The organism is Rossellomorea aquimaris (assembly GCF_020172085.1).
In the GTDB taxonomy this organism is placed as follows: Bacteria; Bacillota; Bacilli; order Bacillales; family Bacillaceae_B; genus Rossellomorea; species Rossellomorea aquimaris_E.
The window spans coordinates 115,343-230,685 of the sequence record NZ_JAIVAT010000005.1 but is presented as its reverse complement, the minus strand read 5'-3'; the positions used below and the strand labels follow the sequence as shown (position 1 = coordinate 230,685).

Sequence of the window (115,343 nt, the reverse complement as noted above, 5' to 3'; positions counted from 1 at the left end):
ATTCAGATCTTCTGAAGAAGGCAGAGATTTACATAGACGGATTCCATAGTTTCACGCCGCAGGAATATCTCATCATCGATCAGCTTATTCAGCATACAAAAAAAGTAACGGTTGCCCTTACAACGGATCCGGAACAGTTGATGGGTGCTATGAACGAATTGAGCCTGTATCGTATGACGAATGAAACGTATCATACCCTTCAGGATATATGCAGAGGGGCAGGGCAGACGGTGGAAGAAGAGATGATGACAAAGCCAATTCGCTATCAGAGTGAAACCCTGCTTCATTTAGAGCGTCATTTTGAAGAGCGGCCGACCATCCCTTTTGATAGAGGAAGTGGGACCATTGAATTCCTGGAAGCTTCCAACCGCCGGGCAGAGATAGAAGGTGTGGCCAGGGAAATCAGGAAGCTTGCACGGGAAGAAGGGTTCCGATACAAGGATATGGCTGTCTTGGTACGAAACAGCCAGGAATACCGTGATAAAGTCGAAACGATTTTTCAAGATTATGCGATCCCGTTTTTCCTAGATCAGAAGCGGACGATGTTAAATCATCCTCTCATTGAGCTTATTCGGTCTACACTGGAGATCATGAACACGAACTGGAGATATGAGCCAGTCTTCAGGGCAGTGAAAACGGACCTTTTGTTCCCTTATCAGAAGAACCCCACAGACTTGCGTGAAAAAATGGACCGGCTTGAGAACTATGTGCTGGCTTACGGGATAAAGGGGGACCGGTGGACGAAAAAGGATCGTTGGAAATACCGTCGTTTCCGGGGGCTTGAGCATGTGGATGCACCACAGACTGATCGTGAAAGAGAACTGGAGCATGAGATCAATGAGCTGCGATTATTTATTTCCGCACCAATCATCCGTTTTGGTAAAAGACTAAAGAAGCGGGCCACTGGCAGGGAGTTCTGTGAGGCTCTATATTTGTATCTCGAAGAGTTGGATATACCTGAAAAGCTTGAACGGATGCGTATTGAAGCAGAAGAGAAGGGGAATTTGATCGCAGCGAGGGAACATGATCAGGCATGGTCAGCAGTAATGGATCTTCTCGATCAATATGTAGAAATGCTCGGTGATGAAACAACCACCATGAAGAAATTCTCCTCCATTCTAGATGCGGGGATTGAAACGATGGAATTCTCATTAGTTCCGCCGGCTATTGATCAGGTCATTATTGCGGACTTGGAAAAATCCAGGCTTGGCGATATTAAAGCTGCGTTCATCATTGGAGTGAATGACGGGGTCCTTCCAGCGAAAATGAATGAAGAAGGTGTCCTGTCTGAAGAAGACCGAGAGTCGCTGATCCATAGAGGATTCAAGATCGCGCCGAGCAACAGGACGAAGCTATTGGATGAGGAGTTTGTGGCATATAAAGCCTTCACGACTCCAAGTGAGCGACTATTCGTCAGCTATCCGATCGCCAATGAAGAAGGGAAGGCGCTTCTACCTTCATCTTTCATCAAACGATTGAACGAAATGTTCCCGGAAGCGGGTACAAAGCTTCTCATCAATGAACCATCGGAATTAACAGAAGAAGAACAGCTTCATTACGTCTGCCATCCGAATGTGACAATCTCCCATTTGACGTCCCAGCTGCAGTTAAAGAAAAGGGACTATCCCATTTATGATTTCTGGTGGGATGTGTATAACTTCTATACAACGTCCAATGATTGGAAATGGCATTCCGGGCATATCTTATCGAGCCTCTTTTACGAAAATCGTGGACAACAACTGTCTGAGGATACGAGCAAAGAGTTGTATGGGGATCATATTCTGGCGAGTGTATCACGGATGGAGTTGTTTCACAGCTGCCCGTTCTCTCATTTTGCGAGCCACGGGTTGAAGCTGAGAGAGCGGGATTTCTTCAAGCTGGAAGCACCGGATATCGGTGAAATGTTCCATTCAGCTTTAAAATGGATATCGGAAGAAGTGGAGCGTCATGGTCTGACGTGGGCATCCCTCTCCAAATCACAGTGTCTGCAGTTGGCGAAGGAAGCAGTACTCATGCTCGCTCCGAAACTTCAGCACCAGATCCTATTAAGCTCAAACCGGCATTATTATATTGCTCAGAAGCTTGAGCAAATCATCAGCCGGGCCAGTCTTATCCTCAGTGAACACGCGAAGGCGAGCGGGTTTGTGCCTGTCGGGGTGGAGCTTGGATTCGGACCACATGCAACACTTCCACCGTTTCAGTTCCAACTGAGAAATGGGACGAAGATGGAGCTGCAGGGGAGGATCGACCGTGTGGATAAAGCAGAAGATCCGAACGGGGTGTATCTCAGAATCGTCGATTACAAATCGAGTGCAAGGGATCTGGATATGACGGAAGTATACTACGGATTGGCCCTTCAAATGCTGACGTATTTGGACATTGTCTTAACGAATTCGAAACAATTCGTCGGGAAAGAAGCGAAGCCTGCCGGCGTCCTTTATTTCCACGTTCATAATCCGATGATCAATAGCAAAAAGATCCTGACGATGGATCAGATCGAAAATGAAATTTTTAAAAGCTTTAAAATGAAGGGGCTTGTGTTAGGAGATTCAGAGATCGTCCGATTGATGGACCAAACCCTCGATACCGGGAATTCAGATATCATCTCAGCCGGGATCAAGAAGGATGGATCGTTGACTTCTCGATCAAAAGCGGCTTCAAATGAAGATTTTCATTATATGCGTCAACATGTCAGAAAGCTCTATGAAGCTTCAGGGAACCGCATCATCTCAGGTGAGACGGAGATTGCTCCCTATAAGCTGAAGGACCGGACTCCGTGCCAGTTCTGTTCATTCCGATCCGTCTGTCAATTTGATCAGTCGTTGGAGGAAAACGACTATAGAGTGCTGCCGACAGCCAAACCGGAAGATTTATTACGGAAAGTGAGAGAGGAGGTAGAATCCAATGAGTAATGACAGAATTCCAAGCAAGCCGGATCATGTAACGTGGACCGACGACCAATGGAAGGCGATTTGGGCGAAGGGCCAGGATATTCTTGTTGCAGCAGCTGCAGGATCGGGTAAGACCGCTGTTCTGGTGGAGAGGATCATTCAGAAGATCGTCGCAGAAGAAGAAAGAATGGACGTGGACGAATTATTGGTTGTTACCTTTACCAATGCTTCTGCCGCAGAAATGAGGCACCGGATTGGGGTTGCGCTGGAGAAAGCGATTGATGAGGATCCCCATTCCCATCATTTAAGAAAACAGTTGAGCTTACTGAATCGGGCATCCATTTCTACTCTTCACTCCTTCTGTCTTGAAGTAATACGCAAATATTACTACCTCATCGATATCGATCCTGGTTTCAGGATCGCGGATGAAACAGAAGGAGACCTGATCCGAGATGAGGTCCTGGATGAACTGTTTGAAGAGGAATACGGCAAAGAGGATAATCATGCCTTCTTTAAGCTTGTTGATACGTTCACGAACGATCGAAGTGATGGGGCACTGCAGGACATGATCAGGAAACTGTATGATTTTTCCCGTTCTCATCCAAACCCAGATGAATGGCTATTAGGGCTGGAAGAGATGTATGAATTGGATGAAGGAGTGGAAATTGATCAGCTTCCCTTTATCCAACCATTGCTGACCGATATACGGCTACAGCTTCATGGAGCCAAACGATTATTTCAACGAGCGTTGGAACTCACCAGAGTGCCTGGGGGACCTGGCCCTAGAGCAGAGAATTTCCTCAGTGATATAGAGATTGTTGAGAGTCTTGAAAGGAGTCTTACTATTTCTTGGGATCACTTATATGAAACCATTCAAACCTTACCATTTACAAAGTTAAAGGCTTGTCGAGGGGATGACTTCAATAAGGACATCGTGGATGAAGCCAAGAAGCTTCGTGATCAGGGGAAGAAAACGGTAGAGAAGCTTCAGGAGGATTTTTTCTCTAGAAGACCCGGAACATTCCTGGAAGATATGAGGAAGATGAAGGGTGTGATTCACACTCTAGCGGAAGTAGTGGTGGAGTTCGGCAGACGTTTCAGACAAGTGAAAGAAGAGAAAGGGCTCGTTGACTTTGCCGATTTAGAGCACTTCTGTCTCGACATATTGAGAGACCCTTCATATGATGATTTGGTTCCTTCAGAGGCTGCAAAACAATATAAAAAGAAGTTTAAAGAAGTACTGGTGGACGAATATCAGGATACGAATATGGTTCAGGAATCCATTCTTCTTCTCATCACAGAAGAACGCGAAGAAGTTGGAAACCGATTTATGGTTGGGGATGTGAAGCAATCTATCTACCGCTTCCGACTGGCTGAACCGAATCTGTTTTTAGGAAAGTATACACGGTTCCTTCCAGTCAGTGGAGAATCAGGATTGAAAATCGATCTATCCCAAAATTTCAGAAGCCGGAAAGAAGTATTGGAAGGGACGAACTTTATATTTAAACAAATCATGGGAACGTCTGTAGGTGAGATGGAATATAACCGGGAAGCAGAGCTTGTAAAGGGTGCACCTTATCCAGAAGAGAAGGAATTTCCCATTGAAGTGGCCATCATCAACCAGGAAACCGAGGAATCTTCATCCGGTAGTGAGGAAGAAAACCTATCCATTTTTGACGAAGGCGATATTGAGAAATCCGTTCTTGAAGCCCGTTACATGGCAAATAAAGTAAAACAAATGATCGAGGGACGTACACCGATCTACGATGCCAAGACGAAAACGGAACGTCCGATACAGTACCGTGATGTTGTCATCCTGCTACGCTCTATGCCTTGGGCGGCGGAAATCATGGAAGAATTCAAACGGCAGGGTATCCCGATTTATGCGAATTTATCTACAGGGTATTTTGAAGCGACCGAGATCGCCATTATGCTTTCTCTGTTGAAAGTGATTGATAATCCGTACCAGGATATTCCCCTTGCTTCGGTTCTCAGATCCCCCATTGTAGGACTGGATGAACAAGGTCTTGCCAGTGTCCGGATCCATTCAAGGGCGGGAAATTATTATGAAGCGTTAAAGAGGTTTGCCAGCGAGAAACCGGGCAATCCGAGAGAAGAAGAGACTTTTGAAAAGGTGAAAGTGTTCCTATATCACCTCGAGAATTGGCGGACGAAGGCACGTCAGGGTTCCGTGACAGAATTGATCTGGCAGCTCTACCGCGATACCCGTTTCTATGATTATGTAGGGGGAATGGCTGGAGGGAAGCAGCGTCAGGCTAATCTCAGAGCACTATATGACCGGGCCCGTCAATATGAAGAGACTTCCTTCAGGGGATTATTCCGTTTCCTGCGTTTCATTGACCGGATGAGGGAACGGGGGGATGATCTGGGTGTAGCAAGAGCCTTGAGTGAACAGGAGGATGTGGTGCGTTTAATGACCATCCACTCAAGCAAAGGACTTGAGTTCCCCATTGTGTTTGTCGCCGGCACTTCTAAGCAATTCAACCTTATGGACTTGAATGCAGCACACTTATTAGATAAAGATCTTGGTTTGGCTGTGAAATATACCGACTCGGATAAACGGATCAGTTATCCATCCCTCCCACAATTGGCGTTCAAGCGGAAGAAACGGATGGAGGCAATCTCTGAGGAGATGAGGGTGCTGTATGTAGCATTGACCCGTGCCAAGGAGAAATTATTCCTGGTCGGCACTGTGAAGAGTCTGGAGAAGTCGCTTGAAAAATGGAGGGGCGCTTTAAGTCAGACTGAATGGTTATTATCTGATTACGACAGGGCCGCTGCGAGTTCCTATCTTGATTGGATAGGTCCGTCCCTCATGCGTCATCCACATGGCAAAGAGTTGGGGGGAGAAGTGTCGGAGGGAAGCGGAATCAATGAGGAGATCCTAAGCCATCCTTCCCGCTTTCAAATCATGAAGATTGATAAGTCAGAGCTCGTTGCAGAAGATGAAGAGTCTTTAAGTGTGGATGATAATTGGAAAGAACTCGTGAGGACTGGTGCAGAGGTGGAACTGGAGTCCGTCCATAAAGAAGAAGTCTTACACCGACTGTCCTGGAAGTACCCTCATTTACGTGCAACGAATCTTCGTTCGAAGCAATCTGTCTCAGAGCTGAAGAGGATGTTTGAAATAAGAGACGAAGCGTCAAGTATCGATATCCTGAGACGCCATCATAAACCTGTCTATAATCGCCCTCAATTCATGCAGTCGAAAGAGTTGTCCCCAGCCGAAAAGGGAACGGCCATGCATACGGTCATGCAGCATATTTCTTTCGAAGATGGGGAACCGACGGAAGAGAAGGTGGAGTATCTTTTATCAACCCTTGTTCATAAAGAAATTCTGACGGAAGAGCAAAAATGTTCCATCTCGGTAGATAATATCATCGGATTTTTTAGAACTGGGATTGGTCAGCGAATGATTAAGGCTCACACTATACAACGGGAAATTCCATTCAGTATGAGTGTCCCCCTTAGTGAAATTTCAGAAACGGGAGAGGGAGCCCCTGAAGAAACGATCCTTGTACAGGGTGTCATTGACTGTGTATTCAGAGATGAGTCGGGAATCGTCTTATTGGATTATAAAACCGACGGTATCCATGATCGTTATCAGGGCGGCTTTTCTGAAGCTAGGCCGGTATTAATGGAAAGGTATAAAGTCCAAATTGAGTTATATACCCGAGCATTAGAATCTATCTGGAAGGAACCTGTATCAGAAAAGTACCTATACTTCTTTGATGGAGGGCATGTACTGGAATTATAAACGGAAACACTTCAAAGCCATGCTTTGAAGTGTTTTTTTAAGAGAAGAGGGAAAACCTATACTAATCACGTATTGAGGGATGATGGAAGATGGGGAAGAGAACGGTAGGCACATGTGAATTATGTTCCAGGGGAAACGTTGAAATCACGGTTCATCATCTCACACCTAAAGAGGTGGGCGGCACATTCCTGCCCACTGCGCAGCTTTGTATTCCGTGTCATAAACAGATACACTCCCTGTACACCAATGATGAACTGGGAGTCAGGTTGAACACGATTGAAGATTTAAGAAAAGATGAAAAAATCCATGCATTCATTAAATGGATACGGAAGCAGCCTTCCACCAAGTTAATTAAAACAAAGAAAAGTGTAGAACGCAGAAAGAAACGATAGTTCATAAAAAAACAAAAAGCCTCCTGATAGGCTTTTTGTTGTCTTAGTTATTTCCGGTTATTGGCTGGTCTACGACGTTACAATCAAAGGTGGTACTTACGCTGAAGACATTGTAGCTTAATTGAAATGGACCCGTATTGAAGGAACCGGATCCGCCAAATGTCTTAGACGCTGACTTCGGTGAAATAATAGCGGTGTCACCAAACTGAACACTTCCCCCACCTACGTTAAGAATAGCGACAGGACCTACTAAAGCGGGCATAATCAACATCCTCTTTTGATTTGTCTATATTAGTAACCTATGTGAACTCGACGGGATGGTTCATGAGAAAAACGGTTTGTTAAAGATGAGTAACACCCTAGTTAGGTTCTTCGATTGTTTCAAAATTTTGCTCCTCTTCACCCTTTTCCTTTTCGAGCTGACGAATATTTTTGACTCTACCTTCCATATACACATTGCAAGTGTTCCCTATGTGGATGATGGACGAAAATGATGTAGCACGTATATACATATTGTTCACTTTGATCGGACACAGATTTAATCTGTTTACCCTTATATTCGGGTTGATGCGGGGGAGCTCTATCGGACTCGTAAACACTTCAGAATCGAAAGTGCCTTCGCTTGTTAAGAAAAATTCCTTCTCACGCTGTACGGCGTAAGCTTTCGACAGTGCATTTATATTTTGTGAATCCCCTATCTGATAAAGAGAACTAAAGGCCAAGGTAACACCTTCTAAAGAGTTGACGATCGAGTATCTCTTAAGCATAATCACTTAGGGGTAAGAGGAACGAATGGACCGATGATGAGTGATTCCGGCGGGGTATCGAAAGCAGAGGCAAGCTGGATGATGTCAGCATCCCCAACGAGAACGAGGGAGGAACTGGCCACCCCTGCAATATCGATATTTCCGACGGTTAATTCACGATTGATTACTTGGAGGTTCATTGTTCTTCATTCCTTCCATATGGTCTGGGATTTGAGACATAAAGGAGAAAAGGGCCGTTTCGATGTCCTTTTTAATTTTGTCGATGATTTTCCTTTCCCATTCTCCTTCCTGTTGTTTCGATTCAATATAGGGGATGTTTTGTAAATAGAAGTCAATTCTCTGTGGCATTTGATTCAGCAGATCCTGCTGTATCATTTCGTAATAGGACGGATCAAGAGAACGCTGGAATTGCATTTCGTTATCCTGGATGAGGGTTGGTAATTCTGAATCGATATACGCTTTTATTTCTGAAGTAATCCTCTCCTTATAAGGCTCTAAGTTTTTGATCGTTTTAACATCGACATTGGGCTCAACTGCTAGGTCTTCAATGGTTTCCTTTAAATTGCTTGGATTCAGTCCGATATTCAGCGTGCCGTCGAGAGATTCTACTTTAAGCTGGTCGAATTTATATTCGATTTTCTCAACATTGATTTTCGGGGTATCCCTGAGGGTGGTTAATTCCTGTGACAGGTCATCCACTTTCTTTTCCAACGCGACAATTTTCGAATTCAACATCTCGATATATTGATAGAGTTGTTGGGGGGTCATATAGTAATTGTTCATACTGCCACCTCTTTCTTTTGTCGCGATTCACTTATCTTGGCGTTTGCAATGGAACAAGTGGTGAAACAGAAGGAGGAGTACCTCCATTTCCGTTTTTCTCGGCTTCAGGGGCAGGCTCGGTATAGCCTCCTGTATTATAGAGAAAGTCATTGGTCGTAATTTGACCGCATGTTCCAATCTGGAGGATGGAAGAATTGGACATTCCTCCAATTTTAATAAATTGAATTTGTATAGATTGTTGAATATAATAATTCGACATTCGGCATCACACTCATAAGTTAAAGTTTATTCCCTGATCCATTCCATCGTCATCCACGGTGTAGGTCAAGGAGCTTTCATTATAAACCGAAATTCCCTTTCCTGTTATGAATGAACCTGCCCCGGCAAAGGTTTTGGCTGTTGAAATCGGACTGATGTTAAATACATCCCCAATATGGAAAACGGCGCTGGAACCGACATTGACGACTTGAGCAATTCCTACGATTGCGGGCATTGTGACTCACACCTTTAAGACAAAGTTAATTATTGTTATTCTATGTTAAGAACATGAATAGGTGATAATCGCCTAATTTCCTTTTTCAGGTTAGAATGGAATCAAGATTAATTTATCGGAGGAAAATGAATGAACACCATGTCACCAATTGAACAAACAGAACGTATCGTTAGCCTTGATGTGATCAGGGGATTCTCATTACTCGGCATCTTTATCATTAACATGATTTCTTTTCATTCCCCATTTCTGTATCTGGATCCGTATACGTGGTGGAAGACGCCTGAAGATGTCGCGCTCTACCCATGGATTGACGTTTTGATTCAAGCAAGCTTTTATCCGTTATTCGCCATGATGTTCGGATATGGACTAGGGATCCAGCAGCAAAGGGCTGAGGATAAGGGAACGTCCTTCTACCGATTTGGAATCAGAAGACTTCTTATTTTATTGGGAATCGGGTGTATCCATGCCTTCTTGATCTGGTCAGGGGATATCCTGATTAATTACGCCGTGTTTGGATTAGTTCTTCTGGCATTCATGAGGCTTTCCGGAAAGGCATTGATGTGGCTGGGTGGTATCTTATTTCTGTTGCCTCAAGCTTTTTTCAGTATATTACTAGTATTGATGACCTTTGCAGATCCGACGGGTGTGACTGAGTATACGGATATTGCCGCATTGCAGAATTCAGTTGCCGCCTATGCATCGGGAAGTTTCAGCAGTATCATGGAGCAACGCTTTCAGGACTGGTATATGGTGAATTCACCTGCCAATCTCATATTCTTGTTACTGTCGATCCTGCCAATGATGATGATCGGGGCAGGGGCAAGTAAATGTCAACTATTAGAAAAAGTAAGATCCTATAAGAAGATTTGGATGATTATTGGAGGAATCACGTTACTCTTTGGAATCATCATCAAATCACTGCCACTCATCATAGAACATAATTTTGCTTATTCCTATATCCAGGACTTTTTTGGAGGTCCGTTCTTATCAGTATCTTATGCAATAATCCTTTCATTATTATTGTTGAATCAAAAAATCATGAAATGGAGCAAGCCACTCGCTTCAGTTGGGAAGATGTCCCTCACGAATTATCTGATGCAATCGATCATCGGAACACTTCTTTTCTATTCATATGGTTTTGGACTCTATGGAGAAGTGACTTTAACGACTGGGACGATGCTCGCAGTGGGGATCTATGTCATACAAGTGATCCTATCAGAGATATGGTTATCCAAGTTTACATATGGTCCAGTTGAAAAGATTTGGCGGGTATTAAGTTATGGCAAAAGGAACGTAGTTGAAAAGGGAAAAGGATAACTTGAAAAGGGGATGAACAGCGGTGAAATTCATTAGTTATAAGGTAGGCGGAAAGGAAACATTCGGGGTGGAACGGAACGGAAGAATCCTTGATTTAGCAGGGGTTATGGGGTTGCCGGGTGAATTGATTCAGGGGATTGAACGGGGAAATGATTTTCTGGAAAATGTGGATCACATTATTAATGAAAAAGGTCAGGACCTCCCTTCTTTTGATCAAAATGAAGTGGAATGGCTAGCACCGATTCCGAGAGTGAAGCGAAATATCATGTGTGTAGGAAAAAACTATCGGGATCATGCCATCGAAATGGGTGGTGAACAAGATATCCCTAAAAGCATCATGATGTTTACCAAAGCGACCAATACGGTCATCGGTCACAAAGAAACGGTGCTTCATCACGGCGATATCACGGAAGAACTTGATTATGAAGGAGAACTCGCCGTCATCATCGGAAAGAAAGGGAGAGGGATTTCTACTGAAGATGCAATGGAGTATGTATTTGGTTATTCCATTTTGAATGATTTGACAGCTCGTGATCTTCAGAAGAAGCACGGACAATTCTTCATTGGGAAAAGCCTGGATACAACTTGTCCGATGGGACCCTATCTTGTGACGAAAGATGAAGTCGATGATCCTCACAACCTGTCCATCATAACAAAGGTTAATAGTGAAATCAGGCAATCATCCAATACAGGAGAAATGATCTTTACTATTCCTACCATTATATCCACTCTGTCTAAAGGAATGACTCTTGAACCGGGAGATATCATTGCGACAGGAACCCCATCAGGAGTGGGAAAAGGATTCAAGCCTCCGCGTTTTCTTAAGAAGGGGGATATGGTGGAAATCACAATCGAAGGGTTGGGAATTTTGACAAATCCGTTACAGGCCTAGTTAAAATTTCTGTTGTTGTACAGACTGTGGTAATATTATGAGCGTAAACTATCTACCTGTAGGAGGTTCATTATGTTTGATACTACACATGCCCATATTACAACGTGGGTCGTTGCCATCATTCTTTTCTTTGTAGCCGTCGGCTTGCATAATGCAGGAAAGAACAAAGGCATGAAAATTGTACATATGATTTTACGATTATTCTACTTGCTGATCATTTTAACGGGTGCTCTTCTATTCTGGAAACATCAAGGAATCAATCCGGCTCTTTACGGCATTAAAGGTCTTGTCGGTATCTGGGTGATCGGAATGTTTGAAATGGTTCTCGTCCGCACGAAAAAAGGCAAAAGTACCAATATGTTCTGGATATTGTTGGTGGTCTCTTTACTACTTGTACTGTATCTAGGTTTACGTTTACCGTTAGGTTGGCGTCCATTTGCATAATGGTTGGAGAAGTTGACTCTATAAAGGGTCAACTTTTTTTATATTCATTACGGCTTTAGAAAGGTGATCTGTGGGATGCTGACGGGGCCATTTCTATATAAATGAATATCCAAATCTGTCGAATTGTGGTATTTTGGTAGAAACGATGTCTATCAAGTAGGTGTAGAAAATGATAAAGTCCTTTCAACTCATATATCATGACGAGCACTCCCTAAGCGAATTCATAAATAAGCATGATTTAGACCAACACCCTCATCTTTTGATCCAGGCCTTTGTCGGGGATTCCCCAATTGCGGTCATCGAAGAACTGCAAAGTCAAATCAATCGGCTGTTACCCTACGGGACACTCATTGGCTGCAGTTCAAACGGTCAAGTGAACGATGGGCGGATTGTTACAGAGGTCGTCTTATCGTTTACGGTATTTGAGAAAACAAAGGTCGATTCGCTGTTACAAGAGAAAACAGATTCAAGTAAGCAACTAGGTAAACGGCTGTACGAAGAGATGAGGAAACCTGATACAAAGGTTTTTATTGTTTTTTCCAGTCACTTACAGCTGGGGGTTCAGGAATTCCTGGAAGGTGTTTCTGAGGAAGGAAATGAAATCGTCATCGTCGGAGGTGTTTCGTCTGACCTGCCGAATAAAAGACCGACCTATGTATTCACGAATCATGGAATATCACCCGACGGATTCGTAACGGCGTCTTTGAGTCATGAAGAATTATTGGTTCGTTCCAATGCCATTGAAGAATGGCAGGAAGTCGGCCCGACGTTCAACATTACGAAGGCAAAGGGGAATATTCTTGAGGAAATGAATGACGTGAAACCCATTCGGATCCTCGAAACCTATTTAGGGAAGAGGTTTGTAAAGGATCTACCGGACTCATCCATCGAATTCCCATTTCTTTTGCAGGAATTGAAGAAAAAGATGGCAGTCTATATCATAAATGTACTTCCAAATGGAAGTGTGGAACTGAGTCATGAAGTGAGAGTGGGGGATAAGGTATCCTTTGGATTTGTAAGCGTGGAGGATTTGATTTACTCCACTACGAAACTTCTGTCCCAATTGAAACGCCATCCAGTGGAAGCCCATTTTGTCTATCATTGTGTTGCAAGAAGAAGATACATACGTGATGTAACGGACCAGGAACTCACCTATTTCAATCGTATATCACCAGTGAGTGGATTCTTTACTTATGGTGAATTCGGGCAGAGGGACGATAAAGTGAAACTTCTGGCCCATTCCTTAACGTATCTTGGTCTGTCAGAAGGGGTACGTGAACCCATCCGGAATATGAAGGTGGATTTTCAGTTAACGCCTGATTCCGATGTCATGATGTCGTTAACCCACTTAATCAATACAGCAGAAAAGGATATCAAGGAACTGACGCAAAATATCCAAATCTCAGAGGAGTACTATCGGTCACTCTTCGATAATAATACAGATTTTGTTTATAGTACGGATCTGAGTGGGAGATTTAATTCACTCAACCCTTCCTTTATAAAAACCTTTGGCTACACGAAAGAAGAGATTCTTGGGAAGTCAGCCCTGCAATTTATCAGGGAAGAAGACGTGGGGCGTGTGAGAAGACATTTTTACCGTGCGATGGACGGGAGAGAGCAGTATTATGATCTTCCGATTGCCTCCAAAAACGGTGAAGTCAATTTCTTTCAAATCAAAAATATCCCCATCACCGTTGATGGAAAGTGTGTAGGGATCTTCGGGATAGGTAGAAATGTCACGAAAGAGCGGCAATTCGAGAAGAAGATTACACAGCTTGCCTATTTCGATGGTGAAACAGATCTTCCCAATAAAATGAAATTCAGAGAATTAGTAGATGAACATATTGAGAGGGCCAACAAGAAAAAAAGGGAAATGGCTGTTTTATTCCTGGATATGGACCGTTTTAAGATCATCAACGATACTCTCGGGCATTGGGCTGGGGATCTAATCATTAAAGAACTTGCCCTGAGGATCCAGGGCACTCTGCCTAAAGGGGCATACTTGGGGCGATTCAGTGGAGATACCTTTACGGTTCTGCTCACGAAAGATGTGAATGAATCCTCTATTTCAGCTATCACAGAAGATATATTGAAAACGATACAGGCACCTTTCACGTATAAAGGCAAAGAGTTCTACATTTCAGTCAGCATAGGCGTAGGTATTTTTCCGCGGGATGGTGAAGAGTCGACCGATTTGTTGCGGAACGCCGATTCTGCTCTGACATGGGCGAAATCAAAGGGTGGGAATAATACCGTTTACTTTTCCAAGGGGATGAAGGAAGAGAATACCCGCAAGGTTGAAATGGAAGCACATTTGCGGAAAGCGATAGAGCGGGAGGAGCTGTTCGTCGCGTTTCAGCCGATTATTGACATTTCAAATCAATCGCTTATCGGCTGCGAGTCATTATTAAGGTGGCAGCACCCCTTATGGGGATTAATTTCCCCAGCTGAGTTCATTCCGCTTGCAGAAGAAACGGGACTGATTTATGACATTGGAAAATGGGTGCTGGTGGAATCCTGTTTACAGCTGAAGAAATGGTTAGATCAACAAAATGCGAAGTTTTATATTTCCGTCAATGTGTCTGCACAGCAGTTCCAGCATCCTACATTTCACTGTGATGTGAAAGAAGCATTATTACTATCCGGACTGCAGCCTGAATACCTCTGTTTGGAATTAACAGAGACGATCATGCTCCATGATGCGGCTCATACCATCGAAGTGATGAGATCACTGGCTGAATTGGGAGTGAAGCTTGCAATTGACGATTTTGGAACAGGTTATTCATCACTCAGTTATTTAAAGCACCTTCCTCTTCATATTCTGAAGATTGATCGTTCCTTCGTACAGAATATGAGTGACCATACACCCGATGTAGCGATTGTTCAGTCGATCGCCACAATGGGGAAAGGTTTGAATATGAAGGTTGTGGCAGAAGGTGTGGAAACAATGGAACAATTAGAGCTTCTGGACCAGCTTGGCTGCGATTATGCACAAGGATATCTTATTGAAAGACCCATGACGCTGGATAATATGAACACCTATTTAAAGAATCTGCACCTTGTGACCAGTCAGGATTCTTAACATAACAAATGCCTGTCGATAGAGCTGACAGGCATTTGTTATTTTTTTTGAGTATGTTGGCAAATCAAAGGTTGAAACTTTCAATTACGATGCGTCTACCTGTACTCAGGGTGAATTCGAAGCGATCCCGTTTCTTTTTATAATAGGTGAAGTGATGCTGAACGGCACACACTTCGACACCGTTATCGAAGGTGATAAAATTCACGCCTTCTTTGATTTTTTGGTTGCCGAGGAACACAAGGTGATTGTGGCAAAAGATACTATCATAGATAGAGTAACCCAGATTATTCAGTGCCGTTATAAATTGATGAAAGGCATCATCAGAAATTTCTTCTAATAAATTCTCCAACGAATACAATATATTCTTCTTTATTTGAATTCGATCGCCATTCTCGATTCTAATTCGCTCATAAGGTGTGACAATGATACCGTCTTCTAAGAGAACACCGGAGAGCCAGTCCCCATCTCTATACACTTTTAATTCATGATTGAGGTAAAATTCGAGCTCGGATTCTTCCTCTGCATCGATTTCGAAAAAGAACCACGTATCCTCTTCGAATAATGCAGTGCCTTCGGAAAAGGATCTTTTTTGGGATTTTAAAATGTTTGATCGAAATATGTTGCTCAAGTGAATATCCCTCCTTAACTACATTTCTTGTCATAATTATCATATTTCATTCATGTAAAGATTGATTGAGACAATTAACCATTTATGGCTGTGAGCATAGAATAATTTATGTGTCAGTGAGCCCAGTTTGTTTGACGAGAAAGTGAGGATGATCACCATGTGCGGAATTACAGGTTGGATCCATTATAAACAAGATTTGTCGAATCAAAAAGATGTTGTTGAAAAAATGGCAGAAACCCTTTCTAAAAGAGGGCCGGATGAAACGAACGTGTGGATGGATCGACACGTTGCCTTTGGCCATAAACGATTGATCGTAGTCGATCCTGCAGGTGGAAGGCAGCCTATGAGCCTTCAACATAACGGCCATCTCTTCACCATCTGCTATAACGGAGAATTATACAATACAGAAGATTTGCGAAAAGTACTTATTGAAAAGGGTTATGCCTTCAAGGGACATTCTGATACGGAGGTGTTATTAACCTCTTATATTGAGTGGAGGGAGGAATGCGTTCATCATTTAAATGGTATTTTTGCCTTTGCGGTATGGGACAGTGAGAAGGAACAAGTATTTATAGGAAGGGACAGAATGGGCGTAAAGCCTTTATTTTATTTCGAAAAGGATGAAGGGTTATTATTCGGTTCTGAAATAAAAGCTTTGCTTGCTCACCCCGATGTTCGGCCCCAGGTGGATCTTCAAGGTTTAGCGGAAGTGCTGGGTCTCGGTCCATCCCGCACTCCTGGAAATGGTGTGTTTAAAGGAGTGAAGGAGCTGCGTCCGGCCCATGCCATGATCTTCTCGGAAAAAGGGGTCAATAGTTGGAGGTACTGGAATGTGAAAAGTGAGGAACATACCGATTCCTTTATAGAAACAGTCTCTAAAGTACGCTTTCTGCTTACGGATGCCATTCAGAGGCAGCTTGTGTCCGATGTTCCTCTTTGCACATTCTTATCTGGAGGACTGGATTCCAGCGCGATTACGGCAGTGGCAGCAAATCGTTATAAAGAGGAAGGGAAAGGGAATCTCCATACGTATTCCATTGATTATGAGGAAAATGATCAATATTTTAAAGCGAACGATTTTCAGCCGAACTCAGATGCACCTTGGATTGAAAAGATGACGTCGGAATTTGATACGATCCACCATCGCTGTGAGATCAGTCAACAAGCGTTAAAGGATCATCTGATTGAGGCGGTTCATGTAAGGGACCTGCCGGGAATGGCCGATGTTGATTCGTCTCTCCTATGGTTCTGCCGGGAAATTAAACAGGACTTCACGGTGGGACTTTCCGGAGAATGTGCAGATGAAATCTTCGGTGGATATCCATGGTTCCACAGGCCGGAAGACTTTAATCGCAGAGGCTTCCCGTGGATGCGCTCCACAGCTGAACGTCAGGGCCTTCTAAAGGAAGAGTGGAGTAAGAAACTGAATCTGGAGGAATATGTCCTCGAGCAATATGACCGCACGGTTGCGGAAACCCCTTTGCTTGAAGGGGAGAATGAAGTGGAAACCAAGAGAAGACAATTATTCTATTTGAATCTTCTATGGTTCATGACGACATTATTAGATCGGAAGGATCGCATGAGTATGGGAGCAAGCCTTGAGGTCAGGGTACCGTTTGCAGACCATAGACTTGTCGAATATGTGTGGAACATTCCGTGGGAGATGAAAATGCACGAAGGAAGAGAAAAAGGCATCCTCAGAAAGGCACTGGAGGGAATACTGCCTCATGAAGTCCTGTATCGAAAGAAAAGTCCGTACCCGAAAACCCATCATCCCGTGTATACGAAAATGGTCAGTGATTGGTTGAATGAGATACTTGAAGACCAATCAAGCGTCCTGTATGAATTGTTTGATGAAGAGAAGCTGAAAGAAATTGTCGCAACGGGTGGAGCCGCCTTTGAAGTACCCTGGTACGGCCAACTCATGACCGGTCCGCAGTTACTTGCTCATCTTGCCCAGATCCATGTGTGGTTCAAGGATTATAATATCGAAATCGTGGAATAGGGCATCGGTTCATTCCGATAAAGAGAATTAAGAGAACGGTACAAACATAGATTTAAAGTAATAATGATTTGAAAAGGAGGCATAGTAAAAAGAGAAATCTCTCTTTACTGTGTCTCTTTCTTCTTTCAAGTTTTGAATGAACGTCGTTGTTTAATAGCAGCAACATAGAACGGAAAGAGTCCCGATGGCGGTTAATCAGTGTTTCCAATGGGGAGGACAAGCTCATTAGAATGAAAGAAGACGATCATCTTGAAAAAAACAGTTTGAAGGTTCATTCTGGTGGAAAACGATTGTATAAGTGTTGTATAATAATTGTACAAATAAATGATATTGGAGGCTATCACAATGGCCAAAAAGATAATTGTCATCGGCGCAGGTCCCGGAGGATTGGCTGCAGCGATGCTCCTTGCCAGTAAGGGATATAATGTAGAGATATATGAGAAGCAATCATTTGTAGGAGGGCGAAATGGCTCTGTCACGATGGATGGTTATACGTTCGATATCGGACCGACATTCTTAAGTATGCCGGAAATTGCAGAAGAATTATTCGAAGCTTCAGGAAGAAATCTTCATGACTATGTGGATTTAAAGGAACTCTCTGTAATGTATGAACTTATATTTACCGATAAAAAGGTGCAAATGTATAAGGATCCTGAACAATTATCCAGGGAAATCGAGCGTCATTATCCTGGAAACTCAGAAGGGTATAAGCGTTTTATGAATGATACCCGTAAGAAAATGACCCGTTTAAAACCGATTTTGCAAAGCCCGATGGATAGATATTATCAATATATCAGCTGGAAGGTTTTGAGAGCACTTCCTCAATTGTCCCTGGGTAAATCCCTTTATAGTGTGTTAAGTGATTATTTTACGGACCATGAATTGAGATTGGCGTTTACTTTCCAATCAAAATACTTAGGAATGTCCCCCTGGGAATGTCCGGGTGCTTTCTCCATACTGTCATTCATGGAGCATGAATACGGGATCTTTCACCCCATCGGCGGCTTGAACCAATTATCAAAAGCCATGGAGAAAGTCGTGAAAGAGCATGGCGGTGTGATTCATCTCGGTGAAGGGGTCAGGAAATTGTGGATTGAAGACGGAAATGTCGTGAAAGGAATCATGACAGAGGACGGGGAGAAGATCGAGGCAGATGAAGTCATCATCAACGGGGACTTTGCGCATGTGATGAGTAACCTGGTTGAAGATGGAGTATTGAAGAAATACAGTAAAGAAAAATTGAAAAAGAAAAAATATTCCTGTTCTACTTTTATGATCTATCTGGGAGTCGACAAACAATATGATCTTCCCCACCATAGTATTCTATTTGCTGAGGATTATAAGAGGAATGTTGAAGAAATTACGGAGACCTATACGCTTTCCGGTGATCCTTCCATTTACATTCAAAATGCATGTGTAACGGATCCTACCTTGGCTCCCACGGGACATTCCACCTTGTACATCCTTGCACCGGTACCGAATAATATAAGCGGTATTGATTGGTCAGAGAATGAACAAACCTTCCGGGAGCTTGTTTTAGACCTGGTTGAGCGTAAAGCGGGCTTGGAAAACATCCGTGATCATATCATGGTTGAGAAAATCATCTCTCCCCATCATTGGGAATCAGAATTCAATATTTATGAAGGAGCCACCTTTAACCTTGGTCATCAACTGACTCAGATGATGGCTCTCCGCCCTCATAACAAATTTGAAGAACTGGAACATTGCTGGTTAGTCGGAGGGGGGACGCATCCTGGAAGCGGCCTGCCGACGATCCTAGAATCAGCAAGGATTTCGACCAATATGCTGATGAATGAGGATCCGTCCTATTCATTCATGGAAGGACAAACGGCGATGGAGGAAGCTTTATGAAAGTAGCCGTTGTAGGGTCTGGTATTGGTGGACTGATATCTGGACTGTTGTTGGCAAAGGATGGTCATGATGTCACAGTCTATGAGAAAGAGGCGACCATCGGAGGACGTCTTGCTTTTATACAAGAAGGGGAGTACAAGATTGATAAAGGGCCGACCATCGTTCTATTACCTGAAATGCTCCTTTCCATCTTGACGGAGGCTGGAATTGACACGGGCGAAATAGAACTCGTCCGCTGCGACCCCCTTTATGATGTCCATTTTACCGATGGGCTGACATATACGAAGTATGCTGATGTCGATAGGCAATTTGAAGAAATCAAGAAAAAATTCCCGGGAGATGAAGAAGGATTTCTTCGTTTTATGAAGGATATGGATGAACGATTTACAATCGGGCAACCTCAGTTCCTGGAATCGTCCTTTTTGAAAATGAGGGATTTTCTCAACCGTAAAACGATGAGTTCATTGTTTAAGTTGAAAGCTTACCGGAATGTGATGGGGAATTTAAAGCATTATTTTCAGCATGGGAAACTGCAGACAGCTTACGGTTTGCAAACACTTTACATCGGTGGGGATCCTTACAGCACACCTGCTATTTACAGCCTTGTTTCCTTTAGTGAGCACAAGCACGGCATCTACTATATCAAAGGCGGATATGCGAGTTTGCTTGATCATCTCAGGAAGGCGTGCGATAAGAATGGCGTTGTGATTAAGACCTGTACACCTGTTTCTGAAATAGAGACCTCGGGTGGTAGAGCAACTCATATCGTTCTTGGGGACCGGCGTGAAAAAATCGAATCCGTCATTATCAACGGTGATTTTCCCACTGCATCTACATTAGTGAAGAAGAAGGCACCGAAATCCTATAAGCCTTCATCAGGCTGTGTGCTTTTGTATATGGGGGTCGACGGGAATTATGATGATAAAAGAATGCATCAATTTTATTTGAATGAAGATTTCTCTGGGAATATGAAGGATATTTTCAAGAATAAGAGAATTCCTAAAGAACCATCATTTTATGTATTTAATCCTTCCAAGGTTGATTCTACACTAGCTCCTGAAGGGAAAAGCGTCCTATATGTCTTGATCCCGGTTCCAGTTTCAGATGAAATAGACTGGAAATCAGCTTCAGAATATCTTTCCAATCTTGTATTGGATACAATGGAAGAAAGGGGATACGCTGACTTGAAGAAACGGATTTCGTGGATAAAGATCAGGACCCCGGAAGACGCGGTTCAAGAAGGGCTATATTCAGGGGGAAGCTTTGGGATTGCGCCAAGTTTAGGACAATCCGGGCCATTCAGACCCCAAGTACAACCGTTTGCGGAGAAGAATATCTTTGCGGTCGGTGCATCCATCCATCCAGGTGGAGGAGTTCCGATTGTCATGCAGGGCGCAAAACTAGTTGCAGAAGCCTTTAAAGACCAGTATAAAATCGAATCTGAAAGGAAGGATGTGTCCTTGCATGAGCAGGATTTCGGAAGCATACGATCAATGTGAAAATATTATTAAACTGCATTCTAAAACGTTTTACAGAGCATTTTCCCTACTGCCGAAAGACCAGAAGAAGGCGGTTTGGGCTGTATATTCATTTTGTCGTAAGGTAGATGATATTGTTGATGAAGGCATGAGCCCTTCAGAGGAATTAAGTCAATTCGAGGTGGAATTCGAATCCTTTTTAAAGGGGGATTATAACCAGAATGAACTGATGTGGGTCGCATTGGATGATGTGTTCAAGCGATATAACATGGATGTTCAATCCTTCAGGGACATGATAAAAGGTCAAAGGATGGATCTTGGTGAAAGAGTGTATGTGAAAATGGACGATGTCCTTGATTATTCTTATCACGTAGCAAGTACTGTTGGGTTGATGCTCCTGCCGATTCTTGCTCCTGGGAAAGAACAGTACTTAAGAGAGGATGGCATTCATCTCGGGTATGCTATGCAGCTCACCAATATACTGAGGGATATCGGTGAAGATCTGGAGAGAGGCAGGTTATATATTCCCCAGGATTTATTAGTGAAATATGAATATACGATTAACGACCTGGTTGAACATAGAGCAAACGAAGCTTTTTGTTCCATATGGGAAGAGATGGCCGAGCTTGCTGAGGATTATTACGATAAATCTTTTCGTACTATGCATCTCTACCCGGTGTATTCGAGAACCCCTGTAAAGGGAGCTGCCTTATTATATCGTGCGATTCTGGATGAGGTTAGGGGTAATCATTATAATGTGTTTTCCAAGAAGCACTTTGTGTCTCGGGATGCAAAAGAGAAAATCATTTCTTCTATATCTTAAATAAGCTCGTATGGAGGCTGTTGGAAAGCCTACCATATGAGCTTATGTTTGAATATCGAACATTTTAAACAAAAAAAGAGCCGCTAAAAGCAGCCCTTCTATTCATTAAATTGTGTTTCGTTGATTCACTCTATCGCTCATCTGTCCTGAACCAATTGAATTCAATCGTTCTACTAAATCAGAACCGAATGGAGAAACGGAAGAAACGTTTGATTCCAACACAGTGTCCTTTAATTCATAAGCATTGGATCCATGTTCTGTAAAGTCAAGTCCTGAAAGCTCTTCTTCACGTGATACGCGAATACTTGATACTCTCGTTACGATGTAGAGAAATCCCCCGACAGTGATGGATGTCCAGGCAATGACAGCGATGACGCCGAGTGCTTGAGTAGCTAAGAGTGTTGCGCCTCCTCCATATAATACCCCATTTTGAACATCGAACAATCCTACTGCCACTGTACCCCAAACTCCACAGATCCCGTGAACGGCAATTGCTCCGACAGGGTCATCGACTTTCAATTTCGAATCGATGAATGTTACAGCTTCTACCAGGATGACGCCAGCAATAAGTCCGATGATGAGAGACCCGACCAGGGATACATTGGCACAGCCGGCAGTGATACCGACCAGTCCACCGAGGGCACCGTTTAGAGTAAGGGATGGATCGATCCGTTTATATCTGAATAACGTGTAAAAAGCGGATGAAAGGATGGCGGCAGATGCTGAGAACAATGTAGTCGTGATGACCTGCGGCACAAGAGTAGGATCGGCTGCCAGGCTGCTGCCCCCATTAAATCCGAACCATCCAAACCAGAGAATGAATACACCGAGTGCGCCAATTGGTATATTATGACCTGGTATGACATTTACTTTCCCTTTGCTGTATTTACCGACACGTGCACCAAGGAATAATACAGTGATGAAGGCACCGACTGCGCCGGTCAGATGGACGACGGTAGAACCGGCGAAATCGACGAATCCAAGCTCTGAAAGCCATCCTCCTCCCCAAACCCAATGACCGACGATAGGATAAATGATTCCTGTCATGGCGATGGTCAGAAGAATATAGCTTTTAAGCTTCATTCTTTCGGCAACAGCACCGGAAATGATGGTTGCACAAGTAGCAGCGAAAACAGACTGGAATAGGAAGAAGCCGATGTCTTCACGTCCTGAGAGGAAGAAGCTATCCAATCCAATGATCCCACCTTGAGTCCCGCCAAACATGAAGGCGAATCCAACGATGAAATACAAGACAGAAGCAATGGCTACAGTTAAGAAGTTTTTCATCAAGATATTAAGAGAGTTCTTGGCCCGTGTGAATCCTGTTTCAACCATTGCAAATCCGGCGTGCATAAAGAATACGAGTACGGCCGCGATCATGACCCATAAGGAGTCAACGGAAGCTTGAACAGACTCAGCAGTAGGGGATGCTGCAAATGCAGTAGTGCTCACGAATAATGACAAAAATGACAGAGCAGAAATTTTTTTAATCAATGATATCCCTCCATAATTGGTTTTACCTTGGCGGTTGTATTAAACAAGAGTTTTATAAAACAGCTTTTTTCCCTCTTTCCCCTGAACGGATTCGAATCACTTCCTCAACAGGATAAATAAAGATTTTCCCATCTCCCACGGTTTCGGTACTGCAATGTTCAACTATGAGATCGATGATGTCTTCCACTTGAGTGTCGTCGACGATCATTTCCACTTTTACTCTTGGGACTAACTGCAGTTCGAATTTATTTCCTCTGAAGATCCCTTGTTTTCCTTTTTGTTTCCCGCACCCTGCTGCTTCCGATACGGTCAAACCACTAAATCCACGAAGACATAATGCTTCCCGTAGAGACAGAAATGCTTCTGCACGGATAATTGCTTCCACTTTTTTCATCGTTATTTCCTCCTTTTTAAAATGTTTATTGAATACGCCTCTTTGATGTTAGGTTTTATGACATGTATAAGTTATATTATTTATCATATTCAGAAAATAACAAAAGTTCAAGTATTAATTTGCTATGTAAGCGTTTTAATGTAAAAAAAGTTAACATTAAATAATTGAACGCGCTTTCAATTTGTTTTGAAAAGAGAAAAAGAGCCAACTCAAAGATAACAGAGCTGACTCTTTTGGGAACTTTAAAACACAGTGCCATAGGAAGGTCCGTCCCTCTACATGGCGTTTTTATCATTTTGGATGAACCGTTTGTGTATCCAAATCTTGGACCGCCAGCGTTTGAGCATGATGATGCCTCTTAGCCATTCGTCTGCTATGAAGGAAATCCAGATTCCGATTAGTCCGAGACCGAACCAGATTCCAAGGATATAGGAAAGAGTGACGCTGACTCCCCACATGGATAATACCCCCATATAAACTGGGAACCGGACGTCACCAGTAGCTCTGAGCGCATTGATGACCACAAGATTGAAGCTTCTACCTGGTTCGAGGATGATCGTCAGATAGATCAACACCTTACCAAGTGAAATGATGTCTTCGTTGCTTGTAAAGATCCGGAGAAGAGGCTCTGCTGCAAAGGAGAAAATTCCTGCCATGATGAGAGAGATGACAATGGCGATCTTTAAGCTTTTTAAGCACCGTTCATAGGCGTTGTCAAATTCTCTTGCCCCAATCATATGCCCGATGATGATCTGAGTTCCCTGACTGATGGCGACACTGAATAAGAAAATGAACATCATCAAGTTCTGGGCATATACCTTTGTCGTCAGGGCATTCGTTCCAAGACTTGCGATAAAATACGTGATGACCATTTGAGATCCGTTATAAGATAGGTGCTCTCCAGCAGATGGGATCCCAATCCGTAATAAATTCTTTACGTGTGAGACGGGAATATTGAAGAGTGACCTGAATGGAAGAGCATTTGGTATTCGTCTCCTTATCACGATGATACTTACGACGAATCCAATCAGTCTTGAGGTGATGGTGGATATGGCCACACCTTCCACACCTAATACAGGAACTCCGAAAGGTCCGAAAATAAATAAGTAGTTTCCGATCACATTGATGATATTCATGCCGATCGTGATATACATGGCGTCTTTCGTATAGCCATAGCTTCTCATGATGGCCCCTGCCGTCATGATCAGGGCCTGGATGAAAGCGAAGCCTCCTACAATTTTCAGATAGGAAGATGCTTCATTCATGAGAGAGACAGGTAGATCCATCGATAATAGGATCGGCTTACTGAAAAACACAAGGGCGATGCTTAATGCCAGACCGAATACTAGATTAACAGCAATGGAGACGATGGACACTTCGCCGGCTGATCGATTTTCGTCTGCTCCTAAATGCTGGGCAACCAGGATGGCCGTCCCCGTTGCAACAAATCCAAACATTACAATAATGAGGGAAAGGATCTGGTTGGATACACCGACGGCTGCAACGGAGTTATCCGAGTACTGACTCAGCATTAACGTATCTGCATTTCCCATCAGCATATGAAGGAAGATTTCAATGAAAATCGGCCAGGTCAAGGCGAAGAGAGTCATGTTCTTTTGTTTCTTACTCATAGGGGGGGCTCCTTTAATTGGCCGGGGCCAGACTTCTTAAATAGATAAGGGGACTAACCATAGAGGTGTAGTCCCTTCATTTATGAAAACTTTACTAGAATTGGAGGATGGTAAAACCGAATCCTTCCAACGTCACTTCGATTGATTCTGCCTCAGCTGCAAATTCTTCGTTACTCCAAAGATTCGTGATCTTCTTACCCTTGAGTTCAAAAGGTAATGTAAATGTGGTTGATTCTTCACTGCAGTTTAAAAGAACAAGCACGGTTTCATCTCCGTTTGATTTCGTAAAGGCAAGACAATGCTCGTGTATGTCACCTGGTAAGAAGGAAAGAGTTCCTTCATTACTGAGTAAAGGAAACTGTTTTCTGAGAGCGATATGCTTTTGGATATGTGCAAATAGTTCTTGGTTATGTTGATCTTCTTCCCAAGGAAAACATTTTCTGCAGCCGGGATCCTGAACGCCTGTAAGTCCAATTTCATCTCCGTAATAGATACAAGGTGTTCCCGTGAAAGTGAGCATGAACGTATATACTTGTTTAACTCGGCGAATGTCTTCCCCGCATTCTGTCAATACACGGGGCGTGTCATGACTTCCTACTAGATTGAAGTTTACTTCATTCACGTTTTTAGGATACATATGAACGACAGACGTCATATTCTCAATGAACGCGGCAGGAGAGATCGTTTGCTTGGCAAACAGATTCAAGAGATTTGTCGTAAATGGATAATTCATGACCGCGTCAAACTGGTCACCTCTTAACCAGGGCATGGAGTCATGCCAGATTTCACCCAGAATGTATACGTCGGGTTTTAAATTTTTGACTTCTTTACGGAACTCACGCCAGAAGTGGTGATCCACTTCGTTCGCAACATCCAGGCGCCATCCATCAATATCGAATTCATTGATCCAATAACGTCCGACCTCCAGTAAATAATTACGAACCTCTTCATTTTCAGTATTTAACTTCGGCATGGAAGGCTCGAATGCAAAAGTATCATAATTAGGAGGCTTACTCTCAATATCCAAAGGGAAGTCATGCACATGGAACCAATTACGGTAACGTGATTTTTCACCATTCTCAAGAACGTCCTGGAACTGTTCGAAATAGAATCCACTATGGTTAAATACGGCATCCAGCATCACTTTGATCCCGTTCTCATGACAGACCTTAATCAATTCCTTCATCGTCTCTTTTGTACCGAACTGTGGATCTATCTCAAAATAATCTATTGTGTCATATTTATGGTTGGAGTGCGCTTTAAAGATAGGGGTGAAATAAATTCCTGTGATTCCAAGGTCTTTTAAATAAGAAATGTTCTGAGTTACGCCTTCCAGGTCCCCACCGAAGAAATTGGTTGGTGTTGGATCTGTACTATTCCAAGCGAGTGCTCCTTCAGGATCATTATCAGGATTGCCGTTTGCGAACCGTTCCGGGAAAATTTGATACCACACCGTATCTTTCACCCAGGAGGGGGCATTGAACACATCAATGGAATTCAAGAAAGGGAAACAGAAAAAATCACCAATATCCTCAGATGGGGATTCGTTGAACCCTTTTTCTCCATAAAATATTTCTTCTTTTTCATCTTGAAGAAGAAATCCATATCGAAGACGCCTGTAGGGAGGGGTAATGGAAGCGAACCAATAGTCAAATAGATGATCCGTACCGGTCATCACCATATCCTTCCGATCGTACATCCATTTCCCGTCTTCCCATTGATAGGGATCACCGTGTAGGAGAGTGACAGAGGTTACGTCATTCTTCTTGGTGCGCAGACGGATGTGTAATTCTTTATTAGTGCAAGCGTATGCATAATTATCTTTCGGTCTATGATAAACAGCTTCCAATAGCATCGTGTTTCCTCCTCATGTTTATTTCAATTAAAGAGTATTCGAAACAGGGAGGGATGTCAATAAAACATATATAGAGGGATAAAGCGTTTTCTTTTTTCAGTGGATACTATAAAAAATTTTCGAAAAAGTATTGTCAAAAGGATTATAGTTTGTATAATAAGAGATAGGTTGTGCAATCGTTTTCACAGTGGATGTAAGCGATGTCTTTTGCGTTCTAGTGCAATCGTTTGTTCAATCTAAAATATGGATTAATCGTTTTTACCATACTTAGGAGGGGTCAAGATGAAGAAAGCGTTATCATTACTGATGGTAATCATGCTTGTATTAGGGGCGCTCGCTGCTTGTGGTCCAAACCGTGAGGAAGGATCCAGCGACAGCGGAGAGAAAAAGGCTGACGATGCAAACAAACCTGAAAAACTGGTTGTCTGGGAAGATCAAGAGAAAACTGGATGGCTGGATGAAGTAGGTGCCAAGTTCGAAGAAGAGACTGGCATCAAAGTTGAAGTGAAAGAAGTCGAAATGGCGACTAAAATGAAAGAACAATTACGTTTAGACGGTCCTGCGGGAACTGGCCCGGACGTTTTGACATTACCACATGACCAAATTGGTGAACTTGCTCTTGCAGGGCATATTGCTCCTCTAGAAGTGGATGGGGACATTGAAAAACGTTTCACTGAATCTTCCATGACAGCTGAGAGTTATGATGGAAAATTATATGGTCTTCCAAAGTCTTCTGAAACGCCAGTATTTGTTTACAATAAGGCGTTAATGGATGAAGCGCCAAAGACAATGGATGAAGTATATACATTCGCTAAAGATTTCACGAAAGATGGAAACTACGGTTTCTTAGCTCTATGGGACAACTTCTATTTCGCACATGCACCAATCGGTGGGTTCGGCGGATATGTATTTGCTGAAAATGATGGGGCATTGGATGCGAAAGATCTTGGATTAAACAATGAAGGTGCTGTAGAAGGTACTGAATATATTCAAAAATGGTACACAGATGGATTATTCCCTAAAGGAATCATCGGGGAAAACGGTGGATCTGCACTTGACGGTCTATTTGGAGAAGGAAAAGTTGCTTCAGTCATGAACGGTCCTTGGTCTTTCCAAGGATATAAAGATGCCGGAATCGACATCGGTATCGCTGCTATGCCTAAGCTTCCAAACGGAGAGCCAATGAAAACATTCATGGGTGTGAAAGGCTGGCACGTGTCAGGCTATTCTAAAAATAAAGAGTGGGCTCAAAAATTCATCGAGTTCATCACTCAAGACGAGTATGCGAAATTACGTTTCGAACAAACACAGGAAGTTCCAACGAACCAAGGTTTGATCGACGATCCAGCGATTGCTGACAACCCGGGTGCAAAAGCGGTTGCCGAGCAATCACAATATGCGGTTCCAATGCCAAACATTCCTGAAATGGGAGAAGTTTGGGGACCAATGGCTGATTCACTTCAAACGGTTGTAACCGGTAAGCAAGAACCAAAAGCGGCTCTTGATGCAGCGGTGAAACAAATCGAGCAGAACATTGATGCGAATCACTCTAACTAATTATTAAACAATAGCGGTACCTTCTCATCCTGAGAGGTACTGCTATCCTTTTAAAGACCTATTCAAGGGCTTTTTAAGGAAATAAACACTTTTTTTCTTAAAAAGCTCTTGAAGCTTATCAAAATCGTGAACGTAGAAAGGGGAATATAGGATGGAGCAACAATCCTATCAAACAAAACATAGAAAAACAGCGCTGGCCCTTTCCCTAATCCCAGGATTAGGTCAGATGTATCATAGGCAGTTTATGAAGGGCGGATTTTTCCTGATCATGACAGCCGCCTTTATCCTTGTCTTCAGAGATTTGATCGGCTACGGATTATGGGGAATTACGACCCTAGGGACAGACGTCTCATACGGAGATCATTCCATTTTCTTAATGGTATACGGTATTTTAGCAATCATTGTATCTATTTTTGGAATTGGCTTTTACCTGTTCAATCTTCGGGACGCTTATAAGAACGGAGAAAAGAGAGACAGGGGAGAGAAACTTAGCACGATCCGTGAGCAGTACAAAAATCTGATCGACAATGGATTCCCATACCTTATTATGTCTCCTGGATTTTTACTGCTTGTATTTGTAGTCATCTTCCCAATTATCTTTGTTGTCCTACTGGCGTTTACAAACTACGATTTGTATCATTCACCACCGGCTAAATTGGTCGACTGGGTGGGGATTCAAAACTTTGTTGATATTTTCAAAATTGATATTTGGAGGGAAACATTCATTACCGTACTTGCCTGGACGCTCGTATGGACATTTGGAGCGACAACACTTCAGGTAGCACTTGGAGTATTTCTTGCCATCCTTGTCAATCAAAAGGATTTGAAAGGGAAAGCCATCATACGTACGGTTTTTATCCTGCCTTGGGCCATCCCGGCTTTCGTTTCAATTCTCGTTTTCGCCGGAATGTTCAATGAATCATTTGGTACAATCAACCGGGACATCCTTGGATTCTTCGGAATTGAAGGTTTACCATGGATGACCGAACCGATGTATACAAGAATTGCATTGATTTGTATTCAAGCCTGGCTGGGCTTCCCGTTCATCTTTGCCATGACAACAGGGGTGCTTCAATCCATTCCTGATGAACTTTATGAAGCAGCGACGGTTGACGGTGCATCGGCATTCCAGAAATTCAAAAACATCACGTTGCCCCTTGTTCTTTTCGCAACGGCTCCAATCATCATTACGCAGTACACGTTTAACTTTAATAACTTCAATGTTATTTACTTGTTCAATGGTGGCGGACCAGCTTTAACAGGACAGAACGCTGGTGGAACGGACATCCTGATCTCGTGGATCTACAGTTTGACGATGACATCCGCTCAGTATTCAAAAGCCGCGGCCATCACATTATTATTATCCATCATCGTCATCACGGTAGCGATATGGCAGTTCAAGAGAACGAAATCATTCCAAGAAGAGGATATGATGTAATATGAATATGAAGAGACAGAAACTCATACGTTTAACACTTTCATACGCAGTCATCGGAATCATGTTTGCCATCATTCTTTACCCGGTTGCCTGGATCATCGGATCTTCTTTCAACCCGGGTCAAAGTTTATCCGGTTCATCTATCATTCCGAAAAATGCTACATTGGCACATTATAAGGAACTATTTGACTTAGAAAAAAGTAATTATATGCTTTGGTACTGGAATTCATTAAAGGTCAGTTTATCTACGATGGCCCTTACCGTTTTACTTGTCAGTCTGACAGCTTATTCTTTCTCTCGATACCGTTTTGCAGGACGTAAAAATGGACTGATGACATTCTTGATCTTACAAATGATACCGAATTTCGCCGCACTGATTGCGATTTTCGTATTAGCATTATTAACGAAACTTTTGGATACTCACATTGGTTTGATCCTCGTTTATGTTGGAGGTCAAATCCCGATGAACACATGGTTAATGAAAGGGTATCTTGATACCATTCCGAAAGAGCTTGATGAATCAGCCAAGATGGACGGAGCAGGACATTTGAGAATTTTCTTCCAAATCGTCATGCCCCTTGCAAAACCGATTATTGCCGTTGTTGCACTGTTTTCTTTCATCGCACCATTCGCAGACTTTATCATTGCAAGTATTCTATTACGTTCAGAAAAAATGTACACATTACCGGTTGCCCTTTATGATATGGTGGCGAAGCAATTCGGAGCGGAATTTACTACCTTCGCTGCCGGTTCGGTCCTCATTGCCGTACCGATTGCCCTATTATTCCTGTTCTTCCAGAAATACTTCGTTTCAGGATTGACGGCAGGGGGTACAAAAGGATAATCTTATAGGCGTTACTAACAATTTTAGGAGGAGCGGAGATGAAAAGAAGAGTATTATCTCTCATTTTAGTCCCGTTTCTTCTTTTTTACGCCCTTCCGGTAGGAGCAGTTGAAAAAGAAGAACGAACATGGCAGGATGAGACCATTTATTTTCTGATGGTCGATCGCTTTAATAATGGGGATATGAGCAATGATAAGAACGTAAACACAGAGGACCCGAAGGCCTATCAGGGCGGGGACTTCCAAGGAATCATCGATAAGCTGGATTATATCAAGGACATGGGATTCACCGCCATTTGGCTGACACCGATCTTCGATAATCAGCCGATGGGTTACCACGGATATTGGATCACTGATTTCTACAAAACGGAAGAACATTTCGGATCCATGAAGACATTCAAAAAACTTGTGGAAGAAGCTCATAAACGGGACATGAAAGTCATGCTCGACTTTGTGGTCAATCATGTCGGTCCCGAGCACCCTTGGGTGAATGACCCTGAAAAAGCCGATTGGTTCCATGAGAAACAGCCGATGAATTTTAATAATGAAGAAAGTCTTCAGAATGCGTGGTTATATGATCTTCCCGATTTAAATACAGAAAATCCCGAAGTGAAAAACTACCTATTTGATGCTGCCAAGTGGTGGATCAAAGAAACCGACATTGATGGATATCGTCTGGACACAGTGCGTCATGTCCCTCAAGCGTTCTGGGACGAATTCAGTGATGAAGTGAAGTCTGTGAAAGATGACTTCTACCTGTTAGGGGAAGTGTTCGACCGGGATCCCCAAAAGATTGCTGCGTACAATGATGTAGGGATCGACGGCTTCGTCAACGTCCCTCAGGCTGAAGAAATGCGTACCGTATTCCAGAAGCCGGATACCTCCATGGAGCGGCTATTCAACTTTTGGAAATACAATGAAACCTATTATGACAATCCTTATCTAATGGGAACATTCATAGATAATCATGATATGGAACGATTTACGAGAATGATTGTTCAAGAGAAGCTATTCCCGGGAACAAGGTGGAAGCTTGCTCTTACGTATATGTACACTACCCCGGGCATTCCGATCATGTATTACGGATCTGAAATTGCGATGGACGGTGGCAACGATCCTGACAACCGCCGCTTTATGAATTTCCGGGCTGATGAAGAACTGATTGATTATATCAGTCGACTTGGTGAGCTTCGTCAACAATACCCATCATTGACGAGAGGGAATATCGAACCCCTCTACAACAAAGATGGCATGGGGATCTTTAAGCGCACGTACAAGGATCAAACAACCGTCATAGCCATCAACAATACGAGTGAAACGCAAAATATTCAATTAACGAAAGAAGATTTAGCGGATAATCATGAACTAAAAGGATTAATCGGTGATGACCTGGTACGGAGTGATAAGGATGGTAACTATCACCTCGTGATGGACCGTGAAGAGGCAGAGATTTATTTGCTTAAAGGCAAGAGCGGGCTGAATTATCCTTATCTATTTACACTGGGGACCATGTACTTCTTATTCTTTCTATTCCTCTATCTCGTTTGGAAGCGGGGGAAAGGAAAGAAGAAGCAATGAAATTCTTGCAGGGTACTAGATTAAGTCCCTGCTGTCCCTTTTATAAATAATAAATTGGAAGCGTTTTAATCTAATAGAAAGCATCCCGTGTCAGGGACTCGCTTTTTTCGAAAGAGGGAGGTGGAACGAATGGCGGTCACCATAAAGGATGTGGCTAAACTTGCAAACGTAGCACCATCCACCGTATCGCGGGTTATAGCAAACAATCCAAGAATAAGCGAAAAAACAAAACAAAAAGTACGGGAAGCAATGGAGCAATTGGGTTATCACCCTAACTTCATTGCACGGAGTTTGGCAAATCAGTCCACTCAAGTATTAGGTCTTGTTTTACCAGGTTCGGCGAGTACTTTTTCCCAAAATCCATTCTTTCCGACGGTATTAAGAGGGTTAAGTGAAGGGGCTCAAGAAAAACAGTATGCCCTTCAAATGTCGACAGGTCAATCCGAAGAGGAAATATATGATGGGGTCGTTCAAATGGTCCAGGGTGGACGGGTGGACGGGATCATCCTGCTTTACTCGAAAGTTGAAGATAAAGTGATGAACTACTTAAAAGATCGGAATTTTCCTTTTGTCGTCGTCGGAAAACCTTATAAATATTGTGAAGAAATTACACATGTGGACAATGACAACTACCGTGCGACAAAGGAAGTAACGGATTATCTCTTGGAGCTCGGGCATGAAGGCATTGGCTTTATCGGAGGAGATCTTAATCTCGTCGTGACAGTGGAGAGGTTGTTAGGATACGAAAAGTCCCTTAGGAATGCAGGGATCGAGATGAAGGACGAATATATCATTCATGAAGAATTTCTTCGTGAAGGGGGGCGTGAAGCCATTAATGAGCTCATGCAGCTGAATGAGCCCCCGACGGCACTTGTGGTGGCAGATGATTTAATGGCACTTGGTGTCTTGAATACACTCGATGAGATGGGCATCCGGGTACCTGAAGATATCTCCATTGTCAGCTTCAATAACGTACTTCTTGCTGAGATGTCCAGACCACCGCTCACGTCAGTTGATATCAACATTTTTAATCTTGGGAACGAGGCAGCGAAAAGCCTGATTCAAAAAATTGAGAACCCGAAAGAGCCGATCAAGAGAATCATTGTTCCGCATCATCTTGTAAAACGATGTTCTTGTAGTGAGCGTAAAGTGAATGAATAGTAAAAAGCGACTGAAAAGATGATGCTCCTAAGAAAGAGCATCATTGTCTTCAGTCGCTTTTTCTTTTATCCGTTAATGACGGTCCCGCCGTTGATATGGATCATCTGCCCCGAAACATAGCTTGAATCGTCGCTTGCCAGGTATACGTAGGCTGGTCCAAGTTCAAATGGCTGTCCGGCCCGGCCAAGCGGGGTGTTTCCACCAAATTCAGCAACCTTTTGAGAACTAAAGGTGGATGGAATCAGCGGCGTCCAGATCGGCCCTGGAGCTATTCCGTTCACCCGAATGCCGTCGGATGCAATATTTTCAGCCAGGGAGCGGGTGAAGCTGACAATGGCCCCCTTGGTAGAGGAGTAATCAATCAGGTCTTTATTCCCTTTATACGCCGTTATTGAAGCTGTATTGATGATGGATGCCCCTTTCTTAAGATGAGGTAGAGCAGCTCTCGTCAAGTAAAACATGGAGAATACATTCGTTTTGAACGTACGCTCAAGCTGCTCATCGCTAATATCCGTAAGCCCTGCCTGAGGATGTTGCTCCGCGGCGTTATTCACGAGTATATCAAGCTTACCGAACTCGGAAATCGTCTTATTCAGGATATCGTTGCAAAAAGTGGAGCTGCCAATATCTCCGGGGAAAAGAAGGCATCTGACTCCTTCAGCTTCTACCAATTCTTTTGTTTTATTGGCATCTTCATGCTCGTCAAGATATGAAATGGCCACATGGGCCCCTTCCCTTGCGAAATACCAAGCAACCGAACGGCCGATCCCGCTGTCCCCTCCAGTGATAAGGGCAATCTTCCCATCCAACTTGCCGCTTCCTTTATAGTTTTGATCTGTGTGAATAGGTTGAGGGTTCATTTCTCCCACCGTTCCAGGCTGGTGATCCTGATGCTGCGGGGGAAATGTTTGCTTTTGATTTTGCTGTGCCAATGAAAACACTCCTTTGTTGGTGGTTTAGGTTATCTTAGAATAGTGTTTACCCGGAAAAAATATTTATTAACGTGGTTTTTGGGAGGAGATGGAGGTGAGGTTGGATCAGGGAGGAGGTAGGATTATTTGAGTGTAAAAGAGGGGAAGGAATCCAGCCGAATCTTTGGAAAATCCAGCCGTTTCCCGATGATATCCATCCGGAATAGCAAAATATCCAGCCGTTTTCAGTGAAAATTCAGCCGTTTAACAATTTTTACCGATACCGACAACACCATTCAATCTGATTAAATCCCCCAAAAAAACAGGCCTCTGCAAAGAGAAGCCTGTTAGTTCCTATTTCTTATTCATCAATCCGGCACCTTTATATCCAATCATATTTAACAACCCTTTTGGAGAAGAAAAGGGAGGAGCGTAGCAGGTTTCGATCTCCTGAAGATCGGTAATCGTCAAACCACCGTAAATGGCAGTGGCAAGCGTGTCAATTTGTTTATCCACACCTTCTCCTCCTACGACATTTCCACCAAAGATCTTACCTGTATCAGGACAGAAATGGACGCGGACATATACGTCATGAGCCCCGGGATAATATCCTGCGTGGGACTTCCCTTTATGAACTGCTGTTTGATAGCAGTATCCTTTATCATGTAACTCTTTCTCATTCAGTCCCGTAGAAGCGATGGAAAGATCGAATACTTTCGCTATCGCTGTCCCAAGCATCCCTTTGAAAGGAATCGGATTTCCCGACAGGTGCTTCGCGACGATGTAGGCTTGCCGGTGGGCGGGCCAGGCAAGTGGAACTTGTTTCGGGGTTCCATCAATATAGTCAATGGATTCTACGACATCGCCGACAGCATAAATGGATGGATCGTCAGTCTGCATGAACTCATTACAGAGGACCCCACCCGAGTCCCCTAAGGATAACCCAGCTTCCTTAGGGAGATTATTGTTCGGCTTCACCCCTACGGAAAGAAGAATGAAATCAGACTGCAAGGTTTCTCCACTGTCAAGTTTCAGGGTGCATTCAGGTAACACTTCCTTCAGTCCGTCATTCGTGTACAACGTTACTCCATTCTCACTGATATGATCCTGTAGGGTTAAAGCAGTCTCTTCATCGATCGTGCTGATGACGTGCTCCGACCTTTCTACGACATTCACCTTCATTCCCAGATGAGTGAAGTTTTCTGCCATTTCCACACCGATGAACCCACCGCCAATGATGGTACAAGTTCCAGGCTTTTCGGTTTGTATAAACTGCTTGATCCTGTCCATGTCTTCAACGGTTCTCAGATGGAAAGCTGGGATTTGATGAAGGCAGGGAATGTCAGGAATAAAAGGAGAGGCACCCGTTGCCACAACCAGATAATCATATGTTTCTTCGTAATCCCTGTTACGATCATGATCCCTTACCGTTACAGATTTATTTTCCCTGTTAATCTGTAGCGCCTCGTGATGCATTCTGACATCGATCCTTTTTTTCGTATGTAACGTTTCTGGAGTGGCTGCAAAGAGACTTTCCCGATCTTTGATCACATCTCCCAAATAATAGGGCATTCCACACGCCCCATAGGATAAGTACGATGTTTTCTCAAGAAGGATGATTTCGATTTCGCTGTCGACTTTCCTAATTTGGGATGCCGTTGTGGCGCCTCCGCCAACCGCACCGATAATGATGACCTTTTTCTTCATGTTCTGCCTCCTAAACAAAAGAAGTCTAATGGAGTTATTGTACCCATTAGACTTCTTTGAAAAACCGTATTAACGGAAGTTTACGTATTGTACATCAATGGAGAGATCCGCTTCGCGAATGGCTGCGATGATTTTTTGAAGGTCATCTTTGCTTTTGCCTGTTACGCGCACTTGATCATCCTGCACTTGACTCTTTACCTTCACCCCGGAGTTTTTGATGATGGTGTTGATTTTTTTTGCATTGTCTTTGTCAATCCCTTGTACCAGTTTGGCGCGCTGACGGACAGTACCGCCTGATGCTCCCTCGAGTTTGCTGTAGTCAAGATTCTTTACCGGAACATTGCGCTTGATCAATTTACTAAGAAGGACGTCCTTCAACTGATTCATTTTGAATTCATCATCGGAAACGAGAACGATTTCTTCTCCGTCAAGCTTTATGTCGCTTTTGCTGCCTTTGAAGTCATATCGTGTTTGAACCTCTTTCAACGCGATTTGTATTGCATTGCTTACTTCAGACATATCCACCTTGGATACGATATCGAATGAACTTTCCTTTGCCATATGTAATCCCTCCATAATCTTTTCTCTCTTCATTATAGACAAGCTATGATGGTACAGACAACTTCTTTGGATGGATTGTAGAAAGGTTTTTCAGTATCAAGTTCATTTCAAAGATAAGAAAGGCACCAGCTCATTTAAGAACTGGTGCCATCGTCCGTTTCACCTCTTACAGATGATCGGTTTTTTTGGAGTATTGATTTTTACCGGCTTTCCGGTTCACTTCTTTGATTTTATTCTTTTCCTGACGCAGGGCATTGTTGTCTTTTGCCTTTTTTTCATTATCTGATGTATGTGGCATCGTGCTTCACCCTTCCATAATGGATTTCCTTCTTAGTATGAGGAAGGGGAGGGAAGTTTATGAGTGCTTGTTTAAGAAAAATATGGCTAAAGTTCCTGTACCTGTATGAGATCCGATTGCACATCCAATAATACTGATGTAAACTTCCTTCGGTGAAAATCTTTCTTCTATCAGCTGTTTCATTTCAAGGGCAAGTTCTTCGTCATCCCCATGACTGATCGCGATGACCTGTTCCGAAAGGTTTTCGCCTCGTTCTGACATTAAATCAAGAATGCGTTTAAGAAGTTTCTTTTTTCCGCGCATCTTTTCAATCGGAACAAGCTTTCCATCTTCTACATGCAGAAGTGGTTTGATATTCAGGAGGCCGCCTAGAAAGGCTGAAGCCTTGGAAACTCTGCCTCCTTTTGCGAGGTACTCGAGATCTTCTACAGTGAAGAGATGTTCCATATGCTCTGAATGGAAACGGGCTTCCTCTATGATTTCTTCTTTTGTGCCGCCGTTTTTTAGAAGTTCGGCAGCTTTCATGACGACCAAACCGTAACCCAGTGAGGCACATCTCGAGTCAATGATTGTCAGGTCGAGTTGGGGGTAGTCCTCTTTTACTTGATCCCGAATCATGACCGCTGTTTGATAGGTACCGGATAACTGAGAAGAAAACGCAACGTATATGCCGGATTGGTTGGATTCTGCAAGCTGAGTGAATTGTTTAAGGAATAGGTCCGGTGACACTTGAGACGTTTTCGGCATATGCCCGTCCCTGATTTTATTGAAGACGGTTTTAGGTTCGATGTCGATCAAGTCCTCGTAGTCCTGACCATCTATATGTACTTTAAGCGGCAGTAGCTCTATGTTGTGTTCGTTGAAATAGGCAGCAGGAAGGTCGCTTGCACTATCTGCAAATAATTTTACTGTCATCCTCATCATCCTTTGACTTTTCATATAGCTTTAGTCTAGCTATTTTTGACAAAAATAACAATCGATTGACCATGAATTTATCATAAAAAGATGAATAATAGAGGGAGTTTAGTTAAGATGAAATGTGGAACATAGAAAAATAACAACAAGATGCAGGAGGTATGTGTATGTCGAGAGATCATGTTCAGCTGGAAGCGAAAAAGTTTGTCGTGGTGTTGGTGGGATCCCTGTTAGGGGCCATTGCCATGAACTTTTTTCTTATCCCGGCCAATGTTTATGCGAGTGGCTTTACGGGACTTGCCCAGCTGTTGTCGAGTGTATTAAAGGAATTTGCACCCTTTAATATTTCAACAGGTATATTATTATTTATCCTCAATATCCCGGTGACCATCCTGGGGTGGCTGAAAGTCGGCCGTTCCTTTACTGTATACAGCTTTATTTCAGTATTTTTAACGTCCTTTTTCCTGGAAGTGATCCCTGTCATTAAATTATCTCCCGACATTCTGCTTAACGCAGTGTTCGGTGGGGTTATTGCCGCAATTGGCGTAGGGATCACATTGAAATGGGGGGCGTCTACCGGGGGGATGGATATTATCGCCATGATTCTTTCAAGAATGAAAGATAAACCGGTCGGATCTTATTTTTTCTTGATGAATGCGGTTATCATCACGTCTGCAGGATTCCTTTACGGCTGGGAAAAAGCCTTATATACCTTAGTCACATTATACGCCTCCACACGTGTAATCGATGCCATCCATACCAGACATGAGAAGCTGACCGCGATGATTGTCACCAAGAAATCGAATGAATTGAGGGAAGCCATTCACTCCAAGTTGGTGAGGGGAATTACGACCTTGCCCGCTAAAGGCGCATTCTCCGGAGAAGACAAAGAAATGTTAATCATTGTGATTTCACGCTATGAACTGTACGAGCTTGAACATACCATCAAGGATGTAGATCCTGATGCGTTTACGAATATCGTTCAAACCACCGGGATTTTTGGGTTCTTTAGAAAAGATTAGAATTTGATGTTTAACAGATACTATAGGTGAACCTAATTAGAAAGGGGTATCACCTTGAAGGCGATTCTGTATATACTTTTCAGCTTTTCCCTGTTTTTATGTGCACCTCTGAGTACCAGAGCTGAGAATATTCCCTTGATTTTTTCCGTGGAAGCCTTCCCTGGAGAAGAGGGAGTCGACATTCAGCTTATCCTTTACAATAATAGTTCTCGTGATATGGACATTACGTTTCGTACGAGTCAGATGTTTGACTATACGATCAAAAATAAAGCGGGAAATGTAATGTATCGCTATAGTGTGGGGAAATCATTCTTACAAGCTTTTCAAACTATACACATTTCTAAAGGTGGAACAAAGGTCTGGAAAGAGAGATGGGATTACACGAAAAGCGGGAAGCGTGTCCGGAAGGGCGACTATACCATTGAAGCCATGCTATTGGGAGAAGATATGAGTGGTTTCAATACTCCTTTTCGAGCTGTTGCTTCATTTACAGTACCTGAAGAAAATCCTTCTTTCAGAGGGGTGAAGGTTAGGGAAGTTAAAGGCCGATACACGGTAAGTGGACAAGCACGTGTATCGAACGGAAGTTTCTATTATTCAGTTGAAGATGGTCATAGGACTCTGGTTTCTGAAACGTTCCTCAAAGTAAATAAAGAAGCGCCTCACTGGACGACGTTTTCCATCATCCTTCCTGAGATGAAAAAGATAAATGGGAGTCTCTTCTTAAGCCTCTATGAGAGGGATGCGGGTGATGGTAAGATCATTCATCCATATCTGATTACCATTCCATAAAAAGAACAGGGTTGTCCATCACGGGCAACCCTGTTTTCATCTTATTTATGATAGGCGGTTTAACTCATCTTGAAGAGCATGCAGCTGCTTTTGTTCTTCAACATTTGAGTTAGCATAAGCAGAGGACAAAGCATTCTTTGCTTGATCAATGGACATTTGAGCATTTTCCCCGGAACTGCACGCCTGTTTGGCTGCAGATACAGCACTACGGGCCTGTTGGAATAAAGGATTGCTCATTATTCCAGCCCCCCTGAGCCTTCATTGGAAGCAAGCTTTTTCGCTTCTGCTTCAGCGTAGGTCAGATGATACGGGATGCGCTCATCATGCTTTGATACAGCAATCTTACCTTGTTGTACAAATCGTTTTGATTTATTTCTACCCATCACTACCACCCCTTTTGCAAGTTGGAACGCGAGATGCGCTCCTTACTAGTATGGCTTTCTCACGATGAACATAAAGTAAGAAGATATACCCACTGTTGCCAATTGATTATAGGTCGAAGCGCTTTTGCAGGTAGCGGCCGATTCCATCCTCTTCATTGGAAAGTGTCACTTCATTCGCGATATCTTTCAGTGGCTCAATGGCGTTTCCCATGGCGACACCAGTTCCAGCGTATTCCAGCATTTCAAGGTCATTATCTTCATCCCCGAATGCGATGATTCTTTCTTTGGGTATGTTCAAGGAAGAGGCAACGCGGTCAATGCCCACCGCCTTATTCAACCCTGTTTTGACGATTTCAATGATGTGCCATGGAGCAGCCCAACGGCGATGATCGATCAGTTCTGCATGAACATCATCTAAATGTGCACGAATCTCTTCCACATCCTCTTCTTCGGCATGGATGAGCATGGAGGTGGGGTGATCTGTCAGTACATTGCGAATATCACCTGTAGAGATGGATGGATTCCCCATCATAAACACATCGATGATCTTTTCATCATGATAGTGAAGATATACATCATCCATAACTTCAGCGACAATGTTGCGAAATTTAAATTCGTCACATGCATCAATGATTTGTTTTGCGACTTTTAAATCCATCGGTTCATGATAAAGACCCCATGATGAATCAGTTGGATGATGCACGAATGCACCATTGAAGTTGACGATGGGAGTCGTCAACTCTAATTGTTGATAATACAATTCACTTGCACGAAATGGTCGACCTGTTGCAATCATCACTTCATGCCCCATTAGTCGTGCTTTTTTCAATATATCGTGAGTTTTGGACGAAATTTTCTTCTCATCGGTTAATAATGTTCCGTCCAGATCTAAAACAATCAGGTGTTTTTCTTGTAAGTTCATTTGTACAAATCCCCAATCTTAGTGGTGTCTAAGGCTATTATAGTGTACCGTGACAACTTGAAAGTTGTCCATATCCTGCTTATTGACTTTAAGAAATGTTTACACTCGCTTACGATTTAAATATTATACATGCTACCAAATGTAGGATATCATAGTAAAGTGAAATGCAATCAGGAGGGAGAGGACAATCATGATTTTAGTTGATAAATCAAATATTCAAAACATCCCATTTCTTCACCTTGTTAAGGAAGAATACATAGATAAACCATTACCCACATGTTTTTTCATTCATGGCTTTACGAGTGCGAAAGAGCATAATCTTCACTACGCCTATCTACTGGCGGAAAAGGGATTCAGGGTGATTCTCCCCGATTGTTTAGAGCACGGAGAGCGGGCAACCGGGAAATCAGAATATCAATTGGGAGAGGTCTTTTGGAAGATTGTCTTGAATACGATTCATGAATTGTCGGTCTTAAAAGCATATTTTGAAGAAAAAGGACTAATCCTTCCGAGTGGAATCGGTGTTGCCGGTACATCCATGGGAGGGATTGTGACATTGGGTGCACTGACACAATATCAGTGGATATCCTCTGCTGTTTCATTGATGGGAAATCCTACGTATGTTAAGTTTGCCAAAGCCCAATTGTCTCAAGTGGAATCGTTAGGATATGACATCCCCTTCAGCCAAGAGGAAATCGATAGCATGATGAACGAGCTTGCACAATACGATCTGAGCCTTCAACCTGATAAGCTCGGGGGAAGACCACTCATGTTCTGGCACGGAAAACGTGATAAAGTCGTACCTTTTAACCTTACAAGGGAATTCTATGACAGCATTTTACCTTATTATCAAAAGAATGAAGACCATCTGCTCTTTATCGAAGACGATAAAGCCGATCACAAAGTGACACGGGAAGGCGTATTAAAACTTGTCGAGTGGTTTGAAAAGCATTTATCAGCCTAACCTTTTGTTTTCTACTTATATATTTGATAAGATTGGTAATGAGTAAGAAGGAGATACAAGCATTAAGAACAAGGAGTGATTAGCATGGATCAAGACCTTAAAGATAACATGATGGGTGCCTTGGAACAGGTAGTCGACCCTGAATTAGGAATAGACATTGTTAATTTAGGTTTAGTATATGATGTGGAGTTGGACGAAGAAGGAAAAGCGACTGTCACAATGACCTTGACATCAATGGGTTGCCCACTCGCAGGAACCATCGTTGATCAAGTCAAAACGGCATTGAGGGACATTCCAGAAGTCAAAGAAACAGATGTAGACATCGTCTGGAATCCACCTTGGAGCAAAGACAATATGTCCCGTTATGCTAAGATCGCATTGGGCATTCGGTAATCCCTGATAGTCATAAAAAATCCCCAGGAGGCAACCTTGTCCCTGGGGATTTTTTTGTATATTTCTTAATCAATCCGGCATATGGACACCGGACAATTTTCACAATCGATCTCATCTTTTAAATAATCTAGATTGTGAATGGTGATGTATCCTCTTTCCGAGCTGAGGACGTCTTTTTTCTTCAATTCACTGAGTAAGCGGTTCACCACTTCCCTGGGTGATCCGCAAAAATTGGCCAATTCCTGGTTGGTTAAGGGCAAATCGATGAGAATGCCATCTTTAACGCTTTTTCCATAGCTATTGGTCATGCGGATCAGGGTAGAGTACAGGGCTCCTTTTTTCCCGTGAAGGATCAGGTCGCGGAACTTTGTTTGGTTCTGCCGATTTTGAAGTTGTATCCATTTTAGCCACTTAATTGTCAGGTCACCGTTCTGGGAAAGCTTTTCTTCAAATTCCTCCTTAGGTAACACAAAGACCTCCGTCTCCTCCAAACTCTTTGCACTGAGCATGTAAGTAGCCTCTTTGCAAAATAACGTCAGCTCGCCGATCACATCGTTACTCGAACAGATGCGCAGGGACAATTCACGACCGTCAGGAATGATCTTGCTGATTTGAACTCGTCCGCCTTTGATTAAATATAGCTCGTGTGCTACTTTTCCTTCCTGAAACAAAAAACGACCTTTCTCTACGGTTTTGACTGTTTCATTTTCAATAAATAATTGTTTAATCTCAGAAGGGAGTTCAAGGTATTCACTCATGAAATCACATCATTTCCATCTTAATGTCTTATTACAAGCTTAACAAAGGCACCGGACGGACAGAAGGGGATTAAGCGAAAATAAGGACGGCAGCGCCAACAACTGCACAGTATATCGCAAAATATTTCAAGTTTCCTTTAGCCATAATATTCATGAACCACTTTAATGAGAAGTATGAAGCGATCAGTGATGCAATGAAAGCGACTAAGTACGGAACCGCCCTAGAGGCTAAATCAGGGTCGTCCATTAGATCACTGATGCCGAATACCATGACACCGACACTTACAGGTATATAAAGAAGAAATGAGAAACGCAGCGCTGTTTCGGATTTCATTCCGCTGGCCATGGCTGCTACGATCGTAGCACCTGAACGACTGATCCCAGGGATGAGGGCAACCGCCTGGGCAAGACCGATGATGATGGCGTCTTTTACATTTAAATCTCCATCATTCTTTCTCCCTCTAAGGTTACGGATCAGCCACAGTGCGATACCGGTAATAATCAGGGTAATTCCTACGGTAGTGATTCCAGTTAAATGTTTTTCAATTATGTCCCCAAATAAAACACCAATTAACCCAGCAGGGATTGTTGCAATAATCAAGTAGATAATGAAATGGAAATCTCTTTTCGTTTCAGGTGTTTTATGTTTAAAATAGCCCAATCCATTCACGATCAGACGTATGATGTCTTCACGGTAAATAATGAGTACAGCGAGCAATGAAGCGGTGTTGACAAGCATTTCAAAAGTCAATGTAGCATCTTCAATTCCAAGAAAGTGCTGAGCAAGCAGCAAATGTCCACTCGATGAGATCGGGATGGGTTCCGTGAAACCTTGAAAAATCCCTAAAAATAAATATTTCATGATCAGATAAAAATCCATTGTGTATCCTCCAAGCTTTTATTCTCCACATTTTTTAATTTAACACCATAAAGGGAAAGACTGTAAAGCCTTTTTCCGAATGTTAACCGAACCGTAACGTGTTTATCATATTTATCCTTCATATGGCATGCATGAATGCTCTGTACTGTAGAAAAATAGGAAGGAAGCCATTGCTTCGAAAAAGGAGGGGTAACAATGGGACAATCACGCCAATTCAGGGCCGGGGACAAAGCTCCTAACAACGGTGAGTATATAGAAATCGGTGAAACGGGGAGCATGGTGAAAAATCCTCAAAAACTTCGTTTGAAAGCTGGGGAAAGGTTCCCTGAAAACTCCAATCACAATCGTATTTGGTCGTATGTGAGAAAACCATAAACAAGAGGAACAAGGATGCCACGTTGAGGCGGTCCTTGTTCCTTTTCCTTTCCCTTTTTTCGTAGAAAGGGATATAATGTAAGTAAAGGTCAATAAAGGTCAAAATGAGAGGTGAAAAACGGTGAATGTTGAAAATCTGACTCACAGCATTCAACAAGGATTGGAATCGGCTGGGCAATTGGCCCAAGAAAAGCTACATACTGATGTCGGTGTATTTCATTTATGGAGGTCACTCTTAAAGGCAGAAGACGGATTCCTTGGAACCATTTACGATCGGGCAGGATTGAACATACAAGGGATGTTGGAGTGGTTAGATGAGAAGTTAGATACCATGCCTGCTGTAGAAGGGGAGGGAATCCAATATGGACAGTACCTTTCAAGGGACGTTCACCAACTTCTACAGGACAGTGAACGTCTAAAGAATAAATGGGATGATGACTACGTCTCTATTGAACATCTTGTACTCGCGTTGTGGAAACAAAAGAATCATGCAGTAACAGAATATTTAACGAAACAAAATGTAACTGAAAATGAGTTGCTAGCCATTATTGAAGAGATCAGAGGAGGGAGTAAGGTGACAACGCAAAACCCCGAAGTGAAGTACGAAGCCCTAAAAAAATATGGAAGAGACCTTGTGGCAGATGTCCGTTCAGGAAGAATCGATCCTGTTATAGGAAGGGATAGCGAGATTCGCCATGTCATCAGGATTCTGTCCCGTAAGACAAAGAATAACCCCGTCTTGATCGGTGAGCCAGGCGTAGGGAAGACGGCCATCGTTGAGGGTCTTGCTCAGAGAATTGTCAGGAAGGATGTTCCTGAAGGCTTGAAGGATAAGACGATTTTTGAATTAGACATGAGCTCATTGGTCGCAGGTGCTAAATTCAGGGGAGAATTCGAGGAACGGTTAAAGGCTGTTCTACAAGAAGTGAAAAAGAGTGAAGGACGCATTCTTCTATTTATTGATGAGCTTCATACGATTGTAGGTGCAGGAAAGACGGAAGGAGCCATGGATGCAGGGAACATACTGAAACCGATGCTTGCAAGAGGAGAGCTCCATTGTATCGGAGCAACGACCCTCAACGAATACAGAAAGTATATTGAAAAGGATGCAGCCTTGGAAAGGCGGTTTCAACAAGTACTCGTACAGGAGCCGGACGTGGAAGATACGATTTCCATCTTGAGGGGATTAAAGGAACGATTTGAAATCCATCATGGAGTCAATATTCATGACCGCGCTATCGTAGCTGCATCCAGGCTGTCAGACCGCTATATATCAGACCGGTTCCTGCCGGATAAAGCGATCGACTTGATTGATGAGGCATGTGCGATGATCCGAACAGAAATCGACTCGATGCCGTCCGAGCTCGATGAAGTAACACGTAAGGTGATGCAGCTTGAAATTGAAGAAGCGGCTTTGAATAAGGAAAAGGATGCTGCCAGTCTTCAAAGACTCGAGCGTATCAGGGAAGATCTAAGTAATCTAAAGGAAAAAGCAAATAGCATGAAATTAAAATGGACAAAGGAGAAGGAAAGCATCGCAGTCGTTCAAGAGAAACGGGAAGAGCTTGAGAAACTTCGGCGCATGCTAGAGGAAGCTGAGAGCGATTATGACCTCAATAGGGCCGCTGAACTCAGACATGGCCGGATTCCGGCAATGGAAAAGGAGCTTGAAGCAGTAGAACAGGAAATGATGAAAGAACAAGATGGCAGGCTGCTGCGTGAAGAAGTGACAGAAGAAGAAGTCGCTAACATTGTAGCGAGATGGACGGGAATACCAGTGACAAAGCTTGTGGAAGGGGAACGAGAGAAGTTATTGAAACTTGATCGCATTCTGCATGAGCGGGTGATTGGACAGGATGAGGCTGTTCAATTGGTCAGCGATGCAGTCATTCGGGCTAGGGCAGGAATCAAGGATCCGAATAGACCGATTGGTTCCTTCATTTTCTTAGGACCTACAGGTGTTGGAAAGACAGAGCTTGCCAAGACGCTAGCCCAAACGTTGTTTGACAGCGAAGAGCAGATGATTCGCATCGATATGTCTGAATATATGGAAAAACATGCGGTTTCACGGTTGATTGGTGCACCACCGGGTTATGTTGGATATGAAGAGGGCGGCCAGTTGACAGAGGCAATCAGGCGTAAACCCTATTCTGTCATATTGTTGGATGAGATTGAAAAAGCCCATCCGGAAGTATTCAATATTCTTCTGCAGATGCTCGATGACGGCCGGATCACTGATTCACAGGGTAGGACCATTGATTGTAAAAATACAGTCATCATTATGACGTCCAATATTGGTTCGGCTCATCTTCTCGAACGGAATAAAGGAGAAGATGAGATCGACAATGAAACAAAAGATCTCGTAATGGGGCAACTGCGCTCTTACTTCCGTCCAGAGTTTCTTAACCGGGTGGATGACATCGTCCTATTCAAACCGTTAAGTATCGGAAATATTAAAGGGATCATTGATAAGCTCATAGAAGAACTCCAGCATCGGGTGGAGGATCAGCATATCACGCTTTCCCTTACAGACAGGGCGAAAGAGTTCATTGCTGAATCAGCCTATGATCCTGTTTATGGAGCTCGACCTTTAAAGAGGTACCTACAAAGGGAGATCGAAACAAGGCTTGCACGGGAGCTCATTGCCGGGCATATCAGAACGGGTCAAACCATCACCATCGATGCAGGAGAAGATGGATTGATGATACATTAAAAAAAGCAGCCGTATTGGCTGCTTTTTTTAATGGTTTTCGACAGGCTCGTTTGGAATAACAAGCGTGATAAGGAATACCAATACCGCGAAACAAACGGTAAGGATCAGTCCAGTTTGAAAATGGAATTCGATTCCATTCATGGAGCTTACTACGTAAGTCAACATTTCAGATAATGCAAAAGCCCAGAAAAACATCCAGAAAAATCTCACGCCAAGTCACCTCATTCCTATGTAATCAACTAAATCAATCGTATGTTGTCACTCATTTCAATCTTTCTTATTTTACCACAGCTAACTCAATTAATAAATGACTAATCTGTGAAATGTAAACCCTGTCATGATGGACGGAATTTGCAAATAATAGGGTGGCATTGGGCGTTCTTCCTTACCATTACTGATTTTTCACATAAACTATAAAGACTTACTATGTAAAAGGAGAAATTTGAATGTATCAGCGATTGTTTCAGTTAGAGCAAGAGTGGTGCATGATTCATTATCCTGAACGCCCGAACGGATTCGCTGTAATGATCATTGGGGATTCCCATCACTATGTAGATGGGAAAAGCAGCTTTTGGATTCAGCATGAGGCACGCCATAAGTGGATTCAAGACCTGACCGCAAAGGGATATATTGTGTATTATAGTAATCTATATGGAGCGAATTGGGGTAGCGATCAAGCCGTGCAACTGTCCAGGCGACTTTATCAGTACGTGAAGAGGAATGAAATCATCAATGGAAAAATCCATATATTAGCAGAAGGTATGGGCGCATTAGTTTTGAAAAATTTGTACCCGAAATTGGAACATGATATTAGAAGCGTCGTCATTCTTTCACCTTGTGTGTCATTATATGATCACTTGGAACAAGAAAAGGAACAGAAATTTTTTTATAAAAAAGTGATAAAAGAGCTTTCACAGATGCTCAGGGTGAAGGAAGAGGAATGTGAAGCCTTCATCTCCAAGCAGTCCCATGACTACGAAATCTTCAAGACCATCTCGACACCACTATATATTGTACAGTCGATGACTCTTAATCGTTATAAAAATCAGTTCTCACTCATAAAAGATATATATACGGAGCGTTTACAAAATGGAATTTCAACGGATCTGTTTTTTGTCCTTCCTGAGAAACGGGGAACCCTCGGAGGAAAATTTGCCTCTTACTTTTCCTTACATGAGAAAGAGTTATAACTAACATATTGGAGTGATTGATTTGGATCATGCATTTGTATTTGCTGCACAACAGTTTTTGGGATTTGAGCTCTGTGACGCCCTTCTGGAAAAAGGATGGACTGTGACCGCCATTGATGAGAATAAAGCATTTGAGGATAAATGGCTGCAAATTGGAAGGAATGCAAATCTTGAGTACGTTCCATATGGGGATTGGAATCAGAACGTAAACTCAGAATGTACTGTGTTCCTTCCATATTATGACCAATTAAGAGGGGAAAAGGGGAGTTACTTGACAGCGGTGGATGGGCTCCTTGGAAAAATGGACCAGCCCCCCCATGTGGTTCGGATTTATTCGAATGAATTTGGAATTAGGAATGTTGAATCGGAGGGATCAATCTTTTACATTCCCACACTATACGGCATGCATCAACCGGAGGATTTTCTGTTTGCACAACTGTTAATGGGAAGGGAAGAAATCTCGGGATTTGTAGATGATCCAACGGGCGCGATATATGTGAAGGATGCTGCCAGAGCAATAGTCAATCTTTTATCAAAAAAAGAACGATTCATCCTTAAACCATTATCTGAAAGAAGTTGGAACGAAGCTCTTTCGTATATATCGGATGAAGAGTTTTCAACAAAATTTCGCCACGGCACACCAAAAGGTAAAGAGATCATTGTCAGACCATCCAAGTCTCATGAGAGCATTATTGATCAACAGCGAAAAGGGATTCACATGCATGAAATTCAGGAATGAGAAAACTTTTCCTTTTCATGAGGAGGAAGGTGAGGGTAAAATAAGGATGATGTAATAATTTTCTATTGTCCTTTTTATAGATGCTGCACGAGCTTTGAAGGAGTTGCTGCATATGATGAAGAGATGTTACGCGTTATTCTTGGTTGCATTCCTGCTGGGGCTAAGTGGTTGTTCAACAGGGAATAGCGCAGAAATAGACAAGGTAGGTTTATTGGTTCCTGAGGCAGTAAATGATGGAGTATGGGGAACGAAGGGATATAAAGGATTATTAAAAATACAATCGGAATATAATGCAGATGTCTTCTATAAAGAAGGAATGAAGAATGATACATCAATCAAGCAAGCAGTGAATGAATTTGATAAAAAAGATGTTACTTTAGTATTTGGGCACGGGAGTGAGTATGCCGAGGTATTTAATAATCTGTCCGCTGACTACCCTAACATTCATTTTGTCAGCTTTAATGGGGATGCCACTGAGAAAAACACGACAAGTCTGCGATTCAAGGGATACGCAATGGGTTTTTTTGGAGGTATGACAGCAGCCTTTCACTCTAAGACACATAAGGTCGGTGTGATCGCTGCCTTCGATTGGCAGCCGGAGGTTCAGGGGTTTATTGACGGGGCGAAATATCAAAACAGTGACACAGAGCTTGAGGTGAAGTACACCAATCACTGGGATGATCCAACTGCCGCACTCAATGAGTTAGACCGCTTAATAAGCGAAGATGTCGATGTTGTATATCCTGCAGGTGACGGCTATAATGTAGCTGTAATCGAAAAGCTTAAGGAAAAGGGACTTTATGCAATTGGGTATGTATCGGATCAATCAGATCTTGGGGAATCAACGGTCTTGACGAGCACTGTTCAGCATGCGGATAAGCTGTATAGTATTGTGGCCGATAGGCTCGTAAATGACAAGTTGGATTCCGGTAACCTGGAGTTTGATTTCGAAGACGGAGTCATATCCATGGGTAAATTCAGTCCAGTCATTCCGAAGGATTTTCAATCTGAAATGAAAAAGCATATTCAAAACTATATCGATACCGGCAAATTGCCGAATGGAAAGGAATCAAAGCAATGAATCAAGATAAAACAATGGAATTTATGCAGATTGCCATGAAGTACTTCCCACAAGCGAAGGAACAGCTGGATCAAGCAGGGGTCGAATTCTCACCTGAAATGTTACAGCCATTCATGACGCTATTCACACAGGTCATGAATGAGGCATATGAATTAGGTAAACAGGACGCCTTACATAAAGAGTAAGTGTATGAAAGAACGGGTCATCGAATAACGATGGCCCGTTTTTTTATGATTTACAACAGCTTTATTTGCCGTTTTTTAAAAATGGACTGATTTTCTTATAAAGGGGTTTTAACTCATCAATGGAATTCATGATAGATTGAACTCCGTCAAGCAGTGATCCCCCATCTGTCTTATTCTCTCCTTGTTGTAAAGTAGGTACTTCCTGGTTCTTCCTGCGTCCCCCGAACATCATCTGTTCAAATGGATGTTGCCGTTTTTCTTCAGACACATCATCACCCCCTCTGACTACTAATTAACCTATGATTGATGGGGTTGTACGAGTATGGTCAAACGTGTAGAAGAATGGAAGAAGTAAAAAATAATTGCAGAAAGTAGAAATCTTCGATAAAATTAGTACCAAGTCATAATAATTGATAATAAACCTAAAGTATATGAAAAAAATATAAAACGAAAGTAGGGAACGCCAGTATGAATACAGGTATTATTGGAATTGGACGTTATCTTCCTGAAAAGATTTTGACAAACGCCGACCTGGAGAAAATGGTGGATACTTCGGATGAGTGGATTCGAACACGGACAGGCATTGAAGAGAGAAGAATAGCTAATAATGAAACAAATACCTCTGACATGGCTTTTGAAGCCGCTAAAAAGGCCATCGCCGATGCAGAGATCACCCCTGAAGATATCGATATGATCTTGGTTGCAACGGTTACCCCTGACTATCCATTCCCTTCTGTCGCATGCCTTCTTCAAGAACGATTGGGAGCTAAGAAGGCTGCGGCAATGGACATCAGTGCCGCTTGTGCCGGCTTTATGTATGGTATGATTACAGCAAAGCAGTTTATCGATAATGGTGCTTACAAGCATGTCCTAGTCGTTGGTGTGGAGAAACTATCTAAGATCACAGATTGGGAAGACCGGAATACAGCCGTTTTATTCGGGGACGCAGCAGGTGCAGCCATTCTAGGACCCGTTCCTGATGGTAAAGGAATTCTTGCCTTCGAATTAGGATCTGATGGATCTGGAGCTAAGCATTTGTATCAAGACGAAAAATTGATCATGAACGGACGCGAAGTATTTAAGTTCGCGGTACGTCAAATGGGTGAATCCAGCATCAATGTCATTGAAAAAGCTGGATTGAAAAAAGAGGATGTGGATTTCCTGATTCCTCACCAAGCCAATATCCGAATCATGGAAGCTGCGAGACAACGGCTGGAGTTGCCGGTTGAAAAGATGTCCAAGACCGTCAATAAATATGGAAACACTTCAGCGGCTTCTATCCCAGTATCCTTAATCGAGGATCTGGAAGCGGGAAGAGTGAAAGAGAACGATGTCGTCGTCATGGTAGGATTCGGTGGCGGTTTAACATGGGGCGCGATCATCATGCGCTGGGGTAAATAATTGATAATCATAAGACAATCTACAACATGCAGATAAAGGAGATGGATTTATATGAATAAGAAGCGTGTAGTCGTGACGGGCTTAGGCAGTGTCACGCCGTTGGGTAATGATGTTGAATCGACCTGGTCGAATATTTTAGCAGGGAAAACGGGTGTAGGACCATTAACGCGTTTAAACGCTGATGAGTATCCTGCAAAGGTGGCAGCAGAGTTAAAAGACTTTAATATAGAAGATTTCGGGGTGGAAAGAAAAGAAGCCCGAAAGATGGACCGCTTCACTCATTATGCGATTGCCGCATCCTTAATGGCTGTTAAAGACTCGAAACTTTCCATCACAGAGGAAAATGCTCACCGAGTCGGGGTATGGATCGGTTCTGGTATCGGGGGAATGGAAACATTCGAACAACAATACGAAACATTCCAAAAACGCGGATACCGTAGGGTAAGTCCATTCTTCGTACCGATGATCATTCCTGATATGGCTGCAGGACAAGTGTCCATCATGCTGGGAGCGAAAGGATTCAACTCTTGTACCGTAACGGCATGTGCAACAGGTACCAACTCCATCGGAGACGCGTTTAAAGTCATTCAGCGCGGTGACGCTGATGTAATGGTTTCAGGTGGAGCTGAAGCTCCAATCACCAAAATGTCCGTTGCCGGTTTCTGTGCAAACACAGCCCTTTCCACTAACACGGACCCTGAAAAAGCTTCAAGGCCTTTTGACGCAAACCGTGATGGTTTCGTAATGGGAGAAGGAGCGGGTATCGTCGTGCTTGAGGAGCTTGAGCATGCCCTTAAACGTGGAGCGACGATTTATGCAGAAATCGTCGGATACGGATGTACTGGAGATGCTTATCATATCACTGCTCCTGCACCAGCTGGTGAAGGCGGGGCGAGAGCGATGAAGATGGCACTGGAAGATGGCGGAATCCTTCCTGAAGAGATGGATTATATAAATGCTCATGGTACAAGTACTCCATATAATGATAAATACGAAACGATGGCCGTAAAGGAAGTATTCGGGGAGCATGCATACAAATTAGCGATGAGCTCAACGAAATCCATGACGGGTCACCTTCTTGGAGCAGCAGGAGGGGTGGAAGCGATTTTTACAGTCCTTGCCATGAAAGACAGTATTCTGCCTCCTACCATCAATATTGAAACACCTGATCCAGACTGTGATCTTGACTATGTAGCAAACGAAGCAAGAGAGCAGGCAGTGAATGTAGCGATGAGTAACTCATTAGGATTCGGTGGTCACAATGCTACCATCGTATTCAAAAAGTATAAGGACTAAATGAAACATGAGAGCCCCCAATCGATTTGGCGGGCTCTTTTTTTTTGCATTCAGCTCCATAGGCGATTAAAGCATACCCGTTGATGCTTTTCCGGTTGTGAATACACTCTTCCTTACATATAGATATAAAAAGCCGGAAAAGAGGGATGAAGGTGGCTGTTGCTCCTACCGATGTATGGTTAGAAGATTTAATCAGTAAGCCATTAGAACTGCTGAAGAAAACAATCAACGGTAAAGAGGACCAACAATCGTTTTACCACTATTTGATGAAGCATGGAATGTACCGGTCTTCACAGCATGCCGGTGACATCTTTGAGAAGTTGAAAGAAAAAGATATCTGGGCGAGATTTTCATTATATGAAAAGAAATACAGAAGGAAATGGAATGGCCCGAGTGTTCCGATTTATTTATTCCCCGTGCAGGAAAAAAGGGGGATGTTTCAGTCTTCAATGAAAAAATCAGGGGTGTGCTTCAAAGATGAAATATTCTTCTTTATCACTGACCAGGAAGACCCAAAAGAATATGAAGCACTATTTGTACATGAATACCATCACTGTGTCAGAATGAAGAAATTAAGTAAAAAGGAAGACCAATATACGCTGCTTGATTCCATTATCTTTGAGGGGCTCGCAGAAAATGCCGTCCGGGAATACTGTGGGGAGAAGTATGTAGCCCCATGGACCAAAGCGTATGAGGAAGCAGAGTTGTCAAGATTCTATGATAAATGGATAGAACCCAATTTGGATGTGAAACGACGGAGCCCCCTGCATGATCAGCTTCTTCTTGGTCAGAAATCCTATCCGAATATGCTAGGCTATTCTTCAGGTTATCGATTAGTCCAAAACTATTTAAAAAACCAGGATACATCAACGATTTCACTCTTTGGTAAACCGTCGTCAATATTTTTACCATAGAATTCAGGGCAGTAACCGTGAAAATAGGCACCGGGTTCCGTCATATCTTCCCATTCCTTTCATAAACTATAGAAAGCATGGACGAGCTCCATTATCTTAATGTAAGGGATAGAGGCGGAAGGTATGGTGGGACAATTGTTTGGGCTCTTTATAGGATTTGGACTGGCTGTTTCAGGAGGGGTAAGCTTAATCATGTATTTAAATCTGCTCACGACTGGAATGAGTTTTACAGACTATATTTTTTTCGTGTCCTCTAGAATCGAATGTTATTTACTTCTATTAGGACTCCTCATCATTACGCTCTCGATTTATATACCCCGCAGAAAAAACAATGACTATCTATAAAACCCTGATTAATAGGAATAAATTTACACAGATTAGCCTATACTGATTGACAAATAAGATTGAAGCAAAGCGAGGGGTCAATCATGTTATATCTTCATGATGTATGGGTAAATTGGTTCGAAGGCGAAGAAAATGGCTATAATGTCTGCCATTTTCATGAGTGGAGAAAAGAGGACGTCATTGAATTATTAGATCAGGTTCCTCTGATTAAAGTGGACAAGTCACTGTTTCATTACATCGAGAATGATTTATCAGAGTTACCTCAACAACTGCTTAATAATGTCTATCAGAAAGCATACTTGCGAAAAAACCATGAACGGATACAGTTGGATTATTGCTTTATCGTCACAGATGGTACGGGAATACTTGCAATTGACACAATCGGGTATACTGTGCCAATCAGGAAGAGCAGGCTGATACCAAGACAAGAGCAATTGGTTTACGAAATGGTGGAAAGCCATGAAACGGTGCAGTACTCCATTCAGCAGGATCCGAAAAGAGAGGATGCCTATCACATCCTTTCACCGAATCCATATATGATGAGTGGACTGACGAGAAAAGAAAGGCAATTGAAGCAGCTGTTATTCATGGCATTGGATCAACTTCACAGTTCGAATAATACTGCGGAAATCCGATACTGGTATACGGAATGGGCACCTCAGCGCTACCGGACAATCCAAGCGATGGACTTTGAAGAAATATGGCAGATGCTCTATGAAGAAACCCAGTACGGTTGGTCGGACAAGCACCTGACACTGTGTGAGAACCTTATTAAAGGACAGCCCTTTTTTGAAAAACTGTGGGAAGTCGAGAATCGTCCAAAGGTAAATTAATGTATCCCTCTAAACCTTGAGCCGAGAAAGTGGCTTAAGGTTTTTTGTTAAAAGTAAATAAAAAACGACGGGACACTGGTATTGCCGTGTCTCGTCGTATTTATTATTTTCTCTTTCTTTCTTTTCGTCCCAATCCCATCGCCTTTTCCATCTTTTTAAGCATTTTGTTTGCGGTGAAGTTCGCTTTTTCGGCACCGCGGTCCAGAATATCATCCAATTCCTCGGAATTGATCAATTCATAATAGCGGTCCTGTACAGGCTTAATGGCATTTACAACCACTTGAGCCAAGTCACCCTTGAAGTCTCCATATCCTTTGCCTTCATATTTCTGTTCAAGCTCTTCTATAGAACTACCTTCAAGAATCGAATAGATGGAAAGGAGGTTAGACACTCCCGGTTTATTTTCTTTGTCGTATTTCACGATGCCATCTGAATCGGTTACGGCACTTTTAATTTTCTTCTCAATTTGTTTCGGATCGTCGAGGAGTGTAATGAACGCCTTCTGATTCGAATCGGATTTACTCATTTTCTTTAATGGATCCTGTAGGGACATCACTCGTGCACCGACTTTAGGGATGCGGACTTCAGGTACTGTAAAGATATCATTGTATTTATTGTTGAATCGCTCAGCAAGGTTTCTTGTCAATTCAAGATGCTGCTTCTGATCCTCCCCGACTGGAACCAAATCCGTTCCGTATAACAGGATGTCTGCAGCCATTAAAGGAGGATACGTCAATAACCCTGCAGAAACGGCTTCTTTCCCATGGGATTTGTCTTTGAATTGAGTCATTCTTTCTAGTTCTCCAATATAGGTGACACATTGTAAAATCCATCCTGCCTGTGCATGTGCAGGGACTTCCGATTGAATGAATAATGTCGATTTCTCAGGATCGATTCCACAAGCGATATAAAGGGCAGCCAGACTGCGGATATTTTTTCGCAGCTCCATTTTATCCTGGGCCACTGTAATGGCATGTTGATCGACTACACAGAAATAACAATTATATTCCTCCTGGAGTTCTGTAAATTGCTTCATCGCTCCAATGTAATTGCCGAGAGTAATCGTTCCGCTCGGCTGAATGCCGCTAAAGATTGTTTTCATCTCTTTTTCCTCCTATATATAAACAAAATAAAAACCCACCCGTCCTATAAAAAATAGGGACGAATGGGATCATTTCCGCGGTGCCACCCTAAGTGCTCGAATGAGCCAGCTTAGTCCATGTTGAACATGGAACCCCTTTAACGTGAGGTTAATCCGTTATAAGCTACTTCGGTTCACAAATAAAGCTCAGAAGTCCATTCCTATTCTAATGAATACTTGTTCGCACCGGCCACAAGCTCTCTTTAAATCATATAGAAAAGTACTACTCTTCATCCTTGCTTTTCACTCAATTCATATAAGTACATTATATGAAAATGAGCTGAATAATTCAAGTGTACAGAAGATAGGTCAACACAATGGACAACACCAGAGTCACAGCTCCGAGTGTCAATAAAGACTTAGTAATGGAATAGGAGCGTTTGACACTGAATTCTTCATGGGCTTCCTTTGTTTCGTCCAGCTCATCGAACTCAGAAGCGTACTTTCCGAGTTTTGAGCTCTTTCGGAAACGCTTGATTGCGTACACGAGCCCATTGAAAAAACCCTTTTCGAAAATATATAGAAGGGAACCGAGACAGACATACAAAATCCCGATAATAAATAAGCTGTCTATAATTGAAAGAAGCAGGTTTTTCTCTTGAAGTGACGCCACCACAACAGCAATGACGAATAAAAGGAATGTAAGGATAGTAAATAGATTGATTCGTTTCATAATACTCCTTTAAGTGTTTTTATCAAAAGTATACATGAAGGATTATAAAGAATTCAATCCTCACTCATGGATATTCAATTCTTCTCAAAGTGAATAAGTAGTACCGACACACATCCACTTGGGAATACAATATGATGAGAGCGGAATATTGCTGAAGATGTTAACTGAAATAAGTATGAATTCTATCATTTATATTTAGTCTGGAAATTTAATATTTATAACAAGAGAGAATTTCAAAGAGCAGGAACCCTGTTTAAAGGACAGTAATATTTAGCCTATGAGAATTTACGTTTGTAACAATTGTAATAGGACGAACTCTCCAAAATGTTTAAAAGAAACGTTGATATTACAGTGTTTCAATATCAATATACCTACTAATCTGATAATTTAGCAAAAAAACTGTTAAATTCATATTGCAATAATTTCTCTATCATGTATAATAAGTAACAAATCTTCTGAAAATTAGAAGATAAATAAATATGAGATTTACGAGGAGGTCAATTTCAAGATGAAGAAAAAGTTTTCATTCTTGCTGGTTCTTCTTCTGGCTCTCAGTACTTTCCTAGCTGCTTGTGGCGGCGACAAGAAGACTGACAGCAAAGAGGAAGGAACTGGTGCAGGCGGTTCTGACGAAAAGAAAGAACAAGTACTTAACCTGCTGGAGGCGTCTGAGATCCCATCAATGGACTCTACTCTAGCAACTGACTCTGTTTCATTCAAAGTAATGAACAACGTATTCGAAGGTCTTTACCGATTAGGTGAAAATGACGAGGCTGTACTTGGTATGGCTGCTGAAGAACCACAGATCAGTGAAGATGGTAAAACATACACGTTCAAGATCCGTGATGCGAAATGGTCAAACGGAGATCCTGTTACAGCGAACGACTTCGTTTACGCTTGGCAAAAAGCTTTAAACCCTGATACTGGTGCAGAGTATGCGTACATCATGTACGATATCAAAAACGCTGCTAAAGTAAACGCTGGTGAAGTGCCAGTTGAAGAATTAGGTGTTAAAGCAATTGATGACAAAACATTAGAAGTTCAGCTTGAAACAGCTGTACCATATTTCAAAGCATTACTTTCTTTCGCAACATTCTATCCACAAAACCAAAAATTCGTTGAGTCTCAAGGCGATAAATTCGGTCTTGAAGCTGACACTGTAGTATATAACGGACCTTTTACTCTTTCTGAGTGGAAGCACGAGCAAAGCTTTAAATTAACTCATAACGATAGCTACTGGGATGCAGACACTGTTAAGTTAAAAGAAGTGAACTTTAATATCGTTAAAGACACTGCTACTGGAGTTAACCTTTTTGAAACAAACAAAGCTGATGTTGCTGGTCTTTCAGCTGAATTTGTAGACAAATACAAGTCAGATGAAAACTTCAAAACAAAAGCGGATACTGCTGTATACTTCCTGCGTTTAAACGAAGGAAATGAAGTGTTGAAAAACGTAAACGCACGTAAAGCAATTGACTCTGCTTACGACAAAGAAGGTATGGTTGAGGTTCTTCTTAACAATGGATCTATCCCTGCTAACTACTTAGTGCCTAAAGATTTCGTAACTGGTCCAGATGGTACTGAATACCGTGAAGCGGTTGGCGATTTCGGTGGATTTGACACTAAAAAAGCTGCTGACTATTGGGCTAAAGCGAAAGAAGAGTTAGGTAAAGATTCTATTGAATTAGAACTATTAAACTATGACTCTGACAGCTCTAAAAAGATCGGTGAGTTCTTAAAAGAACAACTTGAGCAAAATCTTGAAGGTTTAACTGTCAACATCAAAGCACAACCATTCAAGCAAAAACTTGAATTAGAATCGAAAGGTCAATATGACTTCTCATTCGCTGGTTGGGGTCCTGACTATCCAGATCCGATGACATTCGTTGACATGTTCGTGACTGACGGTGCTCATAACCAAATGGGTTACTCTAACCCTGAATATGACAAGTTAATTGAACAAGCTAAAGGTGAACTTCTTGATGATCCTGAAGCTCGCTGGCAAGCAATGGTTGATGCAGAGAAGATCCTTTTCGACGATCAAGCAATCAGCCCAATGTACCAACGTGGAACTGCTTTCTTAGAGCGTCCATATGTTAAAGGTCTGTTACGTCACTCATTTGGTGCGGATGCATCTTACAAATGGGCTTCAATTGAGTAGTATTTAACTCATTCGACAAACCTTAAAAGGGAGAGCGTATGCATAGGCATATGCTCTCCTTTTCCAGTGAATGTCGATAATTATCACAAAAATAAAAATTTATTGAAAATTTGTCGAAATTCGCTATAATTGAGAATGTAGAAAAAATAAGATAAAAAAAGGGGGGCTAAAGAATGGTCAAATATACAATTCAACGTATCGTTTATATGATCATCACTTTGCTTATCATTGCAACCGCCACTTTCTTTCTGATGAAGCTCCTACCTGGATCTCCACTGCAAAACACAGAAAGGCTTACTCCGGAACAACAACAAATCATCCTGGATAAATATGGTTTGAACGACCCGCTGCCAGAACAATACATTAACTACATGGTAGGGTTAACGAAAGGTGATTTAGGCTTATCCTTCCAATATGATAACCGCCCAGTAACAAGCTTGATAGGAGACCGAATCGGTCCTTCAGCTCTAATAGGTTTTCAGGCAATGGTATTAGGGACTTTCCTAGGATTAATCATTGGAATCATAGCAGCTATTAAGCATAATAGTTGGATTGATTATGGTTCAACTACTCTTGCGGTATTGGGTATTTCAATTCCTTCATTCGTATTTGCAGGTCTCCTTCAATATTATGTTGGTGTTAAACTGCAATGGCTACCAGTAGCGCTTTGGGGTGAGTATAAACATACAATCCTTCCAACGCTTGCATTGACGGTATTAGTTGTTGCAACGATTGCTCGTTTTATGAGAACAGAAATGCTTGAAATCCTGAACTCGGATTATATTCTTCTTGCTAAGGCAAAAGGAATTACAAAGGCAGGGACAATCGTGAAGCACGCAGTTAGGAATGCGATGATCCCTATCATAACGATTTTGGGACCGATGACTGTAAACATTATGACCGGTGCCCTAGTAGTAGAAAAGATCTTCGCGGTTCCTGGATTGGGTGAACAATTCGTCCGTTCAATTGAGTTAAATGATTATACAGTGATTATGGGAATTACATTGTTTTATAGCGCACTATTCATTGGTGTCATTTTCTTGGTGGATATCCTTTACGGTATCATTGATCCCCGTATTCGCTTAGCTGGAGGGAAGAAATAATGGAAGCAAACAAAAAGAAGTTGGATCAACTAAGTCCAGAACTCTTCCAACCTCAAAAGGCAGATGAAGGTCAGGCTGAAAAAATTTCACGAAAAAGCTTAAATTTCTGGCAGGATTCCTGGATTCGTTTAAGGAAAAATAAAGGGGCAGTCCTTGGTATGATCATTACATTGGTCATCATCCTGTTTGCTACATTTGGACCGGGAATGAACGAATATAAATTTAGTGATCAAAACATACGTCACGCAAAACTCCCACCTAAAATTGAAGCGCTTTCAGGATTGAGTTGGCTTCCGTTTGATGGGAAGGATGCTGACGGCTTCGATGTATATGAAGCAAGGCAAATCGAGGAAAATTATTGGTTCGGTACTGATGATTTGGGTCGTGATCTTTGGACACGTACTTGGAATGGTACGAGGATTTCCTTGTATATCGGTATCTTAGCAGCTGTAATTGACTTCATAATTGGTATTTCCTATGGTGGAATTTCCGGCTACTATGGCGGAAGAGTGGATAATATTATGCAACGTATCATTGAGATTCTGGTAGGAATCCCGAATCTTATTGTGGTCATACTATTCATTCTCATTTTTGAACCTGGTGTATTTTCCATAACAATGGCGATGGTTATAACTGGATGGACAACCATGGCCCGGATTGTTAGAGGGCAGATACTTCAATTGAAAAATCAGGAGTTTGTTCTCGCCTCACGTACCTTGGGGGCAACAAGTAATCGATTGATTTTTAAGCACCTACTTCCAAACGTAATGGGACCAGTCATTATTACAACAATGTTTACAGTTCCTTCAGCAATCTATACAGAGGCTTTCTTAAGCTTCATCGGATTGGGAATTGCACCACCAAAAGCATCTTTAGGTTCATTGGTTAATGACGGCTATAAATCTATTCAGTCATTCCCACACATGATGCTCGTTCCATCCGTGGTAATCTCGTTACTTATCTTAAGTTTCAACTTAATGGCGGATGGTCTGCGTGATGCACTTGATCCGAAAATGCGTAAGTAGTAGAAGGGAGATAATAATATGTCAAAAATTTTAGAAGTGAACGATCTACACGTCTCCTTCAATACGCATGGAGGAGAAGTACAAGCTGTACGCGGTGTGGATTTCCATTTAGATAAAGGTGAAACATTAGCGATTGTCGGGGAATCTGGTTCTGGGAAATCCGTTACGACGAAAGCCCTTATGAGATTGATTCCAAACCCGCCTGGATTCATTAAGGGTGGAGAAATCCTTTTTGAAGGAAAAGATTTAGCAAAGCTTCCAGAGAAAGATATGCAAAAGATCCGTGGGAAGGACATCTCAATGATCTTCCAGGATCCAATGACGTCTTTAAACCCGACAATGACAATTGGGAAACAAATCATGGAACCTCTTGTGAAACACCAGAACATGAGTAAAAATGATGCGAAGAAACGCGCCATTGAATTGCTTAAATTAGTAGGTCTTCCAAGTCCGGAAACTCGCTTTAAACAGTATCCACATCAATTTTCCGGCGGTCAGCGTCAACGTGTCGTCATTGCGATTGCACTTGCTTGTAATCCTAAAATCCTTATTGCCGATGAGCCAACAACGGCATTGGACGTTACGATACAGGCTCAAATCCTTGAACTGATGAAGGACCTTCAAAATAAAATCGAAACATCCATCATTTTCATCACCCATGATTTAGGGGTTGTTGCCAATGTTGCCGATCGTGTTGCGGTAATGTACGGAGGACAAATCGTAGAAACTGGAACGGTAGATGAAATATTCTACGATCCACGTCATCCTTACACATGGGGATTGATTGGTTCAATGCCTACAACTGAAACAGAAGGTGAGCAGGAGCTGGTTGCGATTCCTGGTACTCCTCCTGATTTATTGAATCCTCCTAAGGGAGATGCATTTGCTCTTCGAAGTGATTATGCATTGAAAGTGGACTTCGAACAAGAGCCACCATATTACCAGGTGTCAGATACTCACTATGTGAAATCCTGGTTGCTGCATCCGAGTGCCCCACAGGTTGAGCCTCCGGAAGCAGTGAAAGTAAGACAAAGACAAATGCCGTCAAACTTTAAAGAACCGGTGCTTGTTGAGGGGGTTCGTTCATAATGGCAGAAAAATTATTAGAAATTAAAAATCTTAAACAGTATTTCAATCCTGGTAAACCGAATATGGTTAAAGCGGTTGACGATATCAGTTTTGATATTTATAAAGGCGAAACACTTGGTCTTGTTGGTGAATCAGGTTGTGGAAAATCCACTACCGGTCGTACAATCATTCGTTTATATGACGCCACTGATGGGCAAGTACTCTTTAATGGTGAAGACGTTCATGGTAAAAAGTCACGCTCACAATTAAAGAAGTTCAACCGTAAAATGCAAATGATCTTCCAGGATCCTTATGCGAGTCTTAATCCTCGTATGAAGGTTGCGGATATCATTGCTGAAGGTATCGATATCCATGGCTTAGCTTCTTCAAAAGAAGAACGCTTAAAAAAAGTCCATGAGCTTCTTGAAACGGTGGGCTTGAACAAAGAGCATGCCGGCCGCTATCCACATGAATTCTCAGGTGGACAGCGTCAGCGTATCGGAATTGCCCGTGCCCTGGCTGTAGATCCTGATTTCATCATTGCCGATGAGCCGATTTCTGCCCTGGACGTTTCAATCCAAGCGCAAGTTGTAAATCTTATGCAAGAGCTTCAAAAAGAAAAGGGCTTAACCTATTTGTTTATTGCCCATGACCTTTCCATGGTAAAGTATATCAGTGACCGTATCGGTGTTATGTATTATGGAAAACTGGTTGAATTGGCACCAAGTGATGCTCTATATAAAAACCCGCTTCACCCTTATACTCAATCGCTTCTATCTGCGATACCGTTACCGGATCCCGAGTATGAGCGCACACGCAGAAGAAAAGAGTATAATCCAGCTGTTCATAACTATACAGAGAATGAACAACTTGAAATGCGTGAAGTGGCACCAGGACATTTCGTTCATTGTTCTGAAAAAGAATTTGCCCAATATCAAGCATCATACAAAAATTAATAAAGTGAAAAAGCTCCCTTCATTGAGGGGAGCTTTTTTCATGGATACTTCTCATATTTGAAGAAAATCATATGATATATAGAAGATCATTCATTTCCTTGGAAATTTCGACAGACTAGGTGGATTCACCCTTTTCTTACAAGTAATTTCCTTGTTAAAATAGAATAGGAGGTTACATAATTTACTAGATAGCTTGTTTTATAGAGGAGAGGTTAATGTTGAAATGGAGTAAGGTAGCGACATCTTTATGTTTAGTCACACTATGCGTCACGCCGTTTCAATCAGCACTCGCTGCTGAAGGAGGACCGGCAAAAAGCCATGAGAAGAGAACGCTCTCGATGAGTAAGAAAGAGATAGCAAGTCCAGTACCTCGTTTTGTATATGACTCTGGCTTGAATTTTGAGTATCCGGACGCGATTAGGGGCGTTTATGTAACAGCACATTCAGCTGGTGGAGCACGTTTTGATACTCTTACTAAATTAATGGATGATACTGACCTGAATGCAATGGTCATTGATATTAAGGATGACGTGGGAAATTTAACTTATGTACCTGAATCGTCTTCTCCATACGCTAAAGTGGGTCAGCCATATATCAAGGATCCAAAAGCTGTGTTAAAAAAGTTAGAGGAAAAGAAAATCTACCCGATTGCAAGGGTAGTGGTTTTCAAGGATACGGTCCTTGCCAATCAACGACCGGACTTGTCTTTTAAAGACGGCGATAAGGTCTGGTCAAATGGAGGGGGTGACTCCTTCGTCAATCCATTCCTTAAAGAAGTATGGGATTACAATGTAGGGATTGCAATAGAAGCTGCAAAAATGGGCTTTCAGGAAATCCAATTTGACTATGTTCGATTCCCGGAAGGATTCGAAAAGCGTGATAATGAACTGAAATATAATGGCGGGGAATATGCAAAAGAGGACATTGATAATGTTCAGAAGCGTGTGCATGCCGTTACCGACTTTGTTGAATACGCCCATAAAAAATTAGAACCTTATGGTGTGAAAGTATCAGTTGATATCTTTGGTTACACGGCAACACTTCCCGAAGCACCCGGTATCGGTCAGAACTTCTCTAAAATATCAGAGAATGTAGATGTCATATCATCCATGATCTATCCGAGTCACTGGACCCCTTATTTCGGGATTGCAAAACCTGATTTACAACCTTATGAATTAGTGTCTGAATACACCAAGGTTGAAAAGGCGAAAATAGCTGAGCTAAAGAATAAGCCTATTTCCAGGCCGTGGCTCCAGGATTTCACCGCTTCCTGGTTGGGCAGCGGCAACTATAAACCATATGGTAAAGCGGAAGTAGAGGCCCAGATCAAAGCTTTAAATGATCAAGGGGTCAATGAATTCCTTCTTTGGGATGCCGGTAATTCATACACTGAAGGAGTAGATTATACGCCTTAACAGAAGAAAATGACCTGTAACGTTTACAGGTCATTTTTTATTTTAATCAGTGTAATATCCCTGAAAAATGGCTTTCCGTTTGAAAAATAACAGATATATTGGTATCATTAAGATATTGGTAAGATTAACCGCTTTCAACCACATATTCCCCTTCATGGGCAGTCAGCCTGTGATTCCGTATTATTATCCCACGGATAAGACTAACATCTAACATAAACAAATCATTCTTGAGAAACATAATGGTATCACGTTAGTCAAAGTCATTTAAAAATTCAATTGAAGGAGTAGATCCATGCACTGGTATGAAAAGTTAAATCAATATTTCCCTGTAGAGGAAATGAAATCAAAAGAGCATCTTGAATCCCTTCTTAAAGATAGAAGCGACATCTACCACAAGGATGAGGGTCCTCATCATGTACTTATGTATGCTGAACTGGATGAGTTCATTTTCATTGATTATCTGTTTGTATCTAAAGATGCCCGCGGACAAGGATTGGGCCATAAATTGCTAGATAAGCTGAAGGAAAAAAAGAAAGCGATTATTCTGGAAGTTGAACCTGTTGATTATGATGATACTGATACTGAAAAGCGCTTGAAGTTCTATAAACGAGAAGGATTTGAACACGCCGTCAGTATTGGATATGCCCGCCGTTCACTGGCAACGAACGAGATAAATGAAATGGAAATTCTTTATTGGGCACCCAGTGATGAATCCGAAGATCTTATTTTCGATTCGATGAAGAAAACCTATGAACTGATTCACACCTATAATGACCAAAAATTTTATGGTGCATCCTATCAGCCTGTAGAAGAGGTATTAAAGAAAGATAAAGATCGTGATGGAGATGTCCTTAAAAATCTTTAAGACAGAATAACCTTATTGTCTATTCGCAATAAGGTTTTCTAAATGAAAAAATGGAATTGTTCAATATTATGTTTAAGCTAAAGATGTACAGGGTAAAGCGATACTAGAAGCAGAAGATTCAGCTATGTTATACCTATGTATAGGAAATTTGACAAATTAGTTAAAACTATGTTCAATGGACTGTTATTCATGTATAATACATAATAGAGATTTCTTATTTAAACTAATTTTAATGTACAGCCGATGTTTAAATAAAGTACTCTATCATTAAAAATTCCTTAAGGGAGTGTGAATGATTCGTGGTTACATTATTCACTTCACCTAGTTGTACATCTTGTCGCAAGGCAAAAGCTTGGTTAGAAGAGCATGAGATTCCATATACAGAACGCAACGTATTTTCTGAACCGTTAAGCATTGATGAAATTAAAGAAATCCTTCGCATGACTGAGGATGGAACAGATGAAATTATTTCAACCCGTTCTAAAACATTCCAAAAGCTTAATGTGGATCTAGAAACTTTACCACTTCAAGAGTTGTTTGAACTCATTCAAAAAAACCCGGGTCTTTTAAGGCGTCCAATCATCCTCGATGAAAAACGTCTTCAAGTGGGTTACAACGAAGATGAAATCAGACGATTCCTTCCAAGAAAGGTTCGCACATTCCAACTTCTGGAAGCGCAAAGGATGGTCAATTAGAGCTGCCTTTGCATGAGAATATATAAGTGAAAGGGGCTGACCCTTTAAGGAACGTTGCGTCTCCTTTCGGGTCAGTCTCTTTTATATTAGATTAGGTATTATCACTTGAATTTTCTGCAAATATTCGCTAAAATGTCAAAAACACCTAATGGGATTTGTGAGAAAAAAATGGGTGTTAGTTTAATTCCATTTTCAGTGTTACTATCATAAAATAGAAGTACAAGGTACAAACTAACCTAAATGTATCTTCTATCTTCACCAGCAATCGAGCATTACCTGCTCAGAGGGTGTAGTCCCTTCACTAACATCATGCAAGAAGGGAGAGGTGTTAATTGGAAATCGAACGCATTAATGAAAATACCGTCAAGTTTTACATTTCTTACGGAGATATAGAAGATCGTGGATTTGACCGCGAAGAAATCTGGTATAATCGCGAAAGAAGCGAAGAATTATTCTGGGAAATGATGGATGAAGTTCACCAGGAAGAAGATTTTGGAATTGAAGGACCGCTTTGGATCCAAGTTCAGGCGTTGGATAAAGGACTTGAAGTACTTGTTACAAGAGCTCAGGTTTCAAAAGATGGTCAACGATTTGAACTTCCGATTCCAGAGGATAAGCTCAAGGAACTTCCTGTAGATGAGCGTATAGAAGAGCTTCTGGATCAACACTTCCAAATCAAGCAGGACCAGGACGGAGAAACTGAAGTAGTATTGGATTTCACATTGAAATTCAACGATTTTGAAGATGCCATTTCTCTTTCCCAGCGAATGAAAGATTTGCCTGTGGAGCACTTGGAAACAAAGCTGCTTGCATTCGAAGATAGATATTTTATTTACGTTAAATTTTCAGAAGAACACTTTGCAGAAGAAGATATCGACAATACGTTAAGTATACTGCTTGAATATGCTGATGAATCACGAATGACCGTCCATCGCCTTGAAGAGTATGGTAAAATCGTCATTCAGGAGAATGTCTTTAAGACACTTAGTGAGCACTTTTCGTAAGATTCAATACCGGTTTCATACAGAAATCGGTATTTTTTATATTTATTTACTTGTCATACGATTTATTCCTTTAGTATTGTGGGTGGATTCCTTCATTTTTATCAGTGCTTCACATTTAAGAGACATTAAGCCGGTGGAAGGTGTTTTGTGAATGAAAAATACAGTGCGGGTCCTCTTATTTATTGCTGTTCTCATATTGAGTTATATTTTCTATTTCGATCAGTATTTATCCGGAATGGTAAAGTATATTAGTATTGTCTTTACATTCTCGGTCATTGTCATTGGCTTCCTCATTTTCTTTGAAAATCGCCACCCTACCCAAACATTGACATGGCTGGTCGTATTAGGAGCTTTTCCGTTTTTGGGCTTCATTTTTTATTTATTATTTGGACGGAATTATCGAAAAGAAAAAATGTATAAGAAAAAGTACATACTGGATCAGGAAACGTATAACAAATTTGAGCCTGGACCGAAGGAAATCAATGCTGAAATGTTTGGGTTGTTCCAAGAGAAGCATTTCCAGCTTGCACAGAGAATCGGGAATAGTGCCATCTCTTTTTCAAGCGAAACAAAACTCTTGACGAATGGCACGGAGACATTTGGTGAAATTCTAACATGGTTAAAGACGGCAAAGCATCATATTCATATGGAATATTATATTGTACGACATGACGAGATTGGAAATCAGATAAAGGATATTCTCATTGAACGTGCGAACGATGGGGTCAAAATCCGGTTCCTATATGATGCTGTCGGAGCCTGGCAGTTATCTAGGGACTATATCAATGAATTGAAACAAGCAGGAATTGAAGTGGTTGCCTTTGGTCCTGTGAAAATTCCCGTTCTCAATAATAAGTTCAACTTTCGCAATCATCGTAAAATCATTGTCATCGATGGCAGTATCGGATTTGTAGGGGGGCTTAATATCGGGGACGAATATTTAGGCAAGAACCCCCATTTCGGCTTCTGGAGGGACACTCATCTATTTGTAAGGGGAGAAGCGGTCCGGACTTTGCAGTTGATCTTTCTTCAGGATTGGTATTATATGACGAATGATGACTTCCTGACTCCTGGATATCTAAGTCCTGATCCGATTGAAAATAGTCATGACGGCGGAGTTCAGATGATTGCAGGTGGACCTGATAATGAATTGAGCGTTTTAAAGAATATATTCTTCTCGATGATTACTTCGGCAAGAAAGAGTGTTTGGGTGGCTTCCCCCTATTTTGTGCCGGACGAAGACATTTTCTCAGCCCTTAAGATTGCGGCTTTAAGTGGTGTCGATGTGAGACTGTTAGTCCCTCATAAACCCGACAAACGAATCGTATTCCATGCCTCCCGCTCCTATTTTCCGGATCTTCTGGAGGCGGGCGCACGTATTTTTGAATACCAAAAGGGATTCATGCATAGTAAGATTGTAATAGTTGATGAAGAAATGGCTTCGATTGGAACATCGAATATGGATATGAGAAGTTTTCACCTGAATTTTGAGGTGAATGCATTTCTGTATAAAACGGAAAGTGCAGCCTCCATTGTAAAGGAATATCTTCATGACTTGGAAGACTCGGAAGAATTGAAGTTGGAAGAATTTCAGAAAAGACATCTTGGTTACAGGATTCTGGAATCCACTTCACGATTGATGTCTCCTCTTCTATAATACAATGCCTTCAAGTTATTTTAGCTTGAAGGCATTTTTATGCAGGAATTTCACGGTTTTTGGCGAATGAATCATGAGGAGGTGTTCTATGTTAACCGCTTTAGTAAATCAGAAAATATTCACGACGATCCATTTCACCAGGGAAGATTTGAAAAGGGTAAGAAGTGATGGCATGCAATTCCAATGTCCATATTGTTCTTCGGGACTGATTTTGCGCATCGGAAATCGAAATGTCCCACATTTTGCCCATGTCTCCCATGCTGGATGTATCGTGGAAAAGGAAAATGAGTCCCCGAAGCACCTGTTAAGCAAGCAGCTTTTGTATGACAGATTAAACTCTCTCTATAAAAATGTAAAACTCGAGCACTATTTGAAAGAGATCAAACAGATCGCTGATATTTATGTGAAAACAGATGACAGGGAGATTGCGATCGAAATACAATGTTCCACTATCCCGATTCCTGAAATGGAGGAACGTACACATGGGTATCATCGAAATGGTATAACCCCTTTTTGGATCCTCACTCAATCATTGAAGCGTAAAGAACTCCTGAAGCTATCTACTTTCCAACAAGCATTTATCCGGTATTCACCGGACTTACATTATTTTCTCCTTCATTTTCTCCCTGAAATCAGCAGCTTTCACCTGTATACCCATCTCTATCCGGTTTCAAATTCTCGTTTCTTGACAGAAGCCCCTGTCACAATCCCCGTTGATCAGATTACCCTACCTTTCACCATACCGAATGCTTCCTTGCAACACCCTAACCCCTTTTCCGCATGGAACCATTATAGAATGAAATGGATATATAACAAACTTAATTATAATAAAACGGGGAGAGATGCGTTCTTAAGAGAAGTGTACGGGGAAGGGGATACATTTTTGTATCTTCCCCTTTACATCGGCCTTCCGGTTATCCCACACGGAATGATGATCAAAAATCATGAGGTGGAATGGCAATACTATATTTGGAAAGACAGTTTGAAGAAGTGTGGGGCATTTACAGTGGAGAGTGTGTATCACGGGTTAAATAAGAGGCTTATAGAAGGTCATATCGAGCTCCGCGGACTTCCGTTAATAAAAATAGAAGAAGGGTTAAGAAACGTTGTTAGAGGATATTTAAGTCTGCTTGAAGGGCTGAAGGTGATTGAAAGAACAGATGATCAACATTTCCAGCAAACCAATACCTGGAGCTGCCCGAATCATTTTTCAGCCTTTGAGAAGCATCGTCATGATTTTTTTCCCAAGTGGAAGCATATATTAAAAAAGGTGTAATCAAAATTGGATTGTTGCAGGAAATTCTTAGATGAGAGAGAATGTTACTATAAGGAATTTTCTGTAGATTTAGAATGGAGGATGTATATGTCAAAAGATACAGCAGTGAAAAGTCTGCCTGGTAGAAAAGAGGTAGAAGAAAAGTTAACGTGGAGATTGGAAGACATTTTTGAAAGTGATCAGACATGGAAAAAGGAATATAAAGAAATCAAAGAGCTATCAAAGAAAGCGGATCAATTTAAAGGAACATTGGGTGAAAGTGCAGATCAGCTTTACCAGGCATTCGCTTTCCAGGATGAAATAATGGAACGGATGGGTAGGGTTTATACATATTCTCACATGCGCTATGATCAGGATACGACCAATTCGTATTATCAGGGATTGGATGACCGTGCCAAAAGTCTTTATACACAATTAGGAAGTAAGTTTGCTTACCTGGTGCCTGAAGTGCTTTCCATTGACGAAGATAAGCTAAAAGGCTTTCTGGAGGAAAAGGAAGAACTGCAAAAGTATAAGCATGCATTAGAGGAAATTAATCTTCAGCGTCCACATGTTCTTTCTGCAGAAGAAGAAGCGCTACTGGCACAGGCATCTGAAGTGTTCGGTGCTGCGAGTAATACATTTGGGATGTTAAATAATGCCGATATTGAATTTCCAAGCATAAAAGATGAAAACGGAGAAGAAGTGGACATCACTCATGGCCGTTTTATCAGGTTCCTTGAGAGCAGTGATCGCAGGATTCGGGAAGAGGCGTTTAAAAAGGTATATGAGACATATGGTAAATTTGAAAACACATTTGCTTCGACTTTAAGTGGCGCGGTGAAGAAAGACAATTTCATTGCGAATGTCAGACATTACGATTCTGCCAGACATGCGGCTTTATCAAATAATAATATTCCCGAAGAAGTCTATGATAACCTGGTTGATACCGTTAATAAAAATCTTCATCTCCTGCAGCGCTATGTGAAACTTCGTAAGAAAGTTCTGGGCTTGGATGAGGTTCATATGTATGACCTATATACGCCGCTTGTGAAAGAGGTCAAAATGGACATAAGCTATGACGAAGCACAGACCATGATTCTTGACGGTCTAAAGCCACTTGGTAAGGAATATGCCGATGTTCTGAAAGAGGGCTTCGAAAACCGCTGGGTGGACGTAGTGGAGAACAAAGGGAAGAGAAGCGGGGCCTATTCTTCAGGAGCATATGGCACCAACCCTTACATCCTGATGAACTGGCAGGATAACGTAAATAATCTCTTTACACTTGCCCATGAATTCGGACACAGTGTGCACAGCTACTATACGCGTAGATCACAACCATATACGTATGGTCATTATTCCATCTTTGTAGCCGAAGTGGCCTCTACTTGCAATGAAGCATTATTGAATGATTACTTATTGAATACGATTGAAGATGAGAAGAAACGTTTATATCTCTTGAATCATTATCTGGAAGGATTCAGAGGAACTGTATTCCGTCAAACGATGTTTGCTGAATTCGAGCATCTCATTCATAAGAAAGCACAAGAAGGAGAAGCACTGACTTCAGAGTTTTTGACGAAAGAGTATTATAATTTGAATAAGAAGTATTTCGGCGATGACATTTCAATTGACGAAGAAATCGGGTTGGAGTGGGCTCGCATTCCACACTTCTACTACAATTATTATGTGTATCAATATGCAACAGGATTCTCTGCCGCAACGGCGCTGAGTCAACAAATACTTGAAGAAGGGGAACCGGCAGTGGAACGCTATATCGACTTCCTGAAAGCGGGAAGCTCCGATTACCCGATCGAGGTGCTGAAAAAAGCGGGAGTGGATGTGACTACATCCAAACCGGTGGAGGATGCTTGTAAAGTTTTTGAGGAAAAGCTGAATGAAATGGAAGAACTGCTGGAGAAGCTTCAATAAATAGAATCACTAAATAAATCCCCCGCCAGAAGGGGGATTCATTTTTTAAGGTCCGTCCCTCATTTCATCGATTTGAATCCCCTGAATCGGTTACGGTTTCCGAGGGAGTGGAAGAAGAGGAGGAGGGAGAGAAAGAGGATGGGAGACGTGATATAAATGGGGATCAGGTGCATGAGGCCAAGGATGTTGATGAAAAAGCTGATGAGGATCAAGAGGAGGAGGATCCCATATTTCATTTTTACGAGCATGTTAATTCCCTCCGAACGTTGTCTTATTACCATTTATATGAAGAGGAAGGGAAGAACATGAATTGATTTTGACAATATTGTGAAATACCATACAAACAACTTGCCAATACAAGTGGATACATGATATATTATCGGTGTGAAGTTGATCACAAGCAAACATATACCCCTTTGTTTGACCGTGAAAAATTTCTCCCATCCCCTTTGTTCGTATTGAAAAACCGATGTTGGAAACAACATCGGCTTTTCTTGTTTTATGAAGATTTAATTATACTACAATAATTATTGATTGATATATTTCCAAAAGGTTCCGTGCTTTGCCGGAAGTTTTTTTACTTTTTGCTGAAGTGTCCATTTCTTCATTTGCTTTTCAACTTCTTCTATAGATAGATCATACACTACGGCAATTTCCTTCGATGCAACCACCCGATAATACTTCATGAAAACCTCAAGTGGGGGCAAAGGCTGCTTCTCAGGCTTTGTTGTAAGCATTTCTTCAATAATATGAACATACACCTCATAAGAATACAAACCGGTGATCTTTAATCCCTCATCCTCGATATTTTCATTAAAAAAGACCAGGGTCGGAATTTCATCCACTTCCATTTCCGATGTAATCTTGACGTCACATTGAAACGCCTTTGATGCAGTAGAAGAGTTAATATCGTTCATGAATTCGCTCAGATCAAGCTTTGCTGCCCGGGCACATTCCTTCAGAACGTCGATGTTCGAAATGTCTTGTTTCTGCAGGAATAACCGTTCCTGTAAAAAACGAAGGAAGCGAATACCCGAGTGTTTACCTTGAAGTTCTGCTGCTTTGATGGCAAAAGATGCGAGATAGGGTGAATCAATCGGATTATCGATCCACAGGCTTCCATCGCACGACATCCCGGAGCGACTTGCCGTTTTATCCCATTGTTGTGCCAGATCTTCCTGCTTCCTTTTGGTCGCCAAATTCAAAGAGGCGAGTTGGCCGCTTAGGATATACCGTATACGAAAGTACTGACCGTACTCGATATGCAGCTTCTTTAAGATTGGTTCTAGTGCCCAGCACTCCGGGCAAAGAGGGTCAACAAACATATATATTTCCAGAGGTTTCTTCTCACGACCGCACCCTTTAAGGTGATGCCAGCTATTTGTCCTAGTCAATGGCAGAACCCTTGGTAGAATCCGTATTTACCATGTGATGGGCAGTTAAAACGAGTCTGTGAAAAAAGTCATCCCTTACTGGACCCTCTAGATCGACTTCATTCATAGCCTCATGCATACAGCTTAACCAAGCTTTAGCCCTTTCTTCTGTAATTGGAAATGGAAGATGCCTGGCACGCAGCATAGGATGTCCATGCTCCTCGGTATAAAGTGCAGGACCACCTAAATATTGAGTTAAGAATTGCTTTTGTTTACGTGATGTCTCGGTTAAGTCATCCGGGAAAATTGGTGACAACTCAGGATGATTGGATACTCTTTCATAAAAAGCTTCAACGAGCATGGAGAGTTTCTTTTCGCCGATAAGGTTATAGGGCATTTGTGGTTTCTCGACCATAAGAATGACTCCTTTTTACTTAGATTGTATGTTCATTCTAGCAAGCATTAATCTATATCTCAAACAAATAGTCTTACATCTGCCTGATTATTCCTAAATTAGTGTAGCCTCCTTTTATGTTTCTATCCTGTTTTGTCTGAATGAATGATGATTTGACACAAGAGGCGAGGGGGGTCTAATGAACCATACGGCTTGTATCAAAAAGGCAAGGCCGACCTCAAAGGGGAGGAGTGCCTTGCCAAGAAGACGGACCATTAGGCAAAATAGTGATCTGTCACTTTCTTAACATATGCGGTTGTTTCTTTAAACGGTGGGATACCTTGATATTTATCAACGTTACCAGGGCCGGCGTTGTAGGCTGCCAGGGCAAGGTGGATGTCCCCGTTATATTTATCAAGCATTTGCTTTAAATACTTCGTACCTGCAAATACATTTTCTTCAGGATCGAAAATATTGGTGACTCCAAGACCTCTTGCAGTGCTTGGCATGAGCTGCATTAACCCTGCGGCCCCTGCGGGACTGACGGCACCAGGATTGAAATTGGATTCCTGTTTAATGACGGATTGAATCAGTTTTTTAGGCATACCATAATGATCAGCCGCTCGTGTGATGATTTCATCGATCTCCTGTGGTGCAGCCAGGTAAGCATTGTTCACAATGGACTGCGGATGGATGCTTGGCGTCACTGATAAGGCTGACTTAATACGCCAGGCTTCATTGACGGCTCCAAGAGATTGATTCATGTTCTTGGAATTTGTGCTTGAATGAAGGGCTTCTGTTAATAATTGTTGAAACAGATCATTCGATTGACTGCTTGTATCTTGAATCGAAGAAACTGAACCTAAGCTGTTCAATGCTTTGAGCTCCATCATCGTTTTCAATTGCTGAACATTCATGTGAAAGACTCCTCATTTCGTAAACTGCTACTCTTATACTTATATCGGTCAAGACTCTTCCTGTTTTAATTTCTCCAAGTAAAAACGTTTGATTTTATTGTCCGTTTTTCTTATTGGAATGTGATGCTGTTTCAATAAATCAAGAAATATCTCTTCACCCGATTTACGTTCCTTCACTTCAAATTCAAGCTCGTAGTCTTCTTTATGAAGGTAAGAACTTTTATCGAAAACAAGTAGTCCATCTCTATAGTTCATTTCTGCCCTGTTTGTTGAAAGTGTCCCGAAGTGTTGGAGTGCAGTGCAAGAAACAGAAAGTGACTTCAATACATCTTTGACTTCCCCTATTGGAAATGTCCCTTCCCCTAGGAGAGAGTCTGCTTGGCTTTTCGATAAGGATTGATTCGTTTCTAAAAGATCTTCGTTAAAAGGGGTCTTTAGTGTTAACGTATACTTCCCGTTTTTCTCCCGGATTCTTAGTGCAGATTGTTTCTCTTTTAATTGATGATCCGGAGTATCAAAATAGTGATTGTCCTGAGAGATGAAATCCTCTTCCTTAATATGAAAGTGAGAGGTCAAGCGGTTGAATTCCTCTTCTGTTACGAGATTCTTGAATTCTATTTCTATTTCCTGTGCCATGCGTAAGCATCCTTTCCTTACAAACTTCTTCTATTATCTCTTTAATAATTGGGAACTTCAATGTTTAGATGAATTGGTTGTATTATGTTAAAATGATACTGATTGTTTAATGGAAGGATGAAGAAACGCATGAGGAAAATTGTTCAATTTCAACACACAACATATGAAAACGGTACATTATACTTACATACGGACCAGGTCGATCTCATTCAAGATACAACGGCTGCCTGTCAGATCATTGCAGATTCCGATCGCTATGCTTTCGTGTATTTAACAGAAAACGAAGAGGAATATGTGTACTTATATCTGGAAGAGTCAATCTGGCCGGAATTGAAAAAAGCATTAAAGGAAAAAGCGGCAGTCGTAGCAAAAAGTGAACATGTTTCACTTGAATTGGATCAATTCACAGAAGAACTTGACTATCTAGTAGAGAATATAGAAGGAAACGGGAACTACGGTGACGAAATGGTTGAAAAGGTAGAAAAGGTATTTCTTGAAAAGTAGGCGAGAGGTGAGGGGAATGAATCACTGGGAACAATTTTTAGCTCCCTACAAGCAGGCTGTAGACGAATTAAAGATTAAGCTTAAAGGGATGAGGGGAGAATATGAACTCCACAACACACATTCTCCCATTGAATTTGTCACAGGCAGGGTAAAACCCATCGCAAGTATTCTTGATAAGGCGAATCAAAAAGGAATCAAGCTATCGAATATTGAAACAGAAATGCAGGATATCGCAGGACTCAGGATGATGTGTCAATTCGTTGATGATATTCATATCGTCGTGGAAAAACTTCGGAGCCGGAATGATTTTAAAATCATAGAAGAAAGGGACTATGTAACCCACAAAAAACCAAGTGGCTACCGATCCTATCATATTGTCATAGACTATCCCGTGCAAACCATTCAGGGTGAGAAAAACATCTTGGTAGAAATTCAAATCAGAACGCTATCCATGAATTTTTGGGCGACGATCGAGCATTCATTGAATTATAAGTATAGTGGTCAAATTCCTGAACAAGTACGTCTCCGGATACAACGAGCTGCTGAAGCGGCTTTTAGGCTTGATGAGGAAATGAGTTTGATCCGTGAGGAGATCCAGGAAGCCCAAGTCATTTTCACGAATAAAAAAGAAAAGGATCAACGGAGAGAAAATCCTGAACCAAAACAGCAGTGATTTGAAAGGGGTATACGTATGAAGTTCGCGATAACATCAAAAGGTGATTCGAAGTCTAATACCTTAATGCATAAAATGAGAACGTATCTACAAGATTTCAACTTGATCTATGATGATGATCAACCGGATATCGTCATTTCCGTTGGCGGGGATGGCACGCTTCTTTATGCATTTCACCGCTATCGATCCAGGCTGGATAAGACGGCATTTGTCGGTGTACATACGGGGCATCTCGGCTTCTATGCTGACTGGGTGCCAGAGGAGATCGAGAAACTCGTCATAGCCATTGCTAAGACACCCTATCAGATCATTGAATATCCACTCTTGGAAACGATTATCCGTTATCAGCATGGTGGAAAGGAAACCCGATATCTTGCTTTGAATGAATCAACGGTCAAAAGCGTTGAAGGGACCCTTGTCATGGACGTGGAAATCAGGGGGCAGCATTTTGAGCGCTTTAGAGGGGACGGCCTTTGTCTATCAACTCCATCCGGAAGTACAGCTTATAATAAGGCACTGGGTGGAGCAATCATTCACCCGTCATTACCGGCCATTCAATTTGCTGAAATGGCGTCCATCAATAATCGGGTTTTCCGAACCATCGGGTCACCGCTCATTTTACCTGCGCATCATACGTGCATGCTGAAACCAGTGAATGGACCGGATTTCCTGGTGACGATCGATCATCTTTCTCTCCTTCATAAAGATGTGAAGAGCATTCAGTATCGTGTTGCGGATGAGAAAATTCGTTTTGCCCGCTTCCGCCCCTTCCCGTTCTGGAAACGTGTCCATGATTCATTTGTAGCGGATGAATAAGGGCAGGTATTAGGATGAGCGGTTTTTCACTAGAATGGAGCATTCCTTCTACGTATGAAGGGAAGTTAATGAGAGAGTTTCTTATGGATCAGCAGATTTCAAAGCGGACTTTGACGTCTGTCAAGTTTGACGGAGGATCCATCACTATCAATGGTAAGGAAGAAAATGTTCGCTATCCTCTTTCGTCAGGAGATCTTCTAAAGGTGAGTTTTCCTGTAGAGAAGCCGAGTAAGACGTTAGTGGCGGAAGATATCCCCCTGTCTATTCTTTATGAAGACAATGATGTTCTTGTCGTTGACAAACCCTGGGGGATGAAAACCATTCCCACGAAAGATGAACCGACAGGAAGCCTGGCAAATGCGATCTTGGGATATTTCGAAGTTAAAGACATTATGTCTACGGTACATATCGTTACCCGGTTGGATAAAGACACTTCCGGACTGGTCCTGGTGGCAAAACACAGGCATGTTCATCATCTATTCAGCCTTCAGCAGAAAGAAAGGGAAATCCAAAGGACATATGAAGCTTTCGCTGAAGGGGAGTTGGACATTTCGGGAATGATTGAAGAGCGAATCGGCCGAAAGTCCGACAGCATCATTGAAAGAGAGGTGCGGTCAGACGGGCAATTTGCTTTAACCCATTATAGGGTGGTGGAACAGTTCCTTGATTTTGCCCATATTGAGTTAAGACTGGAAACCGGCAGAACCCATCAAATAAGGGTTCATATGTCATTTATCGGACATCCTCTAGCTGGAGATGATTTATATGGGGGAAGTGTAAAGCTGATAGGCAGACAGGCCCTTCATTGTCGAAGGTTACATTTTTTTCACCCTATCCGTAAATCTTGGCTGAGCCTGGAGGTCCCGATGCCTAGTGATATGAGGGCACTGCTTGATCATCAAAAGAGAAGAGACCCTTTTCGGTTAGACTGAAAAGGGTCTCTTTTTAGTATATACATGTAGTGCATCATTCTAATTCCCTGAATTTCTCTTCCACAAAGGGCATGGTAGAGGGTACACTAACTACCTCGATTTCTGGATATCTTAAAGCAGAAAGCTTCCCACCGAAGACAGCACCTGTGTCAATATTCGCTGTTTTGTTCAAAATCCGTGGTTCTTTCACGGGTGTATGACCATATATAATCCAAGGGTCCCCTTTATAGTCACGGGCCCAATCTTTTCGGACAGGCGTGCCGTCTTCATTCTTCTCTCCGGTAATATCCCCGTATAGGACAAAGGTTTTGACCCGATTGCTCTGTTTACCTATTAACTCTTCCTTGATGCCTGCATGAGCAATAATGAGGCGTCCATGATCCAATACTTTATACAATGGGGATTGTTCATATAGTTCAATGAACATATCCCGATATCGATTTCTTTCCTTCGGAGGTAAGGCGCTAAGCTCAGCCACCGTTGTTTCCAGGCCGTGAAGGATTTTTACGTTGTTGCCTAAGAAATAGCGGTAGAGTTTATTGCAGTGATTACCAGGGACATAATGAACGGAATCCCTTTGAAACAATTCAAATACAGTGGCAATTGTCTTAATGGAATGATGTCCCCGATCGGTCAAATCTCCCACAAAGCCAAGCATTCTTCCTTCAGGATGAATGGGGATCCCGGTACTCCATTCATATCCCAGCTTCATCGTTAATTCTCTTAACTCATGATAACAGCCGTGAACATCACCGATAATATCAATTTTCATCCTCAACCTTCTTTCTAAAGAGTACCTTTTTTCTTTTCTTTTGCCGTATTTTATGACATATTAATGATTCAGTATTCAAATCGTGCGTTTCGTATTCGACAGGGGTTATTATTACATAATAAACGAAAGTCATACACATATGGTTATGATTTCATCAGAGACAATCGTCTCAAGATTTGCTAGTATTATTAAGACTATATACAAATTAAGATAAGAAAGAGGGTGTCTTTGATGTCTGAGGTGACTCAAGAACAGGAAAAAGATAGAGAAAAGCAGGAAAAAGAAATGTACGATGAAGATCTTCTCATTAGAGCCCTTCAAGAAGAAGACCTGGATTTATTTCGATCAGAATTCGTTCAATTGCACTCTTATGACCAAGCGAAATTTTTCTCTAAAATAGATGAAGATTTGAGAAACCGTTTGTACCATTATCTTTCACCGGAAGAAATGGCAGAGCTTTTTGAGAGCCTGGATATAGATGAAGAGGATTATCAGGATATTTTAGCCGAGATGAACCCTACATATGCAGCCGAAATGCTATCTAATATGTATGCCGATGACGCTGTGGATGTCTTGAATGAATTGGATAAAGATCAAGTTGTCAGTTATCTGACAATCATGGATGATGAATCGGCGAAAGAAATCAAAGAATTACTGCACTATGAAGAGTATACAGCCGGAAGTATCATGACCACTGAGTTTGTGGCCATTTCCCAAAATCAGACCGTGCGTTCGGCCATGTATATTTTGAAAAATGAAGCCCCTAATGCCGAAACGATTTATTATATCTATGTAGTCGATGATGATAAAAAGCTTGTAGGGGTTATTTCCCTCAGAGATTTGATCATTAGCCACGATGATGTCATGATCGGTGAAATTATGAGTGGCCGTGTCATGTCTGTAGGGGTCAGTGAAGATCAGGAAGCGGTCGCACGACAAATGAAGGATTATGACTTCCTTGCTCTGCCCGTTGTTGATTTTCAGCACCACCTTCTTGGAATCATTACTGTCGATGACATCATGGATGTCATGGAAGAAGAAGCTTCCGATGACTACTCCAAACTTGCCGGTATCGCCGATTTAGATTCCATTGACCGAAGCCCTATTAATGCAGCAAAGAAACGTCTTCCTTGGCTGATTGCCTTATTATTCTTAGGAATGTTCACAGCGAGCCTCATAGGCCGGTTTGAAAATACTCTGGATAAAGTGGCGATTCTGGCCGTATTTATCCCATTGATTGCCGGTATGGCTGGAAATACGGGAACTCAGGCACTGGCCGTTGCGGTGAGGGGAATTGCAACAGGTGACCTGGAGAAGGAGAACAAGATGTCCCTGATCATCCGGGAGGCGGGTACCGGACTCATTACAGGCACAACGTGCGGGATTGTTGTCAGCGTCATTGTGTATGTGTGGAAAGGTGAATTCTTCTTAGGAATCCTTATTGGTGTATCCGTGTTGATCTCACTGTTCGTTGCAACACTCGCAGGTACATTAGTGCCTCTCCTTATGCACAAGCTAAAAGTAGACCCGGCTGTCGCTTCCGGTCCTTTTATCACGACGATTAATGATGTCATCAGTACCTTGATATATCTTGGCTTAGCGACAATGTTTATGAACTATTTAATATAAAGAGAAGAGGGGGAGGAATGAATGGAACAACATGCATCCGTTGCATCACTTGTCATTGTTATTCTTGTAGCTTTTTTAACTCCCATTTTACTGCATCGATTCAAGTTGAATTTCATCCCGGTCGTTATTGCGGAAATTATTATGGGGTTGGTAATAGGGAAGAGTGGATTTAATCTCGTTCATCAGGACATGTGGCTTGAGACATTATCTACCCTAGGGTTTATCTTCCTCATGTTCTTAAGCGGACTTGAAATAGATTTCACCGCTTTTTCCGGTGGGAAAAAGAAGAAAGAGCTTTTACCGAGTGGTAAAGAAGAGCCGAATCGACTGAAATTAGCGATCATTATTTTCATCGGAATATTCTTCGTATCCCTTGGTCTGTCGTATGTATTTGTCTTATTCGGTCTCATCGATAACGCGTTCTTGATGACGTTGATCATTTCAACGATTTCCCTTGGAGTCGTAGTACCAACACTCAAAGAAGCCCATATCATGAAAAGTGCCATCGGGCAAATCATCCTGCTTGTAGCGGTCATTGCAGACCTTGTGACCATGATTCTACTTGCTGTGTTCGTTTCTCTTTACGGAGAAGGACATGGGAATATGTGGCTCCTTCTGATATTGTTCGGGGTAGGACTCCTGTTATATTTCCTTGCGAAGAGGTTGAAGAACAATCCTTTCATCAAGAGTTTGTCGACAGGAACCGTTCAAATCGGAACACGAGCCGTCTTTACACTGATCATCTTACTGGTGGCGGTTTCTGAGACGGTAGGGGCGGAAAATATCCTGGGGGCATTCCTTGCAGGTGTACTGGTTTCACTGCTTGCTCCAAATCAGGAAATGGTTCACAAGCTTGACTCATTTGGTTACGGGTTCCTCATTCCGATCTTCTTCGTCATGATTGGCGTCGAGTTGGATCTTGGGTCCCTGCTCAGTGATAAGAAAATGCTCTTACTCATTCCATTATTGGTTCTGGCATTCCTGGTTTCAAAGATCATCCCTGTCTACCTATTGAGGTACTGGTATGATACGAAAACCACAATTGCTTCAGCATTTCTCCTTACATCAACCTTATCATTGGTGATTGCTGCTGCCAAAATCGCTGAAAGGATCGAGATTATTACAGCTCAGATGAGTGGTACCCTCATTTTAGTGGCTGTAATCACATGTATCATCACACCGATCATTTTCAAAAAGCTTTTCCCGAGGGAAAGTGCAAAAGAGAAGAAGCTGAAAATTACATTCCTTGGTGCCAATCAGTTAACCATGCCGGTATCAAGAGAGCTTCAATCCTCCTTGTATGAGCCGGTTCTATATCATACCAAACAGGATAAATCAGATCGAAGTATCGCTGATTCCCTGTTTACGATCAATGAGATCGATGATTATGAATTAGAGACTTTGGAAGATAAGAATATTTTCGAGTCGGATATCCTTGTGATTTCCACTGGTGATGAAGAGTTGAATGCTACCCTCGCCGTCACGGCAAAAGAATATGGTGTAGGCAGGGTCATTGTAAGGGTTGAAAGTCCGGACCTCCATGAAAGCCTGCGTGATCAGGATATTGAAGTGTATTCCGTATTCTTATCAACCAAAGCTTTATTAAGGGCGCTCATTGAGTCACCATCCGTCATGAGCATCCTGACAAATCAGGAAACATCCCTTTATGAGATCCGGATGTTAAACAGCCAATTTGAAGGCATGACCCTTCGGAAGTTCCCATTCACCGGAGATGTCATCTTTGTCCGGATCTTTAGAGGAAAGGATTCCATCGTACCTCATGGAGATACCGAGCTTCACATGAATGACCGCCTGATTGTCACGGGCTCAAAAGAATATGTAGATGAACTCAAACGAGAACTTGAATTCTGTGAATACTGCTAATAAGGCTACACACTTCCCAAGAAACTTTTTTCTTGGGAAGTTTTACTTTAAAGAGGAGTTATGTCTTATATCACCTAATTAATAAGAGAAGAAATAAATAAGGAGGAATGGTCTATGTGGGAAAAGAAAATAGTAGAAATCCGGGATAATGTAAAGAAAAGTCTTGAGGATTTATCTTATGTTGAACTGAACCAAAAGCCTTCAAAAGAGGAGTGGAGCATCGCTCAAATCGTACTTCATCTCGCAGGTGCAGAAACACGCTTTTTGACATTGGCACTGGAATCTGCAAAAAGACCGTCTGGAAGGAGCGGTACAGATGTAGATTTATCCGTTTTTGATGATCCTTCTCAAAAATTAAAGGCACCGATCGAGCCTCCCTCAAGTCAACAAAGCAAGGAAGATTTATTAAAATCATTGGATGATTCTCGTTCTCTCACTACGCAGTTTCTTGAGAACTATTCTAAAGAGAAATTAAAACATCAATCTATGAACCATCACCGCTTTGGGGAGATGCCGATCTGGCAGGTGTTGGAACTTCTGGGTAAGCATGAACAGAGACATCTACAACAGATTGAGAATGTAAAAAGGAGAATACGATAGGTTTCTTCTTTTCTTTTGCCTGGGATTGAGTTAGAATTAGTAGTAGGTACTAATAACATGTATTAATTAGGAGGATAATAATGACTCTTTCATTAAAAGGAAAAACATATGTTGTCATGGGAGTTGCGAATAAGCGTAGTATTGCATGGGGAATTGCCCGTTCTCTGCATCAATCCGGTGCACGTTTAATATTTACATATGCTGGCGAGCGCTTTGAAAAGGGGGTCAGGGATCTTGCCGAAACACTTGAAGGCGGAGAGAATTCACTCGTTCTGCCATGTGATGTAACGAGTGATGCTGACATTGAGAAATGCTTTGCCACCATTAAAGAAGAAGTGGGTGTGATTCACGGCCTTGCGCACTGTATCGCATTTGCTAACAAGGAAGAGCTTGCAGGCGATTATATGAATACAACAAGGGACGGCTTTCTGCTTGCTCACAACATCAGTTCATATTCCTTGACGGCGGTTGCTAAAGTGGCAAAGGATCTTATGACTGAAGGTGGCAGCATCGTTAGTATGACGTACCTCGGCGGTGAGAGAGTCATGCAGAACTATAATGTCATGGGTGTAGCAAAGGCGTCTCTTGAAGCGAGTGTGAAGTATCTGGCCAGCGACCTTGGGAAACATGGTATCCGGGTAAATGCCATCTCAGCGGGGCCGATTCGCACGCTGTCTGCAAAAGGTGTAGGGGACTTCAACAGCATCCTGAAAGAAATAGAAGAGCGTGCTCCACTTCGCCGAAATACAACGCAGGAAGAAGTCGGAGATACCGCAGTGTTCCTATTCAGTGATTACTCAAGGGGCATCACGGGAGAGAACCTTCATGTAGATTCAGGCTATCATGTATTAGGGTAATGTAAGAAATGGTGGCGGGATTCATTCCCGCTGCCATTTTTTTTATGGTGTCATACCTTCAAAAGTTGTAAAATTCTCATGAAAATGAAACCCCTGGGCGCTTTCTGCATACATATAAAAGTGGAGAACAATTAGGAGGTGTCTCAGTGAGAACAGAGAAAAAAGCGGGGAAAGAACCTTTGCTATATATAAACCAGCCAAGATTAGACGAAGTAAAAGGGAATATGCAGGTGACCTATCGCACACCCAAGAAACAAAAGCCTCAAATTCAACCAGAGAATAAACACTCATTAACCACTAATAAACCAACTGCACCGGAAGAACAACTAGACAGACGTGAAGAGAAATACCTTGACGAGGAGGTACACATCCATCATACAGATGGATTAGAAGTATCTGAAGTGAATGAAGCACATTCGGTCTCTCAGCCTCCAGAACGTAAAACGGCCGCTTCCACCTTTAGAAAACTAAGACCGTTCAGGGAACTGTCCATTGATGAGAAATTAGATTATATTTCTGCGAGCATTAACGGAAAAGTGCCGTTTCCATGTGAGTTTTCTGATGGTCATCAATCAGTGAAAGGCGTCATATTACAAGACGATGAGGATCACATTACCATCAGAAGCTTTCAAGGTAAAGAAGTGGAAATGAAGAAGAATGAAGTGAGATCCATTAAGATGATCGGACTGCAATAAAAAAAGGAGCCAGGCGGGGTACCCGGCTGGCTTATTTCATATGAAATGTGATGATCAGTCTTCGCATTCTAAGAATACGTGTACGTCTTTGATGCATTGAATCGCACAGAAGCAATCCAGATCAACTGTGATACATTCTCCAGTGAATACCCATTCAGTATTATTGCCCATGGTCTCCATGTCAGAACCTGATCCAGAACCTGATCTAGAACCAGTGCTATCAGCGTAGTCAGGCTTTAATACTTGAAGCGTTGCACAACAGTTATCGAATACTTCTTTTACCCGGAAAAATGGTGATTTCCAAGGGCATCCTTTGATGTGCGCTTTAAAAGTCTCACCGTTTTTCAGATATAACTTGAAGATACGAGTATTTAAACGATTACTTGGACTCACCATTGAACCAAGTGGCTCAAGGAAACAATCATTTTTACAATCGTTACACTCTTCATTTGCTACGTCTTGAATATCTTTAATAGCACGGACGGCTTGACATACGCAACCACGATTTTTTGAACTGTCTTTATCTCTTCCGCAACCCATATAGAAGTTCCTCCTTAAAATGAATTTCATTTACATTACTAACATATTGTGATGTAGGCAATTAGGTAACGGACATCTGCCCTCTTTTGGAAATTTGGGCTTGTATAATTTGAAATGTGAAGGGAGTCTTTCCATTGCAGCTTACATTGATTGAACTGATTGCCCTTGGATTAGCCGTCTTTCGGCTAACCCATCTGATTGTCTTAGACAAAATCACCGAATTTATAAGAGCCCCGTTCTTTGATGAATATACGGAAGTGGAAGAGAATGGGGAGGAAGCGATCTATCTTACACCTAAAAAAGGAGGAGTGAAGGGTTTTATCGGTGAGTTATTATCGTGTTACTGGTGTACGGGAATCTGGGTTTCATGCTTTCTTTATGGAGGTTTCTTCTTCTTTCCTCTATATTTCAACCCACTCATCACACTTTTAGCCGTTGCCGGGATTGCCGCTATTTTAGAAGCTGCCGTCCAAAGTTGGAAAACGGATTGAAGACCTAGGTAATTAGTGGAAACAAGCTCGGGTTTCTTCACATATACTAAAAAGGGAAACAGGGTAAAGGAGGATAAAAAAAGTGAAGAAAACCTCTACAAATACAAAGAAGCAAGGAAACTCATCCACTAAGAAAAAAGGATGCGGTTGTGGATCGAAAGTGAAAAAAAGCTAAGGCTGCTCAAATTGGGCAGTCTTTTTTTCATAAAAAATGACTTTATGAAAAAAATAAACGATGAGTACAAAAAAAAGAGGGATAGAGCATGAACAAGAACTCAATAATCATTCCACTTGCTTTATGCGTTTTGTTCGGATGCGCAAATAAGGAAGATGGAAACGACAGCAAGATTGCACTAATGAAGAAGACCAATCCACCGCCCATCGAATTAGTGGACAATCCTGAGACAGACAGCTATGGTCATGCCATCAAAAGGGAGATTTCCAAAATGGATGAACTTTATGATGTGGCAGTCATCCAGGGAAAAGAAGAAACGCTTGTCGTTTACAAAGTGAAGCATTTGCACAGATTCAAAATGAAAAAGATAGAAAAGAAAATGGATGACTATCTGGAAGATAAATATCCCAAGGAAGATTTTATATTATCCAGTGATTATAAAATTTTCCTTGAAACCATCCGCTTGAAAGAAAAACTTAAAAATGGGTCGATTACGAAGAAGGATGCTGAAAGCAGGTTCCAGGAAATCGTTAAGCTTCAGAAGGAAAAAACGTAGGAGGAATGCCTTGTGGGGAAAACACCAAAAACACCCGAACAGATGAAGTATGAACAGTTGGAAAAACAATATGAAACGAAGCGTCCCCTCCTGAAAAATGTTATCAAAGCATTCTTTGTCGGTGGTTTTATCTGCTTGATCGGGCAGGCGGTTACGTATGTGTACATCTATTATTTCAACTTCACCGAACAGACGGCTGGAAATCCAACAGTTGCCACAATGGTGTTCCTGGCTATGCTTCTTACTGGCTTCGGAGTATATGACCATATTGGCCAATTTGGAGGGGCGGGAAGTGCTGTACCTGTCACGGGATTCGGGAATGCTGTCATCTCCGCTGCCATTGAACATAGAACAGAGGGCCTCGTCCTCGGTGTCGGTGGTAACATTTTTAAATTGGCAGGATCTGTCATAGTGTTCGGGGTATTCTCAGCCTTTGTAGTTGCGTTAATCAAGACTATTTTGATTCAGTTGGGGGTGATTTGATGCTGCAAGGTAAAAGATCATGGATGTTTCCTGCCAACCCGGCCATCCTTTCTACAGGAGTAGTAGGAGGACCATTTGAGAAAAAAGGAAACCTCTCGGCTGACTTCGATCAGTTTTACGATGATGTATGGATGGGACAGGATACGTACGAAAAAGCCAATCGTATACTCATTGAAGATGCCGTTCAGATTGCAATGGAAAAACAGTCCCTTCAAAAGAGTGATGTCCAGTTTTTCTTGACGGGTGATCTGATTAATCAAATCACCCCTTCAAGCTTTGCGGCAAGAACGAATGGCATTCCATATTTCGGATTATTCGGGGCGTGTTCGACCTCCATGGAGGGGCTAGCTCTCTCAGCTTTTTTAGTCAACTATCATGGAGCTCATCATGTGGTTACAGGAGCTTCCAGTCACAACTCCGCAACAGAGAAACAGTTCCGCTACCCAACCGAGTATGGTGGCCAAAAACCTCCAACAGCTCAGTGGACCGTAACCGGGGCGGGGTTCGCCGTAATTGGAGAAGGATCATCAGTCACGGGACCGACCCCCAGAGTGACATCTGCAACTATCGGGAAAGTGATGGATATGGGGTTGAAAGACCCGTTTAATATGGGAGGTGCCATGGCACCTGCGGCCGTTGATACGATTGCAGGTCATTTTCAAGACCTGGGTAGAGATCCTTCCTATTATGATCTCATCGTTACAGGTGATCTTGCCAGAATCGGAAGAAAGACGGCTTTCGAAATGCTTAAGCAAAAAGGATACACACTGGCGGATCAACAATTTAAAGATTGTGGGATGTTGATTTACAATGAAAACCAGCCGGTCCAATCAGGAGCAAGTGGGCCAGGGTGTTCTGCTACCGTGCTTTACGGGCATTTGTTGAATGAAATGAAAAAAGGAACCTATAAACGCATCTTAGTCATTGCGACTGGGGCATTGTTATCACCCCTGACATTTCAACAAGGCGAATCGATCCCTTGTATTGCTCATGCGGTGTCGATTGAGTATCTGTAGGGATGGAAAGGAGGAAACAAAGTGTTAGCGATGTTTTTTTGGGCCTTTACGATAGGTGGTATCATCTGTGTGATAGGTCAATTATTATTTGATGTTGCAAAATTAACCCCGGCCCACACTTTGAGTCTGCTGGTTGTCTCAGGTGCAGTGCTTTCCGGATTAGGCTTATACGAGCCCCTGATTGATTTTGCCGGAGCGGGAGCGACCATTCCCATTACGAGCTTTGGTAACGCACTTGTAAACGGGGCTATGCAGGAATCCCAGGAACATGGCTTGGTGGGGGTTCTTACCGGAATGTTTGAAGTCACGAGCTCCGGTATCTCTTCCGCCATCATATTCGGTTTCATTGGAGCTCTCCTGTTCAAACCAAAGGGATGATAGAGGTGAAATAAGATGCCTGAATACTTACAGGTGGCACTCAGAAGCATATTTATCCTGCTTTCCCTGTTTGCCATCACCAAATTATTAGGTAAGAAACAGCTTTCGAAATTATCCTTTTTCGAATATATCACAGGAATCACAGTGGGGAGCATTGCTGGAACTCTATCAATGGACCTGGGCCTGCCCTTAAGTGAAGGGCTGATGAGTATCCTATTATGGTTTGCATTTCCACTGCTGTTTTCTTTCCTATCATTAAAGAGCATCCGATTTAGAAGGTTTGCTGAAGGAAAGCCTACGGTATTCATAAAGGAAGGGAATATCGATGAAAAAGCTTTGAAGAAAGAGAAGTATTCCGTTGATGAGTTACTTGAACAATTACGGAAAAAGGATGTGTTCCGCGCTGCAGATGTAGAATTCGCATCCCTCGATACAAACGGGGATCTAAGTGTTCTGCTGAAGAAAGAGAAACAGCCCCTTGTCCGTGAAGATGTATTTGAAATATCACAAAAATCCACTTCACCACAGGCCGTTATCACGGACGGTAAGATCGATCAAAAAGCCCTCTCGGAAGTAGGATTTCCAATGCCATGGTTAATTCGTGAGCTGTCAAAAAGGGAACTGAAGGTGGAATCCATCTTTCTTGCACAATTAGATGCAGAAGGCAATTTAACTTTCGACTTGTTTGATTGGACAAACACACAATAAATTATCAGAAAGCCCATACGCAAACCTCTCTATATACATATGTTATAAGAGACTAAAGGTAAAAGAGAGGTGATACTAAATGTATGGATATGGCTACGGTGGATGTGGTTATGGATGCGGAGGCGGATATGGCTCAACGTTTGTCTTGATCGTTGTGCTTTTCATTCTCTTGATTATCGTTGGAGCTAGCTTCTGTTAGAAAGGGGTACAAAAGGCAGAATCCTCAAGTTGGAGGGATTTTGTCTTTTTGTTTTGTGTTGTAAAAATATTTCATATTTAATTCACGCTCCTGGGTTTCTTACATATGATGCTTATAGTTAAAAGGAGGCGTGATGGAAATGAATAATAACTTTTTCAAGAATTTAGAGAAGAAGACAGGCGTTAACATGAACGAAGTGTTAGAGCTTGCGAACTCTTTACAAAATGCAAATTTCAAAGATGAAGCTACGGTAAGAAGCGTCATTAAGCGCGTATCTAAAATTGCGAATAAACCTGTAAACAAGGAAATGGAAGATAAAATTGTCCAATCGATCGTGAATGACGGGAAGCAGTTGGATTTCAGTACCATTTCTAATATGTTAAACAAGGGAAAGAAATAAAAGAATACTCACAAAAATAAGAAGAATGGACATAAAGGAGTGTGAACTCACGTATTTTATGTTAATTCTTCTTTCTTTTTTTGCTCTTTTCGCAAAGATTGTTGTTATTTTTCACAGACTAGGACTTGCCAATGCTCTGTCACCTGAGTCTGTGCCCCCGCGGAAAGCAACACCCTCACTCTTGTTCAAAAGCAACAGCTTAGGAAAACAGTCTGCTTTTTAATAGTAGCTTGTTTGGCAGGTAAAGATGCGTCCGCACGTTTCTCAAAATCTTAAATGGGGTACATAAAATCAAGGAGGTCATAATAATGGGATACATTGCACCAATTCCTCACTATCAGTACAAACAATATCAGGAAAGAGATATAAAAGTTGATAAACACCCGTTCAGCTATTTCCCCGTACAACCTATCAAACCACTGAAAAACAAATCACAGACCAATACTGGAGAAACAGAAATTCGATATGAAGATCATCACTCCCAGCAACGTTCAGCGATAAATCAGGCATCTTTCAAAACACCCATCCCATCAACTTTATTGGCTCAGTTAACAGGAAAAGGAAAACACTTTAACGAATACGTATAGGGAACAGATTTGATGGAGGTATGATCGTGAAACTTCAGAAATACACAGAACATTGCTATGCGTTTACCGGTGCCGTTACGATCGGCTATTGTGTGAAAGAGGGAAAGGGGCTTTTAATTGACAGCGGATTGGATGACTCCGCTATGAGGAAAGTAATCAGGATATTGGAGGAAGAAAGACTCCCCCTTGATTATTGTATCATCACCCATGCCCACACAGATCATTTCGGCGGTGCCCGTCACCTTAAGAAGAAATACAACATTCCTGTTTTTGCCCCTAAATTGGAAAGAGCCATCATGGAGAATCCCATTCTGGAACCGATTTATTTATTCAATGGTGCGATGCCGATTAAGGATTTGCGTAATAAATTCCTTGAAGGACAGGCAGTTGAGGTGGACGAAGAGCTCAGTACGGGAAATAATAGCATAGGTCCGTTCTCATTTGATGTTATAGATTTACCGGGACATTCGTATAGTCAGGTAGGAGTCTTGGTTGAGCACATTTTATTTGCAGCAGATAGTTATTTTGGAAGTGAAACGTTAAAGAAGCATGTGATTCCCTTTATTGTGGATGCGGACCAAACATTGGAATCATTAGAAAAACTCCTTCACATATCATGTAAAGGAGCCATACCGGGACATGGGAGCTTCGAAGAAAATATAATTCAAACCGTGAAGGAAAATGTGGAACTTCACGAAGATAGAATGAACGCTCTAGTAGGGTTGGTAAATGAAAGCCCCAACGGAGATACATTCGATCACATCATGAAGAGATATTTGGACCTGCTTGGTATCAAAGTAGCGAATGTGGGGCAGTGGCTGCTTTTTAGAACATCGGTTACAGCCTACCTTACAAGTCTTGAACGCAAGAAACACCTGTCATTTTCAATTCGAGAAAATGAATTGATCATTCAGCCCCTTTATATCCTTGAATAAAAAGGGTTTTCCCATCTTCCCACTCCACGTAAAGCACTTCATTATAGGAGTGGAAGCCTTGTTTTTTGATTTCATTTAATAACCAGGTTTCTGTCTGTCCTGCAAGAGTTAAATTATCATGAACAATTTCTCCATCTACGATCAATGATAGAGGGAGGGTGGCGGACTTGAATGGCAATTGAAGATCCTGCCTCTGTACCATATCGTAAAGAGGCTTTCGAATGACGCTCAACGTACCGTCTGATTCCAAGAGCGCATATTCACATTCTCTGATAGCAAATACATCCTTCGCCCGTAACAAGTGCTGAAGCTGGTTCAAATCCAGATGATTTTTTTTCAGTTGATCGTAATTAATTTGCCCTTTGTTGATGATTAATGATGGGGTCCCTTCTAACATATGCCTAAAACGTCTTGATTTTTGGGTGAAGAACTCAGTAATGAAGATTAAACTTCCCCAGATCGAAATGGCAGAGAGAATTTGAAAGACTGTTGTTTCCCCGTCATAAAGGGAGTTCCCTACAAGCTCGCCTAGAATTAATGCGGATATGAAATCAAAGGCTGATATTTGAGTGATTTGTGTTTTTCCCAGGATTTTTGTCAAAATGAGCAAAGCGAAATATCCAACGATTAATTCGACGGCGATGGACTTGATTGCCATGGAGCTCCCCCTTTCCATATACCTTTCCATTATCGACGAGATATGTTCTGAATATACGATTGCGTTAAACAAAAAAAGAACAGGGTATCCAGTCCTAAATCTGGATCCCTGTTCTTTTTAAATGGATTTTTTCATGGCTTTATGAGGGATGCCTGCATCCAGGAATTCATCCGAGACCACCTCATAGCCCAATCCCTCATAAAATGGGATGGCATAGGTTTGAGCGTTTAATTTCAAATGAGACAGTGGCTGCTGCTTTGCGTATTCCTCAATGGCAAGCATCAATGAACGCCCTGCTCCTTTCCCCCTGGTGGATTTCAGTACGCAGATTCTTTCCACTTTCCCAATACCCTCGAGAATACGAAAACGCCCCGCACCAACAGCTTTGTTCTGGTCATATAGCACAAAATGGATCGAGTCACTTTCATATTCATCGATCTCTTCTTCGAGGGGAACTTGTTGTTCTAAGACAAAAACCGTCTTTCGAACATTGAAAACATCTTGGATCTGTTCTTCAGTCTTGGCAACTTGGACTTCCACGTTTACTCTTCCTTTCCTAAACGGAATGTTTCGTAAACGGTCCAGGATCCGTTTTCTAACTGATACAGCAAGTGAAAACGATCGATTGTTTCCTCATGATCGATTCCGAGCATACTAAGTGATCCGAAAATATCCGAGTGTTCATCATTGGAAAGCTTCTGGGCGATGGTGATGTGAGGAACGAAAGCGAATTCCGGCTCGTCACCCATGAAGTTCTGTTTATGCATATCATCGTGAAGCCCTTGCAGCTCAGGTTTTGATTCGACCTTGAAATAAATGACGTTATTTACAGGCTGAAAAGAACTGACTTTATACACTTTTAAATGAAACGGATCGTATTTTTTTGAAATCGCGGAAAGTTTCCCGGCGATCTCTTTAATTTGATCATCATCTGCACTAAAGACGTTTTTTAATGTCAAATGTGGCGGGACCAATGCATAATGAGGATCATAGCGTTTCCTGTAAGAGTTCGCGATATCTTGAAGCTTTTTCGATGGGAAAATGACTATACCATAATTCATTTTCTTCAATCCTCCTCTATTTAACTATCATTGTCATATGTACAGTATAGCAAATTTTTCAAAAATTTAATATAGGGCGAACGAAAGAGGAACGGAGTGATTCAGCCAGAATGGTGCAGTTCATAAGAGGAAGGGGTTGCCCCCTTGCCTGCTTAGAATCATCTTTGTCAGCTGAACATCATTTTTAATGCGCGCTTTAAATCGGGCTGCCAATGTTTCCAAGTATGGTCCCCGTCAAATTCATCATAAAAAGAAGAGAATTTCTTTTGATCGAACTTTTCATGGAGCTGTCTGTTTGGTTTTAAGAAGTCCTTTACCTTTCCGTCAGTCGTTTTCACCTCGGTCTCCTTGAGGCCGATAATATGGTAGATGCTAAGAAGATGTGGCTGTGTGAACTCATTTACAGCATCCAATACTTTCTCGTTGACAAAAGGGGACTGAAGGAGGACCTTACCGAATGTGTTCGGGTATTTCAAAGCGGTCATCAACGACACCGTTGCTCCCAATGAATCGCCTACAAGGGCACGACCCAACCCCATATGATAGGTGGGGTAATGCTCATCTAAATAGGGAACCAATTCATGTGCCAGAAAGCGAATATAAGCATCGTTTTCTTCACCGTGGGGATGATATTTCCTTCTGCGATCCTCTACATTCTTGTATGGGACCCCGACAATGATCATGTTTTCAATCTCCCTGTTAGAAAGCAGTTCATCCGCCAGGCGGGGGATCCGTCCAAGTTGGAAGTAATCTTTACCATCCTGTGCGATGAGAAGGGAATATTTATAAAGTGGAGAGTATGTGGCTGGTAAATAAACCAGCATCTTCATCTCTTCATTTAGTTCTTTACTAAAGAGGTTCAATTCAGTTACGTTTCCTCTTGCAGTTGTCATGACGATAGCCTCCTATGCTCAGTGTTAACGTTTACAGGAAGATTGTATCATACTCTATTAAATAATACCCGAAAGCAAATTCCAATACGAATATTCCAAAGAGTGTTATAATTTAGATAGGAAACGAACTGCCAGAGAGGGGTATTAGTATGAATCAACCTGTACACTCGAGAGATGTTACCAAAGCGGCATTAAAAAGACTTAAAGATCGTGGTGTTACGATAGAAGATATAGCCGAAATTGTGTATGAAATGCAGTATCCATATAATACTGATCTTCAAATGGAGGATTGTATTGATAGTGTGAAAAGAGTGTTGTTAAAAAGGGAGATTCAGCATGCCATTTTGGTCGGGGTTGAATTGGATCAGCTTGCGGAAGAGAAGAAACTTTCCGAGCCCCTTCAATCGATTGTCGAAACGGACGAAGGACTGTTTGGAGTCGATGAGACCATCGCGCTTGGTGCCGCCCTTGGATATGGAAGCATTGCTGTAACGACATTTGGTCATCTTGATAAAAACAAGATTGGCATCATCCGGGAATTGGATACGAAAAATGGGAAAGGTGTACACACCTTCTTAGATGATATCGTTGCAAGCATCGCTGCCAATGCATCATCAAGAATAGCCCATAATATTAGGGACAAGGAAGAAAATATTTCCGAAGAAGACAAGCTGAAATTTGAGGATGAAGAATTAATAGGTTGAACCACATTCTGATATATAACAGCAGGGACTGAAAATCTTCAGTCCTTTTTATGTGGACAGATTTTCGTCACAGGTGAAATGTAGATGTGATATATGTGAACGCTTTATACATTTCCTATACATATGAACGTTCGCTCCAAAGAGGTTCTCGTCTGGATTCTGGTTATGATGGGGATTGTTTTAAAGGGTTTTTATGAAAAATGTTAAAACTTTATGTATTTGATTTGACAAGATTGTTACAGCCTGTGTTACAATTATTTCGTTAATGTACAAAATTTAATAAGGGGGAATTAGAATATGAAAAAACGCAGTCTCTTTCTAAGCACTGCACTACTTCTAGTTCTATCTGTCATTCTTGCTGCTTGTGGTGGCGGATCAGGTGGAGGTTCATCATCTGATGGTGAAGGTAACAAAGAGGTTGACTTCATTGGAATTGCAACAGGTGGAACAGGGGGTACATATTACCCGTTAGGTGGAACCTTCGCTAAAATCATTAAAGATGAAACTGGAATTGACTCCAACGCATCGACTTCAGGAGCATCTGCCGAGAATATGGCCGCAATTAAAGATGGCAAAACTGAAATCGCTTTTACACAAACAGATATTGCGTCTTATGCATCTGAAGGTACGGAAATGTTCAAAGATAACAAGGTAGAAAACGCAAGAGGGATTGCGACTCTTTATCCAGAAACAATCCAAATCGTTACAACGAAGGATTCTGGTATCAAATCTGTGGAAGATCTTAAAGGGAAGGTTGTTTCCGTTGGTGAAGCTGGCTCAGGTACACTATTGAATGCAACACAAATCCTTGAAGTACACGGAATTAAACTGGAAGATTTAGAAGCTCGTAATTTATCATTTGATGATTCAACCACTGGTATCCAGGATGGAACGATCGATGCCGCGTTTATCACATCGGGTACTCCGACTGGAGCGGTTGAAGGTTTGGCTGCGACAGAAGATATCACAATCGTTCCTGTCGAGTCAGACAAAGTCAGCGAATTGATTGAGAAGTACCCTTACTACTCAGAGGATGAAATTCCTGCAGGTACTTACAGCAAGGTAGACGAAGCTGTGACAACGGTTGCGGTTCGTGCCATGTTAGTGACCAGCGCTGACATTTCTGAAGATGTCATCTATGATGTAACTAAAGCCATTTTTGAAAACACGGATAAAATCACCCACGCCAAAGGAAAGTTGATCAAAGCTGAAGACGGACTTAAAGGTATGGGAATTGAATTACATCCAGGTGCAAAGAAATACTTTGATGAAAAAGGAATTTCAATGGAATAGGTTCTCACCAGAAGATGGACAAAGGGATAGGCCGCCACGGTCTATTCTTTTGTTTTGGTATAAGCTAATTCTATCTGCCGGATGAAAAAATGGAATGGTGGGGAATTCTTATGAAGAAATACACATCACTTGGAGCGATTCTCCTTATTCTATGTATCGTATTCATCATCTTTATGCCCTTACACACCTTTTTGGTCATAGAGCCGAGAAGTACAACAGGGGACACTGTTCTTTTCAGCCTCCCCGACAATCAATCGTTTTCGGTTCGGTATACCCACTCTATTCATCTATCAGAAGTAGAGGAGTTTTATGAGCCGACATCATCAAATCAAATTCAACAAACAAAACTACTATATGAAGATACTGCCATTGGGATGCCTGCCAATGCAGAAGGAAATGAAATCTTTGAAGTGACGAAGGAAGGCAAATATTTAATTTCTAATATGGAAAGAGTGTTTCCTTATATTGATATCAGGATCGGACAAGTCGTCGCAAATCACCGACTCGTACTTGACGGAAGGGAATATCCTTTAGCCGACTATTTTGTTAAAGGGTCAGTCGTCCGGGTTCAATTAAAGAAACAATCACTTTATGATCAGTGGAAAGGAGTGACTGTAGTTGGAAAAAGATAAAGAGTTTGAATCATTGACTGCAGAGCAACAACAAGAGTTATTAGAGAAATACGATCCGGAATCTTCCACTAGAAAATTACATCATGGAATGTTCAAATGGATCATTTTCTTCGGATTATTGGCATTTTCATTATTCCAATTAGTAGCATCCATCTTTCAATTCATCCCTAGGCAATTGTTATTGTCGATACACTTAGGGTTTGCCCTTTCATTAGTATTCCTGTTATTTCCTGCACGTAAGAAGTATTTAAAGAAGGATAAGATTGCCTGGTATGATATCGTTCTTTCAGCTATTTCTGTAGGGATAGGTGCTTACTGGCCGATCATGCAGGATGATATCGTCAGTAGAATAGGATTAATGACTCAAATGGACTTTTATGTTGGTTTCGCAGCCATGGTCCTTGTATTGGAAGCAACACGACGGGCGGTAGGGTTACCGATTACCATCATTGCATCTGCCTTCATCCTATATATGTATTATGGTCGATTAATGCCTGGATTCCTTGCACACAGAGGGTATGATTGGGACGATATCGTGAAAACGATGTTCTTCACGAGTGAAGGGATCCTTGGAACACCATTATATGTTTCAGCCACCTTTATCTTCCTGTTCCTATTATTTGGGGCATTCCTTGTGAAGACGGGCGTAGGTCAGTACTTTAATGATCTGGCCGTGTCCATTGCCGGTAAGCGTGTAGGTGGGCCAGCCAAGGTTGCGATCTTCTCGAGTGCCCTTCAAGGTACCATCAGTGGAAGCTCGGTTGCGAACGTCGTGACGTCGGGTTCATTTACGATCCCTATGATGAAAAAACTCGGGTATCGTAAAGAGTTCGCTGGTGGTGTAGAGGCAGCTGCGTCCACGGGAGGACAGTTGATGCCGCCGATCATGGGGGCTGCCGCATTCCTGATGGTCGAATTCATTGGTGGCATTTCGTATTGGGATATTGCGAAAGCAGCATCGATTCCTGCGGTTCTTTATTTCACAGGAATATGGATCATGACACACTTTGAAGCAAAGCGAATCGGTCTTCGTGGATTAACCGATGAAGAAATGCCTAACCGGAAAGAAGTATTCAAGAAGATTTATTTGCTGCTTCCGATTTTGACAGTCATCATTTTGTTAGTCAGTGGTATGAGCGTTATGCGAGCAGCGCTCTGGTCAATTGTTGCCACTATCGCCATCAGTGCGATAAGAAAAGATACAAGAATCGGTTTCAAGGATGCTGTAGACGCTCTTGTTGATGGGGCCAGAACAGCTTTGTCAGTAGCCGTGGCTACTGCTGCTGCCGGAATGATCGTAGGGGTCGTGACCAAGACCGGTTTAGGATTGACCCTCGCAAATGGTCTGGTAGACTTGGCTGCTGATTTAACGAATTCGACAGAAGGTAAGCTGATCCTTACATTAGTATTTACGATGATTGCGTCAATTGTACTGGGGATGGGTTCTCCTACTACAGCGAATTACGTCATTACATCCACGATTGCAGCACCTGCCATCATTTTATTGGGTGCACCTGAGTTATCTGCTCACTTATTTGTATTCTACTTCGGGATCATTGCCGATATTACGCCTCCTGTAGCACTTGCTGCTTTCGCGGCGGCAGGGGTATCCGGAGGAGAACCGATACGGACGGGTGTCAATTCGGCTAAATTGGCCATAGCAGCCTTTATCATACCGTATATGTTCGTATTGTCTCCAGAACTGTTAATGATCGATACAACCATTCCTAGGTTAATATGGGTCGTCTTTACGGCCGTGACGGGAATGATGGCAATAGGGGCCGGGATGATCGGTTATTGGTACCGAAGAGTATTTGTCATTGAACGATTCCTTTGTGTAGCCGCCGGTTTATTACTGATTTATCCAGAAGGCATGTCGGATATTATTGGTTTGGTCTTATTCGGTATTATGCTTGCGCTTCAATTATTTATTAAGAGAGAAGACAAGACACCGACAAGAGCAACGGCATAAACAAACCAGGCTGAGCCCATAAAAAGAGGGTTCAGCCTTTTTATAAGGAACGGAGGGTCAGTGATTTGTTCTGACATAATGGGGAGGAAGATAAGAAACAGCCAAAATATCCTGAATTCTGAACCTGCGGATATCGTTCCTGAATAAACAATATGCCGTGATAAAGTCCGTATCAATCCTCTTAACCAGCACTCTTCTTTTGGTACATTCACATTGTTTATTCATATAGATCATTTCGATCGGGAGTCGTTCTTCTAATGAACGCTGAATTTGATTTATCATATGTGTGCCCCCTGGTGGGATTAATACTGACAGTATATGCGAACGAACGTTCTTTTATACAAACATATAAAATTCGAGAATAAATAACGAAAATACCATTGACAATTCCCGCTATATGAATATAATAGAATATGTACCTTGCATCACATCGCGACTTGTTAGCTCAGTGGGAGAGCACTTCCTTGACAGGGAAGGGGTCGTGGGTTCGAATCCCTCACAGGTCATACATAGAAAAAAAGCCTGCATCCTAATTAGGATGCAGGCTTTTTTCTATGTGAAAATATTAATTGAAAAAAGGACTCTTCAGAATTCTGTATGAGTCCTTGTCAAAATCGTATTCTTGATATGAGAATGAGCCGTTTTAGTTAACTTCCAATTCTTCTTCAAAGTAAAATGTGCCTGGGTGTTCCTTTACAATATATGAATAACGCTTCATGTTTTTAACGTATTGCCACTTTAATATTGTCACTGTCTCACCAGTCTCCTTGATTGTCACCATGGAACCGTTACTGAATCGATTTTTTGTGGATTTCATTGGGCACTCCCTTTCGTATTTGTTCATTATACCACAACTTTTTCTCTTATTTAGGTTCCTGTTCATGTCAATCTTTTTAAAACGTTTACATCCATTGAAATAGGTAGATTAAGAAGAAGGAAGTTTATTATTTGGGAAAGGAACCTCAGTTATTAAATCGTAGGATGTGTTTTTCATAAGGACTTTTCGCGAAGACTTCTGGAGGAAACGCAGGAAAGTACCGAAAAGCAGGGGAGGTTCCTTCAGCCCCGACAAGCATAAGTTGAATGGTCTAAAAAGACGTCCTTTTGCCTTCTTAGACCCATTAGCTTATGACCTCGAAGGGCTAGCTGCCGAAGTTGGATCTTGAGACCTGGGCTTTAGCACGAGGAGACTCACCGCCAGCCCCGCGGAAAGCGAACATTTCTCGCTGTAATCAACCACCACTCGCTACATCCTAAAGCTAAAATGTTTACGTGAACAGCCTTCCGAAAACGGTTAGATCCATATTGGAGCAAGTGGCTGTAGGAAGGTGGAGGTTTAAAATGTGGAAGGAAGTACGCTTTAATTATCAAATCGAAGGCTGTTTTTATCAGAAGATGTCCTTCAGTAAAAATATGTAAGAGGTCTGACTTTAAAAACTTCTTCTTCAAGAACTTGCTTATTTGTATTAATACTGTTATTCTATAAAAGAATTATTTTTGTCCGGTATACGAGGGAAGAACAAGATTTGGTTTTCACCTGATATCGCAAGAATAGTAATACATGGTGCATCATGCACTTTTAGGAGGCAACAAACATGGAAAACGGTAAAGTAAAATGGTTCAACGCAGAAAAAGGTTTCGGATTCATCGAAGTTGAAGGTGGAGACGACGTATTCGTACACTTCTCAGCGATCCAAGGTGAAGGTTTCAAATCTCTTGACGAAGGTCAAGAAGTATCTTTCGACGTTGAACAAGGCGCTCGTGGACCACAAGCAGCTAACGTTGTAAAATTATAATTTAACCTTTACAAATTCAAAAACAGACTCATTCGTGAGTCTGTTTTTTTTATGGGAATTTTTAATCAATAGCACACAGGAGACGGACTGTCCTCTCCCCGTTATACTTTTTTAATGGAAATCGCATCACGTATTTTTTGCAGGGAGGCTTGGGAAAGATCTTTTCGTTTCTTCATGATGTTTACATAAAGGGCGTCCACAATACTAAGCTGACTGATTCTTGAAGCAAGTGCTTCTCCACGGTATTCGGTTTCCTGTGAGACGGTGAATAGTGGAATGTCTACCCTGCCGCTTAAAGGAGATTTAGCGAAGTGGGTGATAGCGATGGTCTTGGTACGATTTTTCTTAGCAACCTCCAGTACTTCCAATAAATCTTTGTTCGCCCCTGAGTGAGAGATGAAAACAATCACATCATTTTCCGTTAGTTGAGAAGCCGATATCAGCTGCATATGGGAATCATTATAAGCGGTAGTAGCCATCCCTGTTCTTAGGAACTTATGATGAGCATCCATGGCAATAAAACCAGATCCCCCCGTACCATAGAACTCAATCCTTCCCGCATGCAGGATGGCTTGAACGGCTTGTTGGAAGGCTTCCTCATTCAATATCTGTAATGAATCTTCAAGGCTCCTTATATTGGACCGGAATACTTTTTGGGCGATTACCCCTTCGGAATCTTGTTCATTGATGGTTTCATGAATATCCTTAATCGGTGTGACCATATCAGAAGCCAATGAAATTTTCATCGCCTGATATCCTTTATAGCCGAGCCGCTTACAGAATCTGAAAACGGTGGCATCTGCAATTCCGAGATCCTCTGCAACACCACTGATTGTAGAATGGATAATTTTTTCAGGATTAGCAATAATATAATCTGCAATCATCTTTTCTTTCTCACTGAATTGTGAGTAATGGGACCGGATACGTGGAAAACAATGTTGAGCCTTTTCATCCATGTTTGTGGAACCCTCCTATAAGACGTTTGTGAAAATAATTTTAACCTAATTTAAGAAATAAAAAAATATTATTTCATAAAAATCCACCATGAAAATTTATTTCGTATTATAATAATAACGGTGAAGATATCTATAGATTCGTACTGAAAGGAATGATCGTTATGACAAAACAACAAATAGGAGTCGTCGGAGTCGGAGTGATGGGCAAGAGCCTCGCTTTGAATTTTGAAAGTAGAGGTTATTCAGTTTCTATATATGATGTGTCGGCTGACAAGGTAAAAGAAGTCCTCGATGAGCATCAAGGCAAGCAGTTGGTTGGAACACATGATGTAAATGAATTTGTTCAATCCTTGGAAGTTCCAAGAAAAATTTTGATCATGGTACCTGCAGGGGACATTACGGACAAAGCGATTGATTCATTGCTTCCTCATCTGGATAAAGGTGATATTCTGATTGATGGTGGGAACACGTATTATGAAGATACCATTCGCCGCAACAAGGAACTGGATGAAAAGGGGATCAACTTCATTGGAGCAGGAGTGTCTGGTGGAGAAGAAGGTGCTTTATATGGCCCTGCTATTATGCCGAGCGGCCAGAAAGAAGCGTATGACTTGGTTGAACCATTTTTGACTGCTATTGCAGCAAAGGTAAAAGGGGATGCTTGCAGTACATATATAGGTCCAGATGGATCGGGTCATTATGTGAAGATGGTACATAACGGGATAGAGTACAGTGATATGCAGCTTATCTGTGAAGCGTATTATCTGATGAAGAATGTATTGGGATTAAATGCAGTAGAGCTTCATGAAATTTTTAAAGAATGGAATGAAGGGGAGCTCGACAGCTATCTCATCGAAATTACCGCAGATATTTTTACGAAGGTGGACGAAGAAACAGGGAAGCCCCTTGTCGATGTCATTTTAGATACCGCCGGCCAAAAAGGTACCGGAAAATGGACGAGCATCAGCTCTCTTGAATTAGGTGTACCGCTGTCCATTATCACTGAATCCGTTTTTGCACGCTTCATCTCAGCCATGAAGGAAGAGCGTGTGAAGGCAAGCAAGATTCTGAGAGGTCCTAAGAATCAAGAATTCACAGGAAACAAACAGGAGTTCATCGAGATGATCCGTAAGGCATTGTACTTGAGCAAGATTTGTTCGTATGCCCAAGGATTTGCGCAGCTTCAATCGGCTTCCGATGAATACAATTGGAATTTGAAACCTGGTGAAATTTCTATGATTTTCAGAGGTGGCTGCATTATTCGCGCTGGATTCCTTGAAGAAATCAAGAACGCCTATGACCGTGAACCGGGTTTAACGAATCTGCTTCTTGATCCATACTTTAAGGAAATTGTTGAAAATTATCAGGATGAAGCACGTGAAGTAGTGGCCACAGCCATTAAATTAGGTATTCCTGTACCTGGCCTTGCCAGTGCATTGGCTTATTATGATAGCTATCGTTCTGAGTCACTTCCTGCAAACCTGCTACAAGCCCAGAGGGATTATTTCGGAGCCCATACGTATCAGCGCATAGATAAAGAAGGAACATTCCATACAGATTGGTTGTCTAAATAAAGTAATAAAAAGTCCTGTGGAGATCCACAGGACTTTTTTCATTCATCTTTCGTATCGTGTTTTTTCTTTTCGTCACGCTGATCTTTTTTTAACTCGTCGATTGGAATAGGATCGACGTTTTGCTCACTTTCGTGCTGATCAAGAATGCTTTCTTCTTGAGCTGCGTTCTCAGGGTTACGATGTATTTTCTTCATCATAATGGCTTATCCTCCTTAAAATCGGTTCTTATACCATACCCTCGTTGCAGAGGAGGAAACCACCATACTAGGTGTTTAAAAAAAGAAAACCGCCTTATGCAGGCGGCTTTCTGATTGATTAAATTTTCACATCAATTTTAGCATTTTTCTTTAAATCTTCCACATGTTGAACTAGTTTTTCTTGCTTTTTCTGTTGTTCAAGCTGAGTCTTGATCTGTGGTTTTACATCTTCAAATTTCGGTGCATCTTTTGCTTGTTCCTTACCTTGTTGGCTTGCATATTGATCATAAAACTTCTTCATTTCATCTTCAGTTACTTCATCGACCTTGATTTCTTTATCAACATAGGTTGTATATTTAATATTTTCAGCAATTTGAGTTTTCAGCTCGTCCATTGTAAATCCGGCTTTTTTCATGGCTTCTTCGAATTGCTTGTCATCTTTGTACTGCTTTTTCACTTCTTCAAGCTGTTTATTAATTTCATCATCCGTCGCTTTATAGCCCTTTTCCTCGGCCTGTTGCATGAGAAGGGTTTGTCCGATCAGGCTGTCGATGGTCTGGTCTTTAATTTTCTTAACAGCATCTTTACTCGTCGGATCCTGTCCCATTTGTTGATACTGCATTTGTGATTGACTCAATACGTTGTTGAAATCTTCACCTTTGATTTTTTCGTCGTTGACAATCGCTACGACCTTATCTTTCTCAACCTTTTGTTCATCCATTTTCTTTTGCATTTCTTCCATTTTCTTGGCTTGCTCTTCTTGAGCCTTTTTGTCGGTTACTTCTGTCTTCGCTTTATCGTCAGCTTTTTGGCTCTCCTCGTCCGAACCGCAAGCGGCTAATCCAATTGTTAATAATGCTAATAGTAAAGTCGTTAATAGTTTCTTCATAATAGACTCCTTTCAGAACTAAGGTGTGATTTCCAAAAAAATCACTTAATGCGCATTTTAAATGAAAAACCCATAAAAAGAAAGTATTTAGGCTAAAACGTATTGATTGTAATAACGATGAAACACAGAGAAACTAGCTTAACCCCTTAGAGGGACTGTTATGTATCCGATTACAAAAAAGAAACCACCTCCATATAAAATGATGACTTTAAAAGATTGTTACATGTTAGCATGAAAAAAAGAGGTTGTTTAAATCGAGATTCCTCCATTTAAACAACCTGTAAAAAATATTGGGGACCAAAGAATACTGTCAAACAACCTTCCATTTGAATTATAGAGAGTACGGGGTATTATCTCAACCAACAGATAGGAAGGTGAGGGGGGAACAGTGTTCATTTGAGGTCTTAATCGCATCTCCTTCTGCTCTTTTCGTGGAAAATAATAATTATAAGCATAATTCAAAGGGAAGGGATTTTCTTCCTTTTGTAGAAAGGATAAAAGTGTAAATAAAATAAAAGGAGAGAGTTTATGAAGCAACTAGTAAGAGTGGGGACGACATACATACCAGTGAGCGATGTTCAGAAGGCAAGTATCTGGTACCAGGAAAAGCTGAACGCAAAACTGAACTACCAAGATGAGGATAAAGCGATCGTAGATCTTGCTCATCAGAGCATCTTTTTGGTCGGTTCGTTAGAGGGGGAAAGCAGTAATTTTCAGGATAGGTATCAAAATAAGCGTTTTTCTTTAACGTTTGAAGTGGATGGAATCAGTGATTTGAACGAATTGAGAGATCATTTGCTTCATCAGGGAGTAGTAACAGGGGAGATTGAAGATAGAGGCAATAATGGACTTAATTTCGTTTTCAGTGACCCTGATGGAAACTTATTTGACGTGTGGAGTGAATTGAGTCCCAAGTTCAAAAAAGCTTTTAAAGTGTAAATAAGGTGAACGTTCATGCTTGACTCCCGTATCGATGACGGGTGATACTAATAAATGTTTAATAGATTCCTCTTGTATTTCGTTTTTAATTCGTATATGATAATGAAGAACACAACATTTTGTGTTCTTTTGTATTTCGATAACTATATATTGATAATAACCTGTGAATAAGGTGTCTAATAAGACTTAAAAGGGAATCCGGTGAGAGACCGGAGCTGTCCCCGCAACTGTATGTGCCGACGAAATAAGGAACTGCCACTGTCAAATAGATGGGAAGGCCTTAAAGTAGAGTGAAGCACAAGCCAGGAGACCTGCCGTATTTATCACGTGTTATCTTCTTCGGGAATTGGGAGGATAAAGCGAGGATTGAAATAGCAGAAGTCTATTACTATCTCCGTCTATTTAAAGCCCATCCTTTTTGAAGGATGGGCTTTTTTTACTCCTTCCCCACTTTATAATATGGGAGGAATTTTCATGTCAATCACGTTAAATGAACAACAAAAAGAAGTAGAAGTGATATTGGACAGTCTGCAGAATCGGTTTCCTGATCTTTATTTCAAGGAATTTAATGAAAAAATTTTAATATATGCAAATCAACAGACGGACTTCACCAAAGAAAGACTCTATCATTTCATGATTTTGACAGCAGTTGAGCGTATTACGGCTCATGAGCCGGATTGGACTTACGTGGCGGCAGCATTATATATCAAGAGTTTATATGAGAAACTTGCTTTATCAAGGGGAGGGGAACTATACGGATCTTTCTATCGTTTGGTTAAAGATTTGACCGCAAAACAATTATATTCCAAGACTCTGCTTGATTCTTACAGCAAAGAGGAATTGGACTATTTGGGTTCGATCTTGGATGATACAAGGGATTCTCTTTTTACTTACATAGGAATTGTCACTCTGACCGAGAGATACTTAACCAAATCCCATGACGGAATGGTTCTTGAGTTGCCTCAAGAGAGGTTCATGATTATTAGCATGACCCTCATGATGAATGAACCAAAAGAAAAAAGGATCAGATTGATAGAAGAATCTTATTGGGCTCTCTCCAATCTTTATATGACGGTGGCAACCCCGACCTTTGCGAATGCTGGAAAGAGCCATGGCCAGCTGTCCAGTTGCTTCATCGATACAGTGGAAGATGATTTAAGAAGCATTTATGACAGCAATACAGACGTTTCTACCTTGAGTAAAAATGGGGGAGGTCTTGGGATTTATCTAGGGAAAGTGAGAAGCCGAGGCAGTGATATCAAAGGATTTAAAGGAGTAAGCTCTGGCGTTATTCCCTGGATGAAGCAGCTTAATAATACAGCGGTTTCCGTCGATCAATTGGGGCAGCGTCAAGGGGCGATTGCAGTCTATCTGGATGTATGGCATAAAGATATTTTTCCATTCCTTGATACACGGTTAAACAATGGGGATGAAAGGCAAAGGACTCATGACCTGTTTACAGGAGTTTCTATACCGGATATGTTTATGGAACAAGTCGAGAGTAGAGGGGACTGGTATTTATTTGACCCGCATGAAGTGAAGACAGTCATGGGGTACTCCCTAGAGGATTACTATGACGAAAAGGAAGGAGAAGGATCTTTTCGTGAGAAGTACCAGGAGTGTATAGCTCATACGTCACTTTCGCGGGAAGTGGTGCCGGCCATTGAAATTTTAAAACGGATCATGATCTCCCAGCTCGAAACCGGAACGCCATATATGTTTTATCGGGATACAGTGAATCGTCTGAATGCAAATTCTCATAAAGGAATGATTTATTGCAGTAATCTGTGTACGGAAATCGCCCAGAATATGAGTGCGACCATAATGGAAGAAGAAGTGGTTCAAGATGGTAAAATTGTCACCTATAAGTCACCGGGGGATTATGTTGTCTGCAATCTTGCCTCTATTTCCTTAGCCAAGACGTTGATGGATGATGAGCTGGAAAGGGTTGTATCTATCGGAGTAAGAATGCTGGATAATGTGATCGATTTAAATGAACTTCCAGTCCTGCAGGCCCAGATAACCAATCAGCGATACAGGGGAATCGGGTTGGGAACATTCGGATGGCATCACCTCCTCGCGTTAAAGGGCTTGAAGTGGGAAAGCAATGATGCGGTCGAATATTGTGATTCCCTTTATGAAGAGATTGCGTACCACACCATTCATGCAAGTCACGAACTGGCAAAGGAGAAGGGGACCTATCCTTATTTTGACGGATCGGATTGGTCTACGGGGACATATTTCTCTAAGCGTGGCTATACGGGTGAACGTTGGGAACATTTAAGGAGGGATATTTCCGAGAGTGGGGTACGTAACGGATACTTAATGGCCGTTGCACCGAATTCTTCTACCTCGATCATCGCAGGCTCAACAGCGAGCATTGATCCGATATTCAGGCTGGAGTATTCAGAAGAAAAGAAAGATTACAAGATTCCTGTCACCGCTCCTGATCTATCGCCTAAAACGACCTGGTATTATAAGACAGCTTATCATGTGGATCAACACTGGAGTGTGGAACAGAACAAGAAGAGACAACGGCATGTTGACCAGGGGATTTCGTTCAATTTGTATGTACGAAATGATATCAAAGCGAAAGACTTATTGGATCTGCACATGGACGCATGGAAATCCGGTTTGAAAACCACGTATTATGTTAGGTCAACGTCGGAATCCAACTTTGAAGAATGTGAAAGCTGTCATAGCTAGGAGGGAGGAGCAAATGATGAACAAATTGAAACAGAGGGTCCTGATCGACAGAGAGGCACCTAATAAATCTACCGGGATCATAAACGGAGATAGTTCCAATGTGTTGAATTGGGATGATGTTCGATTTTCATGGGCTTATCCAAAATATAAGAGGATGCTGGGGAATTTCTGGACCCCATTTGAAATTAATATGGCGAAAGATATCAAGCAATTCCCTACACTCTCGAAAGGTGAGCAGGACTCCTTTTTGAAGATCATTGGGCTTCTTGCACTTCTTGATAGCGTTCAGACCGATTATGCGGGGAAAGTGGCAGATTATTTGACGGATTCCAGTCTGAATGCCCTGATGATCATCCTGGCACAGCAGGAGGTTGTGCATAACCATTCATACAGCTATGTATTATCCAGCATCGTGTCTAAAAGCAAACAGGACGAAGTGTTTGATTTCTGGAAGAACGATCCCATTTTAATGAAGAGAAATGAGTTCATTACGAATGGCTACAAAGATTTTGTGGAATCGCCAACGGTTGACCATTTATTAAAATCGATCATTTATGATGTCATATTGGAAGGACTATTCTTCTATTCCGGTTTTGCCTTCTTCTATAATTTGGCCAGGAACCAGAAAATGGTCGCAACCAGTACGATGATCAATTATATCAATCGGGATGAACAGCTCCATGTGGGATTATTTGAAAAGATATTTAAAGAGGTCTTAAATGAGTATCCGACTTATGATACGGATGAGCTGCGTACCTTTGGGAAGGAAACATTTAAACAGGCTGCCATGCTGGAAATCGAATGGGGGAGGGAAATCATTGGATCTCATATGGACGGACTCTTAATGAGCGACCTTGAGGACTATATTAAATTCATGGCGAATAAAAGAGCGAAACAATTAGGTTTTGAAGAACCATTCAAGGGGTACAAGACCAACCCTCTCAAATGGATCATAGCCTATCAGGAAGTGGATAAAGGAAAGACGGATTTCTTTGAACAAAGATCAAGACAATATACAAAGACATCGGATGCGAACGGATTTGATGAGCTGTGAAACGACTGATTCTTGGAAAAGGCGATGAATTTTTCGCATCTACCCATGGTGAATATGTTTCAAACCTTCTCCATTAAAAAGCGAGCCGGCATGGCTCGCTTTTTTTTTATCTTTTCTCAATGAAAGGACCGTAATCCCTTCTTTTATGTTGGACCGCCAGCCATTTCACCGTTGTGAATTCTTCAAGTGCCCATTCTCCGTTAAAGCGTCCAAGTCCTGAATCCTTTTCACCTCCAAACGGCATATGAGGCTCATCATTCACAGGTTCATCATTGATATGAATCATTCCTGTCTCTACTCGATGTGCAACATTTGTTGCTCTTTCAATTGAGGAAGAGTGGACTGCACCGCTTAAACCGTAGGGGTGTTCATTGGCCAATTGTATGGCCTCTTCATCATCGTTGAACGGTATAATAGCTGCTACAGGTCCGAAAATTTCATTTTTTGCGATCGGCATGGAGTTTGTGACGTGTGTCAGCACGGTGGGATATAACATGTTTTTATCTGCGTTTCCTCCAAGAACAACTTCGGCTCCCTGATCCTTGCTTGATTCAATATCCTTTAATATCCGATCAACCTGATCCTGGTCAATTAATGGACCGATGTGGGTCGATTTATCAGAAGGGTTGCCAACATTCAAGCCTTTCACTCTGGATACAAAGGCATCTACGAAAGTATCATACATGTCCTTATGAACCATAATCCGATTGATGCTCATACAAATCTGTCCCTGATGATAAAATTTACCGAATAGGGCTGATTCGACTGCCTGATCAAGATTTGCATCATCCAGTACGATAAATACGTTATTTCCTCCAAGCTCCAATGCCGTTTTCTTAAGGTGTCTCCCTGCCAGCTCCCCAATTCGGCGTCCTACTTCAGTAGATCCCGTAAAGGAGATGAGGCGGGGGATAGGATGTGTCACGATATCATCCCCGATTTCCGAACCTTTTCCAACTACGACATTTAGAAGACCCTTAGGAAGTCCCGCTTCTTCAAATATGCTTGCAAATAATAAACCTCCTGTAACGGGCGTATGTGTTGCAGGCTTAACGACTACCCCGTTTCCGGTAGCTAAAGCGGTCGCAATGGAGCGTACTGCTAGATGGAAAGGGAAATTCCATGGGCTGATGATTCCCACCACTCCAAGAGGTTCTCTGTACACTCTGTTTTCCTTCCCTGGCACTTGAGAGGGTAAGATTTTCCCTACCATTCTGTATGGATAAGTAGCCGCTTCTTTCATACTATTGATGGAAACACTGACTTCTCCTGCTGCTTTCATATATGTGCTGCCTGACTCATTGATGAGCCACTCGATGATCAGTTCTTTATTTTCCTCCACAATCGAAACCGCTCTTTCCATGATTTGACGCTTCGCTTGTGGGGGCTCGTCTGCCCAGGCTTTCTGAGCTTTCTCTGCCGATTTATAAGCTTTATCTAGATCCTCTTTACTTGCAGCTGTAATAGAACCTAAGACAGAGTGGTCAAATGGGCTGTGATTGGGAATGACATTCTCACTGCTGCCTTTGACCCATTCCCCATTGATGTAAAGCTTGTCAAATTCTCTTTTCATCTTCTTCTTCCTCCTCATTACTTACATGTCTTGTTGTGTAGGGCGCACGATGATTTCATTGACATCTACATGATCAGGCTGTTCGACTGCATAGGAAATCGCTTTAGCGATATTATCACTATCAAGAGGCTTCATCTCCCGGTCATTGAAAGCTTTTAAAATGTCTTCGTCTGTTATGGTTTCTGTCAGTTCCGTTGCTACTGCACCGGGACAGATGATGGTTGTCCGTATGTTATGAGAAGCGTTCATTTCCTGTCTTAAACCTTCTGTAATGGCACGGACGGCATATTTTGTACCGCTATAGACTGAACTGCCAGGCATCACTTTATGACCTGCCACAGATGAAATGTTAATGATGTGCCCTGACCGCTGCTTTTCCATATAAGGAAGGACAGCTGAAATTCCATAAAGTACTCCTTTAATATTGACATCAACCATCTGATCCCATTCCTTAATTTTTCGTTTATTGATGAAAGAAAGGGGCATTAATCCCGCGTTGTTGACCAAAACATCGATTCGATCTGCTTTTTCAATTGTATGTTGTGCTAATCTTTCCATCTCTTCAACATTTGTCACGTCCGTTACTTGATAATAGGCGGTGCCGCCCATTTGTTCTATCTCCTCCTTCAACACTTTTAATCGATCTTCACGCCGTGCTGCAAGCATCACCGTTATATTTTTCGAGGCCAATTCCTTCGCAGTTGCCTGACCTATCCCGCTGCTTGCCCCTGTAATGATTGCTACTTTATTGTTTTTCAACATCATTCTCCTCCTATCATTTGATTTCACCTTTATTGTTTACACAACTAATGGCCGGTATAAACAATACAAAGAGAGTTGACAAGTCATTTCCAAATAAATGAAATGATATGTTTAACTCTTCCAGCCATGGGAATATACATAGTAGATTGATTGAGAGGAGAGTTTGTTGATATGGCAAATCATTCTACAGAAGAAAAGATGGATTCAAAGGTGGAAAATACATTAGGAAACATGTCCCAAGACAAGAAAGAGGATATTCTTTCAAACTTTGATCACTTCAAAGAATACTTAGGTAACAAGGTTTCGTTAGCGGACAAACTTGGGATGAGTGAAGAGCAGCAAGCAAAGGCAGCCCAGAAGGTAGGAGATTACCTGGCAGCTCATGAAGAACCTAAGAACAGGGAAGAAAAGTTATTATACGAACTATGGAAAGCGGGAAATAAGGAAGAGCAGCATATGCTTTCTCACATGCTGGTAAAGCTGGTTCATGCGGAATCATAACAAAAGAGCATCCGACTGGATGCTCTTTTGTTATGAGGTTACATATGTATTTCTGGATCTACTTTAACTGACACATTCCCTTTGATGGCACGGGTGATCATGCATGATTTTTCTGCTTTCACCAATAATTTCTTTGCGAGTGATATGTCTTTTTCAACTGTAGCGGGACCCAATGTAAGAATGGGACGGTGAATGATTTCCTTGTATGTGATGACCCCTTTATCAACTTCGACTATTCCTTCCGACGTCATGGATAAGCCCGTTTTCTCTATGTGGCTCCTCTGGAGCATAGCGGCAAGGGTTATGATGTAACATGTAGCGGCAGCTCCAAGAAGCATTTCATCAGGATTTGTGCCGATTCCGGGTCCATCCATCTCTGGGGGAATGGATATTTTCGTATGGAAATTCTCCGAGCTTAGCGTACCTGAATCATTCCTGAGTCCCGGCCAATCAGTGGAGATGTGAAAAGAATGTCTTACCATACCATAGAGCCTCCTAGAAAGCATAATAAAATCATTGTATACACATTTTTTCATGATGGCAAAGAAAAAAGACTCTACAGAGTAGAGTCTTTCCGGTAAGCATGATTATGCTTTTGTAACGTTAGCAGCTTGGTCGCCACGGTTTCCTTGAACGATTTCAAAAGAAACTTTTTGACCTTCTTCTAAAGTTTTGAATCCTTCGCCTTGAATAGCTGAGAAGTGTACGAACACGTCGTCTCCACCTTCGCGCTCGATGAATCCGAAACCTTTTTCTGCGTTAAACCATTTAACTGTACCTTCTAACATAATGTTACCTCCTCGTGTGTTCTCCACACAATTGTATTACTATTCTTGCTCATGTAACTTCAAGGCGAAAAGCTTTAAAAACTTTGTCCATCCTTCCATTCCGAACAAAAATAATTCTATTACATAATATCAGGTAACCTTGTAAAAGGCAACCCTGATGAATGCTGAATAGCAATGGGTATCGAAATATGTGAATCTTTCATTCAGTCTTCAGTGTCAAAAAAGGTTATCGGTGGCAGCTGAATTATAGACTTGTGCGTACATTCCACAGTTCAGGGAAAAATCGGTGGTCAAGCACTTTTTTTAAGTATCCGACACCGCTAGAGCCCCCGGTACCCATTTTATGACCGATGATCCTCTCCACTGTTTTCATGTGGCGGAACCGCCATTGCTGAAGCCAATCTTCAAGATCGATTAATTTTTCTGCGAGTTCATATAAGTCCCAGAATTGATCGGGGTTTTTATAGACGGTAGTCCAGGCTTCGAGTACGGATTGATCTTCACTGTAAGGTTTTTTATAATCCCTCTTCTTTACGTCCTCATGAATGGGTAACCCGGCATCTGCCAAAGCCATAATGGATACATCGTAAAGGGAAGGTGCTTCATAGGCCTCTTGAAGCTGAGCCAATAACTCTGGATCTTTTTTGTATATTTCGAGCACATGCTTTGTTTTGTACCCCAGGGCAAATTCAATCATTCTGTACTGATATGATTGAAATCCGGAGGCTTGTCCGAGGCTTTCCCTGAATTGAACATATTCCGATGGTGTGAGTGTGGATAACACATCCCATGCATGAATGATCTGGGATTGTATCTTTGAAACACGTGAAAGCATTTTAAATGCAGGTGACAGCTCACCCTTTTGAATGGATGAAATGCTGGCACGGATTTCATGCAGAATCAATTTCATCCAAAGCTCACTGACTTGATGAATGATAATGAACAACATTTCATCGTGGTGACCGGATAGCCGTTTTTGACTATCCAATAACGTATCCAGCCCCAGGTATTCTCCGTAGGTCATCCTGTTAATAAAGTCCGTATATACATCTTCATTCCCCATTGAGTCTTTCTTGTTAACCACTTTACATTCTCCCCTTCGTTTCGTCTGCTGAAATCAGAGATGCAATTGAATGATCCCTCTAGATATATTTCTTGAACGCAACATGAATATCCTTCTTCATATTCTACCCGAGAAAACTTACATTTTTTTAAAATAGTTGCTCCGCATTTAGAAAATTATGTTAATATTAGAACAATTTATATTAAACGCGAGGTGACAGATGTGGAACGGAAATATCTCTCTACCCATATCTATTTTCGGAATTTACGGAAAGAAGATTGGAAGGATGTTCATGATTATGCTTCTTTAGAATCTGTTTCAGAGTTTCAAAGTTGGGGGCCGAATCATGTGAACGACACGATAGCATATGTTGAAGACGCATTAAACGCTGCCAAAGTGATTCCAAAAAGCAGATATGTACACGCATTGGTCGATGAAAGAGTCGACAAAGTAATCGGGGCAGGAGAAATCATAATCAATAGCTTTACCAATCGTGCCGGAGAAGTCGGCTATATCCTACATCCTGATTACTGGGGGAAAGGTATAGGGACACTTGTAGGGAAGGCTTTGGTAAATAAGGGATTTTCGGAGTTGAAACTTCATAGAATATCGGCTACCTGTCATCCTCAGAACATTTCCTCCCAAAAGGTGTTAATCAAGATTGGTATGACACTGGAAGGCAGGATCCGTCATCACATGAAGCTGAATGAGGGATGGAGAGATTCACTGCTTTACGGAATATTGGAGAATGAATGGACAGGGGGATGAATCATGCCGGGCATAGCAGACTACTATAATCAATTTGATGAATGGGGGCGTCTTGAAAGAGAACCTTTGGAGTTTAAGGGCAATTGGCACTATATGACCAAATACCTTCCTCCTTCGGGAAGAATACTGGATAACGGGGCAGGTCCAGGGAAGTATGCCATTCAATTAGCTGATAGGGGCTATGATGTTACCTTAACGGATTTGATTCCAAGACTCGTGAATCTTGCTTTCAGTCAAGCAGAGGAAAGGGGGCTGCTGGATCGCTTTAGCGGGTTCCATGTAAGTGATGCCCGTAATCTTTCTCCTTGCGTGGATGGGGAGTTTGATGCATCCCTCATGCTTGGCCCGCTTTATCATTTGCAGGAAGAGGAAGATAGAGTCAAAGCGGTAAAAGAACTTCATCGTGTAACCAGGGAAGGGGGGATCGTCTTTGTCGCATTTATGTCAAGAACAAGGCATATCCTGAATTCCCTTTTAGCTCCGGATAGGTGGAAGCCGAATCATACAATGGAAAACATACACACCTTTTCAGAGAGTGGAAGATTCAATCATGATGATGAAGGGAGATTTACAGGAGCTTACTATTTTGACATAGATGAAATCAAGCCTTTCATGGAATCCAATGGTTTTGAACAAATAGAGTTGATCAGCTCAAACGTGGCTTCACTCTTTCCGGAAGACCACTGGATTTACTGGAAAGAGAGGGGGCCGGATGAATGGGCCAAGGTGGAGGAATTATTGATTAAGGAAGCAAAAAATCCGTTTTTACACGGAATATCTTCCCACCTTCTTTATATTGGAAGGAGAGGATAAAAGGAGAAAGAATGATGCAAACTGGTTTAAACTGGATTGGATCCTGAAGGAAAGGGGAAGATAAGAGTAACCCTTCTAATTTAGGAGACGAAGATGATGAATTTATTACACCATTCGAAGAAAGTGACCATCCGATTTTTCAAAGAGCGTTTCTTTGATCATTCGGCACAATTGGCATATTACTTATTATTATCGATTTTTCCATTTTTGATTTCTGTGTTTTCGTTGATCAGTTTTTTACCTATATCAGAAACCAATGTGCTTCTCCTAATCAAACCTTTTGCACCTGATAAATCATACGCCATCATTCAAAGCAATATTGAGCGGATTCTTTATGACCAAAGAGGGGACGTCTTGTCCATATCGATATTCTTTACCTTTTGGCTTTCGTCAATGGCTGTTCAATCAATGGTGCGATCATTGAATCAGGCTTATCGAATCGAGAGGAAGAAGCCGTTTATTATTGCCTTATTTTAT

General features: G+C 41.9%; 120 protein-coding genes, 1 tRNA gene, 1 riboswitch and 1 other annotated feature (2 of these 123 running past the window's edge). Of the genes, 75 read left to right on the top strand and 46 right to left on the bottom strand.

What is annotated here, in order from left to right; translation table 11 throughout:
- The 3 genes from addB to LCL96_RS11385 all read left to right on the top strand — a co-directional run.
- Window positions 1-2,912, top strand: partial view of a helicase-exonuclease AddAB subunit AddB gene (addB, locus tag LCL96_RS11395; protein WP_224941594.1) — the 3' portion only. It extends 571 nt beyond the left edge of the window; only the last 2,912 of its 3,483 coding nucleotides appear in the window; the start codon falls outside the window, past its left edge; it ends in the stop codon at window positions 2,910-2,912.
- Entirely contained in the window at window positions 2,905-6,669 is a 3,765-nt protein-coding gene (gene addA, locus LCL96_RS11390; protein WP_224941593.1) for a helicase-exonuclease AddAB subunit AddA, read from the top strand. The genes addB and addA overlap by 8 nt, the downstream gene beginning before the upstream one ends.
- 89 nt (window positions 6,670-6,758) lie before the next feature.
- Window positions 6,759-7,061 carry an HNH endonuclease gene (locus LCL96_RS11385; RefSeq protein WP_224941592.1) on the top strand — a complete coding sequence of 101 codons (303 nt, stop codon included), beginning with the start codon at window positions 6,759-6,761 and terminating at the stop codon, window positions 7,059-7,061.
- Window positions 7,062-7,104: 43 nt separating this feature from the next.
- On the opposite strand, the gene LCL96_RS11380 is transcribed toward LCL96_RS11385, so the two are convergent.
- The 6 genes from LCL96_RS11380 to LCL96_RS11355 all read right to left on the bottom strand — a co-directional run bounded on the left by LCL96_RS11380 (window position 7,105) and on the right by LCL96_RS11355 (window position 9,104).
- Complete coding sequence (locus LCL96_RS11380) at window positions 7,105-7,323, bottom strand: spore germination protein (protein WP_224941591.1); 219 nt, start codon at window positions 7,321-7,323, stop codon at window positions 7,105-7,107.
- Window positions 7,324-7,420: 97 nt separating this feature from the next.
- Window positions 7,421-7,828: a spore germination protein GerPE gene (locus LCL96_RS11375; protein WP_224941590.1), complete on the bottom strand. Its 408-nt coding sequence runs from the start codon at window positions 7,826-7,828 to the stop codon at window positions 7,421-7,423.
- 2 nt (window positions 7,829-7,830) lie between these two features.
- Window positions 7,831-8,007, bottom strand: a complete 177-nt coding sequence (locus tag LCL96_RS11370) for a spore gernimation protein GerPD (RefSeq protein ID WP_224941589.1) — start codon at window positions 8,005-8,007, stop codon at window positions 7,831-7,833.
- Window positions 7,982-8,611, bottom strand: a complete 630-nt coding sequence (gerPC, locus tag LCL96_RS11365) for a spore germination protein GerPC (RefSeq protein ID WP_224941588.1) — start codon at window positions 8,609-8,611, stop codon at window positions 7,982-7,984. Before gerPC ends, LCL96_RS11370 begins: the two co-directional genes overlap by 26 nt.
- Before the next feature lie 31 nt (window positions 8,612-8,642).
- Window positions 8,643-8,870, bottom strand: a complete 228-nt coding sequence (locus tag LCL96_RS11360; RefSeq protein ID WP_224941587.1) for a spore germination protein GerPB — start codon at window positions 8,868-8,870, stop codon at window positions 8,643-8,645.
- A 12-nt stretch (window positions 8,871-8,882) separates the two neighbouring features.
- Window positions 8,883-9,104: a spore germination protein gene (locus LCL96_RS11355; RefSeq protein WP_224941586.1), complete on the bottom strand. Its 222-nt coding sequence runs from the start codon at window positions 9,102-9,104 to the stop codon at window positions 8,883-8,885.
- A 129-nt stretch (window positions 9,105-9,233) separates the two neighbouring features.
- Here LCL96_RS11355 and LCL96_RS11350 point away from each other — a divergent pair, with 129 nt between their 5' ends.
- The 4 genes from LCL96_RS11350 (at window position 9,234) to LCL96_RS11335 (ending at window position 14,839) form a co-directional block, all read left to right on the top strand.
- A complete protein-coding gene (locus LCL96_RS11350) occupies window positions 9,234-10,421 on the top strand; it encodes a DUF418 domain-containing protein (RefSeq protein ID WP_224941585.1) in 1,188 nt (395 codons plus the stop codon).
- A 22-nt stretch (window positions 10,422-10,443) separates the two neighbouring features.
- The gene (locus tag LCL96_RS11345; protein ID WP_224941584.1) at window positions 10,444-11,313 is read left to right on the top strand and encodes a fumarylacetoacetate hydrolase family protein; all 870 of its coding nucleotides are present in this window, start codon (window positions 10,444-10,446) and stop codon (window positions 11,311-11,313) included.
- Between the two features lie 72 nt (window positions 11,314-11,385).
- Window positions 11,386-11,757 carry a YisL family protein gene (locus tag LCL96_RS11340; RefSeq protein WP_224941583.1) on the top strand — a complete coding sequence of 124 codons (372 nt, stop codon included), beginning with the start codon at window positions 11,386-11,388 and terminating at the stop codon, window positions 11,755-11,757.
- A 169-nt stretch (window positions 11,758-11,926) separates the two neighbouring features.
- Window positions 11,927-14,839 carry an EAL domain-containing protein gene (locus tag LCL96_RS11335; protein WP_224941582.1) on the top strand — a complete coding sequence of 971 codons (2,913 nt, stop codon included), beginning with the start codon at window positions 11,927-11,929 and terminating at the stop codon, window positions 14,837-14,839.
- A 64-nt stretch (window positions 14,840-14,903) separates the two neighbouring features.
- On the opposite strand, the gene LCL96_RS11330 is transcribed toward LCL96_RS11335, so the two are convergent.
- The gene (locus LCL96_RS11330) at window positions 14,904-15,467 is read right to left on the bottom strand and encodes a DUF2777 family protein (protein WP_224941581.1); all 564 of its coding nucleotides are present in this window, start codon (window positions 15,465-15,467) and stop codon (window positions 14,904-14,906) included.
- A gap of 148 nt (window positions 15,468-15,615) precedes the next feature.
- Between LCL96_RS11330 and asnB the strand changes: the two genes are divergently transcribed.
- The 4 genes from asnB (at window position 15,616) to LCL96_RS11310 (ending at window position 21,645) form a co-directional block, all read left to right on the top strand.
- Window positions 15,616-17,472, top strand: a complete 1,857-nt coding sequence (asnB, locus tag LCL96_RS11325) for an asparagine synthase (glutamine-hydrolyzing) (RefSeq protein ID WP_224941580.1) — start codon at window positions 15,616-15,618, stop codon at window positions 17,470-17,472.
- Between the two features lie 345 nt (window positions 17,473-17,817).
- Entirely contained in the window at window positions 17,818-19,344 is a 1,527-nt protein-coding gene (locus LCL96_RS11320) for a phytoene desaturase family protein (RefSeq protein ID WP_224941579.1), read from the top strand.
- The gene (locus LCL96_RS11315) at window positions 19,341-20,843 is read left to right on the top strand and encodes a phytoene desaturase family protein (RefSeq protein WP_224941578.1); all 1,503 of its coding nucleotides are present in this window, start codon (window positions 19,341-19,343) and stop codon (window positions 20,841-20,843) included. Before LCL96_RS11320 ends, LCL96_RS11315 begins: the two co-directional genes overlap by 4 nt.
- Window positions 20,809-21,645 carry a phytoene/squalene synthase family protein gene (locus LCL96_RS11310; RefSeq protein ID WP_224941577.1) on the top strand — a complete coding sequence of 279 codons (837 nt, stop codon included), beginning with the start codon at window positions 20,809-20,811 and terminating at the stop codon, window positions 21,643-21,645. Before LCL96_RS11315 ends, LCL96_RS11310 begins: the two co-directional genes overlap by 35 nt.
- Window positions 21,646-21,750: 105 nt before the next feature.
- On the opposite strand, the gene LCL96_RS11305 is transcribed toward LCL96_RS11310, so the two are convergent.
- The 4 genes from LCL96_RS11305 to LCL96_RS11290 all read right to left on the bottom strand — a co-directional run bounded on the left by LCL96_RS11305 (window position 21,751) and on the right by LCL96_RS11290 (window position 27,019).
- On the bottom strand, window positions 21,751-23,139 hold the full coding sequence (locus LCL96_RS11305) for an ammonium transporter (RefSeq protein WP_224941576.1): 1,389 nt from the start codon (window positions 23,137-23,139) through the stop codon (window positions 21,751-21,753).
- 52 nt (window positions 23,140-23,191) lie between these two features.
- A complete protein-coding gene (locus LCL96_RS11300; RefSeq protein WP_224941575.1) occupies window positions 23,192-23,533 on the bottom strand; it encodes a P-II family nitrogen regulator in 342 nt (113 codons plus the stop codon).
- Between the two features lie 275 nt (window positions 23,534-23,808).
- Window positions 23,809-25,164: an MATE family efflux transporter gene (locus tag LCL96_RS11295; RefSeq protein WP_224941574.1), complete on the bottom strand. Its 1,356-nt coding sequence runs from the start codon at window positions 25,162-25,164 to the stop codon at window positions 23,809-23,811.
- 94 nt (window positions 25,165-25,258) lie between these two features.
- Window positions 25,259-27,019, bottom strand: a complete 1,761-nt coding sequence (locus tag LCL96_RS11290; RefSeq protein WP_224941573.1) for an alpha-glycosidase — start codon at window positions 27,017-27,019, stop codon at window positions 25,259-25,261.
- A gap of 282 nt (window positions 27,020-27,301) precedes the next feature.
- On the opposite strand from LCL96_RS11290, the gene LCL96_RS11285 reads away from it, so the two are divergent.
- From LCL96_RS11285 to LCL96_RS11265, 5 genes are all read left to right on the top strand, one after another.
- Window positions 27,302-28,576 (top strand): extracellular solute-binding protein, encoded by a 1,275-nt coding sequence (locus LCL96_RS11285; protein WP_224941572.1) that lies wholly within the window; start codon window positions 27,302-27,304, stop codon window positions 28,574-28,576.
- 151 nt (window positions 28,577-28,727) lie between these two features.
- Window positions 28,728-30,014, top strand: a complete 1,287-nt coding sequence (locus LCL96_RS11280; RefSeq protein WP_224941571.1) for a carbohydrate ABC transporter permease — start codon at window positions 28,728-28,730, stop codon at window positions 30,012-30,014.
- A gap of 1 nt (window position 30,015) precedes the next feature.
- Window positions 30,016-30,858: a sugar ABC transporter permease gene (locus LCL96_RS11275; RefSeq protein WP_224941570.1), complete on the top strand. Its 843-nt coding sequence runs from the start codon at window positions 30,016-30,018 to the stop codon at window positions 30,856-30,858.
- Window positions 30,859-30,896: 38 nt separating this feature from the next.
- Window positions 30,897-32,435: an alpha-amylase family glycosyl hydrolase gene (locus LCL96_RS11270; protein ID WP_224941569.1), complete on the top strand. Its 1,539-nt coding sequence runs from the start codon at window positions 30,897-30,899 to the stop codon at window positions 32,433-32,435.
- Window positions 32,436-32,564: 129 nt separating this feature from the next.
- A complete protein-coding gene (locus tag LCL96_RS11265) occupies window positions 32,565-33,596 on the top strand; it encodes a LacI family DNA-binding transcriptional regulator (protein ID WP_224941568.1) in 1,032 nt (343 codons plus the stop codon).
- A 65-nt stretch (window positions 33,597-33,661) separates the two neighbouring features.
- Here LCL96_RS11265 and LCL96_RS11260 read toward each other — a convergent pair whose 3' ends face one another.
- From LCL96_RS11260 to LCL96_RS11240, 5 genes are all read right to left on the bottom strand, one after another.
- Window positions 33,662-34,528 carry an SDR family oxidoreductase gene (locus LCL96_RS11260; RefSeq protein ID WP_224941567.1) on the bottom strand — a complete coding sequence of 289 codons (867 nt, stop codon included), beginning with the start codon at window positions 34,526-34,528 and terminating at the stop codon, window positions 33,662-33,664.
- A 333-nt stretch (window positions 34,529-34,861) separates the two neighbouring features.
- Window positions 34,862-36,214 (bottom strand): CoA-disulfide reductase, encoded by a 1,353-nt coding sequence (locus LCL96_RS11255; protein ID WP_224941566.1) that lies wholly within the window; start codon window positions 36,212-36,214, stop codon window positions 34,862-34,864.
- Window positions 36,215-36,283: 69 nt separating this feature from the next.
- Window positions 36,284-36,775 carry a YajQ family cyclic di-GMP-binding protein gene (locus LCL96_RS11250; protein WP_034763412.1) on the bottom strand — a complete coding sequence of 164 codons (492 nt, stop codon included), beginning with the start codon at window positions 36,773-36,775 and terminating at the stop codon, window positions 36,284-36,286.
- Window positions 36,776-36,941: 166 nt separating this feature from the next.
- Entirely contained in the window at window positions 36,942-37,073 is a 132-nt protein-coding gene (locus LCL96_RS11245) for a DUF3941 domain-containing protein (protein WP_098353057.1), read from the bottom strand.
- Between the two features lie 57 nt (window positions 37,074-37,130).
- Window positions 37,131-37,988, bottom strand: a complete 858-nt coding sequence (locus LCL96_RS11240; protein WP_224941565.1) for a DegV family protein — start codon at window positions 37,986-37,988, stop codon at window positions 37,131-37,133.
- Window positions 37,989-38,155: 167 nt separating this feature from the next.
- Here LCL96_RS11240 and LCL96_RS11235 point away from each other — a divergent pair, with 167 nt between their 5' ends.
- Together LCL96_RS11235 and LCL96_RS11230 are read left to right on the top strand one after the other, a co-directional pair.
- Entirely contained in the window at window positions 38,156-39,010 is an 855-nt protein-coding gene (locus LCL96_RS11235; RefSeq protein ID WP_224941564.1) for a YitT family protein, read from the top strand.
- Window positions 39,011-39,145: 135 nt separating this feature from the next.
- Window positions 39,146-39,802 (top strand): BsuPI-related putative proteinase inhibitor, encoded by a 657-nt coding sequence (locus LCL96_RS11230; RefSeq protein WP_224941563.1) that lies wholly within the window; start codon window positions 39,146-39,148, stop codon window positions 39,800-39,802.
- A 45-nt stretch (window positions 39,803-39,847) separates the two neighbouring features.
- Here the strand turns inward: LCL96_RS11230 and LCL96_RS11225 are convergent, their stop codons facing one another.
- The 3 genes from LCL96_RS11225 to LCL96_RS11215 form a co-directional block, all read right to left on the bottom strand.
- Window positions 39,848-40,039 (bottom strand): DUF3813 domain-containing protein, encoded by a 192-nt coding sequence (locus LCL96_RS11225; protein WP_224941562.1) that lies wholly within the window; start codon window positions 40,037-40,039, stop codon window positions 39,848-39,850.
- Window positions 40,039-40,185 carry a hypothetical protein gene (locus tag LCL96_RS11220; RefSeq protein ID WP_224941561.1) on the bottom strand — a complete coding sequence of 49 codons (147 nt, stop codon included), beginning with the start codon at window positions 40,183-40,185 and terminating at the stop codon, window positions 40,039-40,041. Before LCL96_RS11220 ends, LCL96_RS11225 begins: the two co-directional genes overlap by 1 nt.
- Before the next feature lie 106 nt (window positions 40,186-40,291).
- The gene (locus LCL96_RS11215; protein ID WP_224941560.1) at window positions 40,292-41,107 is read right to left on the bottom strand and encodes a Cof-type HAD-IIB family hydrolase; all 816 of its coding nucleotides are present in this window, start codon (window positions 41,105-41,107) and stop codon (window positions 40,292-40,294) included.
- 190 nt (window positions 41,108-41,297) lie between these two features.
- Here LCL96_RS11215 and LCL96_RS11210 point away from each other — a divergent pair, with 190 nt between their 5' ends.
- Both LCL96_RS11210 and LCL96_RS11205 read left to right on the top strand, forming a co-directional pair.
- Window positions 41,298-42,071 carry a prolyl oligopeptidase family serine peptidase gene (locus LCL96_RS11210; protein WP_224941559.1) on the top strand — a complete coding sequence of 258 codons (774 nt, stop codon included), beginning with the start codon at window positions 41,298-41,300 and terminating at the stop codon, window positions 42,069-42,071.
- An 84-nt stretch (window positions 42,072-42,155) separates the two neighbouring features.
- Entirely contained in the window at window positions 42,156-42,464 is a 309-nt protein-coding gene (locus LCL96_RS11205; protein ID WP_224941558.1) for a metal-sulfur cluster assembly factor, read from the top strand.
- Between the two features lie 65 nt (window positions 42,465-42,529).
- Here LCL96_RS11205 and LCL96_RS11200 read toward each other — a convergent pair whose 3' ends face one another.
- Together LCL96_RS11200 and LCL96_RS11195 are read right to left on the bottom strand one after the other, a co-directional pair.
- On the bottom strand, window positions 42,530-43,222 hold the full coding sequence (locus LCL96_RS11200) for a Crp/Fnr family transcriptional regulator (RefSeq protein WP_224941557.1): 693 nt from the start codon (window positions 43,220-43,222) through the stop codon (window positions 42,530-42,532).
- Window positions 43,223-43,292: 70 nt separating this feature from the next.
- Entirely contained in the window at window positions 43,293-44,102 is an 810-nt protein-coding gene (locus tag LCL96_RS11195) for an undecaprenyl-diphosphate phosphatase (protein ID WP_224941556.1), read from the bottom strand.
- Window positions 44,103-44,297: 195 nt separating this feature from the next.
- On the opposite strand from LCL96_RS11195, the gene LCL96_RS11190 reads away from it, so the two are divergent.
- Together LCL96_RS11190 and clpB are read left to right on the top strand one after the other, a co-directional pair.
- Window positions 44,298-44,477 carry a YjzC family protein gene (locus LCL96_RS11190; RefSeq protein ID WP_224941555.1) on the top strand — a complete coding sequence of 60 codons (180 nt, stop codon included), beginning with the start codon at window positions 44,298-44,300 and terminating at the stop codon, window positions 44,475-44,477.
- Window positions 44,478-44,598: 121 nt separating this feature from the next.
- Window positions 44,599-47,190, top strand: a complete 2,592-nt coding sequence (clpB, locus tag LCL96_RS11185; RefSeq protein WP_224941554.1) for an ATP-dependent chaperone ClpB — start codon at window positions 44,599-44,601, stop codon at window positions 47,188-47,190.
- 27 nt (window positions 47,191-47,217) lie between these two features.
- Here clpB and LCL96_RS11180 read toward each other — a convergent pair whose 3' ends face one another.
- A complete protein-coding gene (locus tag LCL96_RS11180; RefSeq protein ID WP_219166952.1) occupies window positions 47,218-47,400 on the bottom strand; it encodes a DUF2929 family protein in 183 nt (60 codons plus the stop codon).
- A gap of 236 nt (window positions 47,401-47,636) precedes the next feature.
- On the opposite strand from LCL96_RS11180, the gene LCL96_RS11175 reads away from it, so the two are divergent.
- The 4 genes from LCL96_RS11175 (at window position 47,637) to LCL96_RS11160 (ending at window position 50,385) form a co-directional block, all read left to right on the top strand.
- Complete coding sequence (locus tag LCL96_RS11175) at window positions 47,637-48,380, top strand: hydrolase (RefSeq protein ID WP_224941553.1); 744 nt, start codon at window positions 47,637-47,639, stop codon at window positions 48,378-48,380.
- Window positions 48,381-48,402: 22 nt separating this feature from the next.
- On the top strand, window positions 48,403-49,119 hold the full coding sequence (locus LCL96_RS11170) for a hypothetical protein (RefSeq protein WP_224941552.1): 717 nt from the start codon (window positions 48,403-48,405) through the stop codon (window positions 49,117-49,119).
- 112 nt (window positions 49,120-49,231) lie between these two features.
- A complete protein-coding gene (locus LCL96_RS11165) occupies window positions 49,232-50,200 on the top strand; it encodes a BMP family ABC transporter substrate-binding protein (RefSeq protein WP_224941551.1) in 969 nt (322 codons plus the stop codon).
- Window positions 50,197-50,385, top strand: a complete 189-nt coding sequence (locus LCL96_RS11160) for a ComZ family protein (protein ID WP_224941550.1) — start codon at window positions 50,197-50,199, stop codon at window positions 50,383-50,385. Before LCL96_RS11165 ends, LCL96_RS11160 begins: the two co-directional genes overlap by 4 nt.
- Before the next feature lie 61 nt (window positions 50,386-50,446).
- On the opposite strand, the gene LCL96_RS11155 is transcribed toward LCL96_RS11160, so the two are convergent.
- Window positions 50,447-50,653, bottom strand: a complete 207-nt coding sequence (locus LCL96_RS11155) for a hypothetical protein (protein ID WP_224941549.1) — start codon at window positions 50,651-50,653, stop codon at window positions 50,447-50,449.
- 200 nt (window positions 50,654-50,853) lie between these two features.
- Here LCL96_RS11155 and LCL96_RS11150 point away from each other — a divergent pair, with 200 nt between their 5' ends.
- The 4 genes from LCL96_RS11150 (at window position 50,854) to LCL96_RS11130 (ending at window position 55,174) form a co-directional block, all read left to right on the top strand.
- Window positions 50,854-51,786, top strand: a complete 933-nt coding sequence (locus LCL96_RS11150) for a beta-ketoacyl-ACP synthase III (protein WP_224941548.1) — start codon at window positions 50,854-50,856, stop codon at window positions 51,784-51,786.
- A 51-nt stretch (window positions 51,787-51,837) separates the two neighbouring features.
- Window positions 51,838-53,082 (top strand): beta-ketoacyl-ACP synthase II, encoded by a 1,245-nt coding sequence (gene fabF / locus LCL96_RS11145; RefSeq protein WP_224941547.1) that lies wholly within the window; start codon window positions 51,838-51,840, stop codon window positions 53,080-53,082.
- 152 nt (window positions 53,083-53,234) lie between these two features.
- Window positions 53,235-53,996 carry a DUF2268 domain-containing protein gene (locus LCL96_RS11140; RefSeq protein WP_224941546.1) on the top strand — a complete coding sequence of 254 codons (762 nt, stop codon included), beginning with the start codon at window positions 53,235-53,237 and terminating at the stop codon, window positions 53,994-53,996.
- Between the two features lie 428 nt (window positions 53,997-54,424).
- Window positions 54,425-55,174, top strand: coding sequence for a YjbA family protein (locus LCL96_RS11130; RefSeq protein WP_224941544.1), 750 nt, complete (start codon window positions 54,425-54,427; stop codon window positions 55,172-55,174).
- Window positions 55,175-55,277: 103 nt separating this feature from the next.
- Here LCL96_RS11130 and trpS read toward each other — a convergent pair whose 3' ends face one another.
- Entirely contained in the window at window positions 55,278-56,276 is a 999-nt protein-coding gene (gene trpS, locus LCL96_RS11125) for a tryptophan--tRNA ligase (RefSeq protein WP_224941543.1), read from the bottom strand.
- A 52-nt stretch (window positions 56,277-56,328) separates the two neighbouring features.
- Window positions 56,329-56,561 (bottom strand) — a binding site (T-box leader).
- 43 nt (window positions 56,562-56,604) lie between these two features.
- Window positions 56,605-56,988 (bottom strand): DUF3899 domain-containing protein, encoded by a 384-nt coding sequence (locus LCL96_RS11120; protein ID WP_224941542.1) that lies wholly within the window; start codon window positions 56,986-56,988, stop codon window positions 56,605-56,607.
- Window positions 56,989-57,496: 508 nt separating this feature from the next.
- On the opposite strand from LCL96_RS11120, the gene LCL96_RS11115 reads away from it, so the two are divergent.
- The 12 genes from LCL96_RS11115 (at window position 57,497) to pepF (ending at window position 72,124) form a co-directional block, all read left to right on the top strand.
- Entirely contained in the window at window positions 57,497-59,149 is a 1,653-nt protein-coding gene (locus tag LCL96_RS11115; RefSeq protein ID WP_224941541.1) for a peptide ABC transporter substrate-binding protein, read from the top strand.
- Between the two features lie 173 nt (window positions 59,150-59,322).
- A complete protein-coding gene (opp3b, locus tag LCL96_RS11110; RefSeq protein ID WP_224941540.1) occupies window positions 59,323-60,252 on the top strand; it encodes an oligopeptide ABC transporter permease in 930 nt (309 codons plus the stop codon).
- On the top strand, window positions 60,252-61,277 hold the full coding sequence (gene opp3C / locus LCL96_RS11105; protein ID WP_224941539.1) for an oligopeptide ABC transporter permease: 1,026 nt from the start codon (window positions 60,252-60,254) through the stop codon (window positions 61,275-61,277). The genes opp3b and opp3C overlap by 1 nt, the downstream gene beginning before the upstream one ends.
- Before the next feature lie 18 nt (window positions 61,278-61,295).
- A complete protein-coding gene (locus LCL96_RS11100) occupies window positions 61,296-62,366 on the top strand; it encodes an ABC transporter ATP-binding protein (RefSeq protein WP_224941538.1) in 1,071 nt (356 codons plus the stop codon).
- Window positions 62,366-63,301 (top strand): ABC transporter ATP-binding protein, encoded by a 936-nt coding sequence (locus LCL96_RS11095; RefSeq protein WP_224941537.1) that lies wholly within the window; start codon window positions 62,366-62,368, stop codon window positions 63,299-63,301. Before LCL96_RS11100 ends, LCL96_RS11095 begins: the two co-directional genes overlap by 1 nt.
- A gap of 215 nt (window positions 63,302-63,516) precedes the next feature.
- Window positions 63,517-64,716 carry a putative glycoside hydrolase gene (locus LCL96_RS11090; protein WP_224941536.1) on the top strand — a complete coding sequence of 400 codons (1,200 nt, stop codon included), beginning with the start codon at window positions 63,517-63,519 and terminating at the stop codon, window positions 64,714-64,716.
- Between the two features lie 292 nt (window positions 64,717-65,008).
- The gene (locus LCL96_RS11085; protein WP_224941535.1) at window positions 65,009-65,581 is read left to right on the top strand and encodes a GNAT family N-acetyltransferase; all 573 of its coding nucleotides are present in this window, start codon (window positions 65,009-65,011) and stop codon (window positions 65,579-65,581) included.
- Between the two features lie 299 nt (window positions 65,582-65,880).
- Window positions 65,881-66,276: a transcriptional regulator SpxA gene (spxA, locus tag LCL96_RS11080; RefSeq protein WP_032089161.1), complete on the top strand. Its 396-nt coding sequence runs from the start codon at window positions 65,881-65,883 to the stop codon at window positions 66,274-66,276.
- A 332-nt stretch (window positions 66,277-66,608) separates the two neighbouring features.
- The gene (gene mecA / locus LCL96_RS11075; RefSeq protein ID WP_224941534.1) at window positions 66,609-67,280 is read left to right on the top strand and encodes an adaptor protein MecA; all 672 of its coding nucleotides are present in this window, start codon (window positions 66,609-66,611) and stop codon (window positions 67,278-67,280) included.
- Window positions 67,281-67,431: 151 nt separating this feature from the next.
- On the top strand, window positions 67,432-68,937 hold the full coding sequence (gene cls / locus LCL96_RS11070) for a cardiolipin synthase (RefSeq protein ID WP_224941533.1): 1,506 nt from the start codon (window positions 67,432-67,434) through the stop codon (window positions 68,935-68,937).
- An 88-nt stretch (window positions 68,938-69,025) separates the two neighbouring features.
- A complete protein-coding gene (locus LCL96_RS11065; RefSeq protein WP_224941532.1) occupies window positions 69,026-70,213 on the top strand; it encodes a competence protein CoiA in 1,188 nt (395 codons plus the stop codon).
- 87 nt (window positions 70,214-70,300) lie between these two features.
- Window positions 70,301-72,124: an oligoendopeptidase F gene (pepF, locus tag LCL96_RS11060; protein ID WP_224941531.1), complete on the top strand. Its 1,824-nt coding sequence runs from the start codon at window positions 70,301-70,303 to the stop codon at window positions 72,122-72,124.
- A gap of 59 nt (window positions 72,125-72,183) precedes the next feature.
- On the opposite strand, the gene LCL96_RS11055 is transcribed toward pepF, so the two are convergent.
- The 5 genes from LCL96_RS11055 to LCL96_RS11035 all read right to left on the bottom strand — a co-directional run bounded on the left by LCL96_RS11055 (window position 72,184) and on the right by LCL96_RS11035 (window position 75,444).
- Window positions 72,184-72,372 (bottom strand): hypothetical protein, encoded by a 189-nt coding sequence (locus tag LCL96_RS11055; protein WP_224941530.1) that lies wholly within the window; start codon window positions 72,370-72,372, stop codon window positions 72,184-72,186.
- A gap of 279 nt (window positions 72,373-72,651) precedes the next feature.
- The gene (locus tag LCL96_RS11050) at window positions 72,652-73,518 is read right to left on the bottom strand and encodes a ClpXP adapter SpxH family protein (protein ID WP_224941529.1); all 867 of its coding nucleotides are present in this window, start codon (window positions 73,516-73,518) and stop codon (window positions 72,652-72,654) included.
- Window positions 73,511-73,912, bottom strand: coding sequence for a globin (locus LCL96_RS11045; RefSeq protein ID WP_224941528.1), 402 nt, complete (start codon window positions 73,910-73,912; stop codon window positions 73,511-73,513). The genes LCL96_RS11050 and LCL96_RS11045 overlap by 8 nt, the downstream gene beginning before the upstream one ends.
- Window positions 73,913-74,166: 254 nt before the next feature.
- Entirely contained in the window at window positions 74,167-74,808 is a 642-nt protein-coding gene (locus LCL96_RS11040; RefSeq protein ID WP_224941527.1) for a lytic transglycosylase domain-containing protein, read from the bottom strand.
- Between the two features lie 48 nt (window positions 74,809-74,856).
- A complete protein-coding gene (locus LCL96_RS11035) occupies window positions 74,857-75,444 on the bottom strand; it encodes a CYTH domain-containing protein (protein WP_224941526.1) in 588 nt (195 codons plus the stop codon).
- A 129-nt stretch (window positions 75,445-75,573) separates the two neighbouring features.
- On the opposite strand from LCL96_RS11035, the gene LCL96_RS11030 reads away from it, so the two are divergent.
- Genes LCL96_RS11030 through LCL96_RS11015 form a run of 4 tightly spaced genes read left to right on the top strand, consistent with a single transcriptional unit; the run spans window position 75,574 to window position 78,369 of the window.
- Window positions 75,574-75,948 (top strand): hypothetical protein, encoded by a 375-nt coding sequence (locus tag LCL96_RS11030; RefSeq protein ID WP_224941525.1) that lies wholly within the window; start codon window positions 75,574-75,576, stop codon window positions 75,946-75,948.
- Window positions 75,949-75,964: 16 nt separating this feature from the next.
- Entirely contained in the window at window positions 75,965-76,621 is a 657-nt protein-coding gene (locus tag LCL96_RS11025) for a GTP pyrophosphokinase family protein (protein WP_224941524.1), read from the top strand.
- 18 nt (window positions 76,622-76,639) lie between these two features.
- The gene (locus tag LCL96_RS11020; RefSeq protein WP_060670229.1) at window positions 76,640-77,437 is read left to right on the top strand and encodes an NAD kinase; all 798 of its coding nucleotides are present in this window, start codon (window positions 76,640-76,642) and stop codon (window positions 77,435-77,437) included.
- Between the two features lie 14 nt (window positions 77,438-77,451).
- Window positions 77,452-78,369, top strand: a complete 918-nt coding sequence (locus LCL96_RS11015; RefSeq protein WP_224941523.1) for an RluA family pseudouridine synthase — start codon at window positions 77,452-77,454, stop codon at window positions 78,367-78,369.
- 34 nt (window positions 78,370-78,403) lie between these two features.
- On the opposite strand, the gene prpE is transcribed toward LCL96_RS11015, so the two are convergent.
- Complete coding sequence (gene prpE / locus LCL96_RS11010; protein ID WP_224941522.1) at window positions 78,404-79,141, bottom strand: bis(5'-nucleosyl)-tetraphosphatase PrpE; 738 nt, start codon at window positions 79,139-79,141, stop codon at window positions 78,404-78,406.
- A gap of 285 nt (window positions 79,142-79,426) precedes the next feature.
- On the opposite strand from prpE, the gene mgtE reads away from it, so the two are divergent.
- The 5 genes from mgtE to LCL96_RS10985 all read left to right on the top strand — a co-directional run bounded on the left by mgtE (window position 79,427) and on the right by LCL96_RS10985 (window position 84,806).
- A complete protein-coding gene (gene mgtE, locus LCL96_RS11005) occupies window positions 79,427-80,770 on the top strand; it encodes a magnesium transporter (RefSeq protein WP_224941695.1) in 1,344 nt (447 codons plus the stop codon).
- 21 nt (window positions 80,771-80,791) lie between these two features.
- Window positions 80,792-82,654: a monovalent cation:proton antiporter family protein gene (locus LCL96_RS11000; protein ID WP_224941521.1), complete on the top strand. Its 1,863-nt coding sequence runs from the start codon at window positions 80,792-80,794 to the stop codon at window positions 82,652-82,654.
- A 114-nt stretch (window positions 82,655-82,768) separates the two neighbouring features.
- Window positions 82,769-83,254, top strand: a complete 486-nt coding sequence (locus LCL96_RS10995) for a DinB family protein (RefSeq protein WP_224941520.1) — start codon at window positions 82,769-82,771, stop codon at window positions 83,252-83,254.
- Window positions 83,255-83,334: 80 nt separating this feature from the next.
- Window positions 83,335-84,111 (top strand): enoyl-ACP reductase FabI, encoded by a 777-nt coding sequence (gene fabI / locus LCL96_RS10990; protein WP_224941519.1) that lies wholly within the window; start codon window positions 83,335-83,337, stop codon window positions 84,109-84,111.
- A 146-nt stretch (window positions 84,112-84,257) separates the two neighbouring features.
- Window positions 84,258-84,806 (top strand): CotO family spore coat protein, encoded by a 549-nt coding sequence (locus tag LCL96_RS10985; protein ID WP_224941518.1) that lies wholly within the window; start codon window positions 84,258-84,260, stop codon window positions 84,804-84,806.
- Between the two features lie 54 nt (window positions 84,807-84,860).
- On the opposite strand, the gene LCL96_RS10980 is transcribed toward LCL96_RS10985, so the two are convergent.
- Window positions 84,861-85,346, bottom strand: coding sequence for a CotY/CotZ family spore coat protein (locus LCL96_RS10980; protein WP_224941517.1), 486 nt, complete (start codon window positions 85,344-85,346; stop codon window positions 84,861-84,863).
- 134 nt (window positions 85,347-85,480) lie between these two features.
- Here LCL96_RS10980 and LCL96_RS10975 point away from each other — a divergent pair, with 134 nt between their 5' ends.
- The 10 genes from LCL96_RS10975 to LCL96_RS10930 all read left to right on the top strand — a co-directional run bounded on the left by LCL96_RS10975 (window position 85,481) and on the right by LCL96_RS10930 (window position 91,274).
- Window positions 85,481-85,837 (top strand): DUF1360 domain-containing protein, encoded by a 357-nt coding sequence (locus LCL96_RS10975; RefSeq protein WP_224941516.1) that lies wholly within the window; start codon window positions 85,481-85,483, stop codon window positions 85,835-85,837.
- A 263-nt stretch (window positions 85,838-86,100) separates the two neighbouring features.
- Complete coding sequence (locus LCL96_RS10970) at window positions 86,101-86,568, top strand: sporulation protein (protein WP_224941515.1); 468 nt, start codon at window positions 86,101-86,103, stop codon at window positions 86,566-86,568.
- Between the two features lie 12 nt (window positions 86,569-86,580).
- Complete coding sequence (gene spoVAC, locus LCL96_RS10965; protein WP_224941514.1) at window positions 86,581-87,051, top strand: stage V sporulation protein AC; 471 nt, start codon at window positions 86,581-86,583, stop codon at window positions 87,049-87,051.
- Window positions 87,051-88,067: a stage V sporulation protein AD gene (gene spoVAD / locus LCL96_RS10960; protein WP_224941513.1), complete on the top strand. Its 1,017-nt coding sequence runs from the start codon at window positions 87,051-87,053 to the stop codon at window positions 88,065-88,067. The genes spoVAC and spoVAD overlap by 1 nt, the downstream gene beginning before the upstream one ends.
- Before the next feature lie 21 nt (window positions 88,068-88,088).
- Window positions 88,089-88,445, top strand: coding sequence for a stage V sporulation protein AE (gene spoVAE / locus LCL96_RS10955; RefSeq protein WP_224941512.1), 357 nt, complete (start codon window positions 88,089-88,091; stop codon window positions 88,443-88,445).
- Window positions 88,446-88,460: 15 nt separating this feature from the next.
- Window positions 88,461-89,153: a DUF421 domain-containing protein gene (locus LCL96_RS10950; RefSeq protein WP_224941511.1), complete on the top strand. Its 693-nt coding sequence runs from the start codon at window positions 88,461-88,463 to the stop codon at window positions 89,151-89,153.
- Window positions 89,154-89,232: 79 nt separating this feature from the next.
- Window positions 89,233-89,352, top strand: a complete 120-nt coding sequence (locus LCL96_RS10945; protein WP_224941510.1) for a YjcZ family sporulation protein — start codon at window positions 89,233-89,235, stop codon at window positions 89,350-89,352.
- Between the two features lie 139 nt (window positions 89,353-89,491).
- On the top strand, window positions 89,492-89,752 hold the full coding sequence (locus LCL96_RS10940) for a stage VI sporulation protein F (RefSeq protein WP_219169420.1): 261 nt from the start codon (window positions 89,492-89,494) through the stop codon (window positions 89,750-89,752).
- A 308-nt stretch (window positions 89,753-90,060) separates the two neighbouring features.
- A complete protein-coding gene (locus LCL96_RS10935) occupies window positions 90,061-90,339 on the top strand; it encodes a hypothetical protein (RefSeq protein WP_224941509.1) in 279 nt (92 codons plus the stop codon).
- Between the two features lie 26 nt (window positions 90,340-90,365).
- Entirely contained in the window at window positions 90,366-91,274 is a 909-nt protein-coding gene (locus tag LCL96_RS10930) for an MBL fold metallo-hydrolase (protein ID WP_224941508.1), read from the top strand.
- On the opposite strand, the gene LCL96_RS10925 is transcribed toward LCL96_RS10930, so the two are convergent.
- The 4 genes from LCL96_RS10925 to LCL96_RS10910 form a co-directional block, all read right to left on the bottom strand.
- Window positions 91,246-91,932, bottom strand: coding sequence for a DUF421 domain-containing protein (locus tag LCL96_RS10925; protein ID WP_224941507.1), 687 nt, complete (start codon window positions 91,930-91,932; stop codon window positions 91,246-91,248). The two genes, LCL96_RS10930 and LCL96_RS10925, sit on opposite strands and share 29 nt — an antisense overlap.
- A gap of 117 nt (window positions 91,933-92,049) precedes the next feature.
- Window positions 92,050-92,472, bottom strand: a complete 423-nt coding sequence (locus LCL96_RS10920; RefSeq protein WP_224941506.1) for a GNAT family N-acetyltransferase — start codon at window positions 92,470-92,472, stop codon at window positions 92,050-92,052.
- A gap of 2 nt (window positions 92,473-92,474) precedes the next feature.
- Window positions 92,475-92,993 (bottom strand): YjcG family protein, encoded by a 519-nt coding sequence (locus LCL96_RS10915; RefSeq protein WP_224941505.1) that lies wholly within the window; start codon window positions 92,991-92,993, stop codon window positions 92,475-92,477.
- A 167-nt stretch (window positions 92,994-93,160) separates the two neighbouring features.
- Window positions 93,161-93,886 carry an alpha/beta hydrolase gene (locus LCL96_RS10910; protein ID WP_224941504.1) on the bottom strand — a complete coding sequence of 242 codons (726 nt, stop codon included), beginning with the start codon at window positions 93,884-93,886 and terminating at the stop codon, window positions 93,161-93,163.
- A gap of 149 nt (window positions 93,887-94,035) precedes the next feature.
- Between LCL96_RS10910 and LCL96_RS10905 the strand changes: the two genes are divergently transcribed.
- The 4 genes from LCL96_RS10905 to LCL96_RS10890 all read left to right on the top strand — a co-directional run bounded on the left by LCL96_RS10905 (window position 94,036) and on the right by LCL96_RS10890 (window position 98,487).
- Complete coding sequence (locus tag LCL96_RS10905) at window positions 94,036-94,590, top strand: phosphatidylglycerophosphatase A (RefSeq protein ID WP_224941503.1); 555 nt, start codon at window positions 94,036-94,038, stop codon at window positions 94,588-94,590.
- Window positions 94,591-94,887: 297 nt separating this feature from the next.
- Window positions 94,888-95,883 (top strand): TAXI family TRAP transporter solute-binding subunit, encoded by a 996-nt coding sequence (locus LCL96_RS10900; protein WP_224941502.1) that lies wholly within the window; start codon window positions 94,888-94,890, stop codon window positions 95,881-95,883.
- A 110-nt stretch (window positions 95,884-95,993) separates the two neighbouring features.
- Entirely contained in the window at window positions 95,994-96,515 is a 522-nt protein-coding gene (locus LCL96_RS10895) for a DUF1850 domain-containing protein (RefSeq protein WP_224941501.1), read from the top strand.
- Window positions 96,502-98,487: a TRAP transporter permease gene (locus LCL96_RS10890; protein WP_224941500.1), complete on the top strand. Its 1,986-nt coding sequence runs from the start codon at window positions 96,502-96,504 to the stop codon at window positions 98,485-98,487. The genes LCL96_RS10895 and LCL96_RS10890 overlap by 14 nt, the downstream gene beginning before the upstream one ends.
- A gap of 57 nt (window positions 98,488-98,544) precedes the next feature.
- Here LCL96_RS10890 and LCL96_RS10885 read toward each other — a convergent pair whose 3' ends face one another.
- Window positions 98,545-98,769, bottom strand: coding sequence for a WYL domain-containing protein (locus tag LCL96_RS10885; protein ID WP_224941499.1), 225 nt, complete (start codon window positions 98,767-98,769; stop codon window positions 98,545-98,547).
- 152 nt (window positions 98,770-98,921) lie between these two features.
- On the opposite strand from LCL96_RS10885, the gene LCL96_RS10880 reads away from it, so the two are divergent.
- Window positions 98,922-98,993, top strand: a tRNA-Val gene (locus tag LCL96_RS10880).
- A gap of 137 nt (window positions 98,994-99,130) precedes the next feature.
- Here LCL96_RS10880 and LCL96_RS10875 read toward each other — a convergent pair.
- Window positions 99,131-99,304 (bottom strand): hypothetical protein, encoded by a 174-nt coding sequence (locus LCL96_RS10875; protein WP_167562135.1) that lies wholly within the window; start codon window positions 99,302-99,304, stop codon window positions 99,131-99,133.
- A gap of 778 nt (window positions 99,305-100,082) precedes the next feature.
- Here LCL96_RS10875 and cspD point away from each other — a divergent pair.
- Window positions 100,083-100,283, top strand: coding sequence for a cold-shock protein CspD (gene cspD, locus LCL96_RS10870; protein ID WP_173105318.1), 201 nt, complete (start codon window positions 100,083-100,085; stop codon window positions 100,281-100,283).
- 101 nt (window positions 100,284-100,384) lie between these two features.
- On the opposite strand, the gene LCL96_RS10865 is transcribed toward cspD, so the two are convergent.
- Complete coding sequence (locus tag LCL96_RS10865) at window positions 100,385-101,239, bottom strand: MurR/RpiR family transcriptional regulator (protein WP_224941498.1); 855 nt, start codon at window positions 101,237-101,239, stop codon at window positions 100,385-100,387.
- A gap of 161 nt (window positions 101,240-101,400) precedes the next feature.
- Between LCL96_RS10865 and gndA the strand changes: the two genes are divergently transcribed.
- Window positions 101,401-102,813, top strand: coding sequence for an NADP-dependent phosphogluconate dehydrogenase (gndA, locus tag LCL96_RS10860; RefSeq protein WP_224941497.1), 1,413 nt, complete (start codon window positions 101,401-101,403; stop codon window positions 102,811-102,813).
- A gap of 38 nt (window positions 102,814-102,851) precedes the next feature.
- Here the strand turns inward: gndA and LCL96_RS10855 are convergent, their stop codons facing one another.
- Both LCL96_RS10855 and LCL96_RS10850 read right to left on the bottom strand, forming a co-directional pair.
- On the bottom strand, window positions 102,852-103,010 hold the full coding sequence (locus LCL96_RS10855) for a hypothetical protein (protein WP_224941496.1): 159 nt from the start codon (window positions 103,008-103,010) through the stop codon (window positions 102,852-102,854).
- A 118-nt stretch (window positions 103,011-103,128) separates the two neighbouring features.
- Window positions 103,129-103,899 carry a SurA N-terminal domain-containing protein gene (locus LCL96_RS10850; protein ID WP_224941495.1) on the bottom strand — a complete coding sequence of 257 codons (771 nt, stop codon included), beginning with the start codon at window positions 103,897-103,899 and terminating at the stop codon, window positions 103,129-103,131.
- A gap of 528 nt (window positions 103,900-104,427) precedes the next feature.
- Here LCL96_RS10850 and LCL96_RS10845 point away from each other — a divergent pair.
- The 3 genes from LCL96_RS10845 (at window position 104,428) to LCL96_RS10835 (ending at window position 108,598) form a co-directional block, all read left to right on the top strand.
- Entirely contained in the window at window positions 104,428-104,838 is a 411-nt protein-coding gene (locus LCL96_RS10845; RefSeq protein ID WP_224941494.1) for a VOC family protein, read from the top strand.
- A 153-nt stretch (window positions 104,839-104,991) separates the two neighbouring features.
- Window positions 104,992-105,172, top strand: a riboswitch (cobalamin riboswitch).
- A gap of 140 nt (window positions 105,173-105,312) precedes the next feature.
- Window positions 105,313-107,544 (top strand): ribonucleoside-diphosphate reductase subunit alpha, encoded by a 2,232-nt coding sequence (locus LCL96_RS10840; RefSeq protein ID WP_224941493.1) that lies wholly within the window; start codon window positions 105,313-105,315, stop codon window positions 107,542-107,544.
- A 16-nt stretch (window positions 107,545-107,560) separates the two neighbouring features.
- Complete coding sequence (locus LCL96_RS10835; protein WP_397550050.1) at window positions 107,561-108,598, top strand: ribonucleotide-diphosphate reductase subunit beta; 1,038 nt, start codon at window positions 107,561-107,563, stop codon at window positions 108,596-108,598.
- A 106-nt stretch (window positions 108,599-108,704) separates the two neighbouring features.
- Here LCL96_RS10835 and LCL96_RS10830 read toward each other — a convergent pair whose 3' ends face one another.
- Together LCL96_RS10830 and LCL96_RS10825 are read right to left on the bottom strand one after the other, a co-directional pair.
- On the bottom strand, window positions 108,705-110,171 hold the full coding sequence (locus LCL96_RS10830) for an aldehyde dehydrogenase family protein (protein ID WP_224941491.1): 1,467 nt from the start codon (window positions 110,169-110,171) through the stop codon (window positions 108,705-108,707).
- Window positions 110,172-110,192: 21 nt separating this feature from the next.
- Window positions 110,193-110,936, bottom strand: a complete 744-nt coding sequence (locus LCL96_RS10825; protein WP_224941490.1) for an SDR family oxidoreductase — start codon at window positions 110,934-110,936, stop codon at window positions 110,193-110,195.
- 168 nt (window positions 110,937-111,104) lie between these two features.
- On the opposite strand from LCL96_RS10825, the gene LCL96_RS10820 reads away from it, so the two are divergent.
- Entirely contained in the window at window positions 111,105-111,434 is a 330-nt protein-coding gene (locus LCL96_RS10820) for a DUF3243 domain-containing protein (protein WP_224941489.1), read from the top strand.
- 38 nt (window positions 111,435-111,472) lie between these two features.
- Here LCL96_RS10820 and LCL96_RS10815 read toward each other — a convergent pair whose 3' ends face one another.
- From LCL96_RS10815 to kynA, 3 genes are all read right to left on the bottom strand, one after another.
- Window positions 111,473-111,916 carry an SACOL1771 family peroxiredoxin gene (locus tag LCL96_RS10815; RefSeq protein WP_224941488.1) on the bottom strand — a complete coding sequence of 148 codons (444 nt, stop codon included), beginning with the start codon at window positions 111,914-111,916 and terminating at the stop codon, window positions 111,473-111,475.
- Between the two features lie 105 nt (window positions 111,917-112,021).
- Complete coding sequence (locus tag LCL96_RS10810) at window positions 112,022-112,222, bottom strand: cold-shock protein (RefSeq protein WP_034763568.1); 201 nt, start codon at window positions 112,220-112,222, stop codon at window positions 112,022-112,024.
- Between the two features lie 244 nt (window positions 112,223-112,466).
- On the bottom strand, window positions 112,467-113,285 hold the full coding sequence (kynA, locus tag LCL96_RS10805; RefSeq protein ID WP_224941694.1) for a tryptophan 2,3-dioxygenase: 819 nt from the start codon (window positions 113,283-113,285) through the stop codon (window positions 112,467-112,469).
- Between the two features lie 222 nt (window positions 113,286-113,507).
- Here kynA and LCL96_RS10800 point away from each other — a divergent pair, with 222 nt between their 5' ends.
- From LCL96_RS10800 to LCL96_RS10790, 3 genes are all read left to right on the top strand, one after another.
- Complete coding sequence (locus tag LCL96_RS10800; RefSeq protein WP_224941487.1) at window positions 113,508-114,053, top strand: GNAT family N-acetyltransferase; 546 nt, start codon at window positions 113,508-113,510, stop codon at window positions 114,051-114,053.
- A gap of 3 nt (window positions 114,054-114,056) precedes the next feature.
- Window positions 114,057-114,866, top strand: a complete 810-nt coding sequence (locus tag LCL96_RS10795; RefSeq protein ID WP_224941486.1) for a class I SAM-dependent methyltransferase — start codon at window positions 114,057-114,059, stop codon at window positions 114,864-114,866.
- A 93-nt stretch (window positions 114,867-114,959) separates the two neighbouring features.
- Window positions 114,960-115,343, top strand: partial view of a YihY/virulence factor BrkB family protein gene (locus LCL96_RS10790; RefSeq protein WP_224941485.1) — the beginning only. The gene runs 432 nt beyond the window's last position; the window shows 384 of its 816 coding nt (coding positions 1-384); the start codon lies at window positions 114,960-114,962; its stop codon lies off the right edge, out of view.

Excerpts from the sequence above, each read along its gene's own strand:
- addA (WP_224941593.1), top strand. The coding sequence starts at position 2,905 with ATGAGTAATGACAGAATTCCAAGCAAGCCGGATCATGTAACGTGGACC.
- LCL96_RS11385 (WP_224941592.1), top strand. The coding sequence starts at position 6,759 with ATGGGGAAGAGAACGGTAGGCACATGTGAATTATGTTCCAGGGGAAAC.
- LCL96_RS11380 (WP_224941591.1), bottom strand. The coding sequence starts at position 7,323 with ATGCCCGCTTTAGTAGGTCCTGTCGCTATTCTTAACGTAGGTGGGGGA.
- LCL96_RS11375 (WP_224941590.1), bottom strand. The coding sequence starts at position 7,828 with ATGCTTAAGAGATACTCGATCGTCAACTCTTTAGAAGGTGTTACCTTG.
- LCL96_RS11370 (WP_224941589.1), bottom strand. The coding sequence starts at position 8,007 with ATGAACCTCCAAGTAATCAATCGTGAATTAACCGTCGGAAATATCGAT.
- gerPC (WP_224941588.1), bottom strand. The coding sequence starts at position 8,611 with ATGAACAATTACTATATGACCCCCCAACAACTCTATCAATATATCGAG.
- LCL96_RS11360 (WP_224941587.1), bottom strand. The coding sequence starts at position 8,870 with ATGTCGAATTATTATATTCAACAATCTATACAAATTCAATTTATTAAA.
- LCL96_RS11355 (WP_224941586.1), bottom strand. The coding sequence starts at position 9,104 with ATGCCCGCAATCGTAGGAATTGCTCAAGTCGTCAATGTCGGTTCCAGC.
- LCL96_RS11350 (WP_224941585.1), top strand. The coding sequence starts at position 9,234 with ATGAACACCATGTCACCAATTGAACAAACAGAACGTATCGTTAGCCTT.
- LCL96_RS11340 (WP_224941583.1), top strand. The coding sequence starts at position 11,386 with ATGTTTGATACTACACATGCCCATATTACAACGTGGGTCGTTGCCATC.
- LCL96_RS11335 (WP_224941582.1), top strand. The coding sequence starts at position 11,927 with ATGATAAAGTCCTTTCAACTCATATATCATGACGAGCACTCCCTAAGC.
- asnB (WP_224941580.1), top strand. The coding sequence starts at position 15,616 with ATGATCACCATGTGCGGAATTACAGGTTGGATCCATTATAAACAAGAT.
- LCL96_RS11320 (WP_224941579.1), top strand. The coding sequence starts at position 17,818 with ATGGCCAAAAAGATAATTGTCATCGGCGCAGGTCCCGGAGGATTGGCT.
- LCL96_RS11315 (WP_224941578.1), top strand. The coding sequence starts at position 19,341 with ATGAAAGTAGCCGTTGTAGGGTCTGGTATTGGTGGACTGATATCTGGA.
- LCL96_RS11310 (WP_224941577.1), top strand. The coding sequence starts at position 20,809 with ATGAGCAGGATTTCGGAAGCATACGATCAATGTGAAAATATTATTAAA.
- LCL96_RS11300 (WP_224941575.1), bottom strand. The coding sequence starts at position 23,533 with ATGAAAAAAGTGGAAGCAATTATCCGTGCAGAAGCATTTCTGTCTCTA.
- LCL96_RS11295 (WP_224941574.1), bottom strand. The coding sequence starts at position 25,164 with ATGAGTAAGAAACAAAAGAACATGACTCTCTTCGCCTTGACCTGGCCG.
- LCL96_RS11290 (WP_224941573.1), bottom strand. The coding sequence starts at position 27,019 with ATGCTATTGGAAGCTGTTTATCATAGACCGAAAGATAATTATGCATAC.
- LCL96_RS11285 (WP_224941572.1), top strand. The coding sequence starts at position 27,302 with ATGAAGAAAGCGTTATCATTACTGATGGTAATCATGCTTGTATTAGGG.
- LCL96_RS11280 (WP_224941571.1), top strand. The coding sequence starts at position 28,728 with ATGGAGCAACAATCCTATCAAACAAAACATAGAAAAACAGCGCTGGCC.
- LCL96_RS11275 (WP_224941570.1), top strand. The coding sequence starts at position 30,016 with ATGAATATGAAGAGACAGAAACTCATACGTTTAACACTTTCATACGCA.
- LCL96_RS11270 (WP_224941569.1), top strand. The coding sequence starts at position 30,897 with ATGAAAAGAAGAGTATTATCTCTCATTTTAGTCCCGTTTCTTCTTTTT.
- LCL96_RS11265 (WP_224941568.1), top strand. The coding sequence starts at position 32,565 with ATGGCGGTCACCATAAAGGATGTGGCTAAACTTGCAAACGTAGCACCA.
- LCL96_RS11255 (WP_224941566.1), bottom strand. The coding sequence starts at position 36,214 with ATGAAGAAAAAGGTCATCATTATCGGTGCGGTTGGCGGAGGCGCCACA.
- LCL96_RS11250 (WP_034763412.1), bottom strand. The coding sequence starts at position 36,775 with ATGGCAAAGGAAAGTTCATTCGATATCGTATCCAAGGTGGATATGTCT.
- LCL96_RS11245 (WP_098353057.1), bottom strand. The coding sequence starts at position 37,073 with ATGCCACATACATCAGATAATGAAAAAAAGGCAAAAGACAACAATGCC.
- LCL96_RS11240 (WP_224941565.1), bottom strand. The coding sequence starts at position 37,988 with ATGACAGTAAAATTATTTGCAGATAGTGCAAGCGACCTTCCTGCTGCC.
- LCL96_RS11235 (WP_224941564.1), top strand. The coding sequence starts at position 38,156 with ATGTCGAGAGATCATGTTCAGCTGGAAGCGAAAAAGTTTGTCGTGGTG.
- LCL96_RS11225 (WP_224941562.1), bottom strand. The coding sequence starts at position 40,039 with ATGAGCAATCCTTTATTCCAACAGGCCCGTAGTGCTGTATCTGCAGCC.
- LCL96_RS11220 (WP_224941561.1), bottom strand. The coding sequence starts at position 40,185 with ATGGGTAGAAATAAATCAAAACGATTTGTACAACAAGGTAAGATTGCT.
- LCL96_RS11215 (WP_224941560.1), bottom strand. The coding sequence starts at position 41,107 with ATGAACTTACAAGAAAAACACCTGATTGTTTTAGATCTGGACGGAACA.
- LCL96_RS11210 (WP_224941559.1), top strand. The coding sequence starts at position 41,298 with ATGATTTTAGTTGATAAATCAAATATTCAAAACATCCCATTTCTTCAC.
- LCL96_RS11205 (WP_224941558.1), top strand. The coding sequence starts at position 42,156 with ATGGATCAAGACCTTAAAGATAACATGATGGGTGCCTTGGAACAGGTA.
- LCL96_RS11200 (WP_224941557.1), bottom strand. The coding sequence starts at position 43,222 with ATGAGTGAATACCTTGAACTCCCTTCTGAGATTAAACAATTATTTATT.
- LCL96_RS11195 (WP_224941556.1), bottom strand. The coding sequence starts at position 44,102 with ATGGATTTTTATCTGATCATGAAATATTTATTTTTAGGGATTTTTCAA.
- LCL96_RS11190 (WP_224941555.1), top strand. The coding sequence starts at position 44,298 with ATGGGACAATCACGCCAATTCAGGGCCGGGGACAAAGCTCCTAACAAC.
- LCL96_RS11175 (WP_224941553.1), top strand. The coding sequence starts at position 47,637 with ATGTATCAGCGATTGTTTCAGTTAGAGCAAGAGTGGTGCATGATTCAT.
- LCL96_RS11165 (WP_224941551.1), top strand. The coding sequence starts at position 49,232 with ATGATGAAGAGATGTTACGCGTTATTCTTGGTTGCATTCCTGCTGGGG.
- LCL96_RS11160 (WP_224941550.1), top strand. The coding sequence starts at position 50,197 with ATGAATCAAGATAAAACAATGGAATTTATGCAGATTGCCATGAAGTAC.
- LCL96_RS11150 (WP_224941548.1), top strand. The coding sequence starts at position 50,854 with ATGAATACAGGTATTATTGGAATTGGACGTTATCTTCCTGAAAAGATT.
- fabF (WP_224941547.1), top strand. The coding sequence starts at position 51,838 with ATGAATAAGAAGCGTGTAGTCGTGACGGGCTTAGGCAGTGTCACGCCG.
- LCL96_RS11130 (WP_224941544.1), top strand. The coding sequence starts at position 54,425 with ATGTTATATCTTCATGATGTATGGGTAAATTGGTTCGAAGGCGAAGAA.
- trpS (WP_224941543.1), bottom strand. The coding sequence starts at position 56,276 with ATGAAAACAATCTTTAGCGGCATTCAGCCGAGCGGAACGATTACTCTC.
- LCL96_RS11120 (WP_224941542.1), bottom strand. The coding sequence starts at position 56,988 with ATGAAACGAATCAATCTATTTACTATCCTTACATTCCTTTTATTCGTC.
- LCL96_RS11115 (WP_224941541.1), top strand. The coding sequence starts at position 57,497 with ATGAAGAAAAAGTTTTCATTCTTGCTGGTTCTTCTTCTGGCTCTCAGT.
- opp3b (WP_224941540.1), top strand. The coding sequence starts at position 59,323 with ATGGTCAAATATACAATTCAACGTATCGTTTATATGATCATCACTTTG.
- opp3C (WP_224941539.1), top strand. The coding sequence starts at position 60,252 with ATGGAAGCAAACAAAAAGAAGTTGGATCAACTAAGTCCAGAACTCTTC.
- LCL96_RS11100 (WP_224941538.1), top strand. The coding sequence starts at position 61,296 with ATGTCAAAAATTTTAGAAGTGAACGATCTACACGTCTCCTTCAATACG.
- LCL96_RS11095 (WP_224941537.1), top strand. The coding sequence starts at position 62,366 with ATGGCAGAAAAATTATTAGAAATTAAAAATCTTAAACAGTATTTCAAT.
- LCL96_RS11090 (WP_224941536.1), top strand. The coding sequence starts at position 63,517 with ATGTTGAAATGGAGTAAGGTAGCGACATCTTTATGTTTAGTCACACTA.
- LCL96_RS11085 (WP_224941535.1), top strand. The coding sequence starts at position 65,009 with ATGCACTGGTATGAAAAGTTAAATCAATATTTCCCTGTAGAGGAAATG.
- cls (WP_224941533.1), top strand. The coding sequence starts at position 67,432 with ATGAAAAATACAGTGCGGGTCCTCTTATTTATTGCTGTTCTCATATTG.
- LCL96_RS11065 (WP_224941532.1), top strand. The coding sequence starts at position 69,026 with ATGTTAACCGCTTTAGTAAATCAGAAAATATTCACGACGATCCATTTC.
- pepF (WP_224941531.1), top strand. The coding sequence starts at position 70,301 with ATGTCAAAAGATACAGCAGTGAAAAGTCTGCCTGGTAGAAAAGAGGTA.
- LCL96_RS11055 (WP_224941530.1), bottom strand. The coding sequence starts at position 72,372 with ATGCTCGTAAAAATGAAATATGGGATCCTCCTCCTCTTGATCCTCATC.
- LCL96_RS11045 (WP_224941528.1), bottom strand. The coding sequence starts at position 73,912 with ATGGTCGAGAAACCACAAATGCCCTATAACCTTATCGGCGAAAAGAAA.
- LCL96_RS11040 (WP_224941527.1), bottom strand. The coding sequence starts at position 74,808 with ATGAATGTTCAGCAATTGAAAACGATGATGGAGCTCAAAGCATTGAAC.
- LCL96_RS11035 (WP_224941526.1), bottom strand. The coding sequence starts at position 75,444 with ATGGCACAGGAAATAGAAATAGAATTCAAGAATCTCGTAACAGAAGAG.
- LCL96_RS11030 (WP_224941525.1), top strand. The coding sequence starts at position 75,574 with ATGAGGAAAATTGTTCAATTTCAACACACAACATATGAAAACGGTACA.
- LCL96_RS11025 (WP_224941524.1), top strand. The coding sequence starts at position 75,965 with ATGAATCACTGGGAACAATTTTTAGCTCCCTACAAGCAGGCTGTAGAC.
- LCL96_RS11020 (WP_060670229.1), top strand. The coding sequence starts at position 76,640 with ATGAAGTTCGCGATAACATCAAAAGGTGATTCGAAGTCTAATACCTTA.
- LCL96_RS11015 (WP_224941523.1), top strand. The coding sequence starts at position 77,452 with ATGAGCGGTTTTTCACTAGAATGGAGCATTCCTTCTACGTATGAAGGG.
- prpE (WP_224941522.1), bottom strand. The coding sequence starts at position 79,141 with ATGAAAATTGATATTATCGGTGATGTTCACGGCTGTTATCATGAGTTA.
- mgtE (WP_224941695.1), top strand. The coding sequence starts at position 79,427 with ATGTACGATGAAGATCTTCTCATTAGAGCCCTTCAAGAAGAAGACCTG.
- LCL96_RS11000 (WP_224941521.1), top strand. The coding sequence starts at position 80,792 with ATGGAACAACATGCATCCGTTGCATCACTTGTCATTGTTATTCTTGTA.
- LCL96_RS10995 (WP_224941520.1), top strand. The coding sequence starts at position 82,769 with ATGTGGGAAAAGAAAATAGTAGAAATCCGGGATAATGTAAAGAAAAGT.
- fabI (WP_224941519.1), top strand. The coding sequence starts at position 83,335 with ATGACTCTTTCATTAAAAGGAAAAACATATGTTGTCATGGGAGTTGCG.
- LCL96_RS10980 (WP_224941517.1), bottom strand. The coding sequence starts at position 85,346 with ATGGGTTGCGGAAGAGATAAAGACAGTTCAAAAAATCGTGGTTGCGTA.
- LCL96_RS10970 (WP_224941515.1), top strand. The coding sequence starts at position 86,101 with ATGAACAAGAACTCAATAATCATTCCACTTGCTTTATGCGTTTTGTTC.
- spoVAD (WP_224941513.1), top strand. The coding sequence starts at position 87,051 with ATGCTGCAAGGTAAAAGATCATGGATGTTTCCTGCCAACCCGGCCATC.
- LCL96_RS10950 (WP_224941511.1), top strand. The coding sequence starts at position 88,461 with ATGCCTGAATACTTACAGGTGGCACTCAGAAGCATATTTATCCTGCTT.
- LCL96_RS10945 (WP_224941510.1), top strand. The coding sequence starts at position 89,233 with ATGTATGGATATGGCTACGGTGGATGTGGTTATGGATGCGGAGGCGGA.
- LCL96_RS10940 (WP_219169420.1), top strand. The coding sequence starts at position 89,492 with ATGAATAATAACTTTTTCAAGAATTTAGAGAAGAAGACAGGCGTTAAC.
- LCL96_RS10935 (WP_224941509.1), top strand. The coding sequence starts at position 90,061 with ATGGGATACATTGCACCAATTCCTCACTATCAGTACAAACAATATCAG.
- LCL96_RS10925 (WP_224941507.1), bottom strand. The coding sequence starts at position 91,932 with ATGGCAATCAAGTCCATCGCCGTCGAATTAATCGTTGGATATTTCGCT.
- LCL96_RS10915 (WP_224941505.1), bottom strand. The coding sequence starts at position 92,993 with ATGAATTATGGTATAGTCATTTTCCCATCGAAAAAGCTTCAAGATATC.
- LCL96_RS10910 (WP_224941504.1), bottom strand. The coding sequence starts at position 93,886 with ATGACAACTGCAAGAGGAAACGTAACTGAATTGAACCTCTTTAGTAAA.
- LCL96_RS10905 (WP_224941503.1), top strand. The coding sequence starts at position 94,036 with ATGAATCAACCTGTACACTCGAGAGATGTTACCAAAGCGGCATTAAAA.
- LCL96_RS10900 (WP_224941502.1), top strand. The coding sequence starts at position 94,888 with ATGAAAAAACGCAGTCTCTTTCTAAGCACTGCACTACTTCTAGTTCTA.
- LCL96_RS10895 (WP_224941501.1), top strand. The coding sequence starts at position 95,994 with ATGAAGAAATACACATCACTTGGAGCGATTCTCCTTATTCTATGTATC.
- LCL96_RS10885 (WP_224941499.1), bottom strand. The coding sequence starts at position 98,769 with ATGATAAATCAAATTCAGCGTTCATTAGAAGAACGACTCCCGATCGAA.
- LCL96_RS10875 (WP_167562135.1), bottom strand. The coding sequence starts at position 99,304 with ATGAAATCCACAAAAAATCGATTCAGTAACGGTTCCATGGTGACAATC.
- cspD (WP_173105318.1), top strand. The coding sequence starts at position 100,083 with ATGGAAAACGGTAAAGTAAAATGGTTCAACGCAGAAAAAGGTTTCGGA.
- LCL96_RS10865 (WP_224941498.1), bottom strand. The coding sequence starts at position 101,239 with ATGGATGAAAAGGCTCAACATTGTTTTCCACGTATCCGGTCCCATTAC.
- gndA (WP_224941497.1), top strand. The coding sequence starts at position 101,401 with ATGACAAAACAACAAATAGGAGTCGTCGGAGTCGGAGTGATGGGCAAG.
- LCL96_RS10855 (WP_224941496.1), bottom strand. The coding sequence starts at position 103,010 with ATGATGAAGAAAATACATCGTAACCCTGAGAACGCAGCTCAAGAAGAA.
- LCL96_RS10850 (WP_224941495.1), bottom strand. The coding sequence starts at position 103,899 with ATGAAGAAACTATTAACGACTTTACTATTAGCATTATTAACAATTGGA.
- LCL96_RS10845 (WP_224941494.1), top strand. The coding sequence starts at position 104,428 with ATGAAGCAACTAGTAAGAGTGGGGACGACATACATACCAGTGAGCGAT.
- LCL96_RS10840 (WP_224941493.1), top strand. The coding sequence starts at position 105,313 with ATGTCAATCACGTTAAATGAACAACAAAAAGAAGTAGAAGTGATATTG.
- LCL96_RS10835 (WP_397550050.1), top strand. The coding sequence starts at position 107,561 with ATGAACAAATTGAAACAGAGGGTCCTGATCGACAGAGAGGCACCTAAT.
- LCL96_RS10830 (WP_224941491.1), bottom strand. The coding sequence starts at position 110,171 with ATGAAAAGAGAATTTGACAAGCTTTACATCAATGGGGAATGGGTCAAA.
- LCL96_RS10825 (WP_224941490.1), bottom strand. The coding sequence starts at position 110,936 with ATGATGTTGAAAAACAATAAAGTAGCAATCATTACAGGGGCAAGCAGC.
- LCL96_RS10820 (WP_224941489.1), top strand. The coding sequence starts at position 111,105 with ATGGCAAATCATTCTACAGAAGAAAAGATGGATTCAAAGGTGGAAAAT.
- LCL96_RS10815 (WP_224941488.1), bottom strand. The coding sequence starts at position 111,916 with ATGGTAAGACATTCTTTTCACATCTCCACTGATTGGCCGGGACTCAGG.
- LCL96_RS10810 (WP_034763568.1), bottom strand. The coding sequence starts at position 112,222 with ATGTTAGAAGGTACAGTTAAATGGTTTAACGCAGAAAAAGGTTTCGGA.
- kynA (WP_224941694.1), bottom strand. The coding sequence starts at position 113,285 with ATGGGGAATGAAGATGTATATACGGACTTTATTAACAGGATGACCTAC.
- LCL96_RS10795 (WP_224941486.1), top strand. The coding sequence starts at position 114,057 with ATGCCGGGCATAGCAGACTACTATAATCAATTTGATGAATGGGGGCGT.